Origin of the sequence: Aminobacterium sp. EBM-42, from assembly GCF_001896635.1 — a bacterium.
In the GTDB taxonomy this organism is placed as follows: domain Bacteria; phylum Synergistota; class Synergistia; order Synergistales; family Aminobacteriaceae; genus Aminobacterium; species Aminobacterium colombiense.
On the sequence record NZ_MPPC01000011.1, the window covers coordinates 115,343 to 201,451 of the forward strand.

Here is an 86,109-nt window from a genome sequence, read left to right on the forward strand (position 1 = left end):
TCGAGCTGGCCACCATTGCTGCTTTTTTGATTATAGCTGTGTTGAGAGGGATTGACCGCAGTTTGGAACAAGCATCTCTTGATCTAGGCGGAAGCAAATGGAACACATTATGCCATGTTACCCTTCCTCTCGCGCGCCCGGGGATTGTAACCGCCGCACTTATTGTTTTTATTCGCTCTCTGTCAGACTTTGGAACTCCCATGTTTATTGGGGGGAATTATAATGTCCTGGCCACGCAGGCTTACATGACAGCTATAGGCATCTACAATCTTCCCAAGGCATCTGCCATTTCAACTCTACTTGTTATTCCAGCTTTCGTTGTTTTTCTTATCTATAGAAAAATGATGACTAAAACTCCTCTTTTCTCGAAAAGGGTAACAGGAGCAGATACACAAGGATCGCGTCTGCCCTCGTGGGCAAACGCTGTGATTTTCACCGTTACCTGGAGCTTCATTCTTTTTGAACTTCTAAAGTATGGAACAATCTTTTGCGGGGCCATTGTCAAAACATGGGGCGTGAACTTTTCATTAACCCTCCACCACCTCCAGACATTAAAGCTCGCTAAACTTCACTGCCTGCTTCGCAGCATTAAATATGCAACACTGGCAGCATTCACTGCCGGAATTATGGGAACAGCCCTGGCATGGTTTTTAGGAAGGCAAAAGGGCCCCTTGACCCGAACCATAGATTTTATCGCTGATCTGCCATTTATATTGCCCGGCCCTTTTTTTGGCATTGCCTATCTCCTTGCCTTTAACTGGATGCCGGAAGCTTTGCTTGGATCGGGGTTTCTTATCGTTGTAAACTGCGTGTATCGCCAGCTGACCCTAGGAATAAAAAGCGGCATTTCTGTGCTGAGTCAAGTCAATCCTGAACTTGAGGATGCCGTTCGAGATCAGGGTGGGAAAGGATTGGACGTTTTTAAAGATATTATTATGCCTTCGCTCAAGCCAGCCTTTCTTGTAAGCTTCATTAATACCTTTACGTTTACTATGACTACCGTTGGTGGGATCATTTTCCTCGTTACGCCTTACACAAAGGTCGCTACTGCAGAAATGTTCGATGCTATTCAGAATGGGGATATCGGGGTCAGCTCTGTAATGGCTTCTGTTATTATCCTTGTTGTCATGATTGTAAATGTTGGATTTTCATGGTTCTTCTTGAGAAAAAAAACAACAGACCCACAAAAGACGGAGGAAAGTTATGTACCTTCAATTGAAGCAGCTCAATAAAAAATTTGGACACTCCTATGCAGTTCGTAATTTTTCTTTTGACATGAACGAAGGAGAACTTGTTTCTCTTTTAGGCCCAAGCGGGTGTGGAAAAACAACAACCTTGCGTATGATCGGCGGTTTCCTTCAGCCCGATGAAGGAAGCATCATCCTCGAGGGAGAGGATATTATGCATCTTCCTCCTGAGAAAAGGCCTACCGCCACTGTTTTTCAAAGCTACGCTCTCTTTCCTCATATGACAGTACTTCAGAACGTCATCTATGGCCTCAAGTTCAAAAAAATAGACCGCAAGAAAGCAATGCAGATGGGGCATGAAATGCTTGCAAAGGTCGGCCTCCCCGATTCAGCCTCCAAACCTATCGACCAGTTGAGCGGCGGGGAACAGCAGCGCGTGGCCCTTGCCAGATCCCTTGTGACAGAGCCAAAGGTTCTGCTTCTTGACGAACCTCTGAGTAATCTCGATGCCAAGCTTAGGATACGGATGAGAAGGGAAATCAGACAGCTTCAAAAGGGGATTGGTATTACTGCTATCTACGTAACCCATGACCAGGAAGAAGCCCTTGCTCTTTCAGATCGAATCGTAGTTATGGAGAAAGGAGAGATTATACAAATAGATACCCCTCGAAATATTTATTTCCACGCACAAAACTCATTTGTTGCGGATTTTATAGGACGAAGCAATATTATCACATTGCCAGGCGGAACAAAGATTGCTGTTCATCCTGAAGATATCACTTTCTTACATCAACCTGAAATGTCCGATTCATATGAAGGGACAATTCTTGGCCATCAGTTCAAAGGGGCCATGACTACCTACTTTATTGACCTGGAAGGCCAAACAATAGAAGCGGATATTCTAAGCCGAAACGATGGAAAATGGGAAGTAGGTGAAAAAGTAACGTTTACATTCAACAAAGAGAACATAATGTTTCTTTCCTAAAAAGAGAGAGCAACCTCAAAAGTGAAAAAGAGCGGCTTTATACAATATAGAAAGGGAGCTCGCCGTCGCTTTTAAACGCCTACTGCCCCTAAATACCCGCCACGCCATTTAAAAAATTATGTAATTTTCTCCACAAGGTCTACAATAGGATATAATGTTGCGTACCCTTATAATCGCAGCTAATTACAAGCAGGTGATACAGATTGGAAAGAGCTTTTCCCACGGGCATTGATCTAGGTTCAACTACGGTTAAGGTTGTTGTATGTAATCCGAGAGGAAAGCTGCTTTTTTCTGCTTATGAACGTCATAACGCAGATCCCTCCGGTACTCTTTTGTCAATTTTACGTTCTTACGTTTCAAAAGCTCAAAACTTATTGCTCGACGTGGCCATCACAGGTTCTGCCGGTATGAACCTGGCATCATGCCATTCCCTTCCCTTCGTTCAGGAGGTAGTGGCTGCCGCACGGTATATACGGCAGAAGGCTCCTCATGTCCGCACGATGATAGAGTTGGGCGGAGAAGATTCAAAGATCATTTTCTTCGATGAAAACCTTAATCCCGACATGAATATGAACGGAGCCTGTGCTGGAGGAACAGGGGCATTTATTGATCAGGTCGCCTCTCTCCTTGGAATAGAGCTCGATACTTTGAATGACCTGGCCCTAAGGGGAAAAGCCATACATACTATCGCTTCCCGTTGTGGTGTTTTCGCTAAGACAGATATTCAATCCCTTCTTGCCCAACGTGCAAAACCTGAAGACATTGCCGCTTCTGTGTTTAAATCAATTGCTCTTCACGTGATTACAGCTCTATCAAGGGGACGTAATATAAAAAGACAGATTCTATTTGCCGGCGGCCCCCTTTCTTTCTTTCCTGCCCTGAGGCAAGCTTTTATCAGCAACCTCGCTCTCGACGGCGCAAGGGACGTGACTCTTCCCGAGTTTCCACGACTTTTGCCTGCCCTTGGAGCGGCACTTTTCCATGATAAGGGAACCCCTCTCTCTCTACAGGAACTGATAGGGAACATTGAGAAAGGAAAAGAGCGCATTTGTATAAAAGAACCGGATTTGCCTCCCCTTTTTAAAGACGAATCAGAACAAGAGGAATGGGTCCGTCATCATAACAAATGGGGTATTCCCTGTATATGCCCGCAAAAGGCAGAGGGGCCTCTGTTTCTAGGAATAGACTCTGGTTCCACCACCACAAAACTTATCTGCGTAGATCAGCAAAAAAGACTTGTTTGCTCTTACTATCAACCCAATCGGGGAGATGCTCTTGGAGTAACTCATCGTGCTCTCCTTCATTTCAGAAAAGTACTTGCGGAGGCTGGCCGCCATGATCTTGTTATAACGGAAGGGGCCAGCACAGGCTATGGAGAAGACCTTATTCGTAAGGCCCTTGACCTCAGCTATGGTTTGGTAGAAACCATGGCACACTTCAAGGCGGCTCGTACATTATGCCCTGACGTTTCTTTTGTTCTTGACATCGGCGGACAGGACATGAAAGCTATGGGAATAAAAGAAAACAATCTTGACACTATCCAAATTAATGAAGCCTGTTCATCAGGATGCGGCAGTTTTATTCAAACTTTTGCCGAATCCCTGGGATTGACAATGGATTCCTTCGCCCAGATGGCCTGCAAGTCGACCCATCCCTGCGACTTGGGGACCCGATGTACTGTTTTCATGAACTCAAGCGTTAAACAAGCCCTTAACGAAGGGCGGACTGTCGCTGACATCGCAGCAGGTCTCGCATACTCCGTCATTCGAAACTCTCTTCATAAAGTGCTAAAAATGCGTGATTATAATGAACTTGGCCCCCTTGTGGTTGTTCAGGGCGGAACATTCCAGAATCCCGCCATATTGCGGGCTATGGAAAAAATAACGGGACGTCAGGTGATTCGCCCAGTAGAAGCGGGCCTTATGGGAGCCTGGGGAGCTGCCATATATGCAATGGAGCAATGGCAAAAAGACCACAACACTATATCCCAGCGCAACATTCTTGATGTTCTTGATACATGGCATGACCCTTCTGCCAAAACTTTCAATTGCCAAGGCTGCGGAAACGGATGTTCCGTTACCAGCTTGAGTTTCCCGTCCGGGCAAAAATTCTATACAGGGAACCGCTGTCAAAAAATCTTCAGCAATAGCGGAATGAAAAAACGGGGGCACAATTTTTTTGACATTCGGCTCAAGGCCCTTTTCGACCGCCCCACAGAACCGTTGGGTAAATGTCGCGGGGTCATTGGAATACCCCAAATTCTCAACACCTATGAACTATACCCCTTCTGGTGTACCTTCTTCAGAGAAAGTGGCTTCAGGGTAGTGCTCTCTCCTTCGTCGAGCGAGAGGTTACACGAATTGGGGGCTTCTTCTGTTATGTCCGAAAATATCTGCTTCCCTGCGAAGCTGACTCATGGGCATATTATGGCTTTGGCAGAAAAGGGGGTAGACCGCATCTTTATGCCCCTTATCGTTCACGAAAGAAGAGAGATCCGAACAGCAAACAACAGCTTTAACTGCCCCATTGTCTGTAGTTATAGCGATGTGATCAGAAGTGCTATCAACCCCGAAAAATACTTGGGAGTCCCCTTTGACTCGCCTGTATTTTCTCTGCGCAACCCCTTTCTCTTTCATAAACAGCTTTTTTACTATGGCCTTGACATTGGTCTTGATCGCCCCATAGTGGAGAAAGCCTTTAGGCGTGCCAGAGAAGCCCAGCAAGAATATGAACAAAGGATGTGGAATGAGGCACAAAAAGCCCTTAAGGAGGCAAAGGCGAGCCGCCGCCCTGTCCTTGCCATAGCGTGCCGCCCCTATCATCTGGATCCCCTCATCAACCACGGCATTCCACAACTCATTGCCGATCTGGGTGCCGACGCGATTCCGGCAGATCTTCTGGCTGGAGATACCTTTGAGCTCAAACTTGATGCCTGCCAGGTGGTCACCCAGTGGGCCTATACAAACAGACTTTACGCCGGGGCAAAAGCAGCAGCCAAAGAGGGTCTAGACCTCCTTCATCTTTCCTCCTTCGGCTGTGGAGTAGATGCCGTAACCATTGACCAGCTTGAAAGTATAATGCGCACAAGAGGATGCAACTACTCCCTTGTTAAAATAGACGAAATTGCAAATCTCGGAGCAGCCCGTATCAGAATACGTTCCATACTTGAGTTCGGACAAACAGAGGTTCAAGCGGCTGCTATAAAGAAACCGCAGAGGGAATCCACAGATCTGAAAAAACTTATTGTGCCATGGTTCTCTGAGCTCTATTCACCTCTTCTGCCCCCTCTTTTTGAAGGGCTTGGCATTGATGCTTCCGTACTTCCGCCACAGAATCAGCGCTCTACAGATATTGGCCTTGAATTTGTACATAACGACATGTGTTATCCAGCCATTATACTTATAGGAGACGTCTTAAAAGCCTTTGTGGAAAAAAGATATGCTCCAGAGACCACCGCCGTTTTGATGACACAAACTGGCGGACAATGCCGGGCGACAAATTATGTTCCATTAGCTAAAAAAGCTTTAGCAGCTGCTGGTTTTCCAGGAGTAGATGTTCCCACCTTCGGCGTTGAGGATTTTGAGACAGCAGGATTTTCCGTTAACAAAATAGAGGCAGCCCAGGGACTTCTCAACGGCATTCTGGGAGGAGACATCCTTGCCTCACTCTACCTTTCCACTGCTGCCAGAGAAAAGATTCAAGGGAGTGCAAAAATCCTTCATGAGCGATTTTTAAATCGTCTTGGCATTTTGCTCAAGGAAAAGGGCTCGCTCTACGAGCTTATCCACCTCCTTAAAGATGCTGTCTACAACTTCAATGCATTGCCTGTAGCAGTGGAGCGTGTTCCCTCTATTGGTATCGTGGGAGAAATTTTTGTGAACTATAACGAATATGTTCAGGGCTATATTGTAGACAAGCTTATCGCCCAAAGAATAGAACCTGTGCTTCCACCGTTGTCTTCCTTCTTTTTTATGAAATTCCAGAGCAACGCATTTAATAGACGGTCTTATTTAAGCCAGCCAGACTTTTCCTCCGTGGTCAAAGAATTCTTTATCGAGCGGCTCACTGGTTATTACCAGAAAAAAGTAGAGGAGGTGCTTGAAGACTTTCGTTTTGGGTCGCCGCGACAACCTCTTCAGGCATTGGCTCGAAAAGTAACACAAGTGGCAAGTCTCGCGAATCAGGCCGGTGAAGGATGGCTACTGCCGGCAGAAATCATTGACATGGCAGAAAAAGGAGTGAACCATATCCTTTGTCTACAGCCTTTCGGCTGCCTCGCTAACCACATTACAGGAAAGGGTATAGAAGGTGCCCTTCGCCATCTATACCCCGAACTTGACATGCTCTGCCTTGACCTCGACCCTGGGACAAGCCAGACAAACAATGACAACCGTCTGCAATTATTGATCATGGCTGCACAAGAAGCCTTTAGAAAAACACGAAACGGAGAAAAACAGCTTGCTTAACTCATTTTTTTTTCAAATCAGATATGGTTTGTTTACATATTTGGCTGAACAGAATCATGTCAATGCTATAAGCTATGTATTGAAAACCTTCTTCAATGCGTCGAAGGGCTTCATCCACGGATGTAACGAAAATTCCCGCGGGTTTACCTGCCTCACGGGTAATGCGCAAGACTCTGGCCACAGTTTCCTTCATTAAGGGATGGTCTATCTGGCCAGGTATGCCCAGTGACTGGGAAAGGTCGTAGGGGCCGACAAAGATCAAATCAATTCCATCAAGACAAGCTATTTCATGAAGGCAATCAAGACACGCCACGTTCTCGCAGTGAGTTATAACCAGGGTCTCCTCATTAACTTCTTTCATGGCTTCGGTCAGTGGACGAAGACCATATCCCAGTGCCCGGGGAAGAGCCACGCCCCGGGTTCCTTCGGGGAAGTATTTCGACCATGCCGCGACCTTTTTAGCTCTTTCACAATCGTTCACCTGAGGAACGTGAATTCCCTGGGCCCCCACATCGAGAACCCGTAAGATATCTGTTTCTGCCCCTTGGGTGACTCGGACAATAGGGGTCATTCCCGAAAGCTCGGCAGTCCGTATCATATGCTGTATGGATTCCGGATTCATGGGACCATGTTCTGTATCGATAATGCAAAAGTCGAAACCGGAAAGTCCCATGATCTCCACGAGGTCTGGGCAACTAAGGCCGACAAAACTGCCAATAACGACCCCTCCCCGCTTTAGAACGTCTTTGACTCTGTTTTTCATAAAATCACCCTCCTTACATGATATCTTTCATTTGAATACTATTGAGGAGACCGCCCCAACAAACAATCTCCTTTATTACTAATTTGCAAGTTTTAGCAATGTGCAAGCAATACACCGGCCAGTAATTAATCCTACTCAGAAAGTATAACTGTTTTAATGTTGCAATCAAAGATATCGATCGTTGTCACTGTTTATTTTTTCAATCTTTTCCTTTACAATACCACCATGCTCTATAGTAAGGAGGTTATGATCATGGACTGGGGAATGGTTCCGGGAGAAACTGTTGTTATTAAATCGAAGAATATTACCCTTCGGGATATAGTACAGGCCATCGTGGATGGCGCTGACACTGTCCCTGCGGTAAAAGAGGTCTTTAGTCTAATGGATAGTGACGAAGGAGTTAATGACCTTGGCGACATACTGGATGTTTTTGTCCCGGCTATTGAAGCGCTCCGCGGTGGCGGTGGGTGAGCAAGCTGCACTGGTCAGTGCACCAGTTGTCAGTAATATCATCAGCAAATTGAACCTTGCCGAAGATTATTGAGAGAAAAGGGCTATTGGTTGACCAATAGCCCTTTTTATTTTGCCTTCTCAGGAGGGGCGAATTCGCATAGAATTCAAGATCACTGAAATTGAACTGAAGGCCATGGCCGTTTCCGCGATGGCAGGGTGGAGCAGGGCCCCCATGGCGAGGGGAATGGCAATGACGTTATAGGCAAAGGCCCAAAAAAGATTTTGGCGGATGACGGCAAAGGTCTGGCGGGAAATTTCAACGGCATCGGCAATAGATGAAATTCCGCCGCGCACCACAACCATGTCGGCGCTGTCTATGGCAAGATCTGTTCCCGTACCAATAGCCACGCCGATATCCGCTCCTTTTAAGGCCGCGGCGTCGTTCATCCCGTCACCAACCATAAGCACTTTCTTCCCATGGGCCTGAAAATCCCTCAGGATACTCAGTTTCTCTTCTGGCCGAATGCCCGCATAGATTTTCTCTATACCAACCCGGCCCGCTACGGCCTGAGCTGTACGCTCGTTATCTCCCGTTACCATCACAGGGATGATCTCTAGTCTTTTAAGACGTTCTACAGCCTCTATAGAATCGTTTCTCAAGGGATCTTCTATTGCTATAAAACCGGCAATTTTCTTGTTCTTGCGTACTTCAACCACTGTTCGCCCCATAGAAAGCTGCTTGCTGTAAAGAGAGAAGTCGTGAGGCTTTCCAACAAAGTATGAATCCTCCCCTACAGTACCCCTGACCCCCTCTCCCGCAATCTCTTCCATAGATGCGGGTTCGAGCTCAGTGTCTCGCACTGAGGATATGGCTTTGGCCAAGGGATGGATAGAATGGCGTTCCAGGGCCGCCACCCTTTCCATATCGTCATCAGAAAGATTGGTCTCGACAACTTGGGGGCTTCCCTGGGTAATGGTGCCCGTTTTATCCATAAGCACAATGCCCACTTCCTTCGCCGTCTGTATGGCTTCGGCATTGCGAATGACAAGGCCCTTCCTGGAAGCAGCGCCTGTCCCCGTGATAAGGGCCATAGGGGTGGCAAGGCCCAGGGCGCAAGGGCAGGCAATCACAAGAGTGGAAATGAATCCGAAAACGGCAATCGACAGGGGATCGCGCACAGAGGTGACCCACGGCAGATAACGGCTTGCCCCATCGAGAAAAGAAGCAAAACGATGGATGCCGAAAAACCAGAAGAGGCCGCTGACAACAGCAAGGGCAGTGACAGCCGGAACAAAATAATTTGTCACTCTGTCGGCAAAGGCCTGAATTGGTATTTTTGCACCCTGAGCTTCCTGAATAAGGGCAATCATCTGAGCTAAGAAGCTGTCTTCCCCAATTTTTGTGGCCTGAACTTTTATTGAACCTGTAAGGTTGAGAGAACCGCCCGTCACTTCTTCTTCCAATTTTTTCTGAACGGGAATGGATTCGCCGGTAATCATAGATTCATCTACAGATGTGACGCCATCAATGATTCTTCCATCGGCAGGAATTCGTTCTCCGGGCCTGACCATAATAATAAATCCTTCTTTAACCGCTTCGATAGGCACTGCTATTTCGCGCCCCGATTCATCGAGGATGCGGGCTTCTCTGGCCTGTATTGCCAAAAGAGACTTGATTTCCTTGGAGGCCCTGTCTCGAAGATGGGATTCTATAAAACGTCCCGTCACATGAAGAGCGATGATCATGGCGCCAATGGCTCCAAAAGAAGCCACCTTGACTCCCGCAAGAAGGAGAATAGCCGTAGACCAGGCCGCTAACGCCCCAAGGGAGACGAGAACATCCATATTGGCGTGAAAATGGGAGAGGGCAATCCAGGCCCCTTTCATGGAAGCCCGACCAGCGCCAAAGAGCACAATTGCCCCGCCAACAGCTTCGAGAAAAGTGAACCAGGGCAGATGGAATCCCGCCATATGAAAAACCATAAGAACCATAAGGGGGGCCGTAATTCCCCAACTGACCACAAGGTTTCTTTTTGCCCCTTCATAACGACGGCGATCAAGGTCTTCCGGCTGTTCATGGGAAACGTCGTATCCGGCCTTTCTTACCGCTTCTTCCAGCTCTTCCATTGGAACATCTTTATCAAGAACCACAAAAGCGGTTTCTGTTGCCAAATTCACTCCCGCAAAAACAACCCCGTCTACTTTTTTAAGAGACCGTTCAACGATCCTCGCACAGGTGGCGCACGTCATGCCTGTTACTGAAAAAGATATTTTTTTAGAGTTTTCGCCTCTTGTCATCATAGAAACAGCTCCTTGTAGAAATACTATATATTTGGTAGGATATCTTTTTGTTATTATGCCATAATACCCTCCATATGTATATTAAAAAGGCCGCTTTTCTCACACCATAGAGAGAGCGGCCTCCAAGTTCCTTGATTTTAGTTTTGAAGAGTTGCAGGGTATCCTGCCTCTTCAAGGGCTTCGAGAATTTTCTGGGGGGCATCCGTTTCAATAGTAACTGTTTTTGTTTCCAGTCTGATTTCGAAATCAGTCAAACCCTCTTCTTCCAATGCCGAGCTGATACGCTTAACACAATGTCCGCAGGACATATCAGGCACATAAAACTCGTGTTTTTTCATTTTTGTCCCTCCTTCTTTCTATCATTCCCTCATGGCACCATGCTCTACGGCCTTTATAGGCTAAAGACCCCCCACTTGTAAAGTTTGAATTTAAAAACTCCCTTTTGCGTGTAAAATAATAAGGAAAGCTTACCGAAGGAGTTGAAATCCATGGCCTCTCCTCATATTTCTCTTCTCGACCTTATAGAGCGAGAGGAACTACAAAAAATTCAGGATGCCTTTGCCGAAGTCCATGATGTGGCATCTGTGATTACGGATGTTCAGGGGAATTCTATTACTGAACCAAGCAATTTCAGTAAAGTTTGCCAATTGGTCCGTCAAACATCAGAAGGAGCCAGCCGCTGTATTCGCTCTGACCGTGTGCTTGGCATCAAGGCCGCGCAGCTGCTTCAGCCAACATATCAGCGCTGCCTCAGCTGCGGTTTTGTCGATGCCAGCGCTCCTATCATTGTTGAGGGGCAGCATATTGCCAACTGGCAGATATCTCAGAATGCTCTTGGAGTTGGAGAGAATCGCATTCGAGAGTATGCCCTTGAGATAGGAGCCGACCCTGTTCAACTTTGCGAAGCCCTAAGGGAAATGCCAGAGGGGAGTCTGGCTCATTTTGAAAAAACCCTTAAATTACTGTGGCTTATGGCTCAACAGCTCTCCTCAAAGGGATATGCCAACCTCATTTTGGCCCGGGAAATAGAGCAGGTGAGAACCACAGAAAAGATGCTCGAAGAATCTCAGGAAGACCTGCGATCCCTTGCTTCTGAATTAACTCTGGCAGAAGAACGGACCCGACGCAAAATTGCGGCAAATCTTCACGACCAGGTGGGACATGCACTGGTAACCATGCAAAGGAATCTTCGCCAGGCCCGTAGAACTCATGATGGACAGGTGAAAAACACCCTTTTATCTGCAAGCATCGCCCATCTCGATGAAGTTATAGAGCAGACTCGAGACCTTACAGCCAGGTTAAGTCCCCCTCTGCTATATGATTTAGGTCTCGCCGCCGCTTTAGAATCCCTTGGAGACGAAATGTTTTCTCCTCTTTCAATTGATTTTATCCTTGATGCAGCTATGAATTGCCGCCTTCTCGAACAAGAATTGAGCATTATGCTTTACCATATGGTCAAAGAACTTTTCATTAATGTTCTGAAACATGCCCGAGCTACCGCGATCCAATGTCTTATTACGAGGGAAGATGGTTTTTTTTGTGTCGCTGTTCATGATGACGGCGTAGGGTTCGACCCCTCTCAAGCCATTACCATTCGGAAACGAAGTTTTGGCCTATTCAGCATAAGAGAACGTCTTCGACATTGGGGAGGGCAAATGGCCATTAACTCTTCTGCAGGAAAAGGAACGGGCATTATCATCAGGATCCCCTTGAAAAACAGTTCTGAAGGAGGTTTTATCTGTGACCGTTCGGATCATCGTTGCTGACGACCACCCTGTAACACGAAAAGGACTCAGCAGCGTTCTGGAAAATATTGAGAGTTTTCAGGTTGTTGCTGAAACAGGGGATGGACGTTCTACAGTGGAAGCGGCTTTGTCCCTCTCTCCCGATGTTATTATTATGGACATCTCAATGCCTGATATGAATGGGCTTGAAGCTACCCGAGCCATTTGTCGGGAAAATGACAGGATTAAAATTATCGCCCTTTCCATTCACTCAAACAAACATTATGTTCGAGAAATGTTCGCTGCCGGCGCTACTGGATATCTGTTGAAGAATTGTGACATTGACGAAGTGATCAAAGCCATCAACGTTGTTTCTGAAGGTGAAATGTATCTCTGTACAGCCCTTACCTCAACAGTTCTGCAAGACTACGTCAAAAGATCTACGAACGCCAGTTCTTCAACAATGCTCGAACTTCTCACTCCCAGGGAAAAAGAAATACTCCTTTTTCTGGCTCGAGGGTTCGCTACAAAAGAAATTGCCTCTCAACTCTCCATAAGTCGCAAAACTGTGGAAACCCATAAAGCCAGAACAATGGAAAAGCTAGGTCTTTACTCCATAGCAGAATTAGCCCGTTTCGCGGAACGGGAAGGACTGCTTGCAGCGTCATCTTCAAGCCTAAATAGTCGAAAGTCCCTATAGAAACAGGGCTTTTTGCCTTCTAGATTGACCAAAAACCTGACGTTTCCGTAGGGTTTTTCGTTCATTTGCTTTCTATTTTTCTTATTGTCTTTTTATATTAAGAATCTATGATTTTATGGAAGGCTTACTATCTGCCTTTTTACACTATAACGTGCACAGAGGAGGGATGGTTCGTGAACCTTATCCATTTTATCGATCCGGAGTTGGCCGCAGCCATTGAAGGGGAGAAGGAACGGCAAAATATGACGATTGAGCTTATTGCTTCTGAAAACTTTGTTCCGGAAGTAATACTTGAAGCTCAGGGATCGTTGCTCACCAATAAGTATGCGGAGGGCTACCCCGGAAAACGCTATCATGGCGGGTGTGAGTTCGTCGATGTAGTAGAAAGTCTTGCTATAGAACGGGCAAAAAAATTATTTGGAGCAGATCACGCTAATGTTCAGCCTCATTCAGGCGTCAACGCCAATCTCGCTGTTTTCATGGCCATGCTGGAGCCTGGAGATACCATTCTCGGCATGGATCTTAAACATGGCGGACATTTATCCCATGGTACAGCTGTCAATATTTCGGGCAAGTTTTTTAACGCCTACCAATACGGAATTGACAAAACCACAGGACAGATTAATTACGACCAGGTTGAGGAACTTGCTAAAGAGGTTCGCCCTAAACTTATTATTACCGGCGGCAGCGCCTATTCCCGCTTTATAGATTTTGAACGGTTCTCCCAAATAGCTAAAAAAGTTGGGGCCTATTTTATGGTCGATATGGCCCATATTGCGGGGCTTGTGGCAGCAAGCGCGCACCCTAGCCCAGTTCCCTATGCCGACTTTGTTACCTTTACAACCACTAAAACCCTTAGGGGCGCTCGGGGTGGCAATATTCTATGCCGCTCAGAGTATGCCCAGAAAATAGACAAGGCTATTTTCCCCGGCATTCAGGGAGGTCCAATCCCTCAGATTATGGCAGCCAAAGCCCTCACCTTCAAACTGGCTATGACAGATGAATTTAGATCATATGCCTCTCAGGTCGTGAAAAATGCCAAGGTCATGGCTCACGTCCTTCAGGAGAATGGATATGACATCGTTTCAGGGGGAACGGATAACCACCTTATGCTTGTCGATCTCAGAAGCAAAAATATGACGGGGTGTGAAGCAGAAAAGAAACTGGAAGAAGTGGGGATTACCGTCAATATGAACCTCATTCCCTTTGACCCCCAAAAAGCCACTGTTACAAGTGGAATCCGTATAGGCCTTGCCGGCGTGACCAGTCGCGGTTTCGATGAGAAAGATACGGAAAAAGTGGCAAAACTTCTCCTTCGCGTTCTTGAAAATAATGATAAATCGTCTCTCTCTTCGTTCAAAGAAGAGGTACATGCAATCTGTGCGGAACATCCTATATACATGTCAAAAACAGAACTTGCATTGCGTTTTCAGTCTAAAACTAAAAAATGACCTGAAGGCCGCCAAAAGTATCAGGTGGCCCGAGGAGGAAACATAAAACCTATGCATCCTTAGGAGGGAAAACTCAAAATGTGGAGCCCCGCCATCAAACAGTTAAGTCACCAGATCTTTGAAGAACTTCAGCACCTTTACAGGGATTTTCACCGCCATCCTGAATTGAGCTTTAAAGAAAAGGACACTTCTGAAAAGATTGCGGCCTATATGGAAAACCTCGGCTGTACAGTACAAAAAAATGTAGCGGGAACAGGGGTTGTAGCCCTTTTAATGGGAGCTAAAAAAGGGCCAACGGTAGCTATTCGTGCTGATATAGACGCCCTGCCTGTTGAAGAAAAAAGCGGCCTGCCCTATAAGTCGATCTATGAAGGGCTGATGCATGCGTGTGGACATGACGTTCATATAACCTGCGCCCTTGGGGCCGCAAAAATTCTCGCTTCTTTGAAAAATGATCTTCAGGGAACTGTCAAATTTATTTTTCAGCCTGCCGAAGAAATAAACGCGGGAGCGAAAGCCATGGTAGAAGAAGGTGTTCTTGAGAATCCTCATGTTTCCATGATCTTCGGTCTCCATAACCATCCGGAAATCCCGGTAGGAAAAGTCGCTCTCAAAGAGGGTCCCCTTATGGCTTCTGTAGATACCACCTTTGTTACCATAAAGGGCAGGGGAGGACATGGCGCCTTCCCCCATAAAGATATCGACCCTATTGTCGCCGCGGCATCCATTATTATGAACCTCCAAACTATAGTGAGCAGAAACGTCGACCCTCAGCATTCGGCCGTTGTAAGTTTTGGAACTATTCATGGCGGAACAGCCAATAATGTAATACCTGATGAGGTAAAACTTACAGGGACTGTTCGCACTTTTGATCCGCACATTCGTGAGTCTATGGAACCATGGATGAGAAGAGTTATAGAGCATGCGGCCGCAAGTTTGGGATGTACGGCTGATTTTTATTACCGGCAAGATCTCCCTGCCGTTATGAACCATCCCGAAGCCGCCGCTCTGGGGATGCGAGCCATAGAGGAAATCATTGGCAAAGAAGGGATTGTTATTCCTGTTCCCTCCATGGGGGGCGAGGATTTTGCTATTTTTCAGGAGAAGGTGCCGGGATGCTTTTTCTGGCTGGGCGTCGGCAATCCTGATATTGACGCAATCCATCCCTGGCACAGCCCTCGCTTTAAGGCCGACGAAGGGGCCCTTTCTATCGGGGCCGGCGTTCTGGCCCTTTCAGCGTGTCGTGGTTTACTACACTGTCAAAGAGCAGATTCTTAGTTCTTAAGTTATTTATGAACCATTAACTGACGCCTTTTTTCCTTTAACGCTGAGATTTTTCTTGATTTTAAGACCAACCCTCCCTTATTATTGAAACAGCAGGGGGGGTTTATAAATTGTCTCTAGAACTTAATCTCGCCATGATTCTTATTTTCTGTGCGCGCTGCACAGATGTTTCTATGGCCACAATGCGAATGCTGCTTTTAGTCAAAGGGCAGCGGTTCAAGGCGGCATGCATTGGTTTTTGTGAAATATCCCTTTACCTTATGAGCCTGAAATACGTGCTTGATGCAGGGATTCACAGCCCCTTGAACTTTATTGCCTACGCTCTTGGCTTCTCTACGGGAAACTATATTGGCTCCTATCTCGAAGAAAAGCTCCTTAAGGGGCACATTGTTGTAGAAATTATCACCGAAGAGACCCAGGGAGGCAGAGAGCTTGCGGAAAAACTGAGGTCTAAAGGGTTTGGAACCACTGTTTTAGAGGGAGAGGGGCGAGATGGCCCCCGACTTATTCTCAAAGTGATCTGTGACCGAAAAGATCGCTTTGCGGTGGCAGAGATTGGGAAACAAGCTGGAGGTTTTGTCTTCATGGCTGATGTCCGTAATGTCTGGGGCGGATATTTCAGCAAGAAAAAGTAAAAACGCCCCTGTATTTCTACGCGCCATTCATAATCGCGTAAACAATGTCACCTAAAGTGTAAAGATCCCGCTCGAGAATATATTCTTCTGAAGTATGGGCTTTTTTTGCTCCTGTTCCGAGATTAACAGCTTCTATGCCTTTTTCGTTCAATATATTTGCGTCACTTCCTCCTCCTGAGGAAATCAAAACAGGAATGAGACCAATGCGGCGAATGGCCGACGATGCCCACTGCACAGAGGGGGACATCTCCTTGAGAGTAAAACCTCTATAGGATTTCTGAATTCTTGTTTGGACTTTCGCTCCCAAAGAGGCGGCCCCTTTTTCCATAGCTTCTACCATGGCCTTCACTGTATCTTCCAGCTTTTTCTCACAAATGGAGCGGGCCTCTGCTTCTATAACAACGGCATCGCAAACAACGTTCGTTGCCACCCCTCCATGGATGATACCAATATTGGCTGTGGTTTCATGGTCTATCCGGCCTGTTTTCATCCGCTTTAATCCTTCTGCGGAAGCCATGATGGCGTTAATGCCTTCTTCAGGCTCATATCCTGCATGGGCAGCCTTTCCTGTTATGTTCCAAAGGATTTTGGCATGGGATGGGGCCTGAACCACAATATGCCCCGGATCAGCTTCGTCATCCAGAATAAATGCCATTGAGGCCTGTATATCGTTATGCCCAAGCTGTTTTGAGCCTTCAAGGCCTGTTTCTTTCCGAACTGTAAAAATTATCTCTATACAATGATGGGGAAGTCCCTTTTCAATCAGAGTTTCAAGGGCTTCTAAAATAGCGGCTATTCCAGCCCTGTCATCTGCGCCAAGAATAGTATTGCCAGACGAAGAGATGACACCATCCTTAATGATCGGAATAACGGGAGTGGGCAAAGAAACAGTATCCATATGAGCGGAAAGGGCAATACAACGATCTCTCCCTTGAGTTGGCGGAAGGACAGCCACAATGTTTTCCGCTCTTCCCTCTGCGCCTCGTCTAATAATGAGGCCCAGCTGTAGGAGACGGGGCAAAATATACTGAACAACAGGTTCTTCATGTCCTGAGTCAGCTTTTAAACGAATAAGATCAAGAAAAGTCTGGAGCAACCGAGCATAATTGACCATCAGCCAACCTCCAATCAGGTTTCTTGGTCTATTATGCTTTTTTTCCCCACCCAACACAATTTTAGCTGTACGATTCTAAATAGTCCTTCTTCATGGCCATCCTTCGGATTCTTGAATTTTAAGAAGGGCCTTAATGTATTGATCATTTGCTCCATCAATTTCAGACGTAATATCGTACATCAATGAAAGGGCCTCATCTTTTACAGAGGAGCAAAACTCTTCATCATAGAGAGTGGGAAGGTTTGTCATAACTGTGAAACAAGAAGCCACTGCCGCGGCCCGCAATACTGAAAGACCAGCCATGGCGTCGTTTACAGCTACCCTCACCCCAAGAGCCGAAGCACTCCGAAGCAAGGGCATGGCATCCTTGCAGCAACGCAAAACTTCTAAAGGAACTACAATGGCCTTTTTCATCATTTGCTCCCGCAATATACCTCTGATCTCTTCTTCTTCGGGAACCTCAGAGGGGAGATTCGCCGTTTCGAGAAAAGAAAGGTAAGCATTAGTGTCCTCTTCCATCAAGTAAAGAAACCTGTCAGACAATGCCCTTGTCTGGTCTCGTACCTGTTTCATCACTTTCCATGACTGTTCATAGGCCTCTTTTGAGAGGGTCAGTCTGGCAACTAACCCTCCAAGGGCCGCGGCCATAGCTCCACATAACGCCGCAACACTTCCCCCTCCTGGTGAAGGGGTTCCTAAAGAAATCTGTTCCACCAGATCATTGACTGGCATATGAGAGAGGGCTGACATTTTTTCATCTCCTTTCCCCTAGTCCAAGGGCCCGATAGCCTCCTCGACCGCATGAAGGATCTCACTGCGGTCCATCAATTCCTGAACCCGTCTGATAAGAGGGTAAAGATAATCGTCATATTTTAAAAAAGGGACTGCCTTCCGGATCATATGGTGGGCGGCTTTCGTTCCCGCACCAGGTTTAAGCAAAATGCTGAAATCCAGAGCCTGAGCTGCTGAAAGCAGCTCTATAGCGAGAACTTTTCGCGCATTGTTGAGGATTGTCCGTCCCTTTCGAGCTCCGTAGGTCCCCATGGAGACATGGTCTTCCTGATTGGCAGACGTAGGAATTGAATCTACAGAAGAAGGGTGGGCTAAAACCTTATTTTCAGAAACTATAGAAGCCGCGGCATATTGGGGAATCATAAAGCCGCTGTTCAATCCGCTCTCCTGAATCAAAAAAGGAGGAAGACCTGAAAGGGAGCTATCTACAAGCCGAGCGACTCGTCTTTCCGAAATATTCGCAATTTCCGCCATGGCTATACCAAAAAAGTCCATGGCCAAAGCTATAGGCTGGCCGTGGAAATTGCCCCCGCTAATAGCAACTCGATCATCAACAAAAATCAGGGGGTTGTCCGTAACGGCATTTATTTCTATAGAAACCTTATCCCAGACATAGTCGAGGGCGTCACGGCTCGCGCCATGGACCTGGGGCATACAACGAAGAGAATAGGCATCCTGTACCCGTTCACCTTTAAATTTTTCAATAATCTGGCTTCCCGCAATAAGCCGCCGAATATTCGAAGCCACTATCATCTGCCCACGATAAGGGCGAAGTGCATGGGTACGCTCATCAAAAGCAAAAGGAACACCATGTAATGCTTCGAGAGAAAGTGCTGCCGCTATATCCGACATTTTAAGGGTGTTAACGCCATCATAGAGAGCAAGGGCTGCTATAGCTGTCATAACAGTGGTTCCGTTGTTGAGAGCCAGTCCTTCCTTGGCCTCAAGATTGAGGGGGCTCATGCCTAATTTGCGAAAAAGGCGCTGAGCAGGCTGGCGACGGCCTTTGTAAAAGACTTCGCCAATGCCAAGAAGGGTTATAGCAAGGTGGGAAAGGGGACAGAGGTCTCCACTTGACCCTACCGACCCCTGGGAAGGAATCATGGGATGGATTCCCATGTTGAGATAATCGGTCAAACGCTGCAAGGTTGCGGTTTTAATACCAGAATGCCCTTTGATCAGGGTGTTTATGCGAAGAAGCATAATGGCACGAACCGTTTCTTCGTCAAAAGGCTCTCCCACGCCGCAGGCATGACTCTTAAGAAGATTTTCCTGCAGCTGACGGCGATCCTTTCGGGATATGGGAACTGTTGCCAAATCTCCAAAACCTGTATTTATACCATATATCACATCGTTCCCTGATGCCCATTCATGAACAAGATCCGAAGCTCTTTCCACTGCTTCAAGCGCTTCGGGAGCGAGCTCCACCTTGGCGTTATGCCGCGCAACCCTCACTATATCTTCAATTGAAAGAGAATGACCATCAAGCACAATTACTTCGCTATGACCCATTTAATCGCACCTCCTGGGAATGAACGAAATCTTGCGATTTAGTGTATACCCTAAAGTGCTGTTTTGCAACTCTCCCTTTTATCTTCGCTTCATCATACATCAAAAATGCCAGGGAAAAGCTGCCCTGGCATTTTAATGTTTTATTTATACCCTTGCCGCATTCTACCCAAGGATGGCTCTCAAATCTTCCTCAGGCGTCGTTATGGCCATGAGATTCAGCTTCTCGTGAAGAACGTCGAAAACTGGCTGCTTCACGAAGGCCGGCAAAGTAGGACCAAGACGCATATTTTTAATGCCAAGATAGAGCAGGGAAAGAAGAATGCAGACAGCTTTCTGTTCATACCATGAAAGTATCAGCGATAAGGGAAGGCTGTTTACATCTGTATTAAAGGCATCTGCCAGGGCCATAGCTATACGTACTGCTGAATAGGCATCGTTGCACTGTCCCACATCAAGCAAGCGGGGAATTCCCTCGATTTCGCCAAATTCAAGCTTGTTGAAGCGGTACTTTCCGCAGGCCAGGGTCAGGATTATAGTGTCTTTCGGCGTCATTGTAGCGAAGTCGGTGTAATAGCTCCGCCCCGGTTTGGCCCCGTCACATCCGCCAATAAGGAAGAAATGGCGTATCTTGCCGGCTTTCACAAGATCCACAACTTTTCCTGCAACTGACATTACAGTATTCCTTGCAAAGCCAATAGTAATGGTATGCTCAGGTGCATCCTCAGCAAAGCCTTGGGCCTTCAGAGCAGCCTCTATAACTGGAGTAAAGTCTTTCTCTTCACCGATATGGGTCACGCCAGGCCACGCAACAAGCCCTGTTGTGAAAATACGGTCTTTATATGAATCTTTCGGCTTCTGAATACAATTGGTAGTCATAAGGATAGCTCCGGGAAACTGGTCAAACTCTTCCCGCTGATCTTGCCAGGCTCCGCCATAATTGCCTGCGAGATGTTTATATTTCTTTAGTTCAGGATAGGCGAGACACGGCAACATCTCTCCGTGAGTATAAATATTAATGCCTTTCCCTTCTGTTTGTTTCAGCAAAAGCTCCAGATCTTGAAGGTCATGGCCCGATACCACAATGGCCTTTCCCTTGACTGGCGTTACACGCACCTTTGTAGGTTCAGGATGGCCATAGGTAGATGTGTTAGCTTTATCGAGGAGCTCCATGACAGAAATATTCCATTTGCCCGCCTCCATGGCTTTCGCCACGAGATCATCCACAGTGAAGTTTTCACCGCCGAGATAGGCCATAAATTCGTGGAAAAAACCATAGATTGCAGGATCGTCCATCCCAAGGACATGGGCATGGTCTGCATAGGCAGCGCTGCCTTTAAGGCCAAAAAGTATGAGATCTCTGAGCCCTTGTACAACTTCACCATGCTTTTGGCTCCAGGCTTCAGGGGTTACCTTTTCACCATCACGAATCATATCGTCACGGTTGTCGGGAAGGGCATAGGCCGCTGGACCTCCAAGGTTCTCCGGATTTTTGCCTGATTTCCCGCAAGCTTTTTCATAGAGCAATTTTGCTTTCTCTTTCATTCGGCTTGCTTCTTTAAGCATAGTCTCCATTCGCTCTTCGTCAAAATTTACATTTGTAATGGTGGTAAAAAGGGCTTTAACCACAAAGAGGTCGATATCCGGATCAATAGCGTCAAGTTCACGGGCTTTATGGGCATACATTGAAACCCCCTTGGAGATGTGAATCAAAAGATCCTGAAGGTCAGAAATCTCTGGAGACTTTCCACAAACGCCAAAAGCGGTGCATCCTGTTCCCTTTGCTGTCTGTTCACACTGGTAGCAATACATCTCTCATATACCTCCCTTATTCTAAAAGTTACTTTGAGAACACATACTTTGTTGTCTCTTTTTCTATAATCTGACCCTGAATTCCTATTTTGACAAGTTTCAGAGCAACATTTACTTTTGCATGTTCTATAGCGGCAGTAATGAGACGTACTAGCCCGCCGCAGCATGGAACTTCCATATATACAACGGTTATAGATTCAGGTTCGTTCAAAGCTATGATTTGAGTTATTTTTTTCTCATAGGTCTGGGCATCATCAAGTTTAGGACATCCGATTAAACAGACCGTTTTTTCCCCGCCAAGGAATTTCCCATGAAAATCAGCCATAGCATAAGCTGTGCAATCGGCAGCAATAACAAGGTCGGCGTTGCGAAGGTAGGGCGCGTTATCCGGCACCAGTTTAATCTGGACAGGCCAATTTCCCAAGCGCGATTGAAGTGATTGTATTTCAACAGGTGCCTCAATTTTACTTGAAGAGACCATGTTTCTCAAATCTTTTGCCATTGTGCCAGGACACCCACAGGGAAGGGAGTCTGTTTTTAAAGCCTTACTAGCCATATGGCGTTTTACCGCCTCTTCGTCATAGGGAGCGGCTTCCCTTTCTTCAAAGGTAATAGCGCCTCTTGGACATTCGCCAATACAATCGCCAAGACCATCGCAATAAGACTCGCTCACCAGCTTTGCCTTGCCGTCAATGATCTGAATGGCTCCTTCATGGCACGCCTGGGCACATATCCCGCAACCATCACACTTCTCTTCATCAATAGTGATAATCTTTCTTTTAACTGTTGTCTTCATTCACTTCACCTCTTGCAAGCTCTGATAAATTCTTTTCTCTCAAGAAATCTCGAATTTCCTTGGTCATTTTTTTCAACATATCTCCAAAGATACAGGTGCGGAAGGGGCATTCCTTTTGATGTAACAAGCAATAGCCTCCATCTGTTTGGCCTTCTATGGCTTCGTATATATCAAGTAGGGATATGCTCTCAGCAGGCCGTGCCAATTCAAAGCCTCCTCCCGGCCCTCTGGATGACGTAACAAACCCGCATCTCACAAGCCTTTGAAAAACTTTTGCCAAATGGGCCTCAGATACATTAATTGCCTCTGCCATTTCTTTTGTGCTCATTCGCTTCCCTGAAATTGCCAGCAATCCCATTCCATGAAAGGCGAGGGACGCGGCTTCTGATATAGATATAAAGGTATTCATCTCATTGATGCCTCCTGATGGGAATTCAAGAATTATGGTACCTTAATTCCTTAATTTGTCAATGTCTTATTTTGTTATAATTATTCGAAATTTGAACTGATATGTGTGATGGGAAAAAGAATGGTTTTAAATAAAAAACTTCCTGTCCGCAAAAATATGAGGGGGACAGGAAGCAGAAAATCAACGTTGATCTTTTTTATGCTTTTAGGGGTTCAGCTAAAATAGACGCAAGAGTTTCGAGACAACAATCGATATCCTCTTCAGTATTAAAATAACCTATAGAGATACGAAGAGCCCCGCCCATTGTATCTGTGCCAAGGGTTTTATGGGCAACAGGAGCACAATGAAGTCCTGGCCGAGTTTCAATACCTGCCCTTTCCACAAGTTCAGCTGCCACAATGGCATGGTCACGTCCTGTAAAGTTCAGTGGAAAAACAGGTAGGCGACCCTCCATTGTCTGCTTTCCGGCAAGAATAACGCCTGGTATTTTTTTAACTCCCTCAATAAACCGCAACCCCAGCTGTGTTTCACGAGCATGGATCTTCTCAGGCCCTTCTTTCACAAGCCACTGCAAAGCAGCCCTGAGCCCGGCGATTCCCGGAAGATTGGGGGTTCCGGCTTCAAATTTATCGGGCATAGAATCAGGTTGAAGTTCAAGATGGGAAAAACTGCCTGTTCCCCCCTCTATAAACCATTCAACCTTCTCCGCAAAATCCGGTTTCCATATAATGCCTCCCGTCCCCTGGGGACCCATGAGGCCTTTGTGCCCTGTGAAACATAATGCGGCGAGGCCCAGATCTGACACATGGATAGGCAAAACTCCGGCCGTCTGGGCCGAATCCACAACAAGAGGCACACCGGCTTCCTGACAGAGACGGGCAATGCCAGATATATCCTGAACAGTTCCACATACATTGCTTGCATGGGTTATTATCATAAGATCAAAGGAATCCTCTTTTAAAACCTTGTCCAGGTCTCGGAGGGAAAGCACCCCTTCCATATCGCATGGAAGAACTGTAATATGAACACCTCTCTGCTCAAGACGTCTGAGAGGCCGCATTGAAGCATTGTGCTCCATGCTGCTTGTTAAAACTTTCATTCCCGGTTTGAGGTACCCCTTGAGAACGATATTGAGAGACTCTGTGATATTGGATGTAAAGGTTACATATCGAGGGTCAGCGTCTTCATAGCCATGAAAAAATTCTGCTAAAAGTTCGCGACAATTCAGTACGAGGTCCATAGTGCCGAGATCCCTTTTAGCCGCCGTGCCCCGAGCTAAATTCGCACCGGAATTGACCATAAAATCATACATGGCCTGAGGAACCATGTGAGGTTTGGGCCATGATGTAGCTGCATTATTTAAATATATGGACATGAAACACCATCACCGTCCGTTATAAGATATATAGAGATATCTTATCACTAAATTTTGATAGCACAACAGAAAGGCTTCCAGTGTTTCAGTTGGCCCGTTTGAAAACCCCTATATCGATAAGGCGGTTTATATGGTACTGGATATAGAAAAACGTAAAAAAGAAGGTCATAATACGCGAGGGCGCTACGTTTAGAAGAAAATCCTTGTCGGCAAATCCTGCAACGTATTCACGAAGCATCCTTCTCATTTTGAAAGCTAGAACAATCCATAGGATCCAGGTAGCAATGCCCAGAATTCTTTCCAGATCACTTTCATTTCCACTGACAGCAAAGGAAGCTACAAGAAGAACTAGAGGCATTAGAGCGAACCAGTCAGATATCGTTTCACTAACATTCAGCTGATTAAAAGCTTTTCTTCTGAAGAAAGCCCACAGTGCCTGATAAAAACCTAGGGTCACTATGGTTAGAAAGAGCACAAACCCCACACTGACGCGCTTGAAAGGTACCTTGGCTTTTTCAACAGCAGGAAAAATGTGCTTTACTTGAAGGAGCGTTCCGCAATAAGCACAATATTTGGAACCTGGTTCATTGACCGCTCCACAGGAAACACAGGATAGTTCTCGTTCTACAGTGTCTGCCGCCATCACATATCCCCCTTATAGAATTTACTTCGTTCGAGCGATGAGCGCCTCTCGCTCTTCTACAAGCTCCATTAATTTTTTGATAGTCCTGATCGTATCTTCATCTTCCAGGGAGGCAGCCTCGCCTTCCACAGAAAAAAGGTCTACAGTATGGGAAAGTTCCTCAATAGTGCTCGCTATTTCTTTTTCTATATGAATAGATTCATCGCAACTTACAGGGTCCGTATATCTTACCCTCCCTGCGACCTTCTGAAGTTCAAGAAGTATCTCATCATCCAGATCGTTATCTCGGGCTTGACTGAGAATACGATGCAAACGATCGGTCCAGAGACGGATCGTATAAATATCTTCTTTTTCCTGTTTTTCCCTGGCTGTGATAGAAACAGCCGCCATAAGAGTTGTTCCGCTAAGTGAGAGAAAAGTTGCCAAACCAATAATATGAGTAATGGCGTACCCTGTTACCGAAAACTCAAAACCCTTCCAGAAGAGAAGAGGGTTTACTATCAGGAATAAATCGTACAGTACAATGAGGGTTCCAAGACTGAAAAAGGCAGGAGTGGGAAGCCCTTTATCAAGGTCAATACGAATCTGGAGAAGTCCGAAAAGAAAAGAAAACACCACTCCGAGCAAAAGAAAGAAAAGGGTCATCCAAAAATGGGCGCTGCGGCTATCTGGCTCTGTGGTCATAAAAGAAACGGCAATTACAGCCGAAAGAGCCACTGCCATGACAAAAAGAAGAATGAGACTCAATTTATTTCTGATCTTCATAAAAAGCTCCTTTCATCCTTATGAGGCGGAGTCCTCATCTATTTTCTGTCCGCAGGAGGGGCAGAAGCGGGCGTCAATTTCGACGTTCTTTCCACATGAGGGGCAAATTCTTTTAATTTCCATTCCGCAGAATGGACAAAATTTCATATCTGAGTCAATGGTATGGCCGCATTGAGGGCACAGGGCTGGAGCCGGAGCGCCACACTCAGGGCACTTGGCAGCATTATTCGGAAAGTCATGACCGCATGATCCGCACATGTTTATTTTTCGACCGCACTGGAAACAGAAACGGGCGTCTGGATTAAAGGGGGTGCCGCAGTTTGAGCACACCTTGCTCTTTTCTGTTAATTTTTCTTGCCCCTCCGTGCTAAGGTTTTTTGTTATATGGGCCGCTGTCTGACCCAACGCACCTCCAACACCGACACCCATGCCCAAGCCAATACCTGCCTGCATGAGACCAGCACCATTCCCTTCATTGCTGGCTGCCTTTTCAAGGGTGTCAAAGCTGCGCTGCTGCTGATAAGAATATCCCAGAATATCCATTTCCGCTCTTTTTGCCAGGGCATTTTTCAATTGAATCACTACTGGGTCATCCTCTGGAACGTTAATAGAGTTCACAAAAAAATTAACGAGTTCTATGCCGTAATCCTCAAGAACAGGGCGAAGTTCTTCCTCCATGTGGTAGGAAATCTCGTTGAGATAAGCATTTAACTCAAGAATACCTTTCCTCTCCGTGATCATATAATTTGACACCAAATCCTTGATACGGGTGATGAGGAGCCCTTTAAAGAATTGGCTTATATTTTCTTTTGTAAAGGAACCCAGGCTTCCTACAAGTTTGAGCAGGAATTGTCGAGAATCAGCAATTCTTATTCCAAATTGGCCATATGAACGAACCGGAAGCCAGACACCATATCTCGGATCCTGAATCTGAATGGGGCTTGGTGTTCCCCACTTAACGTCAAGGGAATAAAGTTTGTTCACAAACCATACTTCTGCCTTGAAGGGAGACTCCCCGCCGTAGGGAAGATTGATGAAAGCAGAGAGAAGAGGAATGTTATTTGTACTTAGCGTATAGCGCCCGGCCGTAAAAAGATCGAAAGCCTGCCCATTCTTAAAAAGAATTGCTTCTTGCGCTTCCCTCACCACAAGTTGGGTCCACGTAGACAATTCATCTGAGGCTCTTGTTTTATCAGAATACTTCCATGCGAAGGCATCATGAGGGTCTGGTCCGTTATATTCAACTACTTTAATGATTCCCATTGATGATCACACCCATCTTTATGGTTTCATATCTTCTTTTCTATCAGTTTACGTCTTTTACGGCAAGGGCCTTCTGAAATCTTCTCCTTTCAGAATAAACCAGATTGTTCCCAAGGCCCCAAACAAAGAGGCCCCATAAAAATTGACTGCTGGATCCACCATCCACAGCAGGGCTCCACCGAAGGCAGCGATAGAGACCACAACGTCCCGTATCAGATAGTAGAGGCCAAACATGGCCGCTTTGCGTTCGTTTGGCGCTAGGTCGAGAATAAGGGACTTCCTTGTAGGTTCGCCAAATTCCTTAAGACCTCGAACAACAAAAGCACCTGCTAAAGGCCAGAAGGATCGGGAATGATAGAGAATAATGGGGAAAGCAGTAAAGAAACAAAAGGTAATGACTACAAAAATCTTTTTATTGCCTTTATCCGCTAACCAGGCTACAGGAATATAGATCAACATAGCCACTGCCATTTCTATGGTGGTAAGAATTCCAAACTGAAAGGCCGATACAGGATTCTCAATACTCTTCATTGCCCAAACCACAGCAAAAGCATAGGGGATCTGCTCACAAAAACGAATCAATATATCAGAGATCAATAAGTTTTTAAGAGCCGGGCTCATAAGCTTGAAGATTACCATGGGATTTTTTTCGGGCCGCTCAATGGCACTGCTGTCAGGCCGTATAAGAATTTGCTGCGCCGCTAGAGCAACGCCAGCCAGGATAAAAGCAATGGCGAAGGCAGCTCGAACTCCTGTCTTCTCCCCCCAAAGGCCTATCATGACCCCTCCCATAACAGGGCCTAAAGCCATAGGAATACGCCTTACGAGGGAATGGAGAGAGACTCCCATCGTTCGCCTATTCATGGGAAGGGCCTGGGCAATAAGTTTCATTGTCGCTGGCAAAGAAATTGCCGTCCACGACAAAAAGAAAAAGGAAGCGCCAATAACAGCCAGTTGGCTTGGTATCAGTACAACTACAAGGAAGCCAAACATGGCAAGAAGATTGAAAACGAGAAGGGACTTTTTTGTCCCCAAGCGATCAGCAAGGTAGCCCCCCGGGTAGGAATATAAAGCGGAAAGCAGATTATCAAGACCATTAAGAATGCCAATTGAAAGAGCTCCTCCTCCAAGGGCGATAAGATAGATAGGGAGAAAACGCTCTGCAAGTTTTTCCCCAAGCCCAACAAGGATGACCATCAAGAGAAGACCCGTCATATTCCTTTCAATGGCTAGAAAGTCTAAAAGTTTCTTTCCACGCACCCTCATTTTTTACTTACCTTCCTATAAAGTTAATTTTTCTGTTTATCATTCAACGCCGCTTTCAGCAAATCTCCCAGGCTTGTTCCTACAGGTTTATCCCGCTCCTGTATGGTGCGTACGGCAGCGTCAAGAGAGCTCTTGATCTGTTCCTGAGAATAAAAGGGGGGGAAATAGAGGGCTGCTGAATCGTCATGGCCTCCTCCCCTTACTTTCTTGCCATCACGGAGAATTCCCACAACATTTCCTGCCATGGCATTACGGCTTCGCAGGGATAATACCCAGTCTCCCATAACACGCCGTGCGGCTACTGCCACAATAAGAGGCGGATTATCGAGACGGTCGAGAACAAGGCCCCCAAAATCCGAAACATCGCCAAATTCAAGAATCCCATCTTCCACAAAGGCAATATCCTTTGAACGGCTAATTATCTCAAGAGCTTTCTCGAATCGGCCCTCCTGCCGTTCTATGAAATCCTTGGCCGCATTTTCCTCAAAAGATTCCAACTGCCAGGAAGGGTTAAACGCCAGGCGAGTCAGAATACTTTCTGGACCGCATAAGGTAATCATGGCTTGCCATAACCGGCTTTCTTCTCTCTGATTAAGCCAGAGATCCCTATCGTTGGCAATGTCGACCATGCCCGCTAAGCAACGGGCAGAGGTACCAGGATCATGTTGAAGAAGCCACTCCAAATACACCTTTGCCGCGCACATGGATGTGTCCACAACAATCCACGGGCGATTTGAATATCGTTGAGCTGTGGTTTCGTGATGGTCGAATAAAAAAGGAGGCTCTTCTGGCTGATGAGTGCGGTCTATTTCTTCGATGGTGGCTTCTTTCTGACAAAAAAGATCAAGCACCACCATGGGAATGTGAGCATTTAAATTTTCAAGTATCATTCCATCTACACTGCCATACCCGGTTAATGTCACCTTGAGAGGACTCTCTTCTTTGAAATGATGCCATGCCACCGCTGCCGCTGTTACACCATCAAGGTCTGTATGGCTGATTATATGGCGGATATGAGCCATTGCCTTCCCCCCTGTGTCTTAAAATAATTTCTGCCCATATCTCATTTTAACCTGATTTTTTTAAAGATGTGTAAAAATTATCCACAAAGGTGTAAGAAAAATATGGTATGATTCCACATGCAATAGTTCAAAGCTTTCAGTTGAAAACCTGTGTTTTTTCCACATCTGTCCACAGGGAGTGAATAGAATGTGGATATGTTGTGATCCTTCTTTGTAACAGCTTGGTGAGGAATAGTCATTTTTTAATTTTAATTTTATAATCCCGCTATATATGACCCTGAGGGGCTTTATCTTTTTTTATGAGAACGTGGATACACTGTGGATATGTGGATAACTTTTGTGGATGAGCTGTGGTAAGATGAAGTAAATCCATCGGCAGAGGTGAATAAATTGGTGGATAAAGATATTAATGTACTATGGGATGACATCCTAAAGAACATCGAGGAGACGATGCCAGAGGGAACAGCCGATTTATGGCTTAAGACATGTGTTCCCCTTTCTGTTATGAACGATGTACTTGTTATTGATGTTCCCAATGTTTTTGTAAAAGAACAGATCTCCAAACGGTTCCAAAATGTAATTGAGGATGTTCTTATGGATAAGGGATACGCTCAATCACTGGAGCTTAAAGTTGCCTCGGAGGCAAGAAAGGACGAACAGCAAAGAGCAGAACGAGCTGCCCAGCATACGGGAACTCCTCCCCGAAGCGGCCTTAATCCTAATTATATCTTCAATAGTTTTGTTGTGGGAAAATCAAACCGTCTCGCCCATGCTGCCAGTCTGGCTGTAGCAGAAACGCCGGGAGAAGCTTATAACCCTCTTTTTATATGGGGAGGCGTAGGCCTTGGCAAAACCCACCTGATGCACGCAATAGGGCATTATGTGCTCAATAAAAACAATTCTTTAAAAGTAACCTATGTGAGCTCTGAAAAGTTTATCAACGAATTTATTCAATCCATAAAAAATAACAGGACCCAGGAATTCAAATCTAAATACAGAAGTGTGGATATTCTTCTCATCGATGACATTCAGTTTCTTGGAAACAAAGGAAGCAGCCAAGAAGAATTCTTCCACACCTTTAACCAGCTTCATGTAAGTAAAAAACAGATCGTCATATGCTCTGACCGCCCTCCTAAGGAGATCCAAAACATAGAGGATCGTCTTGTAAGCCGTTTTGAATGGGGATTAGTCACTGATATACAGATGCCCGATCTTGAGACCCGTATTGCGATCCTTCAGAAAAAAGCCCAAATTAGAAATTATGAGGTGCCTGAAGACGTTATCTCTTTTCTTGCCCAGAATGTGCCCAGCAATATAAGAGAACTCGAAGGAGCCCTTAATAGAATCATTGCCTGTGCCGAACTCAATAGTGAGCCCATTACCGAGGAAAATGCCACTCAATGGCTTAAAGATATTATTCGCCATAATTCAAAAGGGCCTGTAAGTGTCGACACTATTCAACAAATTGTAGCGGAAAATTTCAGTTTGACCGTTGAAGACCTTGTGGGGAATAGGCGCACATCAGATATTGCCCTTGCCCGTCAGGTTGCTATGTATCTATGTCGAAAACTCACTGATATAAGTCTTCAGCAGATAGGCTTTTCTTTCAGAAAGAAAGACCATACTACAGTTCTCCATGCTCAGAGAAAAATATCAAAACTCGTAGAAGAACAACCTAGAATGAAGGAAATTGTGGATAACATAGAGGCTAAGCTGTGAAAATAGCGTTGGACAGGATGTGAATAGTGGAATAATGTAAGTTTTTCACAATTTCACTGTGGACAATGTGTATAACTTGGGAATTATTTGTGAGTACCTATCCACAGAGAAAAGTCACTTTTCATAACGGCCCACGGCGATTTCCACATTATCCACAGTCCTTATTACTATCACTATTACTTAGATACTAAAATAATAAAGACAATAACAAGGGGAGGGAATAGATTATGAGACTCCAGGTGAGCAAACCGGATTTTATGAAAATCTGGCAAACGACAGAACGAGTTACGAGTACTAAAAGCACAATTACTTCTCTCGCCGGTATACTATGCCGAACCGATGATGCTTCTTTAACCCTCGAAGCGACAGATCTCAAAACATCTATAAAATGTATTGCTTCTGGAGTACAGATTGAAGAAGGCGGAGAAGCTATCCTTCCAGTTAAAGTTGTTGGAGAACTTTTTAAAAAAGCCCCCACCGATACATTTACAGTTTCAGTAAAGGAAGGAAAAGGGATTATTTTCGCAGGAAGAAATACCTATCGTTTTTCTACATATCCCGTTGAGGAATTTCCTCACCTGCCATCTTCTGAAAATGCAAAATTCTTCTGTACCGTCAAAGCTGAAACGCTAGCCCAAATACTTAGTGAAGGAACAGTGGCAAGTACTTTAGGAGAAGAGTTTCCTAAATATTTAGGAGCAGCACTTTTTGAATTGAAGGGGAATGACATTCGTATTGTTTCCACTGATGGACGGCGTCTCTCCTTATCGAAAGTCCTTCTCGATGAGTATGGAGATACTGAGAAGATTCTTCTTCCTTTAGCAGGGTTAAAAGAGCTGCTTCGCCAACTCTCTTCCCTTGAAGGTGATAAACCTGTTCAGATACTTCATGATGATGCACTTGCCTATTTTCAAATGGGTGATATTGAATTTTCTATTCGGAAAATAGAATCTTCCTTCCCAAATTATGAAAAAATATTGAACCCTCAGAGCACTACTACCCTGACCATTGAACGAAGTGCGTTAACAGAAGCGCTTGAAAGGGTAGATGTTGTGGTAAGGGATCATACCCGGATGGTTATCTTTAAACTATCTCCCAATGGAGATCTTCGTATGATGGGACGGGCTCCTGAGATAGGTGAAGCAGAAGAAATCCTTGACGCTCAAATTGACGGAGAACCCCTTCTCATAGCTTTTAATGTAGCGTATCTATTAGATGGATTAAAGGCCCTTCATGGTGAAAGTGTATTTATAACCTTTAATGGCCCAGAGGGACAGATGAGCATGCTCCGTCCTGGCAGGGACGATTTTCTCTATATGCTGATGCCCATTAAATTGAGTGAATCTGATTTTATACATGAAAGGGACGAAGAGGAATAGCTCATTGCAAGCTTACGTCTTGGCACAACTTTAAGAATTTGACGCCCCGCCGTCTTGAATGGGCTGCGGGGCTCAATTTGCTTGTTGGAAACAATGGTTCTGGAAAGACTAATGCTTTGGAAGCCATTCATATTCTTTCTGGATGGGGGCCTTTCAGGTCTTCTCGTAAATCGTTTCTCGTTAATTGGGATACAGAAGAAAAACAGGCTTATTTACGAGGGTATTTTAGCGGTGAGACAAATCTGGATATTGTTGCGACTGTAGGCGAGAAAAACATTATCCAGTGTGACGGAAAACGAATAACCCATGGAAATGTACGTTCACTCATCCCAGCCTTAGCTTTTCTGCCTGGAGATCTCGCTATTGTTGACGGAGCTCCGTCTGTGCGCCGTCAGTTTCTTGATCGCCTTTGCGCTCTTCTTTTTCCCCTCTATGTGAGAAAAATGAGCGATTGCCGCAGAGCATTGCGCCATCGTGTGATTCTGCTTCGAGAAAGAAAAGATCCTTCCCTTACATCAAAAGTCCTCGCTCCTCTTGTTTCATGGATTTGGTCGACCCGAGCCGCAGCCGTCGATCTGCTAAAAATAGGCATTCAGGAATTTCGCATTCTTCTGCCTTCTGATATAGTGCTTACATTTGAAAGGGGAGGCGCTTTAGACTTGCAGGATCCCATGCAGGACTATTGGGAATCTGTAAGAAAATGGAAAGAAAAAGAACATATAACAGGAGTTCCGCAAGTTGGGCCTCAAAGGGACGATATGATAATAACAACAAAGGGACAGCCTGTATCGATAGTGATGAGCCGTGGGCAAAGAAGAAGGACAGCAGTGGCCCTCATGTTGGCAGCAGGCTGGGCTGTAGAAAGGAAGCTGCGTCGTAAGCCTCTTCTGATTCTTGATGAAATAGCGGCAGAGCTTGATGACAGAGGAAGAAATATCCTCATTGATGCCCTAGTAGAGTCTTCATGGCAGGTTTTTGCCGCTACAGCTGAAAGTTCAATGAATGGCTGGCCAGGAACAGTCTGGCAAGTACGTCAGGGAAATATTACATCGAGATAATTTTGAGAGATCGAGATAGAAAAGGTGAGACGAATCAAATGGAGCAAAAAAAGTATGATGTAATTGTTGTTGGCGGCGGCCATGCAGGATGCGAAGCATCTTTAGCCGCGGCACGCATGGGAGCGAGAACGCTCATGCTGAACCTTTATCTTGATAATACGGCGCTTATGCCTTGTAATCCATCTATTGGAGGGCCGGCGAAAGGTCATCTTGTAAAAGAAGGAAATGCCTTGGGAGGAGAACAGGCCCGGGCAGCTGATTATTCTACAATGCTCGTACGGTGGCTTAATACATCGAAAGGGCCGGCAGTTCAAGCGTTACGGGCCCAGTGTGACCTTCGCGATTATCATGATCATTTTATATGGACCATAGAAACAACCCCCAACTTGGAAGTACATCAAGATATCGTGACAGACCTGTGGATCGAGAATGGTTCCATTCGCGGCGTTAAGACGAAATACGGTTTTACCTATGAAGCAGGCGCTGTTATTTTAACAACAGGTACTTATTTACGAGGCCAGGTTCACATTGGTCTTTTAAACTACTCTTCTGGCCCCATGGGACAAGTGCCATCTACCGAATTGAGTCGTTCTCTTCTTGAGAATGGTATCGAAATGGGGCGCATGAGAACAGATACGACCCCCCGACTTCATATAGACACTATTGATACATCCTCTCTCATTGAACAGAAAAGTGCTGAAGAACCTCTTTGCTTCGACCTCTGGGGAGAGAAAAAGACATACACCGGATATTCCTGTTACCTGACTCGGACGAACAGTTATCTTCATAATATTATCCGCGAAAACCTTGAGCGATCTCCTCTTTGGACAGGGCTCATGAGTGGTCTTGGCCCTCGATATTGCCCTTCCATTGAAGACAAAATAATCCGTTTTCCAGATAAGGACAGTCACCTTGTCTTTTTAGAGCCTGTATCACGAAAAAATAAGGAAGTCTACGTACAAAATTTTTCAACAAGCTTGCCCTACGATGTTCAGGTTGAGATTGTTCATGCTCTTCCTGGCTGTGAAAAAGCCCAAATTACACGGGCTGGCTACGCAATTGAGTATGACTATGTCATACCAACTCAGCTTGCTCCTTCTCTTGAAACAAAAAATATACGGGGACTTTTCTGCGCGGGACAGATCAATGGAACATCAGGGTATGAAGAGGCGGCAGCACAAGGGATAATCGCTGGTATGAATGCGGTACTCTATACGAGAAAAGAAGCTCCTGTTGTACTTAAGAGGTCAGATGCCTATATCGGCGTACTCATTGATGATCTGGTGACAAAAGGCACAAACGAGCCCTATCGCATGCTTACAAGCCGTTGTGAATATCGCTTGCTTCTCCGTTTCGACAATGCTGATCGTCGTCTCGCCCCTATAGGAAGACGAATGGGTCTTATCGATGATGGCAAGTGGCAGATATTGCGGGAGAAATGGGCGGCTGTGGATCATGAAAAAGTGCGACTTTCAAACCTGAGGATAAACCCATCTGAAAAAGTTAATGATTGGTTAGTCCGCGCAGGCTCTTCTCCCCTTGAAGAAAGTGTCAGGGCGATAGATCTTTTGTGCAGGCCAGAAGTGACCTATGGTGCCATGAGACCTTTTTTGCCTCTAATAGAGCGGCCATTAACGGATGAAGAAGCCCAAAGCCTTGCTATTGAAGTAAAGTATGCTGGATATATTGAGCGCCAGCAGCGTCAGATTATCCGGCTTAGCAAAGGTGAAAAGGTCTATATTCCTGAAGATTTCAGTTATGATGAAGTTCCTGGTCTACTTTCGGAAAGCCGACAGAAGCTCGAAAAGATCAGGCCGCAAAATCTTGCTCAGGCAAGCCGAATATCAGGAGTGACACCAGCAGATATACAGCTTCTGTCTGTTTATCTTGAAACCAGAAGGAGGCGGAAGGAGCGTGGTATTACGCCATCGCCATGAGGCAAGTTCTGTTGAGACTTTACTCGAGAGCATCTTTTCTTCAAATGGGAAAAAGCATATTCTTCTCTCTCATGTGGCCCAGCACTGGCAAAAGATAGTAGGCAACGTTCTCTCGAAACGAAGCCGACCTTTTGCCATTGAAGGAACGTTGCTTTGTATTCGAGCAGAAAGCCCTGCAGCGGCTCAGCGTCTTTCTATGATGGGAGCTACAATTGCTCAAAAAGTCAGTAAAGAGTGGGATTTGCCTGTTTCCGGCGTTAAGGTCGTTATTGGGAAGATTTCTGCTCGGAGGATTCCAAAAACAACAGGAAAAAAACAGGTTCTTATAACACCTAGAGCAGATGAGATTTCTAAGAATCTGGAACGTTTAAAGGATCGTATTGATGACCCTGATATAGCTATCTCTCTTGCAACGTTGATGGCAACGTGGAATCGCAGATTTGGCAAATGAAACGTTCTGAGAAAATTATCCAGGGCGTTATCTATTCTGTAACTTAATTAGCGTGTGTTGCCAGATAGTGATAGGCTATGCCTGATAAAAGAGCTGAACCTATTTTAAGAACGTCTTCATCGATCTGAAACTTTGGATGATGATGGGGGAAATCAATGCCTTTTGCGGAATTCCCGGCCCCGAGGAAGAAGAACGCAGATGGGACGTGATGCCCGAAATAACTAAAATCTTCAGAACCCATCACAAGGCGGCACTCTTCCACATTGTCTTTTCCAACAAACTCCGCGGCAACATTCATGGCCATAGAGATCATTTCAGAATCGTTGATCGTAGTCGGTAAAAATCGTTTATAATCGAGCTTGCCTTCGCAGCGGGAAGAGATGCATTCACCCTCAACAATTCTGTGCATTGCTTCTTCTATATGATCTTGAACCTGGGGGTTGAAGGTTCTCACAGTTCCGTTTATTTTGACAGAGTCAGGGATGATATTGAAACTATTTGAATTTGTCTTAAGACCCCCCAAACTTACAACGGCAATTTCCTGGGGGTCAATTTCACGGCTTACAATAGTATGAAGGGCTGTTACTATTTTAGCCGCCGCTACCGTAGGATCCACGGACAGTTCAGGGGCAGAACCGTGGCCGCCCTTCCCTTTGATCGTGAGATACCATCCATCAGCAGAAGCCATGATAGGCCCCTTCCTATAGGCCACTTTACCAGCGGGGATGGGAGACCAAATATGAAGGGCCGCAGCAGCGTCAACACTCTCTAATGCACTCTCTTTGATCATAGCTAAGGCACCGGATTTAATGCCATGTTCCTCTGCGGGTTGAAAGATGAGGCGTACTCGTCCCTGGATCTGCTCTTTTATTTCAGCTAGAATATGCGCAGCGCCGAGAAGCATGGCTATGTGAGCATCGTGGCCACAGGCATGCATGTTATCGTTTGTGGAGGTATAGGGCAGTCCAGTTTCCTCTTTGAGGGGAAGGCAGTCAATGTCAGCTCTCAAAGCGATGCAATGAGAATTTTGTGTGCCAGTGATTTCAGCAACTACACCTGCTTCTGTGCCGCCAAAACCGACTTGAAGAATGGAGAATCCTAGAGCTTTTAATATTTCGATAATTTTTTGCGTGGTTTGTACTTCTTTCCATGATAGTTCTGGATTTGCATGGAAATGCCGCCTAAGATTAATGATTTCATCTTCATGTTTAGCAACTAATTTTGAGATTTGATTGAACATGATATATTCCTCCTGTTAAATTTATTTAAAACCGGAAATGTCTCTTGTTAAGATGAGAATAATGTTAACAGAATATAAGAAATTCACAGTGTTATAGATATATAATACAATTTAAATAAGGATTATGTATCATCAAACAAAAGAAATTGTAAATAGGGTGGTGAAACTATGAAAAAATACAAATTCTTTTGGATGATAAGCCTAAGCTCCTTGTTTTTTATTCTTTTGTGCAGTGGGGCATGGGCTAATAGTTGGGATGATCTAGTACGTTTCTACGATCTTGATAAAAGAATGACATATGAAGCCCATATTCTTCGGCAAAAGCTGCTTCAGGAAGCTTGTAACATTTCTTCAGAAGAACTTTGGCGTTCCCTGCGGCAAAACCTTACACCGAGGCAGAAAGCCGCAAATAGTCTCTTACTTATCGAAAGGCTATGTTCTGGAAATCTACAGAATTGGGAAGAAGTGGAAGGGTTTTGGTATCCAGGGCTCATGCCTAAGCCTCTGGCATTGATAGAAGGATTTTATTTTTCGCTTTGGTCGCTGTCAGAGCTGCCTGACGAGGCCTCGCCGTGGCTCGCCTTTACTCTTATTAAAGACCTGCGCTCTTCTTCAAGGGGGAAGCTCTATTTTCTTGAAATGGCTCCCCATGAGTACGGTGTGATACTCAAACAGCTTAAAGCTCGTGGTGTTCCATTGCCTGATAACTGGTTTGATTTTGAGGAGAGAGGCTCGTTACCACTCATTCGCTCTTTTAGGGGACGGATTGGTTACGATAGCGTTCTTTTAAAGAATATGGTTTTTCTTAACAATGCCGGTCAGCCTTCCTCAAATGGTTATTATGCGTGGGACCGTGATAGGGGATATGTTTATCAGGTGTCAACTAGCAGTCGGAGACGTATTTTTATTATCTGGGATTAGTGATTCTTAATTAGTGATCCTTAAATAGACTACACCAGGAGGCCGATCTTCTCAACATGCTTACTTTTTTGCCGTCGAAACTGAAACAGTTTCTTCAACGCGAGTGGCTAACAATAATCTATACTACTATCGGCACTATAATAATAAGCTTTGCACTTGTCGCTTTGATCATGCCATATAGATTTGCCAGTGCTGGGCTGACAGGTATTGCCCTTATAAGTCATTATGCCTTGAATATTTCCCCAGCGTGGATCATTGCCATAGGGAATACTGTTTTATTGCTTTGGGGCTGGAAAGTTCTGTCCCCCCGTTTTGTAATTTGGACTTTCTATGTGTCGATCTTAATGACCGTTTCTGTTATGTTTTTTGAACTTTTTACATATCCATTAATTCAAAATGTTTTTCTCGCGGCTATCCTCGGCGGAGTTTTAGGAGGCCTTGGAATGGGGCTCATTTTTCTGGGCGGAGGCTCCAGCGGGGGAACAGATATTATTGTTATGGCGGCGAGAAAAAAATATGGTATTGATGTGGGCATGTACTCTTTTTATATAAATATGGGGATTCTTCTTGCCTCGTGGTTTGTAGTGGATCTGGAGCAGCTTCTCATGGGTGGGGTTCTTCTCTACATTGAAAGCCTTACCATTGATAACGTGCTAAAATCATTTGATCGCAGAAAACAGCTGATGATCATTACTCAAAAGCCGGGAGAAGTAAAGCGTTTCATTATTGAAGAGCTCGACAGAAGTGCCACAATTATCGATGCTCGAGGTGCCTATTCAGGAGAACCTAAGAATATGATAATGGTGGTGCTTACCAGAAGACAGGCCATGGAACTTAAACGACACGTTGTTTCAATTGATCCCATGACTTTTATTATTCTCTCGGATGTGGCTGAAGTGGTTGGAGATGGATTCAAACATTGGAAAAACATTTAATAGGGCACAGAAAGGGAGGGCGAGACGAAACAAATGGAAATTGTAAACAATATCGATTCAATAAGGCAAAAACTAGCTTGTAGCAGACGGCAGGGAAAAAGCATTGGTTTGGTTCCTACTATGGGGTTTCTCCATGAGGGTCACCTTTCTCTTGTTCGAAGGGCGGCGAAAGAAAACGATATAGTTGTGGTGAGTATTTTCGTCAATCCCACCCAGTTTGGGCCTCAAGAAGATTTTGAGAGCTATCCCCGTGATCTTGAGCGTGATGCCCTTCTAGCCGAGGAGGCTGGCGCGAATTTTATTTTTTACCCAACAGTGGGTGAAATGTATCCTCAGAAATATGAAACCTTTGTAGAAGTAACGGAATTGACAAAGGAACTTTGTGGACGTTCCAGACCAGGGCATTTCCGGGGAGTAACCACTGTAGTTACAAAACTTTTCAATATTATTCTTCCGGACAAAGCCTATTTCGGACAAAAAGATGCTCAGCAGGCTATCGTTATCCAGCAGATGGTGAGAGATCTCAATCAGAATGTTGAAATTTGCGTTTGTCCCATAATTAGAGAGAAAGATGGCCTTGCTATGAGTTCTCGTAACACATACTTAACGCCTGAAGAGCGAGAACAATCTACTGTTCTCTCCGCATCCCTTGAAATGGCTCAGCAAATGGTTGAAAATGGGGAACGGGATGCCGCAAGAATTAGAAAAGCAATAGAAGAGCTCATACTCAGCAAAGACAAAACCCGTATAGACTACGTGGAAATTGTAAGCGCCCATAATTTGAAACCTATTCAAGTTCTTTTTGGCAAATGCCTCATTGCGTTGGCTGTAAAATTTGGGGCTACCCGTCTTATTGATAATATAATGGTAACGGTAGCTCAATAAGGAAGAAGGAATCTCAGTCTAATTGCGGGATGACGTTACCCTCGTCTAATGCGAAATCTTTTCCTTCTCTTGACAGTTTTATTTTTGTTTCGTATAATCCGACCCAATCCATGTGAAATGGAACTTTATAATTCTACATTGTTAAAGGCGATGAAACAAGGCGCTTTTCCAGGTCGAAACCTTACCAGAGATGGGTGTTCAGCGGCTGAGAGGCATCCTTAAGGGGACAGGAAAAGCCAAAAACTTGTGGAGCTGGAGTGGAAAGGTGAAAGAACTGGAGTACACTCACGAAATTGTCTTCACGTAACGAAGACCGAGTTGGGACACATGTAAAAATGTGTTCAAGCAGGGTGGTACCGCGGGCATTTAGATTTCAAGAGGCTCGTCCCTTCGGGGACGGGTCTCTTTTTTTATTGGTTGTCAGGCAAAGGAGGAGTAATAATAATGAGGGTAGCAGTTGTAGGCGCGACAGGTGAAGTGGGACGGACAATGGTTCGGGTACTTGAAGAGCAGGGAGTTAGACCGGACGAACTTCGACTTTTTGCTTCTGCCAGATCAGCTGGAACATCTTTGTCCTTTTGTGGAAATTCCTGTAAAGTTGAAGAGCTAGGGACTGAAGTCTTAAAAGAAGGTTTTGACTACCTTCTTTTCTCTGCTGGTTCCAATGTGTCGAAACAATATGCTTCCATAGCTGCAGAAGCGGGATCAGTCGTTATTGACAATTCATCCGCCTTTAGAATGACTCCTGATATCCCTCTCGTAGTTCCTGAAATTAACGGGGATCTCTTGCGAGGGTACAGAGGTATTGTGGCCAATCCAAACTGCTCCACGATTCAAATGGTTCTTGGGCTCTATGAAATTCATCGTCGTTTTGGAATAAAATCTATAGTTGTGAGCACCTATCAATCGGTATCTGGAGCGGGAAAAAATGGAATAAATGAACTTGAGAGTCAAATTTCAGGCCATGTGGAGCCTAAAAAATTCGTTCGTCAAATTCATCTCAACGTAATTCCTCAGATTGGGGCAATTCTGGAAAATGGATTCTCGGAAGAAGAGATGAAAATGGTTGATGAAACTCATAAGATTCTGCGGGACGATTCTATAGGCATTTGGGCCACCACGGTACGTGTTCCAGTACTTTACGGCCACTCGGAAACAATTTGGGTAGAAACGAGAAAGCCGGCATCTCTTGATGAGGTTCGAAAAGCCATAGAGGCGAGCGAAAACGTAGAATTGACAGATAAGGTGATATCGCCTCTTGATGGCGCTGGAACAGATCTTGTCTATGTTTCCCGTCTTCGAGCTTTTGATGATACACGGTTCTTAATGTGGAATGTAGCGGATAATATTCGTGTTGGAGCGGCAACAAACGCCGTTCGCATCTTAAAGAAACATCGAGCTCTTAATGCTCGCAGCTTTGAATAGGAGGTGTGTGGTCTATGTTTAGCGGAACAGGAACAGCAGTGGTGACCCCTTTTAAAAGCGGGAAGGTAGATTACGAGAGTTTTGAAAGATTTTTGAACTTTCAAATCAACGGAGGCGTAGACTTTCTTGTTGTTCTTGGGACAACAGGAGAAGCGCCGGCTGTAACGGCTAAGGAACGGGAAGAAATAGTCCGTTTTGTAGTAAAAACAGTTGAGGGAAGGGTTCCTGTTGTAGTAGGAACTGGCTCCAACTCCACGGAAGCAGCCATAGAACTTTCTAATCAGGCTCTTTCGTTGGGCGTAGACGGTGTTCTTGTGGTGACCCCCTATTACAATAAGCCTCCCCAGGAAGGTTTATATCAGCACTACCGTACCATTGCCTCCCGCATTAATAAAGGGCGGCTGATCATTTATAATGTACCGGGTCGTACAGGGGTCAACATACTGCCTGAGACAGTACTTCGTTTAGCTGAGATAGAGAATATTGTTGGTATTAAAGAAGCTTCCGGCGATGAAGCTCAGGTTGACTACCTCATTCGAAAAATGCAGAAACAGCGTCCCAACTTCTTTATTCTTTCAGGCAACGATGACCAGGCTTTCCACCTTGTCAATGCCGGAGGAGACGGGGTTATTTCTGTACTTTCCAATGTGGCGCCCAGAGAAACGTCAACAATGATTCGTTTCGCCCTTGATGGCGAGATAGGGAAGGCCAGAGAGCTTCACTTGCGGCTTTTCCCCTTGATGAAGGGGCTCTTTTGCGAAACCAACCCCATTCCCGTCAAGTATGGAGTGAGTCGCCTTGGATATTGCGAGAACGAGCTTCGTCTCCCTCTTATTCCTGCATCCTCCAAAGCTATGGCCGTGGTTGATGAAGCCCTGAAAGAGAGCGGCATCTACTAATGCGTTACGGACTTGTGGGAGCTTCCGGCCGGATGGGGCAGGAAATTCAGAAGGCTTTTGCTGAGCATACCCTCTGTCTCACAGTGGATATAAACGGTGAAACATGTGACGATACTCCTCAGGTTATAGTTGATTTTTCTAATCGCATGGCATTACCGCGTACTATTGAGCTTTGCCGTTTGCACAGAGCTGGATTGGTTGTTGGAACCACGGCTATTGTGCAAGAAGACATAGAGCTCCTTCGCAAACTGGGAGAGACGGTTCCCGTTGTCCAGAGCTTTAATTTTTCCGTTGGTGTTAATATCCTTAAAATGGTGTTACGACAGTTTGCTCCGTACCTTGAGGACTGGGATCTGGAAATATGTGAAACTCATCATAACAAGAAAAAAGATGCCCCATCAGGTACAGCTATTTTGATGAGAGAGGTAACAGGGCGTAATTGCCCCACCCATTCTCTTCGAATGGGGGGAGTTCCTGGTGATCATTCCGCATTCTTTGCGAATGAGGGAGAAGTTCTTGAATTTACCCATCGCGCCCTTTCCCGTTCAGTTTTTGCCTTGGGAGCGTATCGTGCGGCCCAGTTTGTTGTTAACGCCGAGCCAGGATTTTATTCTTTCGAGGAGGTTATCGCATGCGCACCGAGGAAATCATCAAGCTTATAAAGGAATCAAAGAAGCGAACTCCTGCCAAGGCCTATCTTTCTGGAAACCTTGAGAAGTGTGTCTGGGGAGAGTTGACCTTTATTGGCAGCAACCATTTTGGCATGCTTATAGGCGACCACAAAGAAATAGAATTGGCCCTTTCAGCCAATGCGTCCCATATTGATGGGACTTATATTGAAGTGGAGGCACGAAATTCCGCTTTGCCCCTTGCGGATTTGACAAAATATGATGCTCGTATTGAGCCAGGAGCCATCATTCGCGATATGGTGGAAATAGGCAAGGGCGCAGTTGTGATGATGGGTGCCGTTATTAACATTGGCGCTGTTATCGGGGCAGGCACCATGATAGATATGAACGTTGTTGTAGGTGGGCGGGCTGTTGTTGGCGCTAATTCCCATATCGGCGCAGGGGCTGTGGTAGCTGGGGTCATTGAGCCTCCGAGCGCTACACCAGTCATGATAGATGACAATGTTTTAGTGGGAGCCAATGCTGTTATTCTTGAGGGTGTGCATATTGGGGCTGGGGCAGTTGTGGCTGCAGGGGCTATTGTAACGAAAGATGTGCCCCCAGGAGCTGTGGTAGCTGGTTCTCCAGCCCGCATCATAAAAATGGTCGATGCTAAAACTGCTGATAAAACTCAGATCGTGCAAGACCTGAGGAACCTCTGATTGGGAGGTTTTAGAAAGTGATCGTACAGAAATATGGCGGATCGTCAGTTGCGACACCAGAAATGATTCGAGCCATAGCAGAAAAAATAAAGAAGCGTGTGGAAGAAGGGGAAAAGCTTATAGTGGTTGTTTCAGCTATGGGAAAAACCACCAATAACCTCATTGACCTTGCGAACCAGGTTTCTTCAGATCCCCTTCCGCGAGAACTTGACATGCTTCTAGCTACAGGGGAACAGACGTCTGCGGCTCTTCTTTCAATGTCGCTGAACGATCTTGGTGTGCAAGCAGTATCATATAATGCCTTTCAGCTTGGCATGATCACCACAGGAACTTTTTGTAATGCCCGCATCGTGGATATTGACATGAAAAAAGTTGAACGAGAGCTCAATCAGCGTGATGTAATAGTTGTTACAGGTTTTCAGGGGATCACTCCAGAAGGGGAGATCACTACATTGGGCCGAGGGGGCTCTGATACATCTGCTGTAGCTATTGCGGCAAAAGCAGGAGCCCGCTGTGAAATATATAGTGATGTGGCCGGAATCTATACCTGTGACCCTAAAATTTGCCCAAACGCTCAGAAACTCGACTATGTCACCTATAACGAGGTACTGGAACTTTCGTCCATGGGGGCAAAAGTCCTTCATTCGAGAGCTGTGGAAATAGCAAAAAAATATAACGTTGAACTGTATTGTGCCTCGACTTTTTCAGATGAAAGGGGGACTCTTGTGGTGGGTACATTGCCTGAATGGTTGGAACAGCCTGTTGTTACAGGAGTTACATCTGATCCCAATCAGAGAAAGGTTACAATCAGCCCTATGCCTGGGGGAATACAGGCAATGAGTGCTTTGTTCACGGCATTGGCTGATAAAGGAATAAATGTGGATATGATATCCACAGTAAACGATAATGGCCATTCTTACCTTACCTTTACAGTTGTTGAAGGAAAAGGTCCAGTAGTACGTAGAACGGTGGAAGAAGTAATGGCCTCTTATGATGGCTGGCGCGTCACTGAAGATGATAAGGTTGCAAAAGTATCAGCAGTGGGAGTAGGTATGGAATCGGCTCCCGGCGTAGCCGCGAGATTTTTCTCCGCTCTCTGCAGGGAACAGATTCGAATGTATGGAACAAGTACTTCAGAAATTAAAATATCCACTCTTGTAGCGAAGACTGATGCCAATAGGGCAGTAAGGGCTCTAGTGCATGAGTTTGGTTTAACAGAGGTTGAAAATTAGCAAGAGCCGCTTCATGTGAAGCGGCTCTTGCTAATTCCCTAAGCAATGACGTGTTTTACTTCTTTAGCAATATATTCTGTAGTGTGTTCTGCCATTTTATTTTTCCTTTACGAAAGCTCTTTTACTTTGATAAGAGCTTCTTTTAGTGTCAATCCTTCAGCTTTTATATACTTTATACCAGCGAGTTTTAAGGCATCTTCCGCATTGGGGCCGACATGGGGAACAATCACAATATCAATATTGTATTTTGAGAGAAGTCGAGCAGCAGCTCCTCCTGCGCCATGTCCTTGTTCTAAAAGAGGATTTTGTATCGTCTCAAGAAGAGTTCCTTCCTCATCGAGAATGACAAAATAGGGAGCCCGAGCAAAGCGTTCAGCAATAGAACTTGTAAGAGAAGGTTCGTTAACAGCAGCAGCAATCCGCATACTTTTCACCTCACCTTTTTATTATGTTAATCAAATTTGTTAGATTGTTATAAATTGAGTCTATCTCCGGGCTCAGCGCTTCTAAAGGAATCTCTTTTTTTGATATGGCTTCCACAACATTTGGTCGGAAAGGAATCGAACCTAGAAAGTGCCAATTTTCTTTTTTAGCCTCATTCTTTATTTCCTCTCCCTTTGCTTCTGAGAGATCAGATTTATTGAGAACAATGGCCAGAGGAACATCTAGAGAAGCGCAAAGCTTACTGAGACGGAGAAGGTCATGAAGTCCGGACAGCGACGGTTCCGTCACTGCGACGGCCAGAGTTGTTCCTGTAAGAGCCGAGATAGCGGGACAAGAGATTCCCGGAGGCCCATCGATAACGATAAATGGGACCCCCTCTTTGAGAGCTTCCTTTCTGCTCTCCTTTTTTAAACGGGCTACAAGCATGCCTGAATTTTCTTCACCAGCATGAAGACGGGCATGCCAGAGTGGACCATAAGTTGTTGTTCCTCGCCAGTATTGCCCCTGTTCATATGAATGCATGGATATCGCCTGATGGGGACATACCAGGGCGCAGCCCCCGCACCCTTCACATTTCCATGGCAATGATGTGATTCCGTTATCTGCCTTTTCGAGAGCATTAAAACGGCAAAACCCGACACATCCTCCGCAAACAGTACAGCGCTCAGTGTCTATTTCAGGAATCTTTCTTCCAGTAAAGGAAAAGGCTTGCTCGTCTTGCGGATGAAGTAAAAGTTGAAGGTTGGGAGCGTCCACATCCACGTCACAAAACACAGCCTTTCCACTAAAGGAAGAGCATAAAGCTGCCATAATGCATGTTTTTCCTGTTCCCCCCTTGCCGCTTACGATAACTATTTCTTTTGGAGTCATGACAGCACCTCTTTGACATGGTTAAGAATATCCGATGCGGCTTCCTGCCATTGTTTATCAATTAAAATGGGAGCGATTCCCTTAGCATAAGCACGAGCAACTTCTTTTGAAAAAGGCAAACGAGCAAGAATAGGCAGAGCCAAATTCTTGCAAAATATTTCAGCTTCTTCAATATTGCCAAGATCAGAGCGATTAATAACTACGCCTGCAGGAATATGAAGTTCGCGAACTGTTTCTGTGGCCAGGGCGAGGTCGGAGAGTCCAAAAGGTGTAGGTTCTGTCACCAGTATCACAAAATTGGACTGTTCCACCGCGGCAACCATGGGACAGGCATTTCCTGGAGGCCCATCGACAATCTGTGGAAAAGGAAGAGAATCTGCTTTTTTTAGAACAGCGTGAATCAATGGAACAGGATTGGGTTCCCCAATATCTAATATCCCTTCAAGAAAACAAAAGGATTCCTGATTTTTGATATTCATTATACCAATGGAAGCTTTACTATCTTTAATAGCCTTTTGAGGGCATACAAGTTCGCATACACCGCATCCATGACACAACTGCATATTGACAACTGGCGCATGAGTACCGAATTGATTGAGTGCCCCAAAAGCACAATTATCAGCACAAACTCCGCATCCTTTACAACGAGTGGCTTCTATCTGGGGGACAACTTTATAAACATTTTCTTTCTTCGGATTTTTGACCTGAAGAACCAAACCAAGGTCAGGTTCGTCAACATCGAGATCAATAGCTGTCCCCTTACTAAGAGAAAGAGCAAGGGAGGCAGCGATACACGTTTTGCCTGTGCCTCCCTTGCCGCTTGCGACTGTCAATCGAAACATGGCGAGCTCCTAAAGAGAGGAGTGGTCATGGCTGCATTGATCAGAAAGAACCTCAAGATTTTGATTGAGAAAAGCCTCTATTGTTAACTCTATAGACAGCGGCTTAACGCAGAGAACATCTATTCCTTGCGCTCGAAGCATTGCTGAAGCTCTTCCTCCGATGCCCCCAGTAATAACCACATCCGCGCCTAAAGTTGCAATCCATTGAGGCATAGCCCCAGGCACATGTTCTCCTTTAGGTGTTGCATAAATCTTTCTTTCCACTTCTTTTTGATTTTCAACGTGAACAACAAGAAACTCCTCAACGTGTCCAAAGTGTTCAGATACGGTATCTCCATTTTTAGCGATAGCGATTTTCATGGGAAAGCTCCTTCATTATTTATTTTCTTCAAGTTCCGCCAAACGCTTTCTCATATTTTCCATTTCTTCCTCAAGCACTGATAATTCTTCTTGAAGCACATTTCGTTCTTCTTCTATGGAAGGTTCGTACCCCCAACCGGGATAAACTGGAGCACCCCATCCTCCCATTCCACGACCGAAACCGAAGAAACGCCTTCCCCAACGTGGAAACCTTCTATAACCATATCCACCAAATCGGCAATAACCAAAACCGCGCCCTGTCATTGGACCTTGCCCTCGTGGTCCACTTCCATCATAACCAGGCATATATATCCCTCCTTATTGATAATGATTATCATTTGCATATATACTATTCTCTGATAAAATAATTGTCAAGCCCTATGTTGAGAAGGAGTTTCCATTCTATGGAACACAATAAAAAGAAAAAGCGGCAAGATTTTTTTGATATCCTTAAAAAAGCTGGATTTCGCCTTACAAATCAGAGACAGACGATTATAGACGTACTCATCGAAGGTGAAGCGGAGCACGGGAACATCCAGCTTATATGGGAAAAGGCCCATGAGAAAGATCCCTCCATAGGTATTGCTACTGTTTACAGAACGGTGGGGCTGCTCTCTGATATGGGACTGCTCTATCGTTTTTCTCTCGATGAAGGATTTGAACGTTTCGAACTTCCTTCTTCTTCCATACATTTTCATCTTTATTGCCGTTGCTGCGGAAAAGTGCTTCATCTTAAACATGAAAGGGAGAAAGAAGAAATTATTACGGAATGGCTTGGAGAGGCAGGATTTCAACCTATTCCGCAAAGCCTTGAGTTTGCTGGAATGTGTAGTGATTGCGCTTCTAAAGTAAAAGATCACAAAAAAATGAAAGACCTTCCGTGTACCCTGGAAGTGGAAGGCAGGGGGAGAGGAAGAGGGCGTTGTGGCCGTAGACAGGGGTGTTTCCGTCAACAGAATAACACGACACTGTAGAGGAGCTGATTTTTTCGGGCAGTTCCTTTGTTTTTACCCCAAATATTTCTCAAAATTCGTGAAATTATGCTAGTATAGTTACCACTTATTCTCCACTATTTTTTTTGCCCCTTACCTATTGCAGAAAGGGGAGATACATTGTGTTAGAAGAAAAAAACATAAGATTAGTGAAGATCCTGCTCGTGGAAAGAAAAGAAAAAGTGGAACAGGATATTTTTCAGAGTCTTAGAGAGTTGAAAATCCTCAATACTATTCATGTTGTTAGGAGTCGATATGAGGCTTTAGAGTACCTCCGCCAGGTTGGAAAGTATTGGGATAGGCCGAAACCTGATATTGTGATGGCAGATTGCGATCTTCCAGGTAATTGTTGTGAGGGACTTTTGTTTGAAATGCGTAACGACCCTGCTCTTTGCTATATCCCAATTCTTTTTATAACATCCCAGGGCGAATCCGTTCCCTTTGAAACGTCTGATTACATGGCGCGTTTTGTAGAAAAACCTTTTTCAGGAAGCAATATACTCGAAGCCCTGATGTCTTTTGACCGCTTTGGTATGGCTGTTGTTAAAGCAGAATAACAATACGTGGAGCGGAACATAAAATTCCACTCCACATGTCGTATCTTTCCACACCTGTGGTTAGTTTATCCACATTTTAAAGGATGCAAAGTCAGATTTTCTTTTCTGCGGGACTATGTATTATCTAACTTTTTTCTCGTGAAAGAGAAACTTTAAAATATTCTGCAATAAAACGAATCAGGTACTCGGTGACACCGTTGAGAATTTCTTCTCCCCATTCCCTGTTCGCATCTTCTGGGGCATCTGTTCCTCCATAGGCGCCGCTCGATGTGACGTCCTTAACATCCCGAATAATCCTGACACTTCCTTTTTCGAAGGTGACGATGCTGATATGAGTATTTTGGAGGCTGTCACTTACATGGTGAATATTTGCGGGGAAAAAATCTTTCATGTTGACCCATTCAGGTTTCAAAGCCATCATTACCGATGTTTCCTGCCCCGCCCCGTGCCCACCTGCCCACTTTGCGTTCAGCTCACCGGCAAGAGTCCACCAGTCCACAATAGCGGCGAGTCCGCCCCTTTTATAGACAGCAAGGGCTGCCTTATCGAGAGAAGGTCCGTTCCCGCCATGGCCGTTAAGAAAAATCATTTTTTTAATGCCAGTGTCCATGAGGCTCATGGCGATGCGTGTCATTACTTCTGAAAGAATTTCAATGCCCATGTCAATGGTTCCTGGAAAGGAAGCATGGTAGGGACAAACCCCATAAGGCATGGTAGGAAGCACCATGATTTTATCCGGGTAGGCGGCTTCGACTCTCTTGGCAAATTCTTCGGGAATGAAGTAATCTGTACCAAGGGGAGCTAGGGGGCCATGTTGTTCAACGCTTCCGAGGGGTATGAGGGCAACAGTTTCTTCCGTAATTTTTTCTTCCAGCTTTTTCCAGGTAAGAGAAGCTAGATACATAGGGCACACTCCTTTATAAAAGCATGATATAAGTTTAGTATACTATAGGGGGACTGGATCCCAAAGCCTAACCGGGTCCTTTTTGGTTTGCACTAGGAAGGATGTCTTATAAAGAATTTGTGGAAACATTAATATGTGCGCAGATGTTGTTTCGTGAGTAAAAAAATTTTGAGGAAAAGATGGTATGAATAATGAATCTAATACTTATTAAAAACGGAGAGATATATAGCCCAGAATATTTGGGAAAAAGCGATCTTCTCATAGCGGGAGACTCTATTTTTTCTGTGGAGTCGTCCATTTCGGAAGAGGCTGTGAAAAGCATTGCCCCTCACGCCATCTTCATTGATGCCAGGGGAGCTCTTGTCGTTCCAGGATTTATTGATAGTCATGTTCATTTTAATGGTGCAGGTGGAGAAGGCGGTCCTCAATTTCGAACTCCTCCCCTTCAGCTGAGCAGTTTTATACGGGCAGGCATTACCACTGCGGCTGCGCCTTTGGGAACAGATGGTATTTCTCGGTCTTTAAGAGAGCTGCTTGCAAAAGCTCACTCCCTTGAAAATGAAGGCATCTCAACGTTTATCTATAGTGGTGCTTACGGTATGCCCTCTGTTACCATTACTGAGAATGTGATGTCTGATATTGTACTTATTGACAAAGTGATTGGCGTCAAAGTCGCTCTTTCGGATCATCGATCCTCTCACCCTACTGTGGAAGAGCTTAGACGGCTTATCTCCGATGCTCGTATTGGCGGTATGCTGGCTGGAAAGGCGGGCATCGTAGAGGCCCATATGGGATCAGAAGACTGGGGGCTGGGTATTATTGAGGAGGCCCTTTCAGGAACTCAAATCCCCAAAAGCCAGATTCTTCCCACCCATGTCAACAGAAATGAAAAACTTTATGCTCAAACCCTGAACTATTGCAGCAACGGTGGCGTGGCCGATCTTACAACAAGTATGGGAAGTGGGGGGCATACTGTAAAGGCGAGTGAGGGGATAGGTCGCGCAGTAGCCAATCAGGTGCCTCTCTCTCACCTTACTATGAGTACTGACGGAAATGGAAGCATGCCTGAATTTAATGCTGCAGGGGAACTCGTGAAAATGGGGATTGGGGAGCCCTTATCTTTGTTCGCTGAATTTAGAGACACTGTTCTTGAAGAGCATATTCCCATGGGAGAGGCCCTATCGTTGGTAACGAAAAATGTAGCAGCACGCCTCAAACTTACTAAAAAAGGAAGACTTGTTCCTGGAGCTGATGGCGATGTGCTCATTATTTCGCCAGATACCTTGACCTTAGAGTATGTTATCGGAAAAGGCATCCTTATGATGAAGGAAAGGTCTGTCATTAAAAAAGGAATTTTTGAAGAGGTATAATAAATAAAAAAGAAGAAGCCACGGAGGGTCTTTAGAGAAAAATAGGCCCGTGGCTTTTTCAATTTCAAATTCATTGAAAACCATTTAGCATATTGTGCCAAATTCAAGTCAACCATGGTTTGAATGTATGAATTCTATTGACAATTTAGAAAGCAGCCCTATAATTCTTTATGTTATAACTCAATATTATAATAGATATAATTTTTTAGGAGGACGCTGCGCTGGTTATTGACACACATTTACATTCTGAAGAGTTTTCTTCCGATAGTTTTTTACCCATAGGAGAAGCAATTCAAAAGGGAAAGAGCATGGGGCTTGATGGAATTTGCGTTACAGACCACGAAAGTATGGGGATGCGCTCCTTTGCTCGCGAGCTTTCTGTAAAATATGATTTTCTTGTACTCGTAGGCCTTGAGCTCTTAACCTATGAAGGTGACCTTCTTGTTTTTGGACTTGATTTAGTCCCAGAGAAAAAAATGCATGCATCTGACGCTCTCGAACTCGTGAACCGGCAGGGTGGTGTAGCTGTAAGTGCCCATCCTTTTCGTGATAACGGGCGAGGCATGGGGAATTTTATCCGCTCTCTTCCTGGTCTCAGTGGTATAGAAGCTTTCAACGGGAGTACTCGTCTTACCCATAATTTTAAAGCTCATGCCCTTGCAAATGAACTTGAGCTCCCTCGTCTTGGCGGAAGCGATGCCCATTTTGTCGAGCGAGTGGGACTATATGCAACGGCTTTTCCTGGAATTATACAAAACGAAAATGATTTTATAGGGGCTATTCGTACGGGGAATGTTTACCCTGTTGTTTATGATGTGAATCGGTTCGTCAAAGTTTAAAAGAAATAGGCAATCCATATAACAGCGGTCATTATGGCTGCACTTACTGGGGCTACGAGAAGATTATCCAGTTCGAATCTAAAAATTCCTTCAGTAAAAAGCGTAACGAGCCCTCCCCAAAGGAGTATGAGCCACGGAATTTGGGCTTCCGGCACCATGAGGCCATAAATAAAACTACCAAGTAAAGCTCCAGCAAGACACGCCAGGCTTCCCTCAAGGGTCTTTCCCTCAAACCATTTCAGTTTTCCCCAGCGCTTTCCCACCAAAACTGCCCAGGCATCTCCTATAGTAGCCATGACTATAGCCTGTACCGATGCGGGGTCTGGGAAAAGGGAAGCGACAAAAGCGCCGAGGAGATAACATGTTGTCCCTGATATGGATTTTTTTCTTCTTTCATAACTGGCAGGAGCAATAGCTTTAAACCACCGCTCCAAAATAGGAACGTAACTGACGGTCTTTTCGCTTATGAATGCTATGGCAGTGGCGACCATAAGGGATTTGTTTAGAGCGCTTGGCCCCCATAAGGGGTAGATGATACACGGGAATATTAAGCCGCAGTACCTGAACATTTTTCTACGGGCAAGAGGATTGCGGAAAGCCTTTATAAATGAAGGTATTTCTTTTGCCAAGGTAAAACGCCAGTTTATGACGAACCAAATGCCCACAGGAATAAGGGAAAGAACGCCCCAAAGGTGGGTTTCAGCGTGAACGAACCCGAGGAACATGCCGAAAAGCCAACCTATATAGGCGCAAAGAAAAGGAGCGCTATAAAGGGTCAGCCACAGAGTAATGGCAGCGAAAAGGCCTGCAGCCATCTCTAAAGGAAGCAACACAAAGGAAACGCCCCCTAACAAAATTGCTGATCCTATCATTTTTTCTCTTCCTCTTCAGTATCAGTAAGAGTTCTCAGTTTTATCGCAACGGATATTCTTGCAGCGTGACGAAACGAAATCCTTTTTTTTGGAGCATCGGGATGACCGTGATTAATCCTTCCGCCGTGTCGCTTTCTGGTTGGTTCATATGACATAGTATAATGTCTCCTGCCTTTGCCTGGAGGAGTTTTTTCACAATCGCATCTTCTGATAAGGTCGCTCCTTCATCCCCGGCAATGGAGTATCCAACAACGTTGTACCCGAGATCTTCAATAAGGGCAAGAGCAACTTCGTCATAATAATTTGTACCGGAACGAAAGAAGCGAGGTTGTCGATTCGTCACCTTCTTTATTATTACGGTTGCGTCAGAAACTTCTCTCATAACTTCTTCTACGCTGCCTGTCCCCGGTATGCCGTAAGCGGATCGGCCGGAAACAGAGCAGGGGCAGTGGTTCATACCGTGATTTTCTATTTCGAAAAGCGGAGATGATGCCAGTTCTTTGGCAATTTCTTCGTTGGCGTTTATCCACCGCCCTGTAATAAAGAGAGTTGCTGGAATATGATGTTTGCGAAGCCAGTTTATAAGCTTTTTATCAAAGCCGTTTCCCCTTTTTCCTCCGCAGGCATCAAGGGTAAGGGCAATAACAGGCTCTTGGGTATTAAGATGGGTTCTGACCCCTGGAATGTCCTCTCCCCATAATTGGGGAGTGGCTGGGGAAGGAGCGAATGCGTGGCCAATTCCCCCCGCGAAACACCAGCTCCAGATACATGTCAATGTAAAGAGGAATGAAAAGATTTGTCTTATCATAATTATGCCAAAGCGATCTCCTTTTCAAGATAGACATTTTGTACATTTTGAATGATATGAATGCCTTCTCTGAAGGGGCGTTGAAAAGCCTTTCTACCAAGAATGAGCCCCATGCCCCCTCCTCTTTTGTTGATGACCGCCGTCTTTACCGCTTCTTTCAAATCGTCAGTGCCCATAGAAGCTCCGCCAGAACTGATAAGCCCCACGCGCCCCATGTAACAATTGGCGACCTGATAGCGAAGGAGGTCTATGGGATGTTCAGGGACAAGCTTTTCATATACTTCAGAGGAAGTTTTTCCAAAATGCAGATCACGGAACCCTCCATTAACGACAGGAAGCTTCTGTTTTACAATATCCGCTTCGATGGTTGCGCCTAGGTAGTTTGCCTGTCCTGTGAGGTCGGCGGCGAGATGATAGTCTTTTTCTTTCGTTTTAAAGGCCTTATTTCGAAGATAGCACCAAAGAATGGTTGCCATACCCATTTCATGGGCCATACGAAAAGCCATAGAAACTTCCTGGATTTGCCGCCGTGACTCAGGGCTTCCAAAGTAGATAGTAGCTCCCACAGCTAAAGCTCCCATATCCTGAGCCTGTTTAACAGAAGCAAAAAGAACCTGATCGTATGTGTTGGGATAAGAGAGAAGTTCATTATGGTTAATTTTAAGAATAAAAGGAATGCGATGGGCATATTTTCTTGCCATAGAGCCAAGAACGCCAAGGGTACTCGCCACAGCGCTACACTCAGCTTCAATAGCGAGCTTCACTATGTGCTCAGGGTCAAAATAAATAGGGTTGAGAGCAAAGCTTGCCCCCGCAGAGTGTTCCACTCCCTGATCTACAGGAAGAATGGAAAGATATCCTGTTCCTCCTAGCCGGCCTGTGTTAAAAAGCGTTTGTAACGAGCGTAATACAGGAATCGGACGGTCTGTTTCCGCGGAAAGGCGATCAACGAAATTAGCTGCCGGGGGGATAAGCATTTCCGATGGGATTCCCCAGCACGTGTAGTTGAGAAGAGAGTCCCCATCGTCTCCAAGAATCTCTTTTATTTCTTCAAGATACTGCGACATGGTCTATCCCTTCTTTCTTGGTTGATAGATATATCACAACTATCGTACCATACGTTATACTCAGAATGTAAAATTTGAAAGGGGTGAAGTTGCTTCATGAAAAACATCGGATTTATTGGTCTTGGAGTTATGGGGGCCAGTATGGCTGGTCATTTGCTCAAGGCAGATTATTCCCTCCATGTTTACAACAGGACCCGGGTGAAAGCGGAAAAACTGATTGAACAGGGAGCCACTTGGGAAGAAGACGTGCCATCTTTAGCCTCTAAGTGTGACTGTATTATTACTATGGTCGGTTTCCCCCGTGATGTTGAAGAGATTTATCTAGGACAGAGAGGTCTTATTGAAAATGCGCGGACGGGAACCTATCTGATAGATATGACAACTTCAAGTCCGGAGCTGGCAGAGCGAATCTATGTTGCCTCTAAAAAGAGAGGGCTTAAAGCATTGGATGCTCCTGTTTCAGGAGGGGATAAGGGCGCGAGGGAAGGGACTCTTTCTGTTATGGTGGGAGGAGACCCTGAAGATTTCGATGAAGTTCGACCACTTTTTGAAGTAATGGGCAAGAACATTGTCTATCAAGGGGAGGCCGGAAGCGGACAACATACAAAAATGGCCAATCAGATTGCTATAGCTTCAAATATGATAGGAGTCTGCGAAGCTATTTCTTACGCCATTAAGGCGGGGCTCGACCCCGATAAAGTATTGGCTAGCATTGCTCAGGGGGCTGCAGGAAGCTGGTCTCTTTCAAATCTTGCCCCAAGGATGATCGCAGGAAATTTCGATCCTGGTTTTTATGTGAAACATTTTATTAAAGATATGAAAATAGCCCTTGAATCCGCAGATAGGATGGGGTTGGATACCCCCGGCTTGGAAATGGCTCTTTCCATGTATAAAAAATTAGCCCTTCATGGGCATGATAACGAAGGAACTCAGGCCTTATTCAGACTTTACAGTGCCCAAAAGGATTAAAAGAGGAGGGGCAGTTTTCAAAGACTGCCCCCTATATTTATATGTTTTAATGTTATGGCATTTCCCGTATTTTATTAAGTTGGTTTACTCGCTCTATAGCCCGATCCATTAAGGCCATGTGATTGACGATCACTCGCTCATGGCGGGCAGTAAGGGTTACTCCGATGGCATCGGAGGCTGTAATCTCAAAGAAGAGACGGTTCCCTTCTATGGATGTTAGAGTAGCCTTGAATTCAACGGTAACACCTAACATAGACGTTGCTTCGTGAATTACTTCAATAGATTTGCCAACGGTGATGTATCCTTCAGGCAGAAAATGATCCACTGCCTTGATACATGCTCCAACAATGGCCTGAACACAGGCCGGAGTAGAAAGAAGCTGGTTGAGATGGATGTTCATATTACCAACAGTATCATCAATTTCGACAGTTTTCTTGATTGTGGCGGTAAGACCGGGTTGAAGAATATCTTTCACATCGAACATTGTCAGCCCCCCTTTAATCACTAATGTTATATTATTTTAACACTTGAGGACTATATAGACAAAGGGAGTGATAGCGTGGCAATACTTCTTGCCGTATGTATAAGCTCCAAAAGAAGTAGTCCGAAAAGGACTGTGGAAAAAGCTTTTTTCGCTTCTGGCGGAATAGAGGGAGATTCGCATTTTGGGTTCAATGAAAGAGAAGTCAGCCTCCTTCGCCGCGAAGACGTAGAAAAAACAGAGCAACAGGCAAATATTCTTTTTCCTCCGGGATCTCTCGCAGAAAACTTGCTTGTAAAAGGTCTTCCGGAAGACCTTTCTCCTGGTACTATTCTCGCCATCGGGGCTACTGTGAAACTTGAAGTTATAGAAAAAGGGAAAAAACCAGGAGAACCCCATACCTATGACTATATGGGCTGGTGTTTGCTTCCCATATGGGGTTATTTCCTCAGAGTTGTGCAGGGGGGAGAAGTTGTCCCTGGGGATCGTGTTTCTCTTTTAGAGACGAATTAGCAGGGAACAAAACCGGCTTGAAATATCCGCCATCCACCCTCTCGTGGGTGAAAATTGGTCTTTAGCTTTTTAAAGACCCTTCGATCTCGTTTATTTTTTCTTCAAATCCATAGATGGTGGGGTCAATATCATCTACTGTCTGATTGAGCATTTGCATACTTTTAAAAGAATACCCCTCAGGCAAATGATTAGCATACCGTTTGATTTTAAGAAGAGATTGCAGATAGTTTCGTTCATATGGGGCGATCAGCTGAGCGGCAAAGAGGGCTTCCGGCCGTTCCTCAGCAAAAAAGAGACGAGCCATTTCAAGATTTTCATCCGCGCTCATTTCTTCATACCAGATATTGGCCAGCAAGGCCCGGAATCGTTTTCGCTGTTGAGGTCTCACCATACGGCGCATGGCCCTGTCGATACGATTGAGACCTTGCCTTAACTCGGTTCTTAGAATGAAGGGGTCAATTTCTGGCAGAGAAAACCTGCTGATATAGTCAGCTTCCTCATTAATGTGAACTTCCCTTCGCAAGAGAGCTCCCCATGCTGGTCTTAGGGAGACAGTTGCAGCTTCAGGAGGGATGGAAAGCAGTTTCTTGAATTCATCTCCAGTGTCGTAACCTCTATGTTCACAAGGAGACTTGGATAGCCACGTAACGTAGCCTGTATCAAAAAGGCCCTTTCTTCCAGCCCTTCCTGCCATTTGAAGAAATTCATTCTTGCTAATAGGGGCATTATCGTGGAATTGCACCAGTTGGGCAAAAATAACAGATTCTGCTGGCAGGTTGACGCCTAAGGCCAGGGCATTTGTTCCAACAACTACATCAAGGATTCGTTCCCGGAAAGCTGATTCAACTAAGAGCTTTTCTTTTGGCAGCATGCTTCCATGATAGATGCCTACGCCACAGAGAAGGGGCATTTGCACTTTAGGAACGTCAAGGATCGTTGCAAGTTCATAAAGGCGGCTGCGCTGTTCTCTGGGCAGCCGGCGTCGGGTTCTGGCTATGGTATAGGCCAAATCCATAGTCCCTCGCTGGGAGAAGACAAATACAAGGGCATCGTGAACAGAAAAAAGTTGAGCGGGTTTTTTGGGAACATACACCAGCTCAGTGACCCGTTCCTGGCTTTCATAGACTGTAAAAGACCGCTCAGTGATGGTTTCGAGATAACGCCCAATGACTCCAGGCTGACTAAAGGTAGCGGACATGACAAGAATTGATGTTGTTGGGGCTGTTTCTCTTATGCCGTCAATATAGGTTCGCGCACGGTCAGGGTCTTCAAAAATATAATGAAATTCATCTATAATCAGTTTTTGATGGGGTTCCTTTGTATATTTGAGCGTGTAGATCTCCTGGGTACAGCAAATAATGGGTGCCTCTTCGTTTCTTTTAAAATCCCCCGTTTCTATTCCTACGTCAAAACCCATGCGCCTCAGGTCCATGTAGCGCTCGTTGCTCAGAGCCTTTATGGGAGCTGTAAATATAATGCGAGAAATGCCCTCCGGCATCTGGGTTTTGCCTTCCGTTGTGAGCAAGCCCGCCCAAAGATAGGCAACAAGAGTTTTTCCTGCTCCCGTAGGCGCAGAGAGAACGGAATTCTTTTCATAAATTTTTTTATACGCTTTCAGTTGCCAATTATAAAACGAGCGCTCCATCCTTTACCTCTTTTTAAAAAATATATGTTCCGTACTTATTATATATGAGCCGCCTTCCTTAAAAAAAGGCGGCTCATATAGGCCTTTTATCTATGGGCTTTATCCCATCGACGGGCAAATCCCTGGGTAATTCTGTCAATGGCTATAGCCATAATAACAATACTGATGCCAGCTTCAAATCCTCGGCCAACGTCGATGCGGTTGATGGAAAGCAGAACTTCCTGACCAAGGCCCCTTGCTCCGATCATTGAAGCAACGACCACCATAGAAAGGGCCATCATAGTTGTCTGGTTTACACCGGCCATAATGGTAGGCATGGCTAAAGGCACCCGGACTTCTTTTAAAAGCTGCCACTTTGTCGCTCCATAAGCTATAGCAGCTTCTTGGGCAGGTTGAGGCACCTGCTTCAGCCCCAGATTCGTCAAGCGAATCACTGGAGGCAGAGAGTAAATAAGCGTGGCAAGAACAGCCGGAACCTTACCAAGACCAAAGAACATCATGGCTGGAATAAGATACACAAAGCTTGGCATTGTCTGCATAGCGTCCAGGATTGGCTTTACAATTGGTTCCACTCCCTTTGCTTCTGCCATGAGAATCCCCACTGGAATACCAATAAGAAGAGAGAGGAATACAGAGGCTATGACGATTGCAAGAGTTCCCATAGCCAGCTTCCAGAGACCAAAGCTTCCAATGAGAATTAGACTCAGAGGCAGTATAATCGTTGTACTAAGGCATCGTGTTGCCTTCCACGCGAGAAAAGCAACAAAGATAATGTAAAACCACCACGGAATAATATGCAACAGGTTTTCTGTTTTTAACAGCATAGCAAGGATTCCATTAGAAATGCTGTCGAAAGTGGGAGCCATCGCCTGAAGCAGCCAGTTCACCCCATTATTTACGTGACTTGCTATATGAAATTCAAGATTCTCTGGAAATATGATCCATCACTCCTTTGCCAGGTATTTCATCCATGCTTTCCCCGTTAACAAATGCGCCTTCATCGGCCATCTGGATCTGACGCCGTTTATCCTGAACAAAACGGGCCACATACTCGTCAGCCGGGTTGGCAAGGATTTGAGCGGGAGCTCCCATTTGGACTATGGTTCCGTTTTTCATAACGGCCATCCGGTCTCCCATGCGCATGGCTTCATCAAGATCGTGGGTAACAAAGAAAATTGTCTTCTTCAATTCTTTTTGCAGGCGGATCAATTCATCCTGCATTTCACGACGGATCAGAGGGTCAAGGCCACTGAACGGCTCATCCATGAGAAGGATAGGCGTATCCATCACAAGAGCCCTGGCTATGCCTACCCGTTGTCTCATCCCACCGCTGAGGGAGCTGGGATAATAGTTCTCCCACCCTTTAAGGCCAACTCTCTCGAGAGCGACGTTTGATCGTTCTCGCCGTTCTTTTTCTGATACCCCTTGAAGTTTAAGTCCGAACTCCACGTTATCTATAATGGTTTTATGGGGCAAAAGACCGTAATGCTGAAAAACCATGGCTATCTGCTTGCGTCGAAACTCTGTCAGATCTTTTTTAGGGAGAGAGCTTACTTCTTGCCCATTGACCCATATTTCTCCAGATGTAGGTTCAATAAGGCGAATAACGCATCGAATCAGTGTAGACTTTCCGCTTCCTGAAAGTCCCATAATAACGAAAACCTCGCCTTGACGGGCTGCAAGAGAAACGCCCCGTACTGCTACAACAGCATCTTCAGATTTATCGAGCTCTGTAATGAGATCACCATTTTCAACGTCTATGTCAATATCCTTTTTTGTATAGACCTTCCACAGGTCTTTTATTTCTAATGCTTTTGAGGCTTTCGTTGTATAGATCAATCTTTTATCACTTCCTTCTCTAGGGCCTTCTCAATCTTTGTGATAACGGCTTCATTCTCTATCCAACCCTTCCATTCCTCAGAATAGTTTTTAAGAAACCATACTGCTGCCTGTTCTGCATCGACCTCTCTTGTTTTCATATAGGCAAGGGTTTTGTTATTTTGCTCGAGAGTGGTGGTATATTTTTTGAAGACCTTTGTGATTTCAGGGTTTTCACGAGCAAACTTTGTGTTGGCGATAACGAGGACTTTCACAGAAGGAAAATCACAGCCACGGGTTGTTTCCCAAATATCTTTTTTGTAAGGCGGTTCCTCAAGTTTAACCATATTGTACATACCCATAACTTCTGTCGGTTCCCAATAATAGGCTAGAACAGGTTTGCCTCTTTCGTAGGCGGAAGCTATGGCGGTAGCTAAGGACGTTTGGGAACCCGGATCGAAAGCTGTGTAATTTTTATCCAGCCCATACGCCATTACTTTTTCTGTATTAATAGAGCTGACTTTCCATCCGGCGGGACCGTTATAAAGACGACCTTTTTTAGGTTCCTCCGGGTCTTTGAAAAGCTCCCAATACTTAGGAAGATCGTAAACGCTTTTAAGATCAGGGGCAGTAGCCTCAATGCCTCTTTCAGCATCTCCTTCTACCATATAGCGGGGAACATACCATCCTTGAGGGGCATCAGGATAATTCATGCCGAGGCTCGTAACGTTTCCCTTTTTTTGGGCTTCTTCCCACCATTCATGTACATTATCGGCCCATAACTCCATAGAAATATCGGCATCGCCCCGTTCTATTCCCATAAGGCCGGGAAGAGATTCAGCAAACATATAATCTACTTTTTTCCCGTACCCGTGGACAATAATGTAGCCTGCAATTCGATTATGTACCTGTACACTATCCCAGCTGAAATCAATAAAGGTTATAGGCCGGGCAGCTTCTGCCGCTATCGCGCCTAAAAACATAGTAGACAGCGCATAAAGGGTAATTATGATTTGTTTTTTCAAAAGATGAGTTTTCATTTAAACTCCTGCCTCCTTTAGAAATGTAAAAAATTAAACATCAGAACAAATTCTGACAGTGGTGCCTTAGACGCACAAAAAGCAAAAGGAAAGGGAGTTTCTCAAGGCTCCCATTGGTGAGAAACGTCTTCTAACTTTTGAACTCTTTCTTTAAGGAGTCTAATTTCTTCCTGAAGTTGCGGTAAGGATATTGACGAGACTCGAGATTTTTCTCGAGCAGCAGTGATTTCTTCCCGAACGATGGGGTTTCGATAAAGGGTAGAGCGGGCTATGCCCAATTTTCGCGCAACTGCTTTAAAATCAATATGCTGTTGTGACATTAACAGCTCTTCAAGAGCTGTGTGAACAGCTTCTATAAGCTCTTTTCTCTCTTTTTTTGTAGTTTGTTTATCGCTCAGACCTAGCACCTTCCTCCTTTATAGTGTATTCGATGCGTCAAAAGTGCTACAAAAGTAGCGGGGAAATAATAACACGGTATGGAAATGACGTCAAGGTAAATTGCTTGAATTTACAAAAATGAAGTTCATTTTTAACGATTTTTGTCCCTTTCTTTCACTGAGAATTCATTATATGATCAAAAAATATCACAAATATCCAATAAAAAATTAGGGAGGAAGATAACAATGGAATGTAAATGGAAGATTACGGCTACAGAAGAGTCTCCTCACCCACATGAAGAATGGGTGTTGATCTATTCTATTATCCCTTCTGAAGAAGAAAAAAAGGGAGGGGACAAGCCCCGTGTTGTTTGGCAGCGAATAGGTGATGAATTGACAGATCTTGCTGTAGAATATGATTTGCCTTTTGAAGTGGTAACCGAGTATCTGAAAAAAACGGAAAAGCATGTTAATAGATATGTTTCTCTCTTCATAATGGAAAATTAAATATAAAGGAGTCTGGCGCCGGTGAAGGGTTCTATGAAAAAAATATTAACAGATCTTTTGTGGGATGCAGGGGAAATTATTATGGAACAGCGTGATACTCAAATTGCCTCTCGCAGGTCAATGTCGGATTATACGACGGTTACTGATGTGAGAGTAGAGGCCTTCATTACTCAACATCTTCAGAAATATTTTCCTGAGAGTGTCATTATTGGGGAAGAGTTTTCGTCATCACGCAATTCCCTCCAGTTGAAAGGGAGTGCTTTTGTTCTTGATCCTATCGACGGAACAGTTAATTTTTTCCATGGATACCCTGCTTTTGCCATTTCTCTTGCCTATGTGGAGGACTATTCCATACGACAGGCATATATTTATGATCCAGCGAACGACGAATTCTTTTTTGCCGCTAAAAATGAAGGGGCCTTTTTGAATGACTCTCCCATTGCGGTTTCACAAGCGAGAACCCTTTCAGAAAGCCTCATAGGTTTTGGAACAGCTTACAACAAAGAGCTCGGTAAAAAAGAAATAGAGATCGTTACAAAAATATATGAACGTTGTCATGATGTCAGACGGCGGGGGGCAGCTTCCCTAGATGTCGCTTATGTTGCCTGCGGTCGTCTTGATGGATATCTTGAAATGGAATTGAAGCCCTGGGACTTTTATGCGGGCCTTCTTATTTTGGAAGAGGCAGGAGGAAAGGCCTGCAACTGGAAAGGTTTAACTATTCAGGATCTTGTTAATCAGAACCTTCTTTGTACTAATAATCTAATACATCAAGAGTTGTTCAATCTTGTAAGGGAATTTTAAATGAAAGTATTTTTTGACATGTCTTTTTTGGGCAAAAAAACTAGCATTCCTTGAGTAGAGTATGTTACAGTTAGTGGGAACATTTCACTAAAGGTTTTCTTTTCAAGTTTATATATTTTTTCTTCCGGGGGGATCTGTGCGGTGCCACTTTCAAATGCACTTCAGGTTTTGGGGGGCGTAGGGCTCTTTTTGTTTGGCATCAAACTAATGAGCGATGCCCTGCAGGACTTAGCAGGCGATAGAATGCGACAATTGGTGGGATCCCTTACGAGCACACCTGTTCGTGGGGTCCTTATAGGTACGTTAGTGACGGTTCTTATCCAAAGCAGTAGCGGAACAACTATTATGACCGTTAGTTTTGTGCATGCTGGCCTTATGACCTTAAAACAGGCGGTGGGAGTGATCATGGGGGCCAATATCGGCACCACTGTGATTGCCCAGGTTATAGCTTTCAAGATAAAGAATTTTGCCCTCCCTGTCATCGGTATAGGAATGCTTTTTGCTGTTTTCGGAAAATCCAAGCGGCAAAAATATATAGGCAATGGATTGGTTGGGTTCGGCCTTCTTTTTCTAGGTATGCAAACAATGGAAGGGGCTATGGATTTTCTTCAGGGGCGGAAAGACCTTTTTATGATGTTCAGCCGCAATCCTCTTCTTGGTGTTCTTGTAGGAACCCTTGTGACAATGGTTGTTCAGGCGAGTTCAGCGACAATAGGTCTTACTATTGCCATGGCCAGTCAGGGGCTTTTATCCCTGGATGCCGCTGTCCCCATACTCCTTGGTGATAACATTGGTACAACGATTACGGCAGTTATTGCTTCTTTAGGATCAAACAGGTCTGCCAAACAAGCGGCGGCGGCACACGTTATGTTCAATGTTATCGGTGTGGTCATATTTATGACCATACTACCAATTTTTAAGACGGTCATCTCTATGACGTCATCGGATATCGCAAGACAGCTTGCCAACGCCCATACCCTTTTCAACGTAACTAATACCTGTCTCTTCCTTCCCTTTACTTCAGCCTTCGTTAAACTGATCCAATTTGTTGTCCCAGGAAAAAGCAGCGCTATCAATGTTGGCCCCCAGTTTCTTGACCCTAAGCTCGTTACAGCCTCCCCAGCGGCGGCAATAGACGCGATAAAAAAAGAAATTTCCCACATGGGTGCCATTGCTCTCTCCATGTTGCAGGATGTTAAAAACGCTTTTGTCAATGACGACCCGAAGATGATCGATCAGGTGAATGAATCAGAAAAGATCTTGAATGAGCTGACCCATGCCATTGCGAAGTATTCAGCTGAAATATGGCAGGAAAGCATTTCAAGTGAATTGTCAGTTGTCCTTTCCGCTTACGTTAATGGCATTAGCGATATAGAACGGGTTGGAGATCACTGCCAAAACCTTATAGAGCTCTATGACTATAAAGTTGAACATAGATTAACCTTTTCCCCTGTCGCTATGCAGGAGTTTCAAGACATGTTTAATACTGTATTCAGGTCTGTTACATTAAGCCTGGAGTCGGTAGCAGAAGAGGATGTGAGTAAAGCTCATGAGGTTATAGATGTTTTGGAAGTAGAAGTTGACCGTAAGGAAAAGACCCTTCGAAAGAGTCATATTCGCCGATTGAACAGGGGTGAATGCAACCCCTCCGCGGGAGTTATTTTTATTGATATTCTCAGCAACCTCGAGCGAATTGGGGACCACGCCCATAACTTATCCTTCATTGCCCTGGATATAGCAAAAACCCATCGCTAGAACTTTTTTTGGGGCTTCCTAGGGAGCCCCAAATTTTCTTTCCCTTCCATTCTAACGGGATGCTGTTATTATGGTACGGGGACGGCTGCAGCCCCGGGGATGCAAATTCGGGGGTATTCCCGGGGAGTCTCCTTTTTTATTCTTGGGTTCCGATATGAACTTCTCCTGAAAGCAGGGTTTCTGTAGAACCATCGCTGTGCTGAACGATAAGCCGCCCGAAGTTATCGATATCAATAGCCTTGGCAGAGAGGCGTCCCTTTGTTGTTTCGTATGTGATATGTTGTCCAATGAGATTTGAGAGTGTTCGACAGATGCGAAGATACTCTGGGTGTTCCTTTCCTTCCAAAAATTCCTTATAAAGGGGCTCAAAAGCGTTGAGAACGGCAGCCATCAGTTTTTTTCTGCTCCATGCTTCCCCTTTCTCAATACGAACGGATGTTGCTACGGACGCTACATCGTCAGGAAAATGAGGAGTATTTACGTTAATGCCGATGCCAATGACAATATGATTGATGTGATCCAATTCGCAGCTCATTTCTGTTAAGATGCCGCAGACCTTTTTCTCTGAAAGAAGCACGTCGTTTGGCCATTTGATCTGAGGTGATAGACCGAGGCTTTCCAGTGCTTTTGCCACAGCTGCTGCTCCAATCTGGGTAATTGATGCCGCAAGGGCTGGTGAAACTTTCGGTCGGAGAATAAGGGACATCTGAATGGCCCATTCCGGTGAAGAGAACCATGAACGTCCTGAGCGGCCTCGCCCTGCCGTCTGATGTTCAGCTACAATGACCGTTCCTTCAGCGGTCCCTTTCCGTGCATATTTCCTGGCTTCAATATTTGTGGATGGCACCTCTCTGAAATGAATAATAGGATGGCCTAGAACTTCTGTCGTCAGAAGAGGTCCAACTTCATATTCATTCAGGAGGTCAGGAACATCTATAAGGCGATACCCTTTTCGAGCCGAAGAATCGATAGTGTATCCTTCCTCTCGAAGCTGGTTGATATGTTTCCATACGGCTGTCCGGCTTACTCCCAGCTGTTCACAGAGATCCTGACCTGAAACGCAGGTTCCCTGAGCCTGTTTCAATATATTGATGATGTGTTTTTTCAAAAGGATCTCTCCCTCAATGTTTATAATAGTTTTTTAGCGGAATATCGAATGCCAATAGCTCCTAAAGGAGCTGTAACAAGTATAGATAATACAGCTATAGCTAAGATAACATCTCCTGACTTGACCCCTAATGATAGAGGTATTGCCCCCATGGCTGCTTGTACAGTAGCTTTCGGAGAATAGGAGATGATACAAAAGAGTCGTTCTTTCCAATTGAAATTCGTTCCTACAAGAGAAAAAAGAACGCCAATACTTCTACCAATCAATCCGGTTCCAATTATAGCAATACCTACTCCCCCTGCTTTAAATGCCAATGTTACGTCTACTTGGGCGCCAACAAGAACGAAAAGCAAGATTTCGGCGAAAATCCATATTTTGTTAAGTTTTTGGGCTAAGCGTTCTCCAATATGAGGCATTTTTTCCGATATGATAAACCCTATAGTCATAACGCCGAGTAACGACGCAATTTCAATTTTGGTTTTGAATTGAAATTCAAGTTCGGAAATTAATACTGCAAGGGCTAAAACTAATAAGACTTTTTGAGTGTCTCTCATCTGATATTTCTTAAAAATGTGTACTATGATAAAACCTACAATACCTACCATAAATCCTAATATTATGGAAATAGGAATACTCAACATTTTTATGCCGATATTTATACTTGCCCCACTATATAAACCTAAAAAGACACTTAACATTGTGATGGCGAAAACATCGTCGATAGATGCTCCTGCAATAATGAGACTTGGGACCCTTTTTTCTGTTCCAACTTCTCTTTTTATTAAATCAAGCATGGAAGGAACAACCACGGCGGGAGATACTGCAGAAAGAATAAAACCAAGTATTCCGCCTTGAATTAAGGAAAAACCTAATAATTTTACTGATATAAATGCTATGGTTGCTCCTTCGAATAAACCAGGCAGACAACTCATCTTTAAAGCTATGACCCCATTTTGTTTCAAGTCGTCTTTGTTTATTCCCAATCCTGCACGTAACAAAATAATAATGAGGGCGATTCTTCTTAGATCGCTTGAAGCATTTAAAAGCTCAGGTTGAAGCCAGTCCAGACCATACGGGCCTATAGCTATTCCTAAAAGCAAGGTGCCCAATAAACCAGGCATTTTCAAGGTTTCAAAAATTTTATTTGTTGGCAGGGCAAATAGTAAAATAATAGCAAGACTAAAAGCCATAATAAAACACCCTTTCACATGGAATACAAAAATGACTCCTACAAGCATTAATACTTGTAGGAGTCATCAGCTTTCGCATTTATAGTATTTATGGTGAACCCCATCACCCGCTATTTATTTTGAGAATAGATTATCACGAACAAACATTTTATAACACTTTAGCCGTAAATGCCAGAAATATATTCCGCAGTTCGGCAATCGCAAGGATTTTCAAAAAGATCTTTTGTGGGACCTGCTTCAACAACTTCCCCATCAAGTATGAAAAACGTCTGATGTGAAATACGACGTGCCTGAAAAAGATTATGGGTAACGATAATAATAGAATATTGCTGACATAGAGCACGAAGCATCATCTCTATATTTTGCGTGTTCTTAACGTCAAGGGAAGAACATGGTTCATCCAAAAGCAGTATTTCCGGTTCTACAGCGAGAGCTCGTGCAATACAGAGTCTCTGTTGCTGTCCCCCTGAAAGGAGAGTCGCGTTCATCGACAAACTATCTTTGACTTCTTCAAAAAGCCCTACATCCTCAAGTTTGTTACGAATTATGACGTCAAGGTTTTTGCTCTTTTTTTTCGAGCCGTATCCATGATAACGTAAAGGATACGCCATATTGTCGTAAATAGAGAAAGGAAAGGGTGTAGGTGATTGAAAAACCATGCCGATACGACGGCGCACTTCTTCAGGACTTAGCGTAAAAGTATCCTCTCCATCAAGACGAATCTGCCCGCTCAGAGTCGCCCCTCGTTCATCCTCTACAAGACGATTGAGGCTTTTAAGAAATGTGGATTTTCCACATCCTGAAGGGCCGATAATGGCTGTAATTTGATGAGGATAGATATTCGCGTTGATGTTTTTAAGAATCTTTTTATTGTTGAAAGCAACAGCAAGCTGATGAATTTCAAGAATAGGGGACATCTTGCCCCTCCTTTCTACACATATTTATAACAAGGGGCACTACGTTGAGAATAAGTAGAAGAACAATAAGCACGAGAGCGGTTCCATATGCTTTGGAAATCGAAATCCCCTGTCCTACAAGAATATAAAGATGGTTGGGCAGAGCCATTGCTGGAGAAAAAATAGAACGCGGGGATGGTGCGAAGAGAACGGCTCCTGTAAAGAGAATAGGGGCTGTTGCACCCATGGCAAAACTTCCTCCGAGAGCTATAATTTTGGCAATGTCGCCCATACATCCCGGAAGAATCAGATGAAAAAGTGTCCACGTTTTTGTAATGCCCAAACTGATTGAAGCCTGCGTAATATTATTAGGAAATTCCAAAAGAGTTTTTTCGACTCGCACCTCAATAAAGGGAAAGATCATAATTCCAAGAATAAGCCCTCCAGACAAGAGAGACACGCCAAAACCAAGTGTAACGACAAAGAACGTATAGCCAAATAGTCCCAGGATAATCGAGGGTATTCCCGCCATTGAATGGATTAAAAAATGGCAAAGAGATACAATCCATGTTGTTTTAGCATAAAAGGCGAGAAAAATTGCTGTAGGAAGAGCCAAAAAGGAGCCGAATGCGCAAGCAATTGTAGTAAACCAGAAACTTCCCACAATAGCTGGCCAGATTCCTCCTTCTACACCTAAAGGAAAACCCTGTGGCGTGTTTGTAAGGAAAGAAAGAGAAAGTTCCCTTCCTCCTTGAATAAAAATGTATCCAAAAAGAACGCACAAAGATGCAATAACAAAAAATGCACTTGAAAAAAGCCATAGTCGAAGGGGAAATAGAGAAGCCTTCCCTTTATCGTTTACCATTTTATCCCCTCATCAATGTGCTTGCGAATAAAAAAGAAAAAGGAATTAAAGGCGAAGAGCACAAGCATAAGAATTAATCCAGCTGCGAAAAGCGCTTGATAGTGTAAGCTGCCAACGGCAGCTCCCCCCATTTCCAGAGCAATGAGAGCGGGGATCGTCTCAGCCTTGCGAAAAAGATGGGGAAATATGGGGCTGTTTCCAATAACCATCATAACTGCCATCGTTTCTCCCATAGCTCTTGAAAGGGAAAGAATCAGCGCAGCAAAAATAGCTTTTTTGGCTGTAGGAATAACTAAATAACGCATCATGTGCCATTTTGATACACTTAGTGCTCGTGATGCCTGTTCATAATGATGAAGAACTTTAATCATAGATTCGTAGCATGTGGAGACAACATAGGGCAAAATCATGATGGCCAAAAGAATTCCACCGGTGAGCACAGATTCTCCGGAAGACCACGAAAAGTGGGTCTCAAAAAATTTTACAATAATCATAAGGCCTGCAAAACCATAGACAACAGACGGGATACCGGCCATGAGATCAATAAGAGGGAGAAGTAACCATTGAATTTTTGGGGGAGCTAAAACCGATAGAATAACAGCCATTCCGACCCCGATAGGAAGAGCAATAGCTGTTGCAAGAAGGGAAACATAAACAGTGGCGAATATCATCGGCTGAAGGCCGAAAGCAGGCGGGTCGGCAATTGGATTCCATCGTGACCCCGTTAAAAAATGAAGAAGTGGCGTCTTCTGGAAAAACATAAAACTTTCTTTTGCAATAAAAAGAAATATAAAGAACAAGAAAGAAACAGCCAGCAACGTAAGGGCCTTGCAAGCCCATACGAAAATCCACTCTTTTTTCACGTTTCCGAAATCCTCCTCGAATAGCTATGAGAAAAGGCCGGAGAGGATTCTCCCCGGCCTTGAGCAAACCTTAACCAAAGGTATACCCTACTTTGCAGGTACGAATCCCATCTGCTCCACTATTTTCATGCCCTCAGCAGAAAGCAACTCATCAATAAATGCTTTTTCTATAGGGGACATATTCCCTTTCTTGACGACAAGAAGTGGGCGTGACACATAATATGTTCCATCAAGAATGTTTTCAACGGTAGGCTCCACCCCATCGACTTTGAGAGGGATAATTTCTCCCTCGTGTACATTAACCATGCCAAAAGAAGCATAACCGATGGCATTTTTATTTTCTATAACTTTTGTGACAAGGGCGCCCATTGAGGGAGATTGAATAGCACTAGGAGTTACATCCACTTTTTTCATAATGCTCTTCTGGAACACTTCGTGAGCCCCGCCGCCAATGTCTCGAATAACGACGACAATTTCTTCTTTTGCCAACGCAGGATCAAGATTATTCCACGTTCTATATTCGCCACTAAAAATCTTAACTAATTCATCCTTGGTGAGGTTGGGTTTTACCTGGCATACTTTGTTGTCAGGATTAACCGAAATGGTCAGAGCGTCTGTTCCAATATGAAACTCGTGGTAATCTCCTATAGCTTTTTTTTCTTCTTCTTTAACGGTACGTGCTGTCATCCCAAAATTACTTGTTCCGTCTAGAACAGCCTTTACTCCTTCTCCGGAACCGCCCCCAGAAACAAAAATTTCAATTTTGGCGTCGGGAAGAGAGGCATCAATTTTATTCCACGTGCCGTATTTTTCCATAAACTGCTGTGCCACTTGTGAAATAACAGGAGCAAGGGTAGATGACCCTTTAAAGAAGATCTGACCATCTGCAGCGACAGCAAGCTGATTTCCTGCAATAACAAAGCTCATAATCATGATAGAAGTGAATAAAAAACGAAAAAACCTATGCAATTATAACTACCTCCTATAAGTTGTATGCCGATAATTTATGTTTGAACATTGTAACCTGCAAAAGCATTTTTGTCTATGTGGTCGTAATAATGTCGAATATAATAAAGTAGAAAAGGCAAATTAACGAAAGGAGTGTTTCTCTATGCGCATTTGTATCGCGGGACTTGGAGGTGTGGGTGGCTACTTTGGAGGGCGCCTTGCAGTTGCCTATGAAACATCAGCTGAACATGAAATCTCTTTCCTTTGCCGGGGAGAACATATGAACCGCATTAGGGAAAAGGGACTTGTAGTTACAACCCCCCAGGAAACATTTGTCGCTCACCCCCGTGTAGTTTCAGATTCGCCAGCAGAAATAGGTTGTGTTGACGTACTCTTTTTCGCAGTCAAGGGATACCACTTGCAGGCCTTTGCCAAGGCTGCCCGTCCTCTATGCCATAATCAGACCCTTCTAATTCCTCTTGGAAATGGCGTAGATAATGCGGATATCCTTTGTAAAGAAAAAATTCCAGGCATTCTTTTCAATGGTTGCGTTTACATTTCTGCCTTTATTGCCTCCCCCGGCGAAATTCACCAGGTTGGAGGAAATTGTAAAATGATTGTAGGTCCCGTGAATGACCACATCGAGAAACATCGTTCCTTTGAAAAAGTGATGAAAGAAGGAGGCATTCTTTTCGAACTCACTCCAGAAATTGACTTGGCTGTCTGGATAAAGTTTATTTTCATGAGCCCCATGGCCGCGGTAACAACCCTCAAGAGAGCGTCTTTTGGGGAGGTTCTTTCTCAAAAGAGAACCCGAGACATGGTATTAAATCTCATGAAAGAGGTTGAATCCCTTGCTCAGGAAAAGGGGATAGCCCTCCCTGGAAATATTGTTGCGGCATCTCTTGAGAAGGCTCAATCTTTCCCGCCAGAAACTCGTTCTTCTATGGAGCTCGATGCCTCAAAGGGGCGTCCTACAGAGCTTGAAACTTTTGTAGGCGCTGTGGTTCGTCTTGCGGAAGACGCAGGGATTTCCGTGCCCCTTTACGAGAAAGTTTACAAGGCGCTGCTGCAAGAATAGAGGAGGAACAGAAAGTCAGAGCGGAAGACCGGGGTTGCTCCCACCTAGGAAACGATATGCCGGTGGGGCGTAGGAGGGAGGCCTCTGCCGCAATTGTGCCTCATGCATCTATCCTGCCTGTTCTTTTGCAGCGAAACCCCGCTAGCTTTCCTGGCTCCATCCGGGGATATAAAGTTTTTTTTCAAGAAGAGAAAGAAGCCAACTGGCCAAGGTTACCATTATGAGATATATAATGCCGACAACGGTAAAGACAAGAGTATATCTGAAGGAACGGGACGCCACAATTTTCCCGGCACCGGTCAGTTCTATGTACGTGAGCATGTAGGCGAGAGAGGAATACTTGATAAGATAGATCATCTCGTTAGAACAGCCAGGGATGGCCCGTCGAAAGGCCTGAGGAAGAATAATATTCAGGATGGCTTGCCATTTCGTCATGCCCAGAGCCTGAGCGGCAATGAGCTGTCCACCTTTAACGGACTGTATGGCTCCTCGTATATACTCTGAGTTATAAGCTCCATTGCAGATAATAAAACCCAATACAGAAGCAGCAAAGGGACTTAAAGTGATGCCAAAAGAGGGAAGGCCGAAATAGAGCATAAAAAGAAGAATCAAAAGAGGCGTTCCCTTAAAAAAAATAACATAGAGCCTGCAGAGGAATGAAATAGTGTTGTTTCCGTACACCCGTCCTATGGCTATGACAGTACCTGCAGCTATTCCAAAAGGAATAGACACCACAATGAGTTTTAAAGTCATGATTATGCCTGTCAGCAATGCTGGCAGCACATCCTGCTGAATAAAAAGCAGATCATTCATTGCTCTTCCCCAGTTCTCCGTAAAGATCCATCAATTTGCGAAGGAACTGACGGGTTCGTTCGTATTGAGGGGTATTAAGCAACTTGTCAGGAGACCCGCTTTCAAGAATTCTGCCTTCTTCCATAAACATAATTTCGTTTGCTACAGAACAGGCAAAACCCATTTCGTGGGTTACCACTAGCATTGTCATTCCGCCTTTAGCGAGATTGCGCATAACTTCAAGAACTTCTCCAATAAGCTCTGGGTCAAGGGCAGATGTAGGTTCATCGAAAAGCATAACGTCAGGATCCATGGCTAAAGCTCTGGCTATAGAGACTCTCTGGGCTTGCCCTCCTGAAAGCTGTGTGGGATAGTGATCAGCAAAAGCCGCCATACCTACACGCTCAAGTTCCAGCATTGCTTTTTCCCGGGCATGTTTTTTATCCATGCCTTTTACTTTTAAAAGAGCAATTTCCACGTTACGAAGGGCTGTCAGGTGATCAAAAAGATAGAAATTTTGAAAGACCATCCCCATTTTCTGGCGTAAGACGTTGATACTTTTCTTCGAATGAGTAACCTCTTCGCCGTGAAGCCAAATCTGGCCAGAATCAGGAATGGTAAGCTGATTGATGCAGCGAAGCAACGTGCTTTTGCCCGTTCCTGAAGGACCAATAAAGACCTTGGTCTCACCTTTGCGAACGGTGAAGGAAATTCCTCTTAAAACTTCAACGCCGCTGTAGGATTTATGAATATCCTCAACTCGCAAAATAATGTCCTTTGTTTTATCACTCATTGTTACCGTTCTCCATTTCCATAGCCAGGAATTCTCATTTTATTTTCTATCATGTGAAGCAAGCGCATACCGCCATAATTTAAAAGAATAAAGATAATGGCGCAGGTTAAAAATATAGGCATAGGCTTGTAGGTTCTTGAGACCACAAGGTTTGCCCTTGTAAGAATTTCAAGAACGCCTATTGCGTAGGTTACCGAAGAATCTGTAAGAAGGATAGGATATTCATTTGACCAGCCTGGCAGAGCAATGCGCAATGCCTGAGGCAGAATAATCCATATAATGGCCTGTAATTTACTCATCCCCAGTGATCGGGCCGCCAGCATCTGCCCCTCCCCAAGGGAGAGGATACTGCCCCTGAAAATCTGAGATTGATAGGCGGCGCTTCGTAATCCGAGAACAACCACAGCAGTAGAAAAAGCCGAAGCATCTATCCTAAGAGAGGGAAAAATTCCAAAAAAGAAGAGGAAAAGCAATACGAGATTGGGAAGCCCCCTAAAAATCCATACGTAGGCTTTTACCATTCTCTGCATGGAGGCAGAACCATATACCTGACCAATGGCCAAAGGAAGCCCCATGCATAGACCAAGGGCCAGGGCCAGGGCTACAATTCTTAGCGTGACCAGTGTTCCCTGCAGCAAATATGGTAAGGACTGAACAACAACCTCAATGTTTTCCATCTTCTTGAATCTCCCTTGTCAAAATCATAACAAAATCAACGTTGTAACAGAAAAAAAGGGGAATGAGCCTCATTCCCCTCGTGTTTCAGATAATTCTACCTTAAAGAGAACTGGTTTAAAACATCTTGTATTTTAATTTTAATTCATTCCACATTGGGGATGTCATGAGACGGTCAAGGCCTTCATTGATGAGATCGTGAAGTTCCTTGTCCTCTTTCCTCATCGCTACGGCATATTCCTCGCCTGTAGAGATTGTTCCGATAATTTTCATATCCTTACCTTCAACAGCCTTTGCCACAATCACATCATCCATCATGGCAGCGTCTATCCGGCCATTTTCCAGGTCTTTTGCCGCCAGTGGGAAATTATCATAAAGTTTCAGATTTTGACTGGGAATTATTCCTGTTTTGACCACATAATCTTCAAGCCACATAGCCGCAGTGCAGCCACGCTGGGTTCCAATGGTGTGCTTTCCATCAAAAAGGTTTCCCATATTTGTGTCGGTATTGTTTCGAACGCAAACAGCCTGATTAATGATCCAGTAAACCTTGCTGAAAGTTACCACTTCACGGCGTTCCGGAGAGGCTGTCATGCCAGAATAAACCATATCGATCTTTTTAGCGAGAAGGGCTGGAATAATTCCGTCCCACGCCATGGGCTGAACCTTGACTTCGAAACCCATTTCTTTGGCGATCCATTGAATGGATTCTACGTCAAAGCCTGCGGGTTTTCCATCTTGGCCAATAAAAGAATAAGGATAGTAGTCACCGTCAATTCCTACTATATACGTTTTCTTGTCAGCGGCAAGAACATTGCTTGCCCCAAGAACAACAAATATACAGCACAACAAAAGTATACCAATTTTTTTCATAACGTTACCCCCTCAGTGAAATAATGATTCTTTCAGATAACAATTCATCACGCTAAAGCGCCAGTCGAGTAAAGATTATAGTGAAATAAAGGGGTGCTGTCAACAGATTTGACCATTTCTTCTTGGGTGGGGTTAGATATACGAAGTTTTTTAGTGTATCATAATAAAAATAGGGATGTGGGGTAAAATTAAAAAGATAAAGTGATGTTTGTCATTAAAGAGAGGGCAAGAAATGTGGAAACAGGGAAAATGTCTTTTTAATGGTATGACCATTATTGTCATAGGGGTGCTCCTTGCTATTTCCCCGGGTATTATTTTTGCCGAAGAATCTAATACGGAAAAGGAGATGGCATTTATGGAAAATATCTTTCCCGCCATAGATAACGTAGAGCATAAAAGAACTGCGTTAGCAACCTTTGCCCTTGGCTGATTTTGGGGGCCAGACGCCCAGTTCGGGCTTCTTTCAGGTGTTATCAGTACAAAAGTAGGGTATACCGGAGGAGACAGGCCAAATCCCACTTATCATACGTTAGGAAATCATACGGAAAGCATTCAAGTCATATATGATCCGGATGTTATTTCTTACGAGAGTCTTTTAGAGGCCTTTACAGAAGGACATGACCCCACGCTTCCTATCTTTTCGCGGCAATATATGTCTGCCATCTTCTATGAGAACGAAGAGCAGAAGGCAGGGGCTGAGGGCTGGAAAGAACATTTGGAGCAAGAAACAGGCCGTCCAGTGCGGACGCAAATCCTCCCCCTTGACACATTTTATCTGGCTGAGGCCTATCATCAGAAATACTGGTTGCGTATGGACAGCGTTTTTTCCCAGGAATATAAGAAGATCTATCCTTCTCTGGACAAACTTTTGCAGTCTACGGCCGTTGCAAGGGTTAACGGATATCTTGGCGGCTACGGTACCCTAAAAGAACTTGAAGCGGAACTCCTCCTCCTTGGTCTTTCTGAGGAAGGACAAAGGAGACTTAGAAACATTGTTTTGAGCCGTTAACTATTAGGCCCCATAGAGATGAAAAGAGCTGAAGCGCTGGCTGCCTCTTGACGGGTACTATTTTTTAAGAGAGCTGATGTGCGAATCCTCTTGCCTAGGACAGAATCAATTTTCCCATAGAATGTGTATTCTTCACCTATCTTGACTGGTTGTCTGTACCGTATTTCAAAAGTAGCTGTTACAGCCCAGATACCAGTTTCTTTCTTTACTGCCCATGCCATGGCATCATCGAAAATGGAAGCGATAATCCCGCCATGCACAATTCCTTCATACCCGCAGTGAGAGGAGTCGGGGGTTAATCGGATCATGGTATTCCTCCGTTCACTGTCCCAGTAGATTGCGAGCTTAAGGGACCGAGGATTCGTGTTAGTGGTGTCACAGACAAAACACCCTTGCGACCCTTCCAGTTTCTCTATCATTTCTATTCAACTCCTTTGCATAGAGGTAGATTTTTTAGAAAAAGCGGATTTGAAAAACGCTATAATAATACATAAAAGGTATTTGATTGCGCAATGAAGTAATATTAAACAAGGAGGTTGGATACTGTGAGACCGGTCCATCTTGTTTATGTATCGGCAGGCAGTGGGCATCGAATAGCGGCTCGCGCGATTCAGGAAGAACTTGATAGCCGCAGAATACCGAATGTCATAATGGATTTACTCGATTTTTCGAGTGATCTCTTTAAATGGTCATATAGTGACGTATATGCTTTTGTAAGTGAACACGCCCACCTGGCGTGCAAGGTCATGTATGAACTGACTGATCAGGATAGAGAAGAAAGCGCCGCCCTTCGTCTTCTTGAAAAAATAAATATGGAGAACGTAAAGAAGTTCATGCGTTACCTTGCCGAAAATCAGCCTGATGTTTGCGTGGGAACCCATTTTTTCCCCCTTTCCGTCCTTTCCTATATGAAAGAACAGGGTTTTTACAAAGGCAAAATATACGGTGTTGTCACCGATTACGGCCTTCATCGAATGTGGGTAAGTCCCCACGTAGACGCATATTTCGTTGGCGGCGCGCCGGTAAAGAAAGATCTTCTCGAAGCAGGTATTTCCAATGATAAAGTATTAATCTCCGGCATTCCAGTATTAAGGAAGTATGCTGAGAGTTATTCAAGATATACAGAGGAAAAGCCTCTTAAAACTCCCTTCTCTTTATTGTTTGTGGCGAGTAGTGTGCCTAACTCAATAGTTCTTGATATTCTCGAAGGTCTTATCGAAACAGGGATAAACCTCTCCCTCACCATCATTGCAGGTCGAAACGAAGATCTTATAGACCAGCTGGAAGGGGTGGATATTCCTCACCGGATCGATTTTAAAGTGCTTGGTTTTGTGGATAATCTGAACGACTATATGGAGGAGGCAGATCTCATGATTACCAAGCCGGGGGGACTCACTGTAAGCGAAGCGCTATGCGTCGGGGTTCCCATGATTATGATAAACCCCATACCCAAGCAGGAAATAAACAATGCCAGATATCTTGAAACAAATGGGGCGGGGATCTGGGCCAGATCTGCAACAGATGCGGTTCATCACGTACGGGGGCTCTATACCTCTTTTGAGCGTTTGAAAAAAATAAGAGGGGCGGCGCGGAAGTTGGCCCACCCCCACTCAGCGCAAGTCATTGCTGATAAAGTGCTGCTTTCACTGAGTAAGCATTCCATGTTATAAAAATGGGAAAAATAGAGTACGCCACATAAATACCTTTTGCGCTTTTCTTTTAAATGTGCTACGATTCAACAAGTTCGTGTTATTAAAATGTTTCTATTCTAAAGGGGTGTCAGTAAATGAAATGGCGTACCGGGATATGGAGTTTTCTTCTTTTATGTTCAATTCTTTTTCCCACCCAAGGTCTTGCTTCCGAAAAAATCGGCGCTTCAATGGCAATCACAGATGGTATAGGACAGCAAGTAGAGGTTTCAGCACCAATTGAGCATGTCATCTGTTCTGGTTCAGGGTGTCTTAGGCTTCTTACCTATTTGAAAGGTCAGCACCTTGTAGTGGCAGTGGAAGACAATGAGAAAAGAAAAGATTTCGGTCCCCGTCCTTATGCTTTGGCCAACCCGCATTTTAAAGGTATGCCTCTTATGGGAGAATTTCGAGGCAATGCGAACCCCGAATTGATTCTCGGTCTCAATCCTTTGCCTCAGGTTATATTTAAAACCTACCCGAATGATGGAATTCCAGCCCATGTATTGAATGAAAAAACAGGTATCCCTGTCATAGGGCTCAATTATGGCAACTTGGCTCACCTCCGTGAAGATCTTTATGCCTCCTTGCGCATTATGGGAAAAGTCATTGATCGAGAAGAGCGAGCAGAGGCTATTGTTAATTTCTTTGAGAAGAGCATTGCGGATCTTAAAAGCAGAGTACAGGATGTTCCAGAAGCCGAGCAAAGAACATGTTACGTCGGCGGGGTCGCGTCGAGAGGAGCTCATGGTTTTCGATCTACGGAGCTGGCTTATCCGCCCTTTATATTTACCAAGGCCCGACATGTGGCAACAGCTGATCATGATGCTGGGGCAAAAAATACTCACGTGGATGTAGCCCGGGAAAAGCTTTTGGAATGGGATCCCGAGGTTATTTTTATAGATCTTGCCACTCTTAACGCTGGCGGGCAGGCAAGCGCTCTGTCAGAACTGAAAAATGACCCCATTTATCAGGAACTCCAGGCCGTAAAGAGTGGGGAAGTCTACGGAGTTCTTCCTTACAACTGGTATACACAGAATTTTGGCTCCATTCTTGCCGATGCTTATTTTGTTGGCAAGGTTCTGTATCCTGAACGCTTTCAGGATATTGACCCCTCACAAAAGGCCGATGAAATTTACACATTCCTTGTTGGAAAAGGAGTTTTCAATGAAATGAACGCTCTTTTTGAGAATATGGCCTTCCAAAAAATTTCTCTAAAATAGGGATATTGCTATGCATTTGGAAGAAGGAACCCTTTCTCCGGTTTACAAAGAATATCAAGCCCAAAAAGCGCTGTGGCTTTGTGCAGGAGCTGTCCTCCTCGCTATAACAGCCATGTTGTCTATTTCCCTTGGCGCGGTCCGTATCCCTCCCATGGAAGTCCTTGCTACTGTGTTAGGAAAGGGCGAGACCTCTAAGTGGCAGCTTATTATTTGGAACGTTCGCCTTCCCCAGACACTTACAGCTTTAGTGGCCGGGGCAGGCCTTTCTGTTGCTGGTGTTGTTATGCAGTCCATACTGCGAAACCCTTTGGGATCGCCTTTTACCTTGGGAATCTCAAATGCGGCCGCTTTCGGCGCCGCTCTTTCTGTGATGGTTTTTGGCGCAGGGCAAATGCAGAGCAGCCAGGTGGGTGCAGTGACTCTCTTTAATCCCCTCGCTGCCACAGGTGCTGCCTTTTTAACAAGTTTAGTTGCTACCGGGATCATTGTGCTTCTTTCTAGAATGAGAGGAGCAACACCTGAATCCATGGTCTTAACAGGAGTGGCGCTGGCCTCTCTTTTTACGGCGGCGACAATGCTCCTGCAGTATTTTGCTGATGATGCCCAACTGGCGGCCATGGTCTTTTGGACCTTCGGCGATGTGGCCAGGGCAGGGTGGAGAGAGTTACAGATAATGAGTGTTTTTATCGGGGTCATGTTGATTTACTTCTTTGCTCACAGGTGGGATTACAATGCTATTGACGCAGGTGAAGAAGCGGCCCTTGGTCTCGGTGTTCAGGTGCAGCGTATTCGTCTTGTGGGAATGCTCTGTGCGTCACTTATTTCATCGGTGGTTGTTGCTTTTGTAGGGGTTATTGGCTTTGTGGGCCTTGTGTGTCCTCACATGGTCCGTTTAATTATTGGTGATGACCACCGTTTTCTTATTCCGGGAACGGCTATTTTCGGCGCATTGTTGCTCCTCGGTGCAGATACAGCGGCGAGGCTTGCTCTGGCTCCGAGAGTACTGCCCGTTTCAGTGCTCACCTCTTTTCTAGGAGCGCCTCTTTTCATCTGGCTTGTTTTGCGGAGGGGACGTTTATGATTCTTTCAGTAGATGATCTTCATTTTAGCTATGGGGAAACACCTATTCTGAAAAATATTTCCCTCTCAGTGAAGAACCAGGAGATGGTTATGATTCTTGGCCCCAACGGTTCGGGCAAGACAACCCTCCTACGGTGTCTGAATGGAATTAACCGCCCTCAAAAGGGCACCATTACTCTGGAAGACAAGAACATGCGCCGCATGTCAGGACGTGAAATAGCCAGACGCATAGGGTATGTTCCTCAAAGCAGTGAGAAAGTGCGGCTCACCGCTTTTGATGCCATTCTTCTCGGCCGCCGCCCCTATGTAGGTTGGCGCCTTGCAGAGAGCGATATTATGAAGGTTGACGCAATCATTCATACCCTTGGCCTTGATGAGTTAGCCCTGCGGTATCTTGACGAGATGAGTGGCGGAGAACTTCAAAAGGTGACTATAGCCCGTGCTTTAGTTCAGGAGCCTCGCATTTTATTGCTTGACGAACCTATCAGCAGTCTCGACGTAAAGAATCAGATTGAAATTATGGAAACAATGAAACATATTATTAAAGGCCATGGGCTTTCAGCTGTTATATCCCTTCATGACCTTACCATGGCATTGAGATATGGAGATCGTTTCGTTTTTATGAAAAAAGGGGAGATTCGTTATGTTCTAGCCAAAGACGAAATCTCTCCCCAGGTTATTGCCGATATTTACGATATTTCAGTGGATATTGAGTTTGTTCACGGTTCTCCTGTCATTATTCCTGCATGGTGATTCAGGGCCGTGGAACAACCTTTTCAAAACAGGGGGCACAATAGTATTCTCCTTTGAAACACCGGGCTTTTGTCTCCATAACACCTTCCCCGCAAAGGGCGCACGTCAGGCTTTGTGCCATAGGGGCATGAGGAGGAACTGCCTCTCTCACTGTTCCAATTTCAAAAAGCTCTTCCACTGGCATGGTCATAATAGCATCGCATCGCTCCTGACGAAGGGCAGCGAAACGCCGACGCTCTTCTTCCGTTATGGTATGAGTGTTAACCTTGGCTTGAAGTTCCCGATAATCAGGACTTCCAGTCCCCTTCCCAGATTCTTTTTTTAATACAAGGCGAATGGACTTCCCGTCCTTTCTCCTATAAAAGGAAAAGGCCATTTTCCCGTAGGGACGAATAATAAGATTTCCCTTTCCAAGTGTACATCCTGTAAGAAACTGGATAGCATCGATTCCGCACATATCTGTTTCACATAGAGCCACCATTTCTTCGTCAGAACTGTGCCCTACTTCAGCGAGAGCTATCTGAGCGGCGCGTATGCCAATAGCTAAACCAGGACACCAATGTCCATGGAAATGAATAATTTGTTCAAGGCATTCAGAAGTTATTGACGGCATGGCCACAGCGAACCTCCTCTTCCGTGTTACAAAGTTTTAAAATCATAACACTATTATATATCAAGCAGTGAAAAGAAAAACCCTTTATAGAGTTTTAAACTTTACAAAAAAAGATTTTTAGGTAAAAATGTTTGCGTTCAGGGAAGATCTGAAAAGAAATTAAAAAAATAATTAAGGAGAATGTGACCCCTATGCTTACTAATATCCTCACCGCCTTGGCTGTTGTTGTGAATGGTATCCCTCAGGGATTGCTGGCACTCAGTTTTGGTTTTGCTGCCTTCCCCACGGCTATCGCTTTTATTATTGGTATTGCTGGCTCTCTTGCATTTAACTCTGTTGCCACCATCTCTTTCCAGGCAGAAACAATCACTTTAGCAGGAACAATGGGACGTAACGTTCGCGAACGCCTTAGCCTTGTCTTCTGGGGCGCGGCTTTTCTTTTTATCCCCTCTGTTTTCGGATTGAATGAAGCCATTGTTGCCTTTATTGGTCCTACCATCGTAACATCTATGATGGCAGGCGTTGGAATTATGCTGGCCTATGTGGCCATTGAACTTTTCAATGCTGAACGGTGGTCTGGAACTGCTTCTATGATTTCGGGGCTTGCTGTCTGGCTTGTAACAAAAGATCTGGCATGGACAATTATTATATCTGTTCTTGTTTCTACTGCCGTCTATAACTACCTTCGAGTCAGCAAAAAAGTTGCTATTGAGGAAACAAAAATTGACCTTTCCAGAGAGCGATTTAACTTTGGTGACATAGAGTGGCGTTTCTGGAAAAACCCCCGTATTTTTGTAGGAGCCCTTGCTCTCGCTTGTCTTAACATCGGAGCTAATATCAGCTTTGGAAAGATCACAGGAAGCATTGCCGGGGCCGAGACAAATATCGACCACCTTGCCATTTACTCCAGTCTGGCCGATATGGGGTCTTCTCTTTTTGGCGGCGGTCCTGTGGAAGCTATTATCTCTGGGACAGCTACAGCACCTAAGCCCATTCTAGCTTCTGTGCTTATGATGGGCATTATGGCCGTGATCCTTCTTATGAAACTTCTTCCCATTATTGGGCAGTACGTCCATCGTTCATCTATTGCCGGGTTTCTGTTTATTCTTGGTACTTTTGTTACTTTTGCTACCAACATTCAGGGAGCCATTGCTTCCGCTCCGGAATTTGCCGGTCCTTACGGGTTTGGTCCCTGGGGCATGGTGATTGGGGCGACGACCCTTGTCTCTGCCCGGTGGAACCCATTCTTTGGCCTCTTGGCCGGGTTGGCGATAAAATTTTATTTTGGAGTGTGATGCGAAAATGAACGACACCTACGAACTGCATATTTCTGGATTAACCAGGAATCTAAAAAAAGTGAGAGTCGCAGATGACCTTGTTATAGCATCGTTCGTAATGCTTGGAGATACAGAACTCATTGAACGGACGGCTGAGGACCTTTATCGCAAACTTCCAGATGGCATTGATTATCTAGTCTGTCCTGAGGCAAAAGGAATTCCCCTTACTCATGCTATTGCCAGACGTTTAGGCATTAATTACGTTATAGTCCGTAAGTCTGTAAAGGGGTATATGGAAAATCCCGTGATAGAAAAGGTGCAGTCCATTACTACCCGTGAGCCGCAGATTATAGTTCTCGACGGCCTGGATGCCCAAAAACTGGAAAACAAGCGGGTGTGTATTGTAGACGACGTGGTCTCCACGGGGGGATCCCTCAAAGCCCTTGAGAGCCTTCTTTCCCATGTCAATTGCACAGTGGTGGCCAAGGTTGCCGTTCTTCTTGAGGAAGGCGGTTACGAAAGTAAGGATCTGGTCTATCTCGCGAGGTTGCCCGTATTCAAAGAATAGTTCCTTTTTAGACAGCATAAAAGCTCAGCTTTTCGAAAAGCTGAGCTTTTATGCTGTTCGAACGTCTGTTCGAAACACTCTTTCCAGGAAAATGGGGTGTCGCTCAGAGATAATGCAGAGGGAGGGGCACTTATGATTCCGGCTCAAACCGGATCGTACGCATAGAATTCAGAACAGCAAGCAAGGCAACCCCTACATCGGCGAACACAGCTTCCCACATTCCTGCCATTCCAGCTATTCCAAGGGCGATGAAAAAGCCTTTTGTAGCAAGGGCCAGGATTATATTCTGCCAGACGATTTTACGGGTTCGACGAGCCAGAACAAGGGCATCCGCAACCTTGGATGGATTATCGTCGAGGATGACCACGTCAGCTGTTTCTATTGCTGCTTCTGAGCCAAGGCCTCCCATAGCTATGCCGATGTCGGCAGCGGCTAAAGCAGGGGCATCGTTGAGGCCGTCACCCACAAAGATAGTTGTTTCATTGGCAGACAGCCCTGATTTCAGCCTGGCCAGCTCCGCAACCTTATCCTGGGGCAAAAGGCTGGCGACGTATTGATCTACGCCTATCTCACGAGCTACCCACTCCGCTCCCTTTTCGGTATCGCCTGTCAGCATGATCGTAGCCGCCAATCCGGCCTTCTTGAGGGCTTTCAATGTGCTGTGCGCGTCAGGACGGATCACATCAGAAACAATAATATAACCGAGGTACTGACCGCCCTTTGCTATGTGAACTACGGTTCCCCGCTCCGGGTCTGAAAGGTTCTGGAAACCTTCTCCCTCTAAGAATTTTTTATTCCCAGCAAGTATCCGATGACCTTCAACAATGCCCCGTAAGCCCTTTCCGGAGATTTCTTCGAGATCTTTTGGAGGCAGAAGTTCTATTCCTCCCGCCGCCTCAGTAATTGAACGGGCGATAGGATGATTTGAGCTTTGTTCCAGCGAGGCGGCGAGGGAAAGAATCTCTTCTTCTGAAACATCCTGCTGGGGCACAATCTTTGTTACAGAGAAAACTCCTTGTGTCAGGGTTCCTGTCTTGTCAAAAGCCACCACTTTCGCAGAATTCATAGCATCAAGTACATTTCCACCCTTTATGAGGATGCCATGGCGCGATCCAGCCCCTATTCCTCCAAAATATCCAAGAGGAATACTGATCACCAAAGCGCAGGGGCATGAAATAACGAGAAGGACCAGCGCCCGGTAAATCCAATTCATATACGAACCATTTCCGAGAAGGGGTGGAATGGCGGCTACTGCTAAAGCTCCCATAACTACTGCAGGAGTGTAGTAGCGGGCAAAGGTTGTAATAAACCGTTCAGTTGGCGATTTTCGCGCTACAGCGAACTCGACCATTTCAAGAATTCGCGCGATAGTTGTTTCTTCAAAGGCAGATGTTACACGAATGGTGAGAGCCCCCCGTAGGTTTATGCTTCCGCCATATACCCTTTTGCCGGGTTCTGCCGTTACAGGTACCGATTCCCCGGTGAGGGGGGATTGATCAATTTGGGAAATTCCCGATTCAATAATTCCGTCCAGAGGGATTTTTTCTCCCGGCCGAACCAGGATATGGTCGTTTACGGCAACATCTTCGGGTTTGACATTTCTTTCTTCTCCGTCGCTAAGGAGTCTGGCAAATTGAGGGCGAGCAACAAGAAGGGCGCGGATAGAGCTGCGGGACCTTCTTGCTGATAATTCCTGGAATAGTTCTCCAGTTCTATAAAAAAGCATAACTGCTACAGCCTCTGGAAGTTCCCCAATAAGAATTGCTGCAATAGTGGCGATAGACATTAGGAAGAATTCGTCCATCCCTTTCATGGCCTTTAGATTTTTAACTGTGTTCCAGAGCACTTCCTGTCCGCTAAGAAAGTAAGCGGCGAGGAAGACGGAATATTCACCTAGGCTATAAGGTGTTGCTGCCAGCTGTTCTCTAAAAGCAAGTCCTATGATAAAGAGGATGGCGGCAATTCCAAGGCCCTTTCCTTCTTCCTTAAATCGCTCTATTAAAAAACTCTTGCCTGAAGAGGACTTTTCTGAAGAAGCATTTTCCACATTATTAACGGGTGTTACTGTTACCCCTGGTTCTATGTGAGTTACAATGGCCCTGATCTTTTCCTCAAGGTCACTTCCATCGTTCTCAACTCTCAATATTTTTGTATCGAAATCGAACAATACCCCACTTACTCCTGGAAGGGCGGATATGTCTGCCTCTATTTGAGAAGCGCAACTCTGACAGTTCAGTTTCTTAATTCTATAGAGCGGCATTGGTACTCACATCCTTTTTGGCCAGTTTTAGAACAATGCTAAAAGAAAGCGCCGTAAATGCTTCCTGCCATAGTGGATAAAAAAATAACAAGGGCAACGTAGGCTGCTGTTTTTTTTGTTCCCATAATGTTACGGATCACCAGCATGTTGGGAAGGGAAAGGGCAGGTCCTGCCAAAAGGAGCGCAAGAGCAGGGCCTTTGCCCATACCAGCTCCCATAAGCCCTTGGAGAATGGGGACTTCCGTCAATGTGGCGAAATACATGAAAGCTCCGGCAACGGAGGCAAAAAAGTTCGAAAAGATTGAGTTCCCTCCGACAAGGGCCGCAACATAATGACTTGGAATAAGGGCTTCGTAGCCGGGACGGCCCAACAAGAAGCCCGCAAGAAGAACCCCCGAAAAAAGCAGGGGTAATACTTGCAGCCCATATCCCCATGTAGCGCTGAGCCATTCAGTTTGCTCATCACGGGAAAACCACTTCATTGTTGTCAAAATAGTAGAACCAAGGGCTGCTCCTGCCAAGATCCACTTTGCATCATATATCGCGGCCCATGTTCCGGACTCTACCTTGGGAGCGGCCCAGTTGGCAAATATAAGAAAAAAGACCATGCTGGCCATAGTCCATAGGGTTTTCCATAGGGGACGGACTGGTTCTTCAATAGGCAGAGAAGCAAATCCTTCTTGCCGCTTCTTTTCTTCTTCTTTAAAAATGAAAGCCATTGCAAGACCTATAAGTATGCTGAAAGAGATAGCGCCTATGGCACGGGCGAGCCCCATTTCAAAACCAAGAACTCGGGCTGTCAATATAATGGCGAGGATGTTGATGGCCGGGCCTGAATAGAGAAAGGCAGACGCAGGGCCAATACCGGCTCCGCGGCTGTAAATTCCCGCAAAAAGAGGAAGGACGGTGCATGAACAGACCGCAAGGATAGTGCCTGAAACAGCAGCGACAGAGTATGAAACGATCTTTTGCGCCTGGTTTCCAAGATATTTCATCACTGACTGCTGACTGACGAAAACAGAAATAGCTCCAGCGATAAAAAATGCGGGAACAAGGCAAAGCAGTACATGCTCCCTGGCATATTCATGAAGCATGGCAAAGGCTTCTATAGCGGCGCTGTGTACTCGGGGATTGTCGGCTGGTAAAAAATAAAAGAAAAGGAAAGCTGCAACGATCCATATAAATTTTTTGCGATCACTCATAACAAAAGACTTCCTTTCACTAATATAAGCGGCGGATAGTTCACATAAGGGCCTAAAATAACCCCCGACGGCTAATCGGGGGTATGTTTTTATTTTGCCTTCTCGCGAAGAAGGTCTTTCAGAACTGCTTCTGTTGGAACCCGACCGGATAAAAGAACCTTCCCGTCTACAACAAGGCCGGGAGTTCCCAGCACTCCAAAGGACATAATCTCTTTAATATCTGTTACCTTTTCAATTTCGTAATCGAGGTCTAGCTCCTGAGCCACTTTTTCTGCCATTTCAGCAAGTTTTTTAGGTAGTGCCTATAAGTTTGTGTAAACTTCCTCATAGTCGGTGAAGTAAAATATACTGACAACAGGAGGTTTTAACAATGGCCAAAAGGACAAGCCCAC

At 45.0% G+C, this 86,109-nt stretch carries 84 protein-coding genes, 1 pseudogene and 1 riboswitch (1 of these 86 running past the window's edge); of the genes and pseudogenes, 39 read left to right on the forward strand and 46 right to left on the reverse strand.

The window, feature by feature from the left end:
* The 3 genes from BUC50_RS03945 to BUC50_RS03955 form a co-directional block, all read left to right on the forward strand.
* Positions 1-1,232 carry the 3' portion of an ABC transporter permease gene (locus BUC50_RS03945; RefSeq protein WP_213699927.1) on the forward strand. Its footprint begins 466 nt before the window's first position, so only the last 1,232 of its 1,698 coding nucleotides appear in the window; the start codon falls outside the window, past its left edge; it ends in the stop codon at positions 1,230-1,232.
* Positions 1,204-2,172 (forward strand): ABC transporter ATP-binding protein, encoded by a 969-nt coding sequence (locus BUC50_RS03950; RefSeq protein ID WP_273015551.1) that lies wholly within the window; start codon positions 1,204-1,206, stop codon positions 2,170-2,172. The genes BUC50_RS03945 and BUC50_RS03950 overlap by 29 nt, the downstream gene beginning before the upstream one ends.
* Before the next feature lie 203 nt (positions 2,173-2,375).
* Positions 2,376-6,638, forward strand: coding sequence for an acyl-CoA dehydratase activase-related protein (locus tag BUC50_RS03955; RefSeq protein WP_286677173.1), 4,263 nt, complete (start codon positions 2,376-2,378; stop codon positions 6,636-6,638).
* A 1-nt stretch (position 6,639) separates the two neighbouring features.
* Here the strand turns inward: BUC50_RS03955 and BUC50_RS03960 are convergent, their stop codons facing one another.
* Positions 6,640-7,401: an HpcH/HpaI aldolase family protein gene (locus tag BUC50_RS03960; RefSeq protein ID WP_286677174.1), complete on the reverse strand. Its 762-nt coding sequence runs from the start codon at positions 7,399-7,401 to the stop codon at positions 6,640-6,642.
* Between the two features lie 252 nt (positions 7,402-7,653).
* Here BUC50_RS03960 and BUC50_RS03965 point away from each other — a divergent pair, with 252 nt between their 5' ends.
* Positions 7,654-7,872, forward strand: coding sequence for a hypothetical protein (locus BUC50_RS03965; RefSeq protein WP_273015737.1), 219 nt, complete (start codon positions 7,654-7,656; stop codon positions 7,870-7,872).
* A 120-nt stretch (positions 7,873-7,992) separates the two neighbouring features.
* Here the strand turns inward: BUC50_RS03965 and BUC50_RS03970 are convergent, their stop codons facing one another.
* Together BUC50_RS03970 and BUC50_RS03975 are read right to left on the reverse strand one after the other, a co-directional pair.
* A complete protein-coding gene (locus BUC50_RS03970; protein WP_286677175.1) occupies positions 7,993-10,155 on the reverse strand; it encodes a heavy metal translocating P-type ATPase in 2,163 nt (720 codons plus the stop codon).
* 137 nt (positions 10,156-10,292) lie between these two features.
* The gene (locus BUC50_RS03975; RefSeq protein WP_273015508.1) at positions 10,293-10,493 is read right to left on the reverse strand and encodes a heavy-metal-associated domain-containing protein; all 201 of its coding nucleotides are present in this window, start codon (positions 10,491-10,493) and stop codon (positions 10,293-10,295) included.
* 150 nt (positions 10,494-10,643) lie between these two features.
* Between BUC50_RS03975 and BUC50_RS03980 the strand changes: the two genes are divergently transcribed.
* The 5 genes from BUC50_RS03980 to BUC50_RS04000 all read left to right on the forward strand — a co-directional run bounded on the left by BUC50_RS03980 (position 10,644) and on the right by BUC50_RS04000 (position 15,949).
* Complete coding sequence (locus BUC50_RS03980) at positions 10,644-11,921, forward strand: PocR ligand-binding domain-containing protein (RefSeq protein ID WP_273015507.1); 1,278 nt, start codon at positions 10,644-10,646, stop codon at positions 11,919-11,921.
* The gene (locus tag BUC50_RS03985; RefSeq protein WP_273015506.1) at positions 11,896-12,579 is read left to right on the forward strand and encodes a response regulator; all 684 of its coding nucleotides are present in this window, start codon (positions 11,896-11,898) and stop codon (positions 12,577-12,579) included. The genes BUC50_RS03980 and BUC50_RS03985 overlap by 26 nt, the downstream gene beginning before the upstream one ends.
* Before the next feature lie 173 nt (positions 12,580-12,752).
* On the forward strand, positions 12,753-14,030 hold the full coding sequence (gene glyA, locus BUC50_RS03990; protein WP_213700556.1) for a serine hydroxymethyltransferase: 1,278 nt from the start codon (positions 12,753-12,755) through the stop codon (positions 14,028-14,030).
* A 78-nt stretch (positions 14,031-14,108) separates the two neighbouring features.
* Positions 14,109-15,308, forward strand: a complete 1,200-nt coding sequence (locus BUC50_RS03995) for a M20 metallopeptidase family protein (RefSeq protein WP_273312052.1) — start codon at positions 14,109-14,111, stop codon at positions 15,306-15,308.
* A gap of 116 nt (positions 15,309-15,424) precedes the next feature.
* Positions 15,425-15,949, forward strand: a complete 525-nt coding sequence (locus BUC50_RS04000; RefSeq protein WP_273312050.1) for a DUF2179 domain-containing protein — start codon at positions 15,425-15,427, stop codon at positions 15,947-15,949.
* Between the two features lie 16 nt (positions 15,950-15,965).
* Here the strand turns inward: BUC50_RS04000 and BUC50_RS04005 are convergent, their stop codons facing one another.
* The 12 genes from BUC50_RS04005 to BUC50_RS04060 all read right to left on the reverse strand — a co-directional run bounded on the left by BUC50_RS04005 (position 15,966) and on the right by BUC50_RS04060 (position 28,715).
* Entirely contained in the window at positions 15,966-17,063 is a 1,098-nt protein-coding gene (locus tag BUC50_RS04005) for a M20/M25/M40 family metallo-hydrolase (protein ID WP_273015742.1), read from the reverse strand.
* A 90-nt stretch (positions 17,064-17,153) separates the two neighbouring features.
* Positions 17,154-17,813, reverse strand: a complete 660-nt coding sequence (locus BUC50_RS04010) for a cyclodeaminase/cyclohydrolase family protein (protein WP_213699956.1) — start codon at positions 17,811-17,813, stop codon at positions 17,154-17,156.
* A gap of 18 nt (positions 17,814-17,831) precedes the next feature.
* The gene (gene hutH / locus BUC50_RS04015) at positions 17,832-19,367 is read right to left on the reverse strand and encodes a histidine ammonia-lyase (protein ID WP_213699957.1); all 1,536 of its coding nucleotides are present in this window, start codon (positions 19,365-19,367) and stop codon (positions 17,832-17,834) included.
* A 162-nt stretch (positions 19,368-19,529) separates the two neighbouring features.
* Positions 19,530-21,176: a hydroxylamine reductase gene (gene hcp / locus BUC50_RS04020; RefSeq protein WP_273015155.1), complete on the reverse strand. Its 1,647-nt coding sequence runs from the start codon at positions 21,174-21,176 to the stop codon at positions 19,530-19,532.
* A gap of 28 nt (positions 21,177-21,204) precedes the next feature.
* Complete coding sequence (locus BUC50_RS04025) at positions 21,205-21,972, reverse strand: ATP-binding protein (protein WP_213700672.1); 768 nt, start codon at positions 21,970-21,972, stop codon at positions 21,205-21,207.
* Positions 21,956-22,381 carry an RrF2 family transcriptional regulator gene (locus tag BUC50_RS04030; protein ID WP_213700671.1) on the reverse strand — a complete coding sequence of 142 codons (426 nt, stop codon included), beginning with the start codon at positions 22,379-22,381 and terminating at the stop codon, positions 21,956-21,958. The genes BUC50_RS04025 and BUC50_RS04030 overlap by 17 nt, the downstream gene beginning before the upstream one ends.
* A gap of 196 nt (positions 22,382-22,577) precedes the next feature.
* On the reverse strand, positions 22,578-23,756 hold the full coding sequence (locus BUC50_RS04035; RefSeq protein ID WP_213700670.1) for an aminotransferase class V-fold PLP-dependent enzyme: 1,179 nt from the start codon (positions 23,754-23,756) through the stop codon (positions 22,578-22,580).
* An 85-nt stretch (positions 23,757-23,841) separates the two neighbouring features.
* Positions 23,842-24,399 carry a DUF4234 domain-containing protein gene (locus BUC50_RS04040; protein ID WP_213700669.1) on the reverse strand — a complete coding sequence of 186 codons (558 nt, stop codon included), beginning with the start codon at positions 24,397-24,399 and terminating at the stop codon, positions 23,842-23,844.
* A gap of 21 nt (positions 24,400-24,420) precedes the next feature.
* Positions 24,421-25,164, reverse strand: coding sequence for a hypothetical protein (locus tag BUC50_RS04045; RefSeq protein WP_213700668.1), 744 nt, complete (start codon positions 25,162-25,164; stop codon positions 24,421-24,423).
* Positions 25,165-25,182: 18 nt separating this feature from the next.
* Positions 25,183-26,427 carry an SPFH domain-containing protein gene (locus BUC50_RS04050; RefSeq protein WP_213700667.1) on the reverse strand — a complete coding sequence of 415 codons (1,245 nt, stop codon included), beginning with the start codon at positions 26,425-26,427 and terminating at the stop codon, positions 25,183-25,185.
* Between the two features lie 57 nt (positions 26,428-26,484).
* Positions 26,485-27,693: an MFS transporter gene (locus BUC50_RS04055; protein ID WP_273015394.1), complete on the reverse strand. Its 1,209-nt coding sequence runs from the start codon at positions 27,691-27,693 to the stop codon at positions 26,485-26,487.
* Between the two features lie 23 nt (positions 27,694-27,716).
* Complete coding sequence (locus BUC50_RS04060; protein WP_286677176.1) at positions 27,717-28,715, reverse strand: DHH family phosphoesterase; 999 nt, start codon at positions 28,713-28,715, stop codon at positions 27,717-27,719.
* Positions 28,716-29,105: 390 nt separating this feature from the next.
* Between BUC50_RS04060 and dnaA the strand changes: the two genes are divergently transcribed.
* The 5 genes from dnaA to BUC50_RS04085 all read left to right on the forward strand — a co-directional run bounded on the left by dnaA (position 29,106) and on the right by BUC50_RS04085 (position 35,259).
* On the forward strand, positions 29,106-30,434 hold the full coding sequence (gene dnaA, locus BUC50_RS04065) for a chromosomal replication initiator protein DnaA (RefSeq protein ID WP_273312034.1): 1,329 nt from the start codon (positions 29,106-29,108) through the stop codon (positions 30,432-30,434).
* 227 nt (positions 30,435-30,661) lie between these two features.
* Positions 30,662-31,813: a DNA polymerase III subunit beta gene (dnaN, locus tag BUC50_RS04070; protein ID WP_013047417.1), complete on the forward strand. Its 1,152-nt coding sequence runs from the start codon at positions 30,662-30,664 to the stop codon at positions 31,811-31,813.
* Entirely contained in the window at positions 31,810-32,871 is a 1,062-nt protein-coding gene (gene recF / locus BUC50_RS04075; protein WP_273015447.1) for a DNA replication/repair protein RecF, read from the forward strand. Before dnaN ends, recF begins: the two co-directional genes overlap by 4 nt.
* A 38-nt stretch (positions 32,872-32,909) precedes the next feature.
* Complete coding sequence (gene mnmG / locus BUC50_RS04080) at positions 32,910-34,808, forward strand: tRNA uridine-5-carboxymethylaminomethyl(34) synthesis enzyme MnmG (RefSeq protein WP_273312033.1); 1,899 nt, start codon at positions 32,910-32,912, stop codon at positions 34,806-34,808.
* Positions 34,786-35,259 (forward strand): DciA family protein, encoded by a 474-nt coding sequence (locus BUC50_RS04085; RefSeq protein ID WP_213700516.1) that lies wholly within the window; start codon positions 34,786-34,788, stop codon positions 35,257-35,259. Before mnmG ends, BUC50_RS04085 begins: the two co-directional genes overlap by 23 nt.
* A gap of 43 nt (positions 35,260-35,302) precedes the next feature.
* Here the strand turns inward: BUC50_RS04085 and BUC50_RS04090 are convergent, their stop codons facing one another.
* Entirely contained in the window at positions 35,303-36,499 is a 1,197-nt protein-coding gene (locus BUC50_RS04090) for a M20 metallopeptidase family protein (protein ID WP_213700515.1), read from the reverse strand.
* 168 nt (positions 36,500-36,667) lie between these two features.
* On the opposite strand from BUC50_RS04090, the gene BUC50_RS04095 reads away from it, so the two are divergent.
* The 8 genes from BUC50_RS04095 to BUC50_RS04130 all read left to right on the forward strand — a co-directional run bounded on the left by BUC50_RS04095 (position 36,668) and on the right by BUC50_RS04130 (position 44,126).
* Positions 36,668-37,420 (forward strand): hypothetical protein, encoded by a 753-nt coding sequence (locus BUC50_RS04095; RefSeq protein WP_213700514.1) that lies wholly within the window; start codon positions 36,668-36,670, stop codon positions 37,418-37,420.
* 56 nt (positions 37,421-37,476) lie between these two features.
* Entirely contained in the window at positions 37,477-38,355 is an 879-nt protein-coding gene (locus tag BUC50_RS04100) for a YitT family protein (protein WP_213700513.1), read from the forward strand.
* A gap of 33 nt (positions 38,356-38,388) precedes the next feature.
* Positions 38,389-39,240 (forward strand): pantoate--beta-alanine ligase, encoded by an 852-nt coding sequence (panC, locus tag BUC50_RS04105; RefSeq protein ID WP_213700512.1) that lies wholly within the window; start codon positions 38,389-38,391, stop codon positions 39,238-39,240.
* Between the two features lie 444 nt (positions 39,241-39,684).
* A complete protein-coding gene (locus BUC50_RS04110; RefSeq protein WP_213700511.1) occupies positions 39,685-40,665 on the forward strand; it encodes an aspartate-semialdehyde dehydrogenase in 981 nt (326 codons plus the stop codon).
* A 14-nt stretch (positions 40,666-40,679) separates the two neighbouring features.
* On the forward strand, positions 40,680-41,564 hold the full coding sequence (dapA, locus tag BUC50_RS04115) for a 4-hydroxy-tetrahydrodipicolinate synthase (RefSeq protein WP_213700510.1): 885 nt from the start codon (positions 40,680-40,682) through the stop codon (positions 41,562-41,564).
* Complete coding sequence (locus BUC50_RS04120; protein WP_213700509.1) at positions 41,564-42,226, forward strand: 4-hydroxy-tetrahydrodipicolinate reductase; 663 nt, start codon at positions 41,564-41,566, stop codon at positions 42,224-42,226. Before dapA ends, BUC50_RS04120 begins: the two co-directional genes overlap by 1 nt.
* Positions 42,196-42,894: a 2,3,4,5-tetrahydropyridine-2,6-dicarboxylate N-acetyltransferase gene (gene dapD / locus BUC50_RS04125; RefSeq protein ID WP_273015605.1), complete on the forward strand. Its 699-nt coding sequence runs from the start codon at positions 42,196-42,198 to the stop codon at positions 42,892-42,894. Before BUC50_RS04120 ends, dapD begins: the two co-directional genes overlap by 31 nt.
* 17 nt (positions 42,895-42,911) lie before the next feature.
* Positions 42,912-44,126: an aspartate kinase gene (locus tag BUC50_RS04130; RefSeq protein WP_213700508.1), complete on the forward strand. Its 1,215-nt coding sequence runs from the start codon at positions 42,912-42,914 to the stop codon at positions 44,124-44,126.
* 107 nt (positions 44,127-44,233) lie between these two features.
* On the opposite strand, the gene BUC50_RS04135 is transcribed toward BUC50_RS04130, so the two are convergent.
* The 5 genes from BUC50_RS04135 to BUC50_RS04155 are packed head-to-tail and all read right to left on the reverse strand — an operon-like array spanning position 44,234 to position 46,948.
* Complete coding sequence (locus tag BUC50_RS04135) at positions 44,234-44,551, reverse strand: NifB/NifX family molybdenum-iron cluster-binding protein (RefSeq protein ID WP_213700507.1); 318 nt, start codon at positions 44,549-44,551, stop codon at positions 44,234-44,236.
* A gap of 10 nt (positions 44,552-44,561) precedes the next feature.
* Entirely contained in the window at positions 44,562-45,440 is an 879-nt protein-coding gene (locus tag BUC50_RS04140) for an ATP-binding protein (RefSeq protein ID WP_213700506.1), read from the reverse strand.
* Entirely contained in the window at positions 45,437-46,282 is an 846-nt protein-coding gene (locus tag BUC50_RS04145) for a nucleotide-binding protein (protein ID WP_286677177.1), read from the reverse strand. The genes BUC50_RS04140 and BUC50_RS04145 overlap by 4 nt, the downstream gene beginning before the upstream one ends.
* 9 nt (positions 46,283-46,291) lie before the next feature.
* Positions 46,292-46,642, reverse strand: coding sequence for a NifB/NifX family molybdenum-iron cluster-binding protein (locus BUC50_RS04150; RefSeq protein ID WP_213700459.1), 351 nt, complete (start codon positions 46,640-46,642; stop codon positions 46,292-46,294).
* A gap of 15 nt (positions 46,643-46,657) precedes the next feature.
* Positions 46,658-46,948, reverse strand: a complete 291-nt coding sequence (locus tag BUC50_RS04155) for a DUF5320 domain-containing protein (RefSeq protein ID WP_213700458.1) — start codon at positions 46,946-46,948, stop codon at positions 46,658-46,660.
* A gap of 98 nt (positions 46,949-47,046) precedes the next feature.
* Here BUC50_RS04155 and BUC50_RS04160 point away from each other — a divergent pair, with 98 nt between their 5' ends.
* Positions 47,047-47,616: a Fur family transcriptional regulator gene (locus BUC50_RS04160; RefSeq protein ID WP_013047435.1), complete on the forward strand. Its 570-nt coding sequence runs from the start codon at positions 47,047-47,049 to the stop codon at positions 47,614-47,616.
* Positions 47,617-47,756: 140 nt separating this feature from the next.
* Positions 47,757-48,191, forward strand: coding sequence for a response regulator (locus BUC50_RS04165; protein WP_013047436.1), 435 nt, complete (start codon positions 47,757-47,759; stop codon positions 48,189-48,191).
* A gap of 124 nt (positions 48,192-48,315) precedes the next feature.
* Here the strand turns inward: BUC50_RS04165 and BUC50_RS04170 are convergent, their stop codons facing one another.
* The gene (locus tag BUC50_RS04170) at positions 48,316-49,095 is read right to left on the reverse strand and encodes a creatininase family protein (protein ID WP_213700457.1); all 780 of its coding nucleotides are present in this window, start codon (positions 49,093-49,095) and stop codon (positions 48,316-48,318) included.
* Positions 49,096-49,286: 191 nt separating this feature from the next.
* Here BUC50_RS04170 and iadA point away from each other — a divergent pair, with 191 nt between their 5' ends.
* Both iadA and BUC50_RS04180 read left to right on the forward strand, forming a co-directional pair.
* A complete protein-coding gene (gene iadA, locus BUC50_RS04175; RefSeq protein WP_273015461.1) occupies positions 49,287-50,465 on the forward strand; it encodes a beta-aspartyl-peptidase in 1,179 nt (392 codons plus the stop codon).
* Between the two features lie 227 nt (positions 50,466-50,692).
* Positions 50,693-51,304 carry a PHP domain-containing protein gene (locus BUC50_RS04180; protein ID WP_286677180.1) on the forward strand — a complete coding sequence of 204 codons (612 nt, stop codon included), beginning with the start codon at positions 50,693-50,695 and terminating at the stop codon, positions 51,302-51,304.
* Here the strand turns inward: BUC50_RS04180 and BUC50_RS04185 are convergent.
* Genes BUC50_RS04185 through BUC50_RS04195 form a run of 3 tightly spaced genes read right to left on the reverse strand, consistent with a single transcriptional unit; the run spans position 51,301 to position 54,051 of the window.
* Positions 51,301-52,176 carry a diacylglycerol/polyprenol kinase family protein gene (locus tag BUC50_RS04185; protein WP_213700456.1) on the reverse strand — a complete coding sequence of 292 codons (876 nt, stop codon included), beginning with the start codon at positions 52,174-52,176 and terminating at the stop codon, positions 51,301-51,303. The genes BUC50_RS04180 and BUC50_RS04185 overlap by 4 nt on opposite strands.
* Before the next feature lie 40 nt (positions 52,177-52,216).
* Positions 52,217-52,984 (reverse strand): polysaccharide deacetylase family protein, encoded by a 768-nt coding sequence (locus BUC50_RS04190; RefSeq protein WP_213700455.1) that lies wholly within the window; start codon positions 52,982-52,984, stop codon positions 52,217-52,219.
* Positions 52,985-52,986: 2 nt separating this feature from the next.
* Positions 52,987-54,051: a class I fructose-bisphosphate aldolase gene (locus tag BUC50_RS04195; protein WP_213700454.1), complete on the reverse strand. Its 1,065-nt coding sequence runs from the start codon at positions 54,049-54,051 to the stop codon at positions 52,987-52,989.
* 96 nt (positions 54,052-54,147) lie between these two features.
* On the opposite strand from BUC50_RS04195, the gene BUC50_RS04200 reads away from it, so the two are divergent.
* Positions 54,148-55,020: an NAD(P)-dependent oxidoreductase gene (locus tag BUC50_RS04200; protein ID WP_213700453.1), complete on the forward strand. Its 873-nt coding sequence runs from the start codon at positions 54,148-54,150 to the stop codon at positions 55,018-55,020.
* Between the two features lie 52 nt (positions 55,021-55,072).
* On the opposite strand, the gene BUC50_RS04205 is transcribed toward BUC50_RS04200, so the two are convergent.
* Positions 55,073-55,504, reverse strand: a complete 432-nt coding sequence (locus BUC50_RS04205; RefSeq protein WP_213700452.1) for a thioesterase family protein — start codon at positions 55,502-55,504, stop codon at positions 55,073-55,075.
* Positions 55,505-55,579: 75 nt separating this feature from the next.
* Between BUC50_RS04205 and BUC50_RS04210 the strand changes: the two genes are divergently transcribed.
* A complete protein-coding gene (locus BUC50_RS04210; protein ID WP_213700451.1) occupies positions 55,580-56,014 on the forward strand; it encodes an MOSC domain-containing protein in 435 nt (144 codons plus the stop codon).
* Between the two features lie 61 nt (positions 56,015-56,075).
* Here the strand turns inward: BUC50_RS04210 and BUC50_RS04215 are convergent, their stop codons facing one another.
* The 5 genes from BUC50_RS04215 to BUC50_RS04235 all read right to left on the reverse strand — a co-directional run bounded on the left by BUC50_RS04215 (position 56,076) and on the right by BUC50_RS04235 (position 60,924).
* Positions 56,076-57,659, reverse strand: coding sequence for a DEAD/DEAH box helicase (locus tag BUC50_RS04215; RefSeq protein ID WP_273015459.1), 1,584 nt, complete (start codon positions 57,657-57,659; stop codon positions 56,076-56,078).
* Positions 57,660-57,745: 86 nt separating this feature from the next.
* Positions 57,746-58,546 (reverse strand): ABC transporter permease, encoded by an 801-nt coding sequence (locus BUC50_RS04220; RefSeq protein ID WP_286677178.1) that lies wholly within the window; start codon positions 58,544-58,546, stop codon positions 57,746-57,748.
* A 31-nt stretch (positions 58,547-58,577) separates the two neighbouring features.
* Positions 58,578-59,498: a betaine/proline/choline family ABC transporter ATP-binding protein gene (locus BUC50_RS04225; RefSeq protein ID WP_213700449.1), complete on the reverse strand. Its 921-nt coding sequence runs from the start codon at positions 59,496-59,498 to the stop codon at positions 58,578-58,580.
* Positions 59,495-60,517: an ABC transporter substrate-binding protein gene (locus BUC50_RS04230; protein WP_273015457.1), complete on the reverse strand. Its 1,023-nt coding sequence runs from the start codon at positions 60,515-60,517 to the stop codon at positions 59,495-59,497. The genes BUC50_RS04225 and BUC50_RS04230 overlap by 4 nt, the downstream gene beginning before the upstream one ends.
* Before the next feature lie 101 nt (positions 60,518-60,618).
* A complete protein-coding gene (locus BUC50_RS04235; RefSeq protein ID WP_213700447.1) occupies positions 60,619-60,924 on the reverse strand; it encodes a DUF6262 family protein in 306 nt (101 codons plus the stop codon).
* 216 nt (positions 60,925-61,140) lie between these two features.
* On the opposite strand from BUC50_RS04235, the gene BUC50_RS04240 reads away from it, so the two are divergent.
* From BUC50_RS04240 to BUC50_RS04250, 3 genes are all read left to right on the forward strand, one after another.
* Positions 61,141-61,401 carry a hypothetical protein gene (locus BUC50_RS04240; RefSeq protein ID WP_213700446.1) on the forward strand — a complete coding sequence of 87 codons (261 nt, stop codon included), beginning with the start codon at positions 61,141-61,143 and terminating at the stop codon, positions 61,399-61,401.
* A 33-nt stretch (positions 61,402-61,434) separates the two neighbouring features.
* Complete coding sequence (locus BUC50_RS04245) at positions 61,435-62,205, forward strand: inositol monophosphatase family protein (protein WP_273312027.1); 771 nt, start codon at positions 61,435-61,437, stop codon at positions 62,203-62,205.
* 141 nt (positions 62,206-62,346) lie between these two features.
* Entirely contained in the window at positions 62,347-63,960 is a 1,614-nt protein-coding gene (locus tag BUC50_RS04250) for a Na/Pi cotransporter family protein (protein ID WP_273312026.1), read from the forward strand.
* A gap of 136 nt (positions 63,961-64,096) precedes the next feature.
* Here the strand turns inward: BUC50_RS04250 and BUC50_RS04255 are convergent, their stop codons facing one another.
* From BUC50_RS04255 to BUC50_RS04280, 6 genes are all read right to left on the reverse strand, one after another.
* Entirely contained in the window at positions 64,097-65,068 is a 972-nt protein-coding gene (locus BUC50_RS04255) for a biotin--[acetyl-CoA-carboxylase] ligase (RefSeq protein WP_273312024.1), read from the reverse strand.
* A gap of 20 nt (positions 65,069-65,088) precedes the next feature.
* Positions 65,089-66,258, reverse strand: a complete 1,170-nt coding sequence (locus tag BUC50_RS04260; protein WP_273312022.1) for a cation:proton antiporter — start codon at positions 66,256-66,258, stop codon at positions 65,089-65,091.
* Between the two features lie 50 nt (positions 66,259-66,308).
* Positions 66,309-66,375: riboswitch (Fluoride riboswitch) on the reverse strand.
* A gap of 41 nt (positions 66,376-66,416) precedes the next feature.
* Complete coding sequence (locus BUC50_RS04265; protein ID WP_213700835.1) at positions 66,417-67,175, reverse strand: phosphate ABC transporter ATP-binding protein; 759 nt, start codon at positions 67,173-67,175, stop codon at positions 66,417-66,419.
* On the reverse strand, positions 67,159-68,019 hold the full coding sequence (locus BUC50_RS04270) for a PstA family ABC transporter permease (protein WP_213700834.1): 861 nt from the start codon (positions 68,017-68,019) through the stop codon (positions 67,159-67,161). Before BUC50_RS04270 ends, BUC50_RS04265 begins: the two co-directional genes overlap by 17 nt.
* The gene (gene pstC, locus BUC50_RS04275; protein WP_213700833.1) at positions 68,013-68,882 is read right to left on the reverse strand and encodes a phosphate ABC transporter permease subunit PstC; all 870 of its coding nucleotides are present in this window, start codon (positions 68,880-68,882) and stop codon (positions 68,013-68,015) included. The genes BUC50_RS04270 and pstC overlap by 7 nt, the downstream gene beginning before the upstream one ends.
* A gap of 87 nt (positions 68,883-68,969) precedes the next feature.
* On the reverse strand, positions 68,970-69,851 hold the full coding sequence (locus tag BUC50_RS04280; RefSeq protein WP_213700832.1) for a phosphate ABC transporter substrate-binding protein: 882 nt from the start codon (positions 69,849-69,851) through the stop codon (positions 68,970-68,972).
* A gap of 142 nt (positions 69,852-69,993) precedes the next feature.
* Here BUC50_RS04280 and BUC50_RS04285 point away from each other — a divergent pair, with 142 nt between their 5' ends.
* Positions 69,994-70,911, forward strand: coding sequence for a ketopantoate reductase family protein (locus BUC50_RS04285; RefSeq protein WP_213700831.1), 918 nt, complete (start codon positions 69,994-69,996; stop codon positions 70,909-70,911).
* Positions 70,912-71,052: 141 nt separating this feature from the next.
* Here the strand turns inward: BUC50_RS04285 and BUC50_RS04290 are convergent, their stop codons facing one another.
* The 4 genes from BUC50_RS04290 to BUC50_RS04305 all read right to left on the reverse strand — a co-directional run bounded on the left by BUC50_RS04290 (position 71,053) and on the right by BUC50_RS04305 (position 74,044).
* Positions 71,053-71,724, reverse strand: coding sequence for an amino acid ABC transporter permease (locus tag BUC50_RS04290; RefSeq protein ID WP_213700830.1), 672 nt, complete (start codon positions 71,722-71,724; stop codon positions 71,053-71,055).
* Positions 71,717-72,496: an amino acid ABC transporter ATP-binding protein gene (locus BUC50_RS04295; protein WP_273015452.1), complete on the reverse strand. Its 780-nt coding sequence runs from the start codon at positions 72,494-72,496 to the stop codon at positions 71,717-71,719. Before BUC50_RS04295 ends, BUC50_RS04290 begins: the two co-directional genes overlap by 8 nt.
* Positions 72,497-72,498: 2 nt before the next feature.
* On the reverse strand, positions 72,499-73,173 hold the full coding sequence (locus tag BUC50_RS04300) for an amino acid ABC transporter permease (RefSeq protein ID WP_213700829.1): 675 nt from the start codon (positions 73,171-73,173) through the stop codon (positions 72,499-72,501).
* Between the two features lie 115 nt (positions 73,174-73,288).
* Positions 73,289-74,044: a transporter substrate-binding domain-containing protein gene (locus tag BUC50_RS04305; protein ID WP_213700828.1), complete on the reverse strand. Its 756-nt coding sequence runs from the start codon at positions 74,042-74,044 to the stop codon at positions 73,289-73,291.
* A 265-nt stretch (positions 74,045-74,309) separates the two neighbouring features.
* Here BUC50_RS04305 and msrA point away from each other — a divergent pair, with 265 nt between their 5' ends.
* Positions 74,310-75,053, forward strand: a complete 744-nt coding sequence (gene msrA / locus BUC50_RS04310; RefSeq protein WP_286677181.1) for a peptide-methionine (S)-S-oxide reductase MsrA — start codon at positions 74,310-74,312, stop codon at positions 75,051-75,053.
* Here the strand turns inward: msrA and BUC50_RS04315 are convergent.
* Positions 75,050-75,472, reverse strand: coding sequence for a PaaI family thioesterase (locus BUC50_RS04315; RefSeq protein ID WP_213700826.1), 423 nt, complete (start codon positions 75,470-75,472; stop codon positions 75,050-75,052). The two genes, msrA and BUC50_RS04315, sit on opposite strands and share 4 nt — an antisense overlap.
* A 126-nt stretch (positions 75,473-75,598) precedes the next feature.
* Here BUC50_RS04315 and BUC50_RS04320 point away from each other — a divergent pair, with 126 nt between their 5' ends.
* From BUC50_RS04320 to BUC50_RS04335, 4 genes are all read left to right on the forward strand, one after another.
* A complete protein-coding gene (locus BUC50_RS04320; protein ID WP_213700825.1) occupies positions 75,599-76,723 on the forward strand; it encodes an MGDG synthase family glycosyltransferase in 1,125 nt (374 codons plus the stop codon).
* Between the two features lie 116 nt (positions 76,724-76,839).
* Positions 76,840-77,964, forward strand: a complete 1,125-nt coding sequence (locus BUC50_RS04325) for an iron ABC transporter substrate-binding protein (protein WP_213700824.1) — start codon at positions 76,840-76,842, stop codon at positions 77,962-77,964.
* Positions 77,965-77,974: 10 nt separating this feature from the next.
* The gene (locus BUC50_RS04330; RefSeq protein WP_213700823.1) at positions 77,975-79,045 is read left to right on the forward strand and encodes a FecCD family ABC transporter permease; all 1,071 of its coding nucleotides are present in this window, start codon (positions 77,975-77,977) and stop codon (positions 79,043-79,045) included.
* A complete protein-coding gene (locus BUC50_RS04335) occupies positions 79,042-79,797 on the forward strand; it encodes an ABC transporter ATP-binding protein (RefSeq protein WP_213700822.1) in 756 nt (251 codons plus the stop codon). The genes BUC50_RS04330 and BUC50_RS04335 overlap by 4 nt, the downstream gene beginning before the upstream one ends.
* Position 79,798: 1 nt before the next feature.
* Here BUC50_RS04335 and BUC50_RS04340 read toward each other — a convergent pair whose 3' ends face one another.
* A complete protein-coding gene (locus BUC50_RS04340) occupies positions 79,799-80,410 on the reverse strand; it encodes an FmdE family protein (RefSeq protein ID WP_213700821.1) in 612 nt (203 codons plus the stop codon).
* A 191-nt stretch (positions 80,411-80,601) separates the two neighbouring features.
* Between BUC50_RS04340 and BUC50_RS04345 the strand changes: the two genes are divergently transcribed.
* Complete coding sequence (locus tag BUC50_RS04345; protein ID WP_273312018.1) at positions 80,602-81,705, forward strand: NCS2 family permease; 1,104 nt, start codon at positions 80,602-80,604, stop codon at positions 81,703-81,705.
* Between the two features lie 7 nt (positions 81,706-81,712).
* A complete protein-coding gene (locus tag BUC50_RS04350) occupies positions 81,713-82,255 on the forward strand; it encodes a phosphoribosyltransferase family protein (protein ID WP_213700819.1) in 543 nt (180 codons plus the stop codon).
* A gap of 130 nt (positions 82,256-82,385) precedes the next feature.
* Here BUC50_RS04350 and BUC50_RS04355 read toward each other — a convergent pair whose 3' ends face one another.
* The 3 genes and pseudogenes from BUC50_RS04355 to BUC50_RS04365 all read right to left on the reverse strand — a co-directional run.
* The gene (locus tag BUC50_RS04355) at positions 82,386-84,515 is read right to left on the reverse strand and encodes a heavy metal translocating P-type ATPase (protein WP_213700818.1); all 2,130 of its coding nucleotides are present in this window, start codon (positions 84,513-84,515) and stop codon (positions 82,386-82,388) included.
* A 38-nt stretch (positions 84,516-84,553) separates the two neighbouring features.
* The gene (locus BUC50_RS04360; RefSeq protein ID WP_273312056.1) at positions 84,554-85,717 is read right to left on the reverse strand and encodes a permease; all 1,164 of its coding nucleotides are present in this window, start codon (positions 85,715-85,717) and stop codon (positions 84,554-84,556) included.
* A gap of 89 nt (positions 85,718-85,806) precedes the next feature.
* Positions 85,807-85,998, reverse strand: a pseudogene (locus tag BUC50_RS04365) (thioredoxin family protein); the annotation flags it as partial.
* Positions 85,999-86,109: the final 111 nt, after the last annotated feature.

Bases quoted from the DNA above. Each gene is read 5' to 3' on its own strand.
- BUC50_RS04350 (WP_213700819.1), top strand. From the start codon at position 81,713: ATGAACGACACCTACGAACTGCATATTTCTGGATTAACCAGGAATCTA.
- BUC50_RS04290 (WP_213700830.1), bottom strand. From the start codon at position 71,724: ATGAATGATCTGCTTTTTATTCAGCAGGATGTGCTGCCAGCATTGCTG.
- mnmG (WP_273312033.1), top strand. From the start codon at position 32,910: ATGGAGCAAAAAAAGTATGATGTAATTGTTGTTGGCGGCGGCCATGCA.
- BUC50_RS04265 (WP_213700835.1), bottom strand. From the start codon at position 67,175: ATGTCCCCTATTCTTGAAATTCATCAGCTTGCTGTTGCTTTCAACAAT.
- BUC50_RS04120 (WP_213700509.1), top strand. From the start codon at position 41,564: ATGCGTTACGGACTTGTGGGAGCTTCCGGCCGGATGGGGCAGGAAATT.
- BUC50_RS04360 (WP_273312056.1), bottom strand. From the start codon at position 85,717: ATGAGTGATCGCAAAAAATTTATATGGATCGTTGCAGCTTTCCTTTTC.
- BUC50_RS04055 (WP_273015394.1), bottom strand. From the start codon at position 27,693: ATGAGGGTGCGTGGAAAGAAACTTTTAGACTTTCTAGCCATTGAAAGG.
- BUC50_RS04045 (WP_213700668.1), bottom strand. From the start codon at position 25,164: ATGAAGATCAGAAATAAATTGAGTCTCATTCTTCTTTTTGTCATGGCA.
- BUC50_RS04140 (WP_213700506.1), bottom strand. From the start codon at position 45,440: ATGACTCCAAAAGAAATAGTTATCGTAAGCGGCAAGGGGGGAACAGGA.
- BUC50_RS04260 (WP_273312022.1), bottom strand. From the start codon at position 66,258: ATGGCTTTTAGTCTTGCTATTATTTTACTATTTGCCCTGCCAACAAAT.
- BUC50_RS03995 (WP_273312052.1), top strand. From the start codon at position 14,109: ATGTGGAGCCCCGCCATCAAACAGTTAAGTCACCAGATCTTTGAAGAA.
- BUC50_RS03965 (WP_273015737.1), top strand. From the start codon at position 7,654: ATGGACTGGGGAATGGTTCCGGGAGAAACTGTTGTTATTAAATCGAAG.
- BUC50_RS04100 (WP_213700513.1), top strand. From the start codon at position 37,477: ATGCTTACTTTTTTGCCGTCGAAACTGAAACAGTTTCTTCAACGCGAG.
- BUC50_RS04145 (WP_286677177.1), bottom strand. From the start codon at position 46,282: ATGTTTCGATTGACAGTCGCAAGCGGCAAGGGAGGCACAGGCAAAACG.
- BUC50_RS04090 (WP_213700515.1), bottom strand. From the start codon at position 36,499: ATGTTCAATCAAATCTCAAAATTAGTTGCTAAACATGAAGATGAAATC.
- BUC50_RS04245 (WP_273312027.1), top strand. From the start codon at position 61,435: ATGAAAAAAATATTAACAGATCTTTTGTGGGATGCAGGGGAAATTATT.
- BUC50_RS04060 (WP_286677176.1), bottom strand. From the start codon at position 28,715: ATGGCTCATATCCGCCATATAATCAGCCATACAGACCTTGATGGTGTA.
- BUC50_RS04295 (WP_273015452.1), bottom strand. From the start codon at position 72,496: ATGAGTGATAAAACAAAGGACATTATTTTGCGAGTTGAGGATATTCAT.
- dapD (WP_273015605.1), top strand. From the start codon at position 42,196: ATGCGCACCGAGGAAATCATCAAGCTTATAAAGGAATCAAAGAAGCGA.
- dapA (WP_213700510.1), top strand. From the start codon at position 40,680: ATGTTTAGCGGAACAGGAACAGCAGTGGTGACCCCTTTTAAAAGCGGG.
- BUC50_RS04050 (WP_213700667.1), bottom strand. From the start codon at position 26,427: ATGGGAATCATTAAAGTAGTTGAATATAACGGACCAGACCCTCATGAT.
- BUC50_RS03980 (WP_273015507.1), top strand. From the start codon at position 10,644: ATGGCCTCTCCTCATATTTCTCTTCTCGACCTTATAGAGCGAGAGGAA.
- BUC50_RS04200 (WP_213700453.1), top strand. From the start codon at position 54,148: ATGAAAAACATCGGATTTATTGGTCTTGGAGTTATGGGGGCCAGTATG.
- BUC50_RS04010 (WP_213699956.1), bottom strand. From the start codon at position 17,813: ATGTCAGCCCTCTCTCATATGCCAGTCAATGATCTGGTGGAACAGATT.
- BUC50_RS04325 (WP_213700824.1), top strand. From the start codon at position 76,840: ATGAAATGGCGTACCGGGATATGGAGTTTTCTTCTTTTATGTTCAATT.
- hcp (WP_273015155.1), bottom strand. From the start codon at position 21,176: ATGTATTGCTACCAGTGTGAACAGACAGCAAAGGGAACAGGATGCACC.
- BUC50_RS04230 (WP_273015457.1), bottom strand. From the start codon at position 60,517: ATGAAAACTCATCTTTTGAAAAAACAAATCATAATTACCCTTTATGCG.
- BUC50_RS04135 (WP_213700507.1), bottom strand. From the start codon at position 44,551: ATGCGGATTGCTGCTGCTGTTAACGAACCTTCTCTTACAAGTTCTATT.
- BUC50_RS04185 (WP_213700456.1), bottom strand. From the start codon at position 52,176: ATGATAGGATCAGCAATTTTGTTAGGGGGCGTTTCCTTTGTGTTGCTT.
- BUC50_RS04355 (WP_213700818.1), bottom strand. From the start codon at position 84,515: ATGCCGCTCTATAGAATTAAGAAACTGAACTGTCAGAGTTGCGCTTCT.
- BUC50_RS04195 (WP_213700454.1), bottom strand. From the start codon at position 54,051: ATGTCGCAGTATCTTGAAGAAATAAAAGAGATTCTTGGAGACGATGGG.
- BUC50_RS04110 (WP_213700511.1), top strand. From the start codon at position 39,685: ATGAGGGTAGCAGTTGTAGGCGCGACAGGTGAAGTGGGACGGACAATG.
- BUC50_RS04035 (WP_213700670.1), bottom strand. From the start codon at position 23,756: ATGTCCATATATTTAAATAATGCAGCTACATCATGGCCCAAACCTCAC.
- BUC50_RS04305 (WP_213700828.1), bottom strand. From the start codon at position 74,044: ATGAAAAAAATTGGTATACTTTTGTTGTGCTGTATATTTGTTGTTCTT.
- BUC50_RS04300 (WP_213700829.1), bottom strand. From the start codon at position 73,173: ATGGAAAACATTGAGGTTGTTGTTCAGTCCTTACCATATTTGCTGCAG.
- BUC50_RS04315 (WP_213700826.1), bottom strand. From the start codon at position 75,472: ATGATAGAGAAACTGGAAGGGTCGCAAGGGTGTTTTGTCTGTGACACC.
- BUC50_RS04345 (WP_273312018.1), top strand. From the start codon at position 80,602: ATGCTTACTAATATCCTCACCGCCTTGGCTGTTGTTGTGAATGGTATC.
- BUC50_RS04340 (WP_213700821.1), bottom strand. From the start codon at position 80,410: ATGCCGTCAATAACTTCTGAATGCCTTGAACAAATTATTCATTTCCAT.
- BUC50_RS04005 (WP_273015742.1), bottom strand. From the start codon at position 17,063: ATGGTCAATTATGCTCGGTTGCTCCAGACTTTTCTTGATCTTATTCGT.
- panC (WP_213700512.1), top strand. From the start codon at position 38,389: ATGGAAATTGTAAACAATATCGATTCAATAAGGCAAAAACTAGCTTGT.
- BUC50_RS03975 (WP_273015508.1), bottom strand. From the start codon at position 10,493: ATGAAAAAACACGAGTTTTATGTGCCTGATATGTCCTGCGGACATTGT.
- BUC50_RS03950 (WP_273015551.1), top strand. From the start codon at position 1,204: ATGTACCTTCAATTGAAGCAGCTCAATAAAAAATTTGGACACTCCTAT.
- BUC50_RS04155 (WP_213700458.1), bottom strand. From the start codon at position 46,948: ATGCCTGGTTATGATGGAAGTGGACCACGAGGGCAAGGTCCAATGACA.
- BUC50_RS04170 (WP_213700457.1), bottom strand. From the start codon at position 49,095: ATGTATCTAGCTTCTCTTACCTGGAAAAAGCTGGAAGAAAAAATTACG.
- BUC50_RS04040 (WP_213700669.1), bottom strand. From the start codon at position 24,399: ATGGCGGCAGACACTGTAGAACGAGAACTATCCTGTGTTTCCTGTGGA.
- BUC50_RS03960 (WP_286677174.1), bottom strand. From the start codon at position 7,401: ATGAAAAACAGAGTCAAAGACGTTCTAAAGCGGGGAGGGGTCGTTATT.
- BUC50_RS04240 (WP_213700446.1), top strand. From the start codon at position 61,141: ATGGAATGTAAATGGAAGATTACGGCTACAGAAGAGTCTCCTCACCCA.
- BUC50_RS04095 (WP_213700514.1), top strand. From the start codon at position 36,668: ATGAAAAAATACAAATTCTTTTGGATGATAAGCCTAAGCTCCTTGTTT.
- hutH (WP_213699957.1), bottom strand. From the start codon at position 19,367: ATGGGTCATAGCGAAGTAATTGTGCTTGATGGTCATTCTCTTTCAATT.
- BUC50_RS04285 (WP_213700831.1), top strand. From the start codon at position 69,994: ATGCGCATTTGTATCGCGGGACTTGGAGGTGTGGGTGGCTACTTTGGA.
- iadA (WP_273015461.1), top strand. From the start codon at position 49,287: ATGAATCTAATACTTATTAAAAACGGAGAGATATATAGCCCAGAATAT.
- dnaN (WP_013047417.1), top strand. From the start codon at position 30,662: ATGAGACTCCAGGTGAGCAAACCGGATTTTATGAAAATCTGGCAAACG.
- BUC50_RS04190 (WP_213700455.1), bottom strand. From the start codon at position 52,984: ATGATAAGACAAATCTTTTCATTCCTCTTTACATTGACATGTATCTGG.
- BUC50_RS04205 (WP_213700452.1), bottom strand. From the start codon at position 55,504: ATGTTCGATGTGAAAGATATTCTTCAACCCGGTCTTACCGCCACAATC.
- BUC50_RS04335 (WP_213700822.1), top strand. From the start codon at position 79,042: ATGATTCTTTCAGTAGATGATCTTCATTTTAGCTATGGGGAAACACCT.
- BUC50_RS03970 (WP_286677175.1), bottom strand. From the start codon at position 10,155: ATGATGACAAGAGGCGAAAACTCTAAAAAAATATCTTTTTCAGTAACA.
- BUC50_RS04150 (WP_213700459.1), bottom strand. From the start codon at position 46,642: ATGAAAATCGCTATCGCTAAAAATGGAGATACCGTATCTGAACACTTT.
- BUC50_RS04025 (WP_213700672.1), bottom strand. From the start codon at position 21,972: ATGAAGACAACAGTTAAAAGAAAGATTATCACTATTGATGAAGAGAAG.
- BUC50_RS04330 (WP_213700823.1), top strand. From the start codon at position 77,975: ATGCATTTGGAAGAAGGAACCCTTTCTCCGGTTTACAAAGAATATCAA.
- BUC50_RS04270 (WP_213700834.1), bottom strand. From the start codon at position 68,019: ATGGTAAACGATAAAGGGAAGGCTTCTCTATTTCCCCTTCGACTATGG.
- BUC50_RS04215 (WP_273015459.1), bottom strand. From the start codon at position 57,659: ATGGAGCGCTCGTTTTATAATTGGCAACTGAAAGCGTATAAAAAAATT.
- BUC50_RS04030 (WP_213700671.1), bottom strand. From the start codon at position 22,381: ATGAATACCTTTATATCTATATCAGAAGCCGCGTCCCTCGCCTTTCAT.
- BUC50_RS04160 (WP_013047435.1), top strand. From the start codon at position 47,047: ATGGAACACAATAAAAAGAAAAAGCGGCAAGATTTTTTTGATATCCTT.